General features: G+C 57.6%; 101 protein-coding genes, 2 tRNA genes, 1 pseudogene and 1 riboswitch. Of the genes and pseudogenes, 45 read left to right on the top strand and 59 right to left on the bottom strand.

The genetic code is table 11. From position 1 onward, the window contains the following. The first annotated feature begins 226 nt into the window (after positions 1–226). On the top strand, positions 227–991 hold the full coding sequence (locus ACQZ5M_RS19530) for an SDR family NAD(P)-dependent oxidoreductase (RefSeq protein ID WP_449080601.1): 765 nt from the start codon (positions 227–229) through the stop codon (positions 989–991). A 284-nt stretch (positions 992–1275) separates the two neighbouring features. On the opposite strand, the gene ACQZ5M_RS19525 is transcribed toward ACQZ5M_RS19530, so the two are convergent. After that, complete coding sequence (locus ACQZ5M_RS19525) at positions 1276–2244, bottom strand: diguanylate cyclase domain-containing protein (protein WP_449080600.1); 969 nt, start codon at positions 2242–2244, stop codon at positions 1276–1278. A gap of 214 nt (positions 2245–2458) precedes the next feature. After that, entirely contained in the window at positions 2459–3157 is a 699-nt protein-coding gene (locus tag ACQZ5M_RS19520) for a FadR/GntR family transcriptional regulator (RefSeq protein ID WP_296022397.1), read from the bottom strand. Between the two features lie 157 nt (positions 3158–3314). Here ACQZ5M_RS19520 and ACQZ5M_RS19515 point away from each other — a divergent pair, with 157 nt between their 5' ends. The 6 genes from ACQZ5M_RS19515 (at position 3315) to ACQZ5M_RS19490 (ending at position 9359) form a co-directional block, all read left to right on the top strand. Then, positions 3315–4103: a transporter substrate-binding domain-containing protein gene (locus tag ACQZ5M_RS19515; protein WP_296022411.1), complete on the top strand. Its 789-nt coding sequence runs from the start codon at positions 3315–3317 to the stop codon at positions 4101–4103. 160 nt (positions 4104–4263) lie between these two features. Next, complete coding sequence (locus tag ACQZ5M_RS19510) at positions 4264–4938, top strand: amino acid ABC transporter permease (protein ID WP_296022395.1); 675 nt, start codon at positions 4264–4266, stop codon at positions 4936–4938. Next, complete coding sequence (locus ACQZ5M_RS19505) at positions 4935–5684, top strand: amino acid ABC transporter ATP-binding protein (RefSeq protein ID WP_296022392.1); 750 nt, start codon at positions 4935–4937, stop codon at positions 5682–5684. The genes ACQZ5M_RS19510 and ACQZ5M_RS19505 overlap by 4 nt, the downstream gene beginning before the upstream one ends. A gap of 24 nt (positions 5685–5708) precedes the next feature. Beyond that, positions 5709–6974, top strand: coding sequence for a cysteine desulfurase-like protein (locus tag ACQZ5M_RS19500; RefSeq protein WP_449080599.1), 1266 nt, complete (start codon positions 5709–5711; stop codon positions 6972–6974). Between the two features lie 16 nt (positions 6975–6990). After that, a complete protein-coding gene (gene hydA / locus ACQZ5M_RS19495) occupies positions 6991–8394 on the top strand; it encodes a dihydropyrimidinase (protein WP_449080598.1) in 1404 nt (467 codons plus the stop codon). Positions 8395–8741: 347 nt separating this feature from the next. Beyond that, the gene (locus ACQZ5M_RS19490) at positions 8742–9359 is read left to right on the top strand and encodes a TetR/AcrR family transcriptional regulator (protein WP_296022386.1); all 618 of its coding nucleotides are present in this window, start codon (positions 8742–8744) and stop codon (positions 9357–9359) included. Here the strand turns inward: ACQZ5M_RS19490 and ACQZ5M_RS19485 are convergent. After that, complete coding sequence (locus tag ACQZ5M_RS19485) at positions 9353–11098, bottom strand: peptidoglycan D,D-transpeptidase FtsI family protein (RefSeq protein WP_449080597.1); 1746 nt, start codon at positions 11096–11098, stop codon at positions 9353–9355. The two genes, ACQZ5M_RS19490 and ACQZ5M_RS19485, sit on opposite strands and share 7 nt — an antisense overlap. A 660-nt stretch (positions 11099–11758) precedes the next feature. Next, positions 11759–11848, bottom strand: a tRNA-Ser gene (locus ACQZ5M_RS19480). A 423-nt stretch (positions 11849–12271) separates the two neighbouring features. Here ACQZ5M_RS19480 and ACQZ5M_RS19475 point away from each other — a divergent pair. After that, the gene (locus tag ACQZ5M_RS19475; protein WP_449080596.1) at positions 12272–13735 is read left to right on the top strand and encodes an HWE histidine kinase domain-containing protein; all 1464 of its coding nucleotides are present in this window, start codon (positions 12272–12274) and stop codon (positions 13733–13735) included. A gap of 179 nt (positions 13736–13914) precedes the next feature. Here ACQZ5M_RS19475 and ACQZ5M_RS19470 read toward each other — a convergent pair whose 3' ends face one another. From ACQZ5M_RS19470 to ACQZ5M_RS19445, 6 genes are all read right to left on the bottom strand, one after another. After that, positions 13915–14370: an N-acetyltransferase family protein gene (locus ACQZ5M_RS19470; RefSeq protein WP_449080595.1), complete on the bottom strand. Its 456-nt coding sequence runs from the start codon at positions 14368–14370 to the stop codon at positions 13915–13917. Further along, entirely contained in the window at positions 14367–15323 is a 957-nt protein-coding gene (locus tag ACQZ5M_RS19465) for an aldo/keto reductase (protein ID WP_449080594.1), read from the bottom strand. Before ACQZ5M_RS19465 ends, ACQZ5M_RS19470 begins: the two co-directional genes overlap by 4 nt. Positions 15324–15430: 107 nt before the next feature. Further along, positions 15431–16423, bottom strand: coding sequence for a GlxA family transcriptional regulator (locus ACQZ5M_RS19460; RefSeq protein WP_449080593.1), 993 nt, complete (start codon positions 16421–16423; stop codon positions 15431–15433). A 102-nt stretch (positions 16424–16525) separates the two neighbouring features. Next, positions 16526–17083, bottom strand: a complete 558-nt coding sequence (locus tag ACQZ5M_RS19455) for a cysteine hydrolase family protein (RefSeq protein WP_296102940.1) — start codon at positions 17081–17083, stop codon at positions 16526–16528. Positions 17084–17326: 243 nt separating this feature from the next. Next, the gene (locus ACQZ5M_RS19450) at positions 17327–17692 is read right to left on the bottom strand and encodes a hypothetical protein (protein ID WP_296102938.1); all 366 of its coding nucleotides are present in this window, start codon (positions 17690–17692) and stop codon (positions 17327–17329) included. 62 nt (positions 17693–17754) lie between these two features. Next, a complete protein-coding gene (locus ACQZ5M_RS19445; protein WP_279873017.1) occupies positions 17755–18000 on the bottom strand; it encodes a hypothetical protein in 246 nt (81 codons plus the stop codon). Positions 18001–18155: 155 nt separating this feature from the next. On the opposite strand from ACQZ5M_RS19445, the gene xseA reads away from it, so the two are divergent. Then, a complete protein-coding gene (gene xseA, locus ACQZ5M_RS19440) occupies positions 18156–19757 on the top strand; it encodes an exodeoxyribonuclease VII large subunit (protein ID WP_296102933.1) in 1602 nt (533 codons plus the stop codon). Positions 19758–19850: 93 nt separating this feature from the next. Beyond that, entirely contained in the window at positions 19851–20225 is a 375-nt protein-coding gene (locus ACQZ5M_RS19435) for a GNAT family N-acetyltransferase (RefSeq protein WP_449080605.1), read from the top strand. 21 nt (positions 20226–20246) lie between these two features. Here ACQZ5M_RS19435 and ACQZ5M_RS19430 read toward each other — a convergent pair whose 3' ends face one another. From ACQZ5M_RS19430 to murA, 9 genes are all read right to left on the bottom strand, one after another. Beyond that, positions 20247–21362 (bottom strand): anhydro-N-acetylmuramic acid kinase, encoded by a 1116-nt coding sequence (locus ACQZ5M_RS19430; RefSeq protein ID WP_296102926.1) that lies wholly within the window; start codon positions 21360–21362, stop codon positions 20247–20249. Between the two features lie 11 nt (positions 21363–21373). Then, positions 21374–22390: a serine hydrolase domain-containing protein gene (locus ACQZ5M_RS19425; RefSeq protein ID WP_296102924.1), complete on the bottom strand. Its 1017-nt coding sequence runs from the start codon at positions 22388–22390 to the stop codon at positions 21374–21376. A gap of 13 nt (positions 22391–22403) precedes the next feature. After that, positions 22404–24155, bottom strand: coding sequence for an ABC transporter ATP-binding protein (locus ACQZ5M_RS19420; protein WP_296102921.1), 1752 nt, complete (start codon positions 24153–24155; stop codon positions 22404–22406). After that, on the bottom strand, positions 24152–24994 hold the full coding sequence (locus tag ACQZ5M_RS19415; protein ID WP_296037531.1) for an ABC transporter permease: 843 nt from the start codon (positions 24992–24994) through the stop codon (positions 24152–24154). The genes ACQZ5M_RS19420 and ACQZ5M_RS19415 overlap by 4 nt, the downstream gene beginning before the upstream one ends. Continuing rightward, complete coding sequence (locus ACQZ5M_RS19410) at positions 24991–25953, bottom strand: ABC transporter permease (protein WP_449080592.1); 963 nt, start codon at positions 25951–25953, stop codon at positions 24991–24993. Before ACQZ5M_RS19410 ends, ACQZ5M_RS19415 begins: the two co-directional genes overlap by 4 nt. 24 nt (positions 25954–25977) lie before the next feature. Further along, on the bottom strand, positions 25978–27492 hold the full coding sequence (locus ACQZ5M_RS19405) for an ABC transporter substrate-binding protein (protein WP_449080591.1): 1515 nt from the start codon (positions 27490–27492) through the stop codon (positions 25978–25980). Between the two features lie 67 nt (positions 27493–27559). Next, the gene (murQ, locus tag ACQZ5M_RS19400) at positions 27560–28483 is read right to left on the bottom strand and encodes an N-acetylmuramic acid 6-phosphate etherase (protein ID WP_296082930.1); all 924 of its coding nucleotides are present in this window, start codon (positions 28481–28483) and stop codon (positions 27560–27562) included. Between the two features lie 109 nt (positions 28484–28592). Then, complete coding sequence (locus ACQZ5M_RS19395) at positions 28593–29477, bottom strand: BadF/BadG/BcrA/BcrD ATPase family protein (protein WP_449080590.1); 885 nt, start codon at positions 29475–29477, stop codon at positions 28593–28595. Next, on the bottom strand, positions 29474–30730 hold the full coding sequence (murA, locus tag ACQZ5M_RS19390) for a UDP-N-acetylglucosamine 1-carboxyvinyltransferase (protein WP_296022347.1): 1257 nt from the start codon (positions 30728–30730) through the stop codon (positions 29474–29476). Before murA ends, ACQZ5M_RS19395 begins: the two co-directional genes overlap by 4 nt. A gap of 120 nt (positions 30731–30850) precedes the next feature. Between murA and ACQZ5M_RS19385 the strand changes: the two genes are divergently transcribed. Continuing rightward, complete coding sequence (locus tag ACQZ5M_RS19385) at positions 30851–31699, top strand: MurR/RpiR family transcriptional regulator (protein WP_449080589.1); 849 nt, start codon at positions 30851–30853, stop codon at positions 31697–31699. Between the two features lie 6 nt (positions 31700–31705). On the opposite strand, the gene ACQZ5M_RS19380 is transcribed toward ACQZ5M_RS19385, so the two are convergent. From ACQZ5M_RS19380 to ACQZ5M_RS19320, 13 genes are all read right to left on the bottom strand, one after another. Next, positions 31706–32554, bottom strand: a complete 849-nt coding sequence (locus ACQZ5M_RS19380; RefSeq protein ID WP_062445176.1) for a carbohydrate ABC transporter permease — start codon at positions 32552–32554, stop codon at positions 31706–31708. Next, positions 32551–33471: a carbohydrate ABC transporter permease gene (locus ACQZ5M_RS19375; protein ID WP_296082941.1), complete on the bottom strand. Its 921-nt coding sequence runs from the start codon at positions 33469–33471 to the stop codon at positions 32551–32553. The genes ACQZ5M_RS19380 and ACQZ5M_RS19375 overlap by 4 nt, the downstream gene beginning before the upstream one ends. A 157-nt stretch (positions 33472–33628) precedes the next feature. Continuing rightward, positions 33629–34867 carry an extracellular solute-binding protein gene (locus tag ACQZ5M_RS19370; protein WP_449080588.1) on the bottom strand — a complete coding sequence of 413 codons (1239 nt, stop codon included), beginning with the start codon at positions 34865–34867 and terminating at the stop codon, positions 33629–33631. Positions 34868–34908: 41 nt separating this feature from the next. Next, on the bottom strand, positions 34909–35979 hold the full coding sequence (locus ACQZ5M_RS19365) for an ABC transporter ATP-binding protein (RefSeq protein ID WP_279872986.1): 1071 nt from the start codon (positions 35977–35979) through the stop codon (positions 34909–34911). A 19-nt stretch (positions 35980–35998) separates the two neighbouring features. Beyond that, complete coding sequence (locus ACQZ5M_RS19360) at positions 35999–36637, bottom strand: HAD family hydrolase (RefSeq protein WP_363315893.1); 639 nt, start codon at positions 36635–36637, stop codon at positions 35999–36001. 216 nt (positions 36638–36853) lie between these two features. After that, complete coding sequence (locus ACQZ5M_RS19355) at positions 36854–37636, bottom strand: SDR family NAD(P)-dependent oxidoreductase (protein WP_296097047.1); 783 nt, start codon at positions 37634–37636, stop codon at positions 36854–36856. Positions 37637–37638: 2 nt separating this feature from the next. Next, a complete protein-coding gene (locus ACQZ5M_RS19350; protein WP_449080587.1) occupies positions 37639–38487 on the bottom strand; it encodes a fumarylacetoacetate hydrolase family protein in 849 nt (282 codons plus the stop codon). Next, on the bottom strand, positions 38487–38912 hold the full coding sequence (locus ACQZ5M_RS19345) for a cupin domain-containing protein (protein WP_449080586.1): 426 nt from the start codon (positions 38910–38912) through the stop codon (positions 38487–38489). The genes ACQZ5M_RS19350 and ACQZ5M_RS19345 overlap by 1 nt, the downstream gene beginning before the upstream one ends. 43 nt (positions 38913–38955) lie before the next feature. Then, positions 38956–39351 carry a RidA family protein gene (locus ACQZ5M_RS19340; protein ID WP_162723217.1) on the bottom strand — a complete coding sequence of 132 codons (396 nt, stop codon included), beginning with the start codon at positions 39349–39351 and terminating at the stop codon, positions 38956–38958. After that, positions 39344–39763: an acyl-CoA thioesterase gene (locus tag ACQZ5M_RS19335; RefSeq protein WP_279872979.1), complete on the bottom strand. Its 420-nt coding sequence runs from the start codon at positions 39761–39763 to the stop codon at positions 39344–39346. The genes ACQZ5M_RS19340 and ACQZ5M_RS19335 overlap by 8 nt, the downstream gene beginning before the upstream one ends. 18 nt (positions 39764–39781) lie before the next feature. Next, a complete protein-coding gene (locus ACQZ5M_RS19330; RefSeq protein WP_449080585.1) occupies positions 39782–40570 on the bottom strand; it encodes an SDR family NAD(P)-dependent oxidoreductase in 789 nt (262 codons plus the stop codon). Between the two features lie 7 nt (positions 40571–40577). Continuing rightward, positions 40578–42890, bottom strand: a complete 2313-nt coding sequence (locus ACQZ5M_RS19325; protein WP_449080584.1) for a bifunctional salicylyl-CoA 5-hydroxylase/oxidoreductase — start codon at positions 42888–42890, stop codon at positions 40578–40580. 242 nt (positions 42891–43132) lie between these two features. Then, positions 43133–44257 carry an LLM class flavin-dependent oxidoreductase gene (locus ACQZ5M_RS19320; RefSeq protein ID WP_449080583.1) on the bottom strand — a complete coding sequence of 375 codons (1125 nt, stop codon included), beginning with the start codon at positions 44255–44257 and terminating at the stop codon, positions 43133–43135. Positions 44258–44375: 118 nt separating this feature from the next. On the opposite strand from ACQZ5M_RS19320, the gene ACQZ5M_RS19315 reads away from it, so the two are divergent. Beyond that, a complete protein-coding gene (locus ACQZ5M_RS19315; protein ID WP_112956944.1) occupies positions 44376–44957 on the top strand; it encodes a winged helix DNA-binding protein in 582 nt (193 codons plus the stop codon). A 40-nt stretch (positions 44958–44997) separates the two neighbouring features. Here ACQZ5M_RS19315 and ACQZ5M_RS19310 read toward each other — a convergent pair whose 3' ends face one another. The 3 genes from ACQZ5M_RS19310 to ACQZ5M_RS19300 all read right to left on the bottom strand — a co-directional run bounded on the left by ACQZ5M_RS19310 (position 44998) and on the right by ACQZ5M_RS19300 (position 47629). After that, a complete protein-coding gene (locus tag ACQZ5M_RS19310; RefSeq protein ID WP_449080582.1) occupies positions 44998–46230 on the bottom strand; it encodes a styrene monooxygenase/indole monooxygenase family protein in 1233 nt (410 codons plus the stop codon). A 62-nt stretch (positions 46231–46292) separates the two neighbouring features. Continuing rightward, on the bottom strand, positions 46293–47078 hold the full coding sequence (locus ACQZ5M_RS19305) for an SDR family oxidoreductase (RefSeq protein ID WP_449080581.1): 786 nt from the start codon (positions 47076–47078) through the stop codon (positions 46293–46295). Between the two features lie 41 nt (positions 47079–47119). After that, complete coding sequence (locus tag ACQZ5M_RS19300; RefSeq protein ID WP_449080580.1) at positions 47120–47629, bottom strand: flavin reductase family protein; 510 nt, start codon at positions 47627–47629, stop codon at positions 47120–47122. Positions 47630–47794: 165 nt separating this feature from the next. Here ACQZ5M_RS19300 and ACQZ5M_RS19295 point away from each other — a divergent pair, with 165 nt between their 5' ends. From ACQZ5M_RS19295 to ACQZ5M_RS19270, 6 genes are all read left to right on the top strand, one after another. Beyond that, entirely contained in the window at positions 47795–48787 is a 993-nt protein-coding gene (locus tag ACQZ5M_RS19295; RefSeq protein WP_449080579.1) for an AraC-like ligand-binding domain-containing protein, read from the top strand. 376 nt (positions 48788–49163) lie between these two features. After that, positions 49164–51317, top strand: a complete 2154-nt coding sequence (locus tag ACQZ5M_RS19290) for a thiamine pyrophosphate-dependent enzyme (protein WP_449080578.1) — start codon at positions 49164–49166, stop codon at positions 51315–51317. 15 nt (positions 51318–51332) lie between these two features. Beyond that, entirely contained in the window at positions 51333–52883 is a 1551-nt protein-coding gene (locus ACQZ5M_RS19285; RefSeq protein ID WP_449080577.1) for an indolepyruvate oxidoreductase subunit beta family protein, read from the top strand. Between the two features lie 127 nt (positions 52884–53010). Then, on the top strand, positions 53011–54333 hold the full coding sequence (locus ACQZ5M_RS19280) for an MFS transporter (protein ID WP_296075845.1): 1323 nt from the start codon (positions 53011–53013) through the stop codon (positions 54331–54333). Between the two features lie 31 nt (positions 54334–54364). After that, positions 54365–55936 (top strand): Re/Si-specific NAD(P)(+) transhydrogenase subunit alpha, encoded by a 1572-nt coding sequence (locus ACQZ5M_RS19275; RefSeq protein WP_449080576.1) that lies wholly within the window; start codon positions 54365–54367, stop codon positions 55934–55936. Between the two features lie 19 nt (positions 55937–55955). Then, on the top strand, positions 55956–57389 hold the full coding sequence (locus ACQZ5M_RS19270; protein WP_449080575.1) for an NAD(P)(+) transhydrogenase (Re/Si-specific) subunit beta: 1434 nt from the start codon (positions 55956–55958) through the stop codon (positions 57387–57389). A 52-nt stretch (positions 57390–57441) separates the two neighbouring features. Here the strand turns inward: ACQZ5M_RS19270 and ACQZ5M_RS19265 are convergent, their stop codons facing one another. The 4 genes from ACQZ5M_RS19265 to ACQZ5M_RS19250 form a co-directional block, all read right to left on the bottom strand. After that, on the bottom strand, positions 57442–57936 hold the full coding sequence (locus ACQZ5M_RS19265; RefSeq protein ID WP_296102847.1) for a cupin: 495 nt from the start codon (positions 57934–57936) through the stop codon (positions 57442–57444). Positions 57937–58046: 110 nt separating this feature from the next. Further along, positions 58047–58553 (bottom strand): MarR family winged helix-turn-helix transcriptional regulator, encoded by a 507-nt coding sequence (locus ACQZ5M_RS19260; protein ID WP_449080574.1) that lies wholly within the window; start codon positions 58551–58553, stop codon positions 58047–58049. Positions 58554–58570: 17 nt separating this feature from the next. Continuing rightward, positions 58571–60160, bottom strand: coding sequence for a phytoene desaturase family protein (locus ACQZ5M_RS19255; RefSeq protein WP_449080573.1), 1590 nt, complete (start codon positions 60158–60160; stop codon positions 58571–58573). A gap of 104 nt (positions 60161–60264) precedes the next feature. Continuing rightward, complete coding sequence (locus ACQZ5M_RS19250) at positions 60265–61050, bottom strand: cyclase family protein (protein WP_449080572.1); 786 nt, start codon at positions 61048–61050, stop codon at positions 60265–60267. A gap of 524 nt (positions 61051–61574) precedes the next feature. Between ACQZ5M_RS19250 and ACQZ5M_RS19245 the strand changes: the two genes are divergently transcribed. Then, positions 61575–62081, top strand: coding sequence for a MarR family winged helix-turn-helix transcriptional regulator (locus ACQZ5M_RS19245; RefSeq protein WP_296084557.1), 507 nt, complete (start codon positions 61575–61577; stop codon positions 62079–62081). 109 nt (positions 62082–62190) lie between these two features. Here the strand turns inward: ACQZ5M_RS19245 and ACQZ5M_RS19240 are convergent, their stop codons facing one another. The 4 genes from ACQZ5M_RS19240 to ACQZ5M_RS19225 all read right to left on the bottom strand — a co-directional run bounded on the left by ACQZ5M_RS19240 (position 62191) and on the right by ACQZ5M_RS19225 (position 63506). Further along, on the bottom strand, positions 62191–62466 hold the full coding sequence (locus tag ACQZ5M_RS19240; RefSeq protein ID WP_296084560.1) for a hypothetical protein: 276 nt from the start codon (positions 62464–62466) through the stop codon (positions 62191–62193). Positions 62467–62626: 160 nt separating this feature from the next. Then, on the bottom strand, positions 62627–62755 hold the full coding sequence (locus tag ACQZ5M_RS19235; protein ID WP_296035784.1) for a hypothetical protein: 129 nt from the start codon (positions 62753–62755) through the stop codon (positions 62627–62629). A gap of 136 nt (positions 62756–62891) precedes the next feature. Continuing rightward, a tRNA-Ala gene (locus ACQZ5M_RS19230) sits at positions 62892–62967 on the bottom strand. A 152-nt stretch (positions 62968–63119) separates the two neighbouring features. After that, positions 63120–63506 (bottom strand): TIGR02300 family protein, encoded by a 387-nt coding sequence (locus ACQZ5M_RS19225; RefSeq protein ID WP_296035780.1) that lies wholly within the window; start codon positions 63504–63506, stop codon positions 63120–63122. A 226-nt stretch (positions 63507–63732) separates the two neighbouring features. On the opposite strand from ACQZ5M_RS19225, the gene cmk reads away from it, so the two are divergent. Continuing rightward, entirely contained in the window at positions 63733–64365 is a 633-nt protein-coding gene (gene cmk / locus ACQZ5M_RS19220; RefSeq protein ID WP_296084563.1) for a (d)CMP kinase, read from the top strand. A 167-nt stretch (positions 64366–64532) separates the two neighbouring features. Beyond that, positions 64533–66233 (top strand): 30S ribosomal protein S1, encoded by a 1701-nt coding sequence (rpsA, locus tag ACQZ5M_RS19215; protein ID WP_296017851.1) that lies wholly within the window; start codon positions 64533–64535, stop codon positions 66231–66233. Positions 66234–66351: 118 nt separating this feature from the next. Here rpsA and ACQZ5M_RS19210 read toward each other — a convergent pair whose 3' ends face one another. Continuing rightward, positions 66352–67947, bottom strand: a complete 1596-nt coding sequence (locus tag ACQZ5M_RS19210) for a hypothetical protein (RefSeq protein ID WP_449080571.1) — start codon at positions 67945–67947, stop codon at positions 66352–66354. A gap of 228 nt (positions 67948–68175) precedes the next feature. After that, on the bottom strand, positions 68176–68802 hold the full coding sequence (locus ACQZ5M_RS19205) for a ribonuclease D (RefSeq protein ID WP_296017848.1): 627 nt from the start codon (positions 68800–68802) through the stop codon (positions 68176–68178). A 251-nt stretch (positions 68803–69053) separates the two neighbouring features. Between ACQZ5M_RS19205 and ACQZ5M_RS19200 the strand changes: the two genes are divergently transcribed. After that, on the top strand, positions 69054–69623 hold the full coding sequence (locus ACQZ5M_RS19200) for a nucleoside 2-deoxyribosyltransferase (RefSeq protein ID WP_296017846.1): 570 nt from the start codon (positions 69054–69056) through the stop codon (positions 69621–69623). 27 nt (positions 69624–69650) lie between these two features. Further along, positions 69651–70400: an SDR family NAD(P)-dependent oxidoreductase gene (locus tag ACQZ5M_RS19195; RefSeq protein WP_296017843.1), complete on the top strand. Its 750-nt coding sequence runs from the start codon at positions 69651–69653 to the stop codon at positions 70398–70400. Between the two features lie 376 nt (positions 70401–70776). Here ACQZ5M_RS19195 and ACQZ5M_RS19190 read toward each other — a convergent pair. Then, positions 70777–71128 (bottom strand): annotated as a pseudogene (locus ACQZ5M_RS19190) (ANTAR domain-containing response regulator); the annotation flags it as partial. A 144-nt stretch (positions 71129–71272) separates the two neighbouring features. On the opposite strand from ACQZ5M_RS19190, the gene ACQZ5M_RS19185 reads away from it, so the two are divergent. Beyond that, positions 71273–71980 carry a FadR/GntR family transcriptional regulator gene (locus ACQZ5M_RS19185; protein ID WP_296035763.1) on the top strand — a complete coding sequence of 236 codons (708 nt, stop codon included), beginning with the start codon at positions 71273–71275 and terminating at the stop codon, positions 71978–71980. Positions 71981–72116: 136 nt separating this feature from the next. On the opposite strand, the gene ACQZ5M_RS19180 is transcribed toward ACQZ5M_RS19185, so the two are convergent. Next, positions 72117–73535 carry an aspartate ammonia-lyase gene (locus ACQZ5M_RS19180; RefSeq protein WP_449080570.1) on the bottom strand — a complete coding sequence of 473 codons (1419 nt, stop codon included), beginning with the start codon at positions 73533–73535 and terminating at the stop codon, positions 72117–72119. 231 nt (positions 73536–73766) lie between these two features. On the opposite strand from ACQZ5M_RS19180, the gene ACQZ5M_RS19175 reads away from it, so the two are divergent. The 7 genes from ACQZ5M_RS19175 (at position 73767) to ACQZ5M_RS19145 (ending at position 82503) form a co-directional block, all read left to right on the top strand. After that, complete coding sequence (locus tag ACQZ5M_RS19175) at positions 73767–75269, top strand: amino acid permease (RefSeq protein WP_449080569.1); 1503 nt, start codon at positions 73767–73769, stop codon at positions 75267–75269. Further along, positions 75266–76228: an asparaginase domain-containing protein gene (locus ACQZ5M_RS19170; protein WP_449080568.1), complete on the top strand. Its 963-nt coding sequence runs from the start codon at positions 75266–75268 to the stop codon at positions 76226–76228. The genes ACQZ5M_RS19175 and ACQZ5M_RS19170 overlap by 4 nt, the downstream gene beginning before the upstream one ends. Positions 76229–76330: 102 nt before the next feature. Continuing rightward, on the top strand, positions 76331–78670 hold the full coding sequence (locus ACQZ5M_RS19165) for a glucose/quinate/shikimate family membrane-bound PQQ-dependent dehydrogenase (RefSeq protein ID WP_449080567.1): 2340 nt from the start codon (positions 76331–76333) through the stop codon (positions 78668–78670). Between the two features lie 135 nt (positions 78671–78805). Then, a riboswitch (cobalamin riboswitch) is annotated at positions 78806–79027 on the top strand. Between the two features lie 187 nt (positions 79028–79214). Continuing rightward, entirely contained in the window at positions 79215–80240 is a 1026-nt protein-coding gene (locus ACQZ5M_RS19160; protein WP_449080566.1) for an ABC transporter substrate-binding protein, read from the top strand. A gap of 4 nt (positions 80241–80244) precedes the next feature. Beyond that, positions 80245–81264, top strand: coding sequence for a FecCD family ABC transporter permease (locus ACQZ5M_RS19155; protein WP_296017829.1), 1020 nt, complete (start codon positions 80245–80247; stop codon positions 81262–81264). After that, complete coding sequence (locus tag ACQZ5M_RS19150) at positions 81261–82037, top strand: ABC transporter ATP-binding protein (protein WP_449080604.1); 777 nt, start codon at positions 81261–81263, stop codon at positions 82035–82037. The genes ACQZ5M_RS19155 and ACQZ5M_RS19150 overlap by 4 nt, the downstream gene beginning before the upstream one ends. A 154-nt stretch (positions 82038–82191) precedes the next feature. Next, positions 82192–82503, top strand: coding sequence for a hypothetical protein (locus ACQZ5M_RS19145; RefSeq protein WP_449080565.1), 312 nt, complete (start codon positions 82192–82194; stop codon positions 82501–82503). Here the strand turns inward: ACQZ5M_RS19145 and ACQZ5M_RS19140 are convergent. Next, a complete protein-coding gene (locus ACQZ5M_RS19140) occupies positions 82500–83516 on the bottom strand; it encodes an NAD-dependent epimerase (RefSeq protein WP_449080564.1) in 1017 nt (338 codons plus the stop codon). The two genes, ACQZ5M_RS19145 and ACQZ5M_RS19140, sit on opposite strands and share 4 nt — an antisense overlap. A 19-nt stretch (positions 83517–83535) precedes the next feature. After that, the gene (locus ACQZ5M_RS19135; protein ID WP_449080563.1) at positions 83536–84846 is read right to left on the bottom strand and encodes a UDP-glucose dehydrogenase family protein; all 1311 of its coding nucleotides are present in this window, start codon (positions 84844–84846) and stop codon (positions 83536–83538) included. Positions 84847–85065: 219 nt separating this feature from the next. Between ACQZ5M_RS19135 and ACQZ5M_RS19130 the strand changes: the two genes are divergently transcribed. Both ACQZ5M_RS19130 and ACQZ5M_RS19125 read left to right on the top strand, forming a co-directional pair. After that, positions 85066–86280 (top strand): adenylate/guanylate cyclase domain-containing protein, encoded by a 1215-nt coding sequence (locus tag ACQZ5M_RS19130; protein WP_449080562.1) that lies wholly within the window; start codon positions 85066–85068, stop codon positions 86278–86280. A gap of 190 nt (positions 86281–86470) precedes the next feature. Next, positions 86471–87358, top strand: coding sequence for a DMT family transporter (locus ACQZ5M_RS19125; RefSeq protein ID WP_296084593.1), 888 nt, complete (start codon positions 86471–86473; stop codon positions 87356–87358). 27 nt (positions 87359–87385) lie between these two features. Here the strand turns inward: ACQZ5M_RS19125 and ACQZ5M_RS19120 are convergent, their stop codons facing one another. Further along, positions 87386–88288: a LysR family transcriptional regulator gene (locus tag ACQZ5M_RS19120; protein WP_449080561.1), complete on the bottom strand. Its 903-nt coding sequence runs from the start codon at positions 88286–88288 to the stop codon at positions 87386–87388. 169 nt (positions 88289–88457) lie between these two features. Between ACQZ5M_RS19120 and amaB the strand changes: the two genes are divergently transcribed. After that, positions 88458–89984: an L-piperidine-6-carboxylate dehydrogenase gene (amaB, locus tag ACQZ5M_RS19115; protein WP_449080560.1), complete on the top strand. Its 1527-nt coding sequence runs from the start codon at positions 88458–88460 to the stop codon at positions 89982–89984. Positions 89985–90048: 64 nt separating this feature from the next. On the opposite strand, the gene putA is transcribed toward amaB, so the two are convergent. After that, on the bottom strand, positions 90049–93729 hold the full coding sequence (gene putA / locus ACQZ5M_RS19110) for a trifunctional transcriptional regulator/proline dehydrogenase/L-glutamate gamma-semialdehyde dehydrogenase (RefSeq protein WP_449080559.1): 3681 nt from the start codon (positions 93727–93729) through the stop codon (positions 90049–90051). 162 nt (positions 93730–93891) lie between these two features. Here putA and ACQZ5M_RS19105 point away from each other — a divergent pair, with 162 nt between their 5' ends. Then, positions 93892–94362, top strand: a complete 471-nt coding sequence (locus ACQZ5M_RS19105; RefSeq protein WP_449080558.1) for an Lrp/AsnC family transcriptional regulator — start codon at positions 93892–93894, stop codon at positions 94360–94362. Between the two features lie 40 nt (positions 94363–94402). Here ACQZ5M_RS19105 and ACQZ5M_RS19100 read toward each other — a convergent pair whose 3' ends face one another. Both ACQZ5M_RS19100 and ACQZ5M_RS19095 read right to left on the bottom strand, forming a co-directional pair. Next, positions 94403–94969, bottom strand: a complete 567-nt coding sequence (locus tag ACQZ5M_RS19100; RefSeq protein ID WP_449080603.1) for a sigma-70 family RNA polymerase sigma factor — start codon at positions 94967–94969, stop codon at positions 94403–94405. After that, entirely contained in the window at positions 94969–95169 is a 201-nt protein-coding gene (locus tag ACQZ5M_RS19095) for a NepR family anti-sigma factor (RefSeq protein ID WP_296017809.1), read from the bottom strand. Before ACQZ5M_RS19095 ends, ACQZ5M_RS19100 begins: the two co-directional genes overlap by 1 nt. 137 nt (positions 95170–95306) lie before the next feature. On the opposite strand from ACQZ5M_RS19095, the gene ACQZ5M_RS19090 reads away from it, so the two are divergent. Together ACQZ5M_RS19090 and ACQZ5M_RS19085 are read left to right on the top strand one after the other, a co-directional pair. Beyond that, positions 95307–96101: a response regulator gene (locus ACQZ5M_RS19090; RefSeq protein ID WP_296017806.1), complete on the top strand. Its 795-nt coding sequence runs from the start codon at positions 95307–95309 to the stop codon at positions 96099–96101. 114 nt (positions 96102–96215) lie between these two features. Next, positions 96216–97208 (top strand): sensor histidine kinase, encoded by a 993-nt coding sequence (locus tag ACQZ5M_RS19085; RefSeq protein WP_449080557.1) that lies wholly within the window; start codon positions 96216–96218, stop codon positions 97206–97208. Between the two features lie 390 nt (positions 97209–97598). Here the strand turns inward: ACQZ5M_RS19085 and ACQZ5M_RS19080 are convergent, their stop codons facing one another. Continuing rightward, on the bottom strand, positions 97599–99191 hold the full coding sequence (locus ACQZ5M_RS19080; RefSeq protein ID WP_296017804.1) for a sensor histidine kinase: 1593 nt from the start codon (positions 99189–99191) through the stop codon (positions 97599–97601). A gap of 321 nt (positions 99192–99512) precedes the next feature. Between ACQZ5M_RS19080 and ACQZ5M_RS19075 the strand changes: the two genes are divergently transcribed. After that, on the top strand, positions 99513–100076 hold the full coding sequence (locus ACQZ5M_RS19075) for a PRC-barrel domain-containing protein (protein WP_296017802.1): 564 nt from the start codon (positions 99513–99515) through the stop codon (positions 100074–100076). Positions 100077–100262: 186 nt separating this feature from the next. Here ACQZ5M_RS19075 and galE read toward each other — a convergent pair whose 3' ends face one another. The 3 genes from galE to ACQZ5M_RS19060 form a co-directional block, all read right to left on the bottom strand. After that, the gene (gene galE / locus ACQZ5M_RS19070) at positions 100263–101246 is read right to left on the bottom strand and encodes a UDP-glucose 4-epimerase GalE (RefSeq protein ID WP_296017798.1); all 984 of its coding nucleotides are present in this window, start codon (positions 101244–101246) and stop codon (positions 100263–100265) included. A gap of 144 nt (positions 101247–101390) precedes the next feature. Next, positions 101391–101807 (bottom strand): hypothetical protein, encoded by a 417-nt coding sequence (locus tag ACQZ5M_RS19065; protein ID WP_449080556.1) that lies wholly within the window; start codon positions 101805–101807, stop codon positions 101391–101393. A gap of 9 nt (positions 101808–101816) precedes the next feature. Further along, complete coding sequence (locus ACQZ5M_RS19060; protein WP_296017792.1) at positions 101817–102158, bottom strand: DUF883 family protein; 342 nt, start codon at positions 102156–102158, stop codon at positions 101817–101819. Between the two features lie 198 nt (positions 102159–102356). Between ACQZ5M_RS19060 and nspC the strand changes: the two genes are divergently transcribed. After that, on the top strand, positions 102357–103454 hold the full coding sequence (gene nspC, locus ACQZ5M_RS19055) for a carboxynorspermidine decarboxylase (protein WP_449080555.1): 1098 nt from the start codon (positions 102357–102359) through the stop codon (positions 103452–103454). 77 nt (positions 103455–103531) lie between these two features. Continuing rightward, positions 103532–104770: a saccharopine dehydrogenase family protein gene (locus tag ACQZ5M_RS19050; protein WP_449080554.1), complete on the top strand. Its 1239-nt coding sequence runs from the start codon at positions 103532–103534 to the stop codon at positions 104768–104770. A 75-nt stretch (positions 104771–104845) separates the two neighbouring features. Here ACQZ5M_RS19050 and ACQZ5M_RS19045 read toward each other — a convergent pair whose 3' ends face one another. Continuing rightward, on the bottom strand, positions 104846–105088 hold the full coding sequence (locus ACQZ5M_RS19045) for a DUF2934 domain-containing protein (RefSeq protein WP_296017786.1): 243 nt from the start codon (positions 105086–105088) through the stop codon (positions 104846–104848). Positions 105089–105365: 277 nt separating this feature from the next. Here ACQZ5M_RS19045 and ACQZ5M_RS19040 point away from each other — a divergent pair, with 277 nt between their 5' ends. The 5 genes from ACQZ5M_RS19040 (at position 105366) to ACQZ5M_RS19020 (ending at position 110439) form a co-directional block, all read left to right on the top strand. After that, positions 105366–106436, top strand: coding sequence for an enoyl-CoA hydratase/isomerase family protein (locus tag ACQZ5M_RS19040; protein ID WP_296017784.1), 1071 nt, complete (start codon positions 105366–105368; stop codon positions 106434–106436). A gap of 142 nt (positions 106437–106578) precedes the next feature. Further along, on the top strand, positions 106579–107565 hold the full coding sequence (cysP, locus tag ACQZ5M_RS19035) for a thiosulfate ABC transporter substrate-binding protein CysP (RefSeq protein WP_296017782.1): 987 nt from the start codon (positions 106579–106581) through the stop codon (positions 107563–107565). A gap of 118 nt (positions 107566–107683) precedes the next feature. Continuing rightward, positions 107684–108505, top strand: coding sequence for a sulfate ABC transporter permease subunit CysT (gene cysT, locus ACQZ5M_RS19030; protein WP_296017779.1), 822 nt, complete (start codon positions 107684–107686; stop codon positions 108503–108505). 3 nt (positions 108506–108508) lie between these two features. After that, on the top strand, positions 108509–109402 hold the full coding sequence (gene cysW, locus ACQZ5M_RS19025) for a sulfate ABC transporter permease subunit CysW (RefSeq protein ID WP_296017776.1): 894 nt from the start codon (positions 108509–108511) through the stop codon (positions 109400–109402). Next, complete coding sequence (locus tag ACQZ5M_RS19020) at positions 109399–110439, top strand: sulfate/molybdate ABC transporter ATP-binding protein (protein WP_296017774.1); 1041 nt, start codon at positions 109399–109401, stop codon at positions 110437–110439. Before cysW ends, ACQZ5M_RS19020 begins: the two co-directional genes overlap by 4 nt. Before the next feature lie 43 nt (positions 110440–110482). Here ACQZ5M_RS19020 and ACQZ5M_RS19015 read toward each other — a convergent pair whose 3' ends face one another. Then, positions 110483–112423 (bottom strand): M23 family metallopeptidase, encoded by a 1941-nt coding sequence (locus tag ACQZ5M_RS19015; RefSeq protein WP_449080553.1) that lies wholly within the window; start codon positions 112421–112423, stop codon positions 110483–110485. Positions 112424–112871 lie beyond the last annotated feature (448 nt).

Genomic DNA, 112871 nt, shown 5'->3' with positions numbered 1-112871 from the left:
CGGCGACGTCGCAAACTCAGACCTCTTCCGAACCCGCTTCGCTCATGCTCTAAACACATTGTGGGAAAAGGGTACCGCAAAGACGATCGAACTCTATCTTCAAAACAGGCTGGTCGCGTAGCGGTCAGGTGTTCATGGCAACAGGTCATGCGCGTCAACTCGAACGTGGAAGCGAAGGCCTCGGACAGAGGCGATGCCCACTGGTTTCAGCATAGGGAGATCACGTATGATACTTGAAAGATTTCGCCTTGATGGAAAGGTTGCGCTAATCACAGGCGGCACGCGGGGCATCGGGCTGGCTATCGCAAAGGCACTCGGTGAAGCTGGCGCGCGAGTTGTAATAAGTGCTCGGACATCTGTTCAAGATGCCAGTGACGCACTTTCGGACGCTGGGATCGAGTTTGAGTTCATTGCCGCTGACATGCGGGTCGAAACTTCCGCAAACATGTTGATCCAGCAGGTGATAGAGCGCAATGGCAGACTCGATATCCTCGTCAACAACGCAGGCGTCGCCATCCATGGGGATAGTGCGGACTTCGATGACGATACGTGGCGCAAAGTTATGAGCCTCAACGTCGATGCCGTCTTCCGAGCCTGCCGCGCTGCGATCGCGCCAATGCGTGCCCAGAAGTCAGGGGTGATACTCAACATCGGTTCGATGTCCGGTATTGCATCGAATATCCCTCAAAACCAGGTCGCATATAATGCCTCTAAGGCTGCGGTTCATATGATGACAAAGAGTTTGGCGAGTGAACTTGCCGCCGAGAACATCCGCGTCAATGCCCTTGCCCCTGGATACATCGACACAGAAATGTCTCGAGGCGGTATCGAGAACCCTGAGTGGTTCCCTGTCTGGCGTGACATGACGCCTATGGGGCGTGTGGGTGAGCCGGACGAAGTTGCTGCCGCGGCCCTCTTTTTGTGCTCACCAGCCTCGAGTTATGTCACCGGCGAGGTTCTGGTCATCGACGGCGGATATACGACCCGATAATGAGCCAGATCGAAATTGCTGTCTTGCGAACCAGACTTCGGTTCCTGCATCTTGAAGTTTTTCGGTGCGCAGGCCAGCATTGCAGTGGCCAGGATATCCGCCGCTGGCTGATCGCTACGGCCAAGCGGTTCGGTTAGTATCAGCCTTCAGCGTGGCGCATTGGCCTTGTGCTTGGCATGATCGGCATTGACGACGATAGCGGTTCAGCACGGATCGACGGATCTCTATGATGGCATCGAATTCGTCACTAGCGCTGTCGGTCGTTTCGGGACAGCGCAAATCGCTTATGCAGCGCTCATCGAAAAATTATCTCGTTTTACGATCTCGAAACGGTTCTTACCCCCGGCTTTTGCCGCATAGAGAGCTCGGTCCGCCAGTGCGAACACATCGTTGGACACTGCTCCCTTTTTGATGACGGCTCCACCAACAGAAGCGCTGATCTTGAGCCTGGTCAATGGTGACGGAGCCCAAAACCATTCGAGCGATTGAACTATGCGATTTCCAAGGTCTTGAAGGTGCTTTGCCGACTCGCAGGTGTGAATGACAGCAAATTCATCACCGCCGATACGCGAGATAAGAACAGCATCCGGTAGTGCTTTAGTGAGCCTGTTCCCCGCTTCTCTGAGGCACTCGTCGCCCGACTGGTGCCCCAACGTGTCGTTGATCGCCTTAAAGCCGTCCAAGTCCAATAGCAGCAGTCCATACTGGACGTGAGTGGGACTGGTGCAAATCTCGTTGAAGACAGATTCAAACTTCGTGCGCGAAGCGAGCCCGGTCAACGCGTCAATTTCCGCTAGTCGACGAATATTGTCGACCATGGCCTTCTCGGCGGTAATATCCTGCTTCATTCCGAAAATGCGTACAGACCGTCCTTCACTGCGCTCGACGATAGCCGTGATCCTGATCCAGCGGGAGTTGCCCTTAGCGGTAATAATTTCCGCATCAAGCGTAAAACCGTTGCCCTCTTCTATTGCCGCATTGCGTGCCACTGTCAGCTTTTCCCGAGACTCCGGCGTGTAAAGCGCGACAATATCAGCCCTTGCCAGAGGGGTTTGCGGCGGTAGGTCGAAAAACTCGAATACCGTATCTGTCCACGTCAGTGTTTCGTCGGGAAGGCTACACTCCCAGATGCCAACACGAGCCGCCTTGAACGACTTTTCGAATAAGCCTTGCAAGTGATTGAACTGATCTGATGGAGCGGCTGGGCGTTCGCTCACATTGATCGAAGTCGGATGTTCGGTTGGCAAGTGCATTTTCGACCTCACTGGCTAAGTCGACGCCAACTTCAAATTGGCGTTTAGCGCACATACTGCATTGAAAAAGTTGAATGAAAGTTGCGGTTTTCCAGCCAAGCGGTGGATAACCGAGATATATTTGGTTTCTTCCAACACTTACGATTATGTCACGGTCGGTCCCGTTCAATATCGTTTTTTCGAAAACGGCTCAATTTTTTTTGCGCAACATCTTTCACGGATCGAGGCCAGCGCAGCGGGCTGTGTTGCGAATATGCGTTTCCATTTCTGCCTTCGCCAAGTTTCCATCATTCAGACGTAGAGCCTCGATGACGCGCCGATGTTCGGCAATCGAGTTCCGCATTCGCGCTGGATCGGTGATCGGAATGGGCTGGCGTTGGGTTTCTGTGATCAGTTCCCGCACCGTCTGGTAGAGCGCCTGCATCATGGCATTCGAGCAGCCCGAGACGATTGTCGAATGGAATTGCAGATCGGCCTCGACATTGGAGATCACATCCTGCTTTTCCCAGGAGCGCTCCATTGTCTCCGTTGCCTGCTCCATTTCGTCCAGTTGGCGTTGCGTCAATCGGCCAGCAGCCAGCTTTGCAATTTCTCCCTCAAGAAGCGCGCGCGTCTGAAATACATCGAAAGCGGAATAGCTTTGAGAATAGCGCCATGGCGCCATATTGGCAGCGGGACCGGCAGCACGTTCCGCAGGCGACGTGACGAATGTTCCACGCCCGGCCTCCGTCTTGACCATGCCGAGTGTTTCGAGAGTGAGCAAGGCTTCGCGAAGGGAGGCCCGGCTGACACCGAACTGTTCCGACAGTTCACGCTGAGACTGGATTTTTTCGCCGGGTTTCAGCACGCCTTTCTGGATCAGGCTCTGGATTTCGCGCGCCACCGTCTGGGGCAGAAGCGTTTTATTCAGCATCTAGCGGCGGTCCTCTCGTCTCGTATTCAACATCTATTTTCAAGGTCGCGGCTTGCCAAGATGCAAAGTCCGTGCTTGTGTGGTCTAACTGGTCCGACCAGTTAGACCACAATGTGCGATCGTGTATCAAATAACAAGGGGAACACTGATGAAACGCATGACAGCGACATTTCTAACCGCCTCGCTTGCAGCAGGCATCGCTTTTATGAGCATGCAAGCGGCCCGGGCAGCCGATCTGATGGTTGGCGCGAACATCGGCAATGTGCCGTGGGAGTTTCAGGATGCTTCCGGCAAGGTAGTCGGCTTTGAGGTCGATCTCGTCAACGAGGTGGCAAAGCGCCTGGGTAAATCCGTCGAGTTTGTGAACACCCCGTTCAACGGCCTGTTTTCCGCGGTCCAGTCGGGCCGCATCAACATGGCGATCTCATCGATTACCATTACACCCAAGCGTCTTGAATCGGTGTCCTTCGCCCAGCCTTATTACGACAGCGACCAGTCGCTGACCGTCACTGCAAAATCCGGCATCACCGGATTGAAGGAGATGGCTGACAAGGTGGTCGGCGTCGACACTGGCTCGACCGGCGATATGTGGGCGGAAAAGAACAAGGCGGAATACAAATTTTCAGACATTCGCCGTTTTGAGGGCCTGTCTCCCGCCATGCTCGATCTCGTCGCTGGCCGCATCGATGGCTACATCAGCGACATTCCAGCACTTCTTTATTACGTCAAAGACAAGCCCGAACTGAAGGTGGTGGCTCGCATCCCAACGGGCGAGAAATACTCGATCATGTTCAACAAGGGCGACCCTCTCGCAGCGCAGGTCAATGGCGTCATCACCGAGATGAAGAAGGATGGTTACCTTGCCAAGCTGCACCAGACCTGGTTCGGAGCGCCCGCCGAGGAGAAGACCTCGACGGTGATGGTCTTGGATATGCCAAAGATCTGATAGCGCCACAGCCGCCAGCGGAATTCTGATCCGCTGGCGACGGCATCGATCCGGGAATCGGAACTGATTTTTGGAAAGCGCGATGCTGAGACTCACAAAAGTTAGAGCGTTCTGATGCATCCTAGAGGACGCGTCGCGCTCTAAAGGGAGCCTTTGCGGCATGAATCTCGTCAACACCTTCTTCAATTACGATGTCTTCGTTCAGAGCCTTCCACAACTCTTGTGGGGCTTGGTCGTCACGATTCAGATTGGCATCGTCAGCATCGTCTCGGGTCTCGTCGGTGGGCTTGTCCTGGCCGTCGCCAGGCTTTACGCGCCACGAGCAATCGTGCTGCTCATCCGCATCTACGTGGATGTCTTCCGGTCCATTCCGCTGCTCGTTCTTCTCATCGTCATCTACTACGCGCTACCTTTTGTCGGCATCAGGCTTTCGCCATTCCTGTCGGCGGTTGCGGCGCTTTCGCTTGTCTCTGCAGCTTACACTGCCGAGATATTCCGGGCAGGGATCGACGCCATACCGACCGGGCAATTCGAGGCCTCTGCAGCTCTTGGTCTTTCCAATCGCCATACCATGGCCGACATCATTCTCCCCCAGGCGATCCGCATCGTGATCCCACCACTCACCAACAATTCCATCAACGTTCTCAAGGACACGGCATTGGCGTCGGTGGTGGCGATGCCCGACCTTCTGAAGCAGGCAACACAGGCGCAGGCCTTGAGCGCAAACCCCACACCCTTGATAGGAGCCGCAGTGATTTACGTTCTGCTCCTCTGGCCGATGGTGGCGGTCGTATCCCGGCTAGAAATCCGCTTCGGCGCAGGGAGACGCAGATGACCGCTCTCAGCAGAAACATCATCCACGTCGAAAAGCTGTTCAAGGCCTACGGCACATACACCGTTCTTCACGGCATCGATCTGCAGATCGCCGAAGGCGAAGTCGTCTGCATCATCGGTCCGTCCGGCTCCGGCAAATCGACGCTGATCCGCTGCATCAATCACCTTGAGCCTTTCTCGACTGACAGTACCATCACCGTTGACGGAACGAGGGTGCGTCCAGGCAAGGAACTGGCGAAAGTGCGCGCCGAAGTTGGCATGGTCTTCCAATCCTTCAATCTCTTTCCGCATATGACAGTACTTAAAAATGTCATGCTGGCGCCCATGCGGGTGCGCGGGCTGAGCGAAGCCGAAGCCGCTGTCCGGGCTAGAGATTTGCTCGCCCGTGTTGGCATTTCCGAGCAGGCGGACAAGTTTCCCGGCCAACTCTCCGGCGGTCAGCAGCAGCGCGTGGCAATCGCGCGCGCTCTGGCCATGGAGCCGAAGGTTCTTCTGTTCGATGAACCGACATCGGCTCTCGATCCGGAAATGGTGGGAGAGGTGCTGGACGTCATGCGACGCCTGGCGGGCACCGGCGTGACGATGATTGTCGTGACGCATGAGATGGGCTTTGCAAAACAGGTGGCCGACCGGGTCATCTTCATGGATGGCGGAAAGCTGGTCGAGATGGGGACCCCTCAGCAAATATTCGATACCCCCCAAGAAGAAAGAACGCGCAGCTTCCTGCGCGCCGTACTCAATCATTGAATTATGTCTGTGGAGGACACACCCGTGAACGATCACCCATCGCTTGATCTGGACTTTGTGCGAAGCCAATTTCCGGGTTTGGGAAGAGGCTGGACCTTCTTCGACAATGCCGGCGGCTCGCAAATTCTCCAAGGTGCGATCGATCGCATCAACACCTTTCTGATCGAGCGAAACGTCCAGATTGGTGGCTCCTATGAGGTCTCGCAAAAGGCTGCTGAGGCGCTCTATGAGGCCCGCACCGCTGCCATGCATCTTGTCAATGCTGGACGGCCGGAAGAAATCGTCTTTGGCAACTCGACCACTGCGCTTTTGCAGAACCTGGCGCGCGCCATGGAAAGCCAGCTTAAGCCCGGCGATGAGATCATCGTGACCGTGAGCGATCATGAATCCAACATCGGCCCTTGGGATCGTCTGAAATCGGCAGGCGTGACAATCAAGTTCTGGCCACTCAACAAGGAAACCTTGACGCTCGATCTGGCAGATCTAGAACCCTTGATGTCAGAGCGCACGCGGCTTGTTTGCGTAACGCACGTGTCCAACATTCTCGGCTCCATCAATCCGGTGCGCGAGATTGCCGACTTCGTTCACGCGCGTGGCGCCCGGATATGTGTGGATGCCGTGGCCTACGCTCCCCATCGTCTTGTCGACGTCCAGGCCTTCGACGTGGATTACTACGTTTTCAGCCTCTACAAGACCTACGGCCCCCATTACGCGTTGATGTACGGCAAGTATGACCATCTTCTCGAGCTCGACACGCTTTACCACTATTTCTACGGCAAGGATAAAGTGCCGGGCAAGCTGGAGCCGGGTAACCCGAATTACGAGCTTGCCTATTCGACATGCGGCATCGTTGATTACCTGACGACGCTCGGAGAACAAGCGGGCGATACGGGAAGTATTCGCAGCCGCATTGTAACCGCCTTCAGGGCGATTACCGCACAGGAAGACGCGCTAACCGAGCGACTGTTGTCCTATCTGCGTTCGCGAAACGATTGCCTGATCGTCGGCAAGAGCCAGAATGGCGACAGTTCCCGCGTTCCCACCATTGCATTCCGCCTCGATGGCCGAGACGCTGCCGAGATTTGCAAGGCAATGGATCAGCATCACATCGCCATGCGGTTCGGCGATTTCCATTCGCGCCGGTTGGCCGAGTATTTGGGCCTGACAGACCATGGCGGTATGCTTAGAGTATCGATGGTTCACTATAACACACTGGAAGAAGTCGATCGCTTCACGCAGGCTCTCGACCACATTCTCTCCGGCGAAACAGGGTTTGCAAAAGCAAGCTGACGAAAGGACGGCCTCGATGCGCTTCGACACAATCATCCGGAATGGGACCGTGGCCACGGCAAGCGACACCTTTGTCTGCGACATCGGGATCTTGGACGGAAAGATCGCGACACTTTCAAGCGGACTTGACGATGCAGCGGAGATCATCGACGCCACCGGCCTTTTCGTGCTGCCGGGAGGGATAGACAGCCACGTCCACCTGGATCAGCCATCTGGGGAAGGCATTGTCATGGCGGATGACTTCGAAAGCGGAACGCGCTCGGCAGCCATCGGCGGCAACAGCATGGTGCTGACCTTCTGCATGCAGGAGAAAGGGCAGACATTGCGCGAGGCCCTCAAGGTCTATCACGCCAAGGCCGAAGACAAGTGCTACACGGATGTCGCCTTCCATCTGGTCATTACCGATCCATTGCCTGAGGTCCTGGGGCAGGAGCTGCCAGCGCTAGTGGAAGCGGGCTATACGTCTCTCAAGGTTTTCATGACATATGAAGGGCTTCGATTGCGGGACGATCAGATACTGGACACGCTCGATGCGGCGCGTCGCACCGGCGCGCTCGTCATGGTCCATTGCGAGAATGAAGATGCGATCCGCTATCTGATCGGTCGCCACGAAGACGAAGGAAAGCTTGCCCCCAAATACCATGCCACGACACGGCCGATCGCAGCAGAGCGCGAAGCAACGCATCGGGCCTTGTCGCTTGCAGAGATTGTGGACGTCCCAATCGTCATCGTTCATGTCTCCAATCGCGAGGCCATGGAGGAAATTCGCAGGGCACGGATGCGTGGACAGAAAATTGCCGGCGAAACCTGCCCGCAATATCTGATGCTGACAGCGGCCGATCTGGATCAGGATGCGCTGGAGGGCGCAAAATATGTCTGCTCTCCTCCGCCGCGTGACAGACAAAGCCAGGATGCGTGCTGGGAGGGCCTGGAGCAGAACGTCTTCGATCTCTTCTCATCCGATCACTGCCCGTTTCGCTATGATGACCGCGAAGGCAAGCTGAACGAGAAGGGCAAACGGCACTTCCGCTGGATACCGAATGGCATTCCAGGGGTCGCCACCCGGCTGCCGATCCTGTTTTCCGAAGGTGTGATGAAAGGGCGCATCTCTCTCAACCAGTTCGTCGCCCAAACCTCGACCAATCACGCCAAACTCTACGGGCTCTATCCGCAGAAGGGTACGATTGCGGTTGGATCGGACGCCGATCTGGCGCTCTGGGATCCAGACAAGCGGGTGACCATCACCAATGATCTGCTGGCGCATGGATCTGATTACACGCCTTATGAAGGTCTTGAGGTGAAGGGCTGGCCGATACGGCTACTCCTGCGTGGCAAGTCCATTGTTGAAGACGCCGCAGTGACTCAAGGCGAGGTCCGCGGCAAATATGTTACCCGCAAGACGTCTTCGCTTGTGAAATAGCGCTGGATGTATCGAGATGAACGCAGCAATGCGGCTACGGGTCCGGCAGCCGCCTCGCGTCGTCCGCTCTCTGAGCCGGGTTCGCAGCAATAGTGAGTGGCCCATCGATTCAAAGATCTTCCAGCTCAACGAGCCCGCTCGAGCCCCGCTGAATGCCTTGATGAGAAAGCTCACCTCGTCGATCTGGCTGATCTGGATCGCGAGCTCATGCTGCCGGCCTGGCGCGGCGGCGATTTTGCCCGCGTGGGTGCGAAGTGTATTCACCTGCCCGAAACATCAACCTAATTAAACCGGATCATCACGTCTTGAAACGTGGTAGGGAATCCTGAGTTGAGGGGAAACGTCAGATGGCGCGGACACTGATAAGGCCGGGCGGACGCAGCGAGCGTATTCAGGTTGCCGTTCATAAGGCGGTCAAAGAACTGATTTCGGAAATCCCGGCAGAGAACGTCACCATAGCGCTCATCGCTGCCCGGGCAGAGGTGCCGCCCTCGACGATCTACCGTCGATGGGTGACGCTCGATCAACTGTTGCTCGATGTGGCCAATCAGCGTTTTCTGCCTGACGCCGTGCCGCCCGATACGGGAAGTTTCAGGGGCGATCTCGCGGTCTGGATCGAGCAGACGGTGGATGATCTTTCGTCTGCGCCAATGAGAGCGCTGCTCGGAGAGCGCTTGGTCAATCGCAAGATTTCCGAGGTCGCCGCAGGTTATGTCTACATGAACTTTCGCTATCTCACCGATCGCTGTGCGTCGCGCGGTGAGCCCGTGCCCTCTCCCGACCGGCTTGTCGACATGGTCTTTGCGCCGTTGATCTATCGGATTTTCTTTGCCAATCAGGCGATCACCAAGGCCTATCAGGCAGAGCTTGTCGAGACGGCCGTCTCGTCGCCCTTGTTGACGCAGCCACTTTGCGATCAGCCAAGCCTCGGCGAGTATGCGATTTTCGAAAACGATCCTCAGTAGTTCACGAGGAGCTTGTCGCGCCCCGTGCCAAAATGGGGCTCGACGCCCAAGAGAGAGCCGCTGCGCTCTATGATCGCTTTGGCCATCGGGGCAGCGGTATAGGCGGCAAGCCTGCCACCCTTTTCCCCGGTTAACGGCGCGTCGATAATGGTCAGCACCACATATTGCGGCTTGTCGATCGGGAATCCGGCGAGGAAGGCGTTGAAGTTCAGATGGGCGGCATATCGGCCGTTGATCACCTTGTCCGCCGTTCCCGTCTTGCCACCAACGTGGAAACCTTCAACCTGGGCGCTACGACCTGATCCCTTGGTCCCGTTCCATTCGAAAAGAAAACGCATGGCGGCGCTTGTCGAAGGATCGATGACCTGACGGGCGACAGACGCGGTCTGTTCTTGTGTTCGCGGCAGGAAGGTTGGCGAAATCAGCTTGCCGCCATTGATGAGAGCTGCTCCGGCAACGGCGGTCTGGAGCGGGGTGGTTGCCACCCCGTGGCCGAAGGAGATCGTTGCCTGATTGATCGGCTTCCAGACACGCGGCTGCGTTGGCGTCGCGACTTCAGGGATTTCCGTATCCATCTTGGTCAAGAGTCCAAGCTTGGTGAGAAACGCCTTATGGGCATCGAGATCCACCATTGCGGCGATCTTGGCCGTTCCGATGTTGGAGGAGTACTGGAAGATTTCCGGAACGGTCAGCGGGCGTCCCTGGCCGTGGTCGTCGTGAATGGTGAAGCCTGCCATGCGTAGTGGCCGTGTGGCATCAATAACGGAATTGAGGGTGATCTTCTTTTCATCCAGACCCATGGCAAGCGTGAAGCTCTTGAACGTCGAACCCATCTCATAGGTCGCGTTGCTCATGCGGTTGAACCAGCCCTTTTCGTACTCCTTGTCCACCGACCCATCGGCAAGACGGCGTGAGGGATTGTTGGAATCGTAATCGGGCACCGATGCCATTGCCAGGACTTCGCCCGTATTGGCATTCAAAACGACCGCTCCCGCAGCCTCAGCCTGATAGGCCGCCAAGGAGTGAGCGATGACTTCATGGACGATGCTCTGCACCCTGAGATCGATGGAGAGCCGCAGCGGTGAGAGCGCTACACCGCTTGCAAGCCCTGTGCTTCTGAGGTCCGTCAGACCTTGCTGATCGAGGTAACGCTCCATGCCCGCGAGACCCTGGTTATCCACATTCACATGTCCTAGAATATGCGACGCAACTGTGCCGGCCGCATAGAAACGCCGTTTTTCCGGGCGGAACCCTATGCCGGGAATGCCCAGACGAAGTATGTCGGCCTGTTGCCTGGGAGTAAGTTGCCGCCGCAGCCACTGGAAGGCGCTATCCGATACGAGCTTTTTGTGCGTTTCCAGCCAGTCGAGATCGGGAATGACGGTCGCCAGTTTTTCCACTGCCTCATCGGCATCGACGATCCGGTGAGGCTCCGCATACAGCGACACCATATTGAGGTCGGTAGCGAGCAGCTCTCCGTAGCGATCAAGGATATCCGGCCTGGACGCTGGCGTGGTCGTGCGGCCGATGGTTCCCGTCGCAGCTTGCCTCATCATGCCATATTGAAGCAGTCTGAGGCCGATCAGACCGTAGGCACAGAGAAAGCCACAGACAAGGATGCCGATCCGCTGCCGGGCGAGCCGCCCGCGTGAGCGCGTCCCGCCACGACGTGCGGCCATGCCGCTTTTTTTCATTCGCAGATGTTTGTTACGACGGAGAGCGAAAATTTTCGAGATCATGGCGAGCCATCCCTGTGCCTCGCCATGGAAAGCGACGCTGCACTAATGCAATTATAATTGCATTAGATCGTTTGGCGATCAAGCGCAACAGTCGTAGCGTTCCGGTGGGATCCTCCGAGCGATGGTCCGCCTGGAGTGTATGCTGCAGAAGATAAATCGATCGTGAGGTGACGACACCAGTCGAAGCGCCGGCTCGCCTTGGTTCTATGGTCAGTCGAAGTGATCTCGCGAAACCGATACGTCTGAGCGCCTCCGATCGCCATATCGGGCCTTACCATTGGTTTGGAGAAACTTGCATCCGGCGCCTCGACGGTTGTTGCGCCGAACGGATTCTTCTCTTCGAAGTTTGAGCAGCTGCTCTACGACCTCAATGAGTCCGTTCGCCGATTGGGCTCGGTGTTTCGCGACACCCTGGTTACCCATCGCTGTCGCATCTGAATGCATTGGAAGAAGATCAACATCTCGACCCGTCGTGGCAGGCCAGAAACTGGGACTGAAAGAAATCGAGGACTGAAAGAAATCGAGGACGGCATTCGGCTCGTCAGCTTCTTGCACTATGATCTCGGATATATCGATCCAGAACAGAGAATACTGCAAACCATCGACAACCCGCTCCGCACTATGTTGTCACCTAAATTTCCGGGCTTGGCAGGCTAAAAATGGCGGAGAGGGTGGGATTCGAACCCACGATACCCTTGCAGGTATGCCGCATTTCGAGTGCGGTGCATTCGACCACTCTGCCACCTCTCCGGCGTGCTGTGGTAAGCGGGCCGTTCATAGCCACACGTCTGTCACCATGCAAGTGCAAAATTCTGTTTTGTCTTGAAAACCTTGCCAATCGCGGTGGTATGTTTCGGGATGCGTTGGCTGAGACCTTTTCGACGGAGCGGAGGGGGGAGATTCGTGCCATTCTGCGATTGATTGGTCTTACGCCCGTGCACACCGAGGGAGCGATGTCTGCAGAAGGCCTGTTATGAGTAAGGGCTTTCTTGCAGATTTAGCCCTTAAGGTTATGTTATTCCTTGGGTATCAACAGCTATCTGGCACGTCTGTTGTTCTTTCGCTATGTTGCCTGTCTTCAACAGGGTTCAGCGCGTGTGGCGACGCTGCCCTTTCCGCAATTCCGCGCTGCAAATGGCGACGTTTCGCCGAGCTTATTCCGAGGGGATTTCTTTGCACTATGTCAGTGGGGGCGAATGCGGTCGGATTTTTCGTGATTTTGACTGGGGCGCGAGCCCTCTCGGGTGCAAGGACGACTGGCCGGTAGAGCTGAAAGTTCTCGTCAGCGTCATGCTTGGCTCTTTGCAGCCGATGCTGATCGTTTGGGGGCCGCAGCAAACCACTCTTTATAATGACGGTTACGCGCTTATGTGCGGCAATCGGCATCCTCAGGCGTTTGGCCGATCCTTCAAGGAACTCTGGTTCGATATCTGGGATAAGGTCGAGCCCATCATCAGCGCTGCCTATGCGGGCCAGGGCACCTCGATGGATGACATCGAATTTACCATGCATCGCAAGGGATATCCGGAAGAAACGCATTTTTCGTTCTCGTACACGCCCGTACGTAACCATTCGGGCGAAGTGCTCGGGATGTTCTGTGCCTGCTCCGAAATTACCGGCGAGGTTTTGATGCGGCGCGAACAGAAGCTGCAGCAGGAGCGCTTGCGGCAGGTGTTCCAGCTTTCGCCGGGCGGGATTGCCACGCTTGTCGGTCCCGACCACGTTTTCGAATTTGCCAATGAGGAGTGTTATTCGATCATCGGCGCTGGTCGCGATATTATTGGAAGACCACTCGCCGAGGCGCTTCCGGAGGTGGTGCGCCAAGGCCATATCGGGAAGATCGATGAAGTCTACAGAACCGGGGAGCCTTTTGTGGCGAGAGGGCAGCCGATTGAACTCAATCGTGGACCTGCCGGTGAGAAACAGAACAGGTTGATCGACCTCGTCTATCAGCCGATGCGCGATCCCACGGGCATGATTTCCGGTATCCTTGTTCAAGCGCAGGATGTGACCGAGCGTCTTGCGGAAGAGCGCCACAAGGAGATGGTGGCGCATGAGCTTGGGCATCGTCTCAAGAACCAGCTGGCCATGGTGCAGGCCATCGCGTCTCAGACGCTACGTTCGGCCCCCGATGTGAATATAGCGCGCCAGACGCTTGCCGAGCGTATCAATATCTTAAGCCGTGCTCATGACACCGTGATACAGGGTGGCCTCGGCTCGTCTACAGTGCGCAATCTCGTCGGCCAGATGCTGGCGGTGCATGATGATCCGAATGAACCACGCTTCGTGGTGAGAGGACCGGACATTCAGGTGGGCTCGCGTCCAGCCTTGTCTCTCTCGCTCATTCTGCATGAACTGGCCACCAACGCGGTGAAATATGGTGCGCTTTCATCGAGCGATGGCATGATCGAGATTTCGTGGCGTATCATTCCCGGCGATCGAGAGTTCTTCGAGTTTCGTTGGGAAGAAAAAAGCGGTCCGCCAGTTAGCGCGCCGGAGCGCGTAGGGGCTGGGTCACGCCTGATCAAAGCCGGTATTTCCGGTGCTTCCTGCAGCAAGGTTACTGTTCTCTATGAACCGACCGGTCTCATCTGCAATGTCGAGGCAGATCTGGTTACATTCCAGCAGGACAATTGACCGGTCAGTAGATGCGTGCAGGGCGCGTTGGCAAGGTCTGCGCAAACCGGCTCAGCAGGCTTGCGCAATAGTCCCTAAAACGTGCGGCTACCTCTCAGATTCGCTCACGACGCTTGGCCCCTTGTCTTGTCGCATCTTTTGATCGCAAAACCGTCGCACAGTTTTGCGTGGACCATGCTTTAGATTTTGAGCCGGTAGCGGAGATGGCCGTCGCTCTTGCTATAGCTGTCATAAAGCGCACGCGCGCGCTGATTGCCGTCATCTGTATGCCAGTAAAGTCTGGACCATCCGTTGTCCCGGCAGATGCCGATCAGATCATCGATCAAGGCGCGCCCGATACCTTTGCCGCGGATCTCCTCGTCGATGAACAGGTCTTCAAGATAACAGTCTGGCGTCTTCGTCCAGGTGGATTCGTGGAAATGATGAATGGCGAAGCCGACTGGCCTGTCCTGCAGAACCGCAAGGCGCATGGAAAGGCGAGATGCCGGGTCCATCAGCCTTTCCCAGGTTCGTTCGGTCACGTCTGCTGGCAGATCGACCTTGTAAAAGGCGAGGTAGGCGCTCCACAGGGGCAACCAAGCGTCACGGTCGCCGGTCGTCGCAGCCCTGATGGTGAGCGCCCCAGCCGCTGTCATTCGCCCGCACCCGCGTCGTCGAGGAGTTGCATCATCTCGTCGCTCAGCGTCAGGTCGATAGCACGCTTGAAACTTTCAAGCTGTGAAAGGCTGGTCGCGCTCGCAATCGGTGCGGTTACGGATTTCTTCGCGAGCAGCCACGCAAGAGCGATATCCGCGTGCCGGGCACCGGTTTCCGCCGAGATGGTATCCATTGCCCCAAGAATGGCAAGGCCGCGCGGGTCGAGATAATTGCCAACGCGGTAGGATCTCGCCACGCCTTCGGTATCGGCCTTCGTCCGATACTTGCCAGTCAGGAAGCCCGCCGCGAGACTGTAGTAGTTGATGACGCCGATCTCTTCCTTGGCGCAAAGCTCGGCAAGCGGCCCCTCGAATTTGGAGCGAGTGTAAAGATTGTATTCCGGTTGAAGAACGTCGAAGCGTCCAAGTCCCGTCTGTGCTGCCACCTCGAGTGACGCCTGAAGCTGGTCGGCGTTGTAGTTCGAGCAGCCGATCGCCCTGACCTTCCCCTCTTCCTTCAATCGGGCGAAGGCTCCGAGTGTTTCTTCGAGAGGCACCGCATCATCCGGCTTATGAGCGAGATAAAGATCGATGTAGTCGGTCTGGAGACGGCGCAACGAGTTCTCCACCGCTTCGGCGATCCATTTGGCGCTGAGACCCGTCTTGCGCTCGTTATTATCGAAGCCAACTTTGGTGATGATGATGGCATCCTCGCGCTTGACGGCGCTATGTTTCAACCACTTTCCGATGATTGTCTCGGACTCACCGCCCTCATGGCCTGGTACCCATGCCGAATAGACATCTGCCGTATCGATGGCGTTGAAACCGGAATCAAAGAAAGAATCCAGAAGCTGAAATGACGTTTTCTCATCCGCGGTCCAGCCGAAGACATTGCCACCAAAAACGATTGGGGCGACGGACAGGCCGGTGCGGCCGAGCGTGCGGTTCTGCATGGATGTGCTCCTTTTAGTCTTTCTCGTACCGATGATTTAGCGCTGCATTGTCCGGATGACTATTGATTTCCGTGATCAAGGCATCTCGCAATCGAAGCAAACGCCCGTCACGGAGAGTGGTTTCGAAATGCGCTTGGCGGTCTTTCAAAATGCTGCATCCATATGCGGCGCAGATGGCGCGCAGAGGCAAATCCAGCGCGTTCCGCAACGGTCTCCAGATCGAGCCGTGAGTGGGAGATCATGTCTTTCGCCAGGTTGACCCGGATCAGATTGACGTAATCCACCACGCTCACGCCCGTATATTCGCGAAACAGACGGGACAGATGCCGAGCGCTGAGGTTGGCGTAGTCCGCCAGTCGGGATAGGGTCCAGTCCATGGTGGGATTAGCGACGATAGCGTCCTGCGCACGGTGAATGGACGGGTGAATATGGTTGCGCCCGGAAAGCCAGGGCGAGATTTGCGGGTCATTTGCCGTGCGGCGCAAATAAACGACCATGATCTGCGCGATGCGGGCGGCGATCCCGGGGGAAACCAGCTTTGCAACAAGGTGAAGAGTAAGGTCGATGCCGGTGGAAATACCAGCACTCGAGACACGTCGCCCATCCTCCACGAACAACCGATTTTCCTGCACCTTCGCAAGGGGAGCGATGCGTCTGAGATCCGCGATACCGTCCGCATGGGTCGTACACTGGTAGCCATCGAACAAACCGGCCTCTGCTGCAATTAACGCGCCGGAACAGATGCTGACGATGGTGGTATCGCTGCGCGCGGTCCGGCGCAGCCAATCGGACAGAATTTTCCGTTCTTGGGCATTTTCCTGCTGGCGAGGGGATGCAAACGAGCTGCCCGAGACGAGGATCATCGCGTCTGACGGCAGTGATTCGGGTAATGCCTCCAGGCCGCAGAGGCCAAGACCGATGGTGGTCGTCTGGTTCGGCTGAGCGGCGACATAATGGCAATCGAAGCGGATTTGCTCCTGTTGCTCATTGGCATAGCGCAGCACTTCCAGAGGCCCGGCAACATCTAGCAAGAGTGTCTGCGGCGGCATGACCACGAACACGGGTATCACTTTTGCATCGTTGCCGGGTATCGAATTCATCAGGCGGCCTTTCTTAGAGCAGCCTGAGGTCGATTGTACGCACAAAGGCTGCTCTATCTTTTCGAATCTACGTATCGTGCTTTTGTGACAATCGGTTCTGTTTCAGGCCCGTTGCTGGAGGCTTTCAAGGACATCTGACACTGTCGCGATACGAGCAAATCGTCCCGCCAATACGAGTTCGGTGCGCTTGGCAATGTCGGCAGGTGAGAAGACGTCGCCCGAGGCGTGTGTCATATGGAAGGTGAGGGTCGCTTCTGTAACGTAATCGACCTTATAACCCAGATCTGACGCATGGCGAGCGGTGGTTTCGCAGCATTGCTCGGTGCGGATGCCGGAGATGATGAGGTGATTGATGCCATGCTGCGTCAGCCAGACTTCCAGTCCTGTCCCCACGAAGGCGGAATGGCGGTGCTTTATGAATGTGACGCTAGGCTGGATGCGCAATCCTTCCAACGGACGAATCAAGCCGCTATCGGCTGAAAAGGCTTTGTCACCATCGACGTGAAAAATCTGGACGACGGGAACGCCTTTTGCCTCGGCCTCATCGATCAAAGCCTGCTGGGCAGAGAGGTATCGCGCCAGTCCGGTGTCTTCAAAATAGGGCATGTGCCGGAAGGATTCCTGCGCATCGATGACGATCAGAGCGATAGAAGCGGACAATTTTGTATCTCCAGTTGTTGAATGGATACAAATTTGTTGCCTCAGAAAAAAGGAAGAAACTCTCATCCAAGACGAAAGGAGGACATATCTGGCCATCGTGGTGGGACTCTCAGCCGATAAGAACGCATTCTTTGAAGCATGGGTCTCGCGAAACTGGGGGCTGAATTTAGATATCGATGTGTGAGAAAGGAGCTCGGTTTTTGATCCGAGACGTATCAGGCAATGCGAAAGATCGCGACCTGGTTAGCCGCTGACACGACCCTGACGCGCGCGCCAGTATCCGATCCACGATAACAGGAGTGACGCGCCAGTCGCTGCTGCGAAGGCCAGCGGCCATTGCAAAACAGGGTTGCGGAGCATCAGAAGTGCAAATATGCCATAACTCACGAGCAGACATGTTAAGCTGATACTGGTCGCGAGAAAGCGTCCGATACCACGGAACTCCGGCGCTCTGCGGCAGAAAAACACAATCAGGATAGCAGCAAGACAGGCACCTGCTATCCTGGCAAGGACCACGGAGATGTCGATGCGGGACCACAACAGCCAAGTGGTGCCGGCATCAAGTGCCGCGCAGAATACCTGCAGAAGAAGAAGACGACCGAGTTCCACGCCGCACCTTGCTGATGATCGGCATCCTTATAGATCGATCGCGTGTTGTTGTCAGCCGTGTCTCAGCGAAGCGCCAACACCCCAAAAAAGGCGGCGGCCACGCCAGCATTCAATCCGGCCAACGTTGCAAGTAGCCCGAGAATAGAAACGCCAGGCGCAGCCATCAGGGCGGCATAGGCAAAAACAGCGATGATAAGAATACCAACAAGCGCGATCGCGAGAGTAGAACGTGTTGCCGAAGCGGTTAAGCCGAGGCCAATTCCTAAAATAAATTCCATGATGCCGCTCCTCCCAAAGCGATAAGACATGGCAACTTCTCCTCAAAAGTCCGCGATGTCTCCTCCAAGGCATGCACTTTCAGTTCTGGAGGCTAGCACAGTGTTACAGTTGTGTGAAAGTTTTAATCGAATTATCCCGAAAATGTTACGGTTTGCGAATCGTAGGGCATCGGTTACCATGCGGCATGAGCGATATCTTCAGTCAGCCCGCACTCAGCAACCTCACCGAATTTTCAGTTTCCGAGCTTTCCGGGTCCATCAAACGGACAGTGGAAACCGCCTTCGATCAAGTTCGTGTTCGAGGGGAAATTTCCGGCTATCGCGGTCAACATACCTCCGGTCACGCCTATTTTTCGCTGAAGGACGATCGCGCCCGTATAGACGCCGTCATCTGGAAGGGTAGCTTCTCGAAGCTAAAATTCCGCCCGGAAGAGGGTATGGAAGTGATCGCGACGGGAAAGATCACCACCTTTCCGGGTTCCTCCAAGTATCAGATCGTCATCGAAAGTCTTGAGCCGGCTGGTGCCGGTGCGCTTATGGCTTTGCTCGAGGAGCGTCGTCGCCGGCTCGCGGCGGAAGGCCTGTTCGATCAGGGACGCAAACGCCGTTTGCCCTATATGCCGCAGGTGATCGGTGTGGTGACGTCGCCGACGGGCGCCGTGATCCGCGATATTCTACATCGTATTTCGGACCGTTTCCCTGTTCATGTCCTGGTCTGGCCGGTCAAGGTCCAGGGAGATGGCTCTGGCGAGGAGGTCGCAAATGCGATCCGTGGCTTCAATGCCTTGTCGCAGGGCGGCGACATTCCCCGGCCCGATGTGCTGATCGTGGCGCGTGGCGGCGGCAGCCTTGAGGACCTATGGAGCTTTAACGACGAGATCGTGGTGAGGGCTGCGGCGGAAAGTGCCATTCCGCTGATTTCTGCGGTCGGTCACGAGACAGATACGACCTTGATCGATTACGCAGCGGATGTTCGCGCGCCAACGCCAACAGGAGCCGCGGAAATGGCCGTTCCCGTTCGGGCCGATCTTGAAGCCCAGCTGGCTGGTCTGGCAGCGCGACTCTCCGGTTCCACGCGCCGGCATATGGACAATCGCGCCCAGGGACTTCGTGCGCTTGTGCGCGCACTTCCCTCGCTCGATCAGCTGCTGGCGCTTCCGCGTCGCCGTTTTGACGAGGTTTCTGCGGGACTTGGTAGAGGGCTTGAGCTCAACACGATGAACAAGCGTCGCAGCTTCGAGCGTGCTTCATCCGGTCTGCGTCCCGATGTTCTCACGCACGGATTGCGCCAGCAAAGGCAGCGCGTCAACGAGCGTATGCAGCGTGCGGAAGCTTTGGTCGAAAGACGCCTTTTGCAGGCAAAGTCGCAGGTGTCGTCATCGGACTCTGCCCTGCGCGCCCTGCCAATGCGCCTCTCCGGCCAGCTCGAGCGGCAGAAAGAACGGTTGCTGGCTTCCGTGCGGCGGGCCGATACAGCCGTTCTTCACCGGATGGCACAGAGCAGATCGGGGCTTGCGGCACATGAGCGCATTCTGCAATCGCTGTCTTACAAGAATGTCCTCAAACGCGGCTACGCCGTCATTCGGGATGAGGAAAATCGGCCGCTCACCCGCGCGGCCTCTGTAACGCCCGGTGCGGTAATTTCGGTCGAATTTGCCGATGGCGAGGTTTCGGCCGTTGCAGGTGCGGATGCCCCGCGTTCAACCGAGGTGTCAGCGGCCCAGCTGCGAAGGAAACCGGTCAAGCCAGTCGCCGGTGATCCCGGCAATCAAGGTAGTTTATTTTAAAGCTGCCGATCCGCTTTTGTGTCAGGAGATCGAGTTGTGAGCACCAGCGTCATCCCTGCTCTAACGGTTACCAATAGTCCAAGGGCTGACGACATCGCAGCAATTGGCGCTCACCTTTCTGCGTTCAACGACGCCGATGTTGGCCAGGCCGACAGGGTGCCGCTTGCCGTCATCGTTCGTGGTGAGAGCGGCGCGTTGCTCGCCGGGATCAGTGGATACACCGCTTGGGGCTGGCTTTATGTGCAGTGGCTCTGGGTTGACGAAAGCCTTCGCGGCCAGCAGATGGCGGGCCGCATGTTGACAGCGGCGGAAGAGGAGGCACAGGCGCGTGGTTGTCACTCCGCCTGGATCGATACCTTCAACCCGGTGGCGGAAAAGGCCTACACCCGTCAGGGTTATGAGGTGTTCGGAGAACTTCCGGATTTTCCCATCGGGCGCACCCGGAAGTTTTTGAAAAAGCGGCTTTGATCAGCTTCGAATGAAGCTTACTCAGGCGGCCAGTCGCCCGCCGGTCATCGGCTCGGGCGCCCCCGTGGTCGTCGGGAAGCTGATCGGCATGTTGCGCAGCACTCGTACCGCCAGAAAGGCGAAGCATTCCGCTTCGACGGCATCGCCCCGCCAGCCCAGCGTTTCGGCAGGCTGTGCATCCACACGAGCGCGCTGCGCCAGCATCCTCATCAGCGTCGGGTTGTGGCGCCCGCCACCGCTGACGAACAGCCGTTCCGGCCGCTGCGGAAGGAGATCGAGCGCCTTGCCGACGGCAGAGGCGGTGAAGGCCGTCAGCGTCGCCGCGCCATCTTCCAGCGAGAGGCCGTCGGCCATGCTCGCGCCGAAGTCGAAGCGATCCAGCGATTTCGGGAATTTTGCAGTGAGATAGGGATGCTGTAGAAGCTTTGAGAGGCGCTCTTCGTTGACTTGGCCCGATGCAGCGATCAGGCCGTCACGGTCCATATCGCCACGTCCATGCTGCTTGATCCAGTCATTGATCGGCGCATTGGCAGGGCCGGTATCGAAAGCCACGACATGGCCTTTGCCATCGCTCCAGGTTACGTTGGCAACGCCACCGAGATTGAGGATCGCAGCCTTCCCATCCTGTGCAACGCCTTTCAGCAGTGCCGAGTGGTAGGCGGCGGCAAGCGGTGCGCCTTGGCCACCGGCACGAACGTCTGCGCTGCGGAAATCATAAGCCACCTTGGTGCCGAGAAGCTTCGCCATCAATTCCCCGTCACCCAGTTGACGGGTGGCGCCGAGGCGCCCAGGCTGCGGCGCGCGGTGCAGCACCGTTTGGCCGTGAAAACCGACGACGCCGATATCGGCTAGGGAAAGCCCGGCTTCTGCCACGAGATTGGCAACGGCTGCGGACTGGGCGCGGGTCAGCGCTTCCTCGGCTCGACCGAAGATCTCTGGCTCCGGGCCGTCGAAATTCCATTTGCGCGCTTCAGCCAGCGTTTGCTCCAGAAGCTCGCGGACGGACTGGTCGTAAGGCGCCAGCGTATAGGCACCGAAGCGCTCGACACGCTCTCCATCGGTTTTCAGAAGCGCGACATCGATGTTTCCGTCCAGAACGGTTCCTGTCATCAAGCCAACGGCCCAGATCGGTTCCATGTCGTCTCTCCTCAATGCGTGTTGATCATATCGCCGATGGCAGCCCGCAGGGCAAAAATACCGCTGTCGACATGTCTGCTTGGATGCACCCGGTTGGTAAGAAGGGTCCAGGCGTCGCCCCTGTCGAAATCGACCCAGAGCCCGGTGCCGGTAAAGCCGGTATGGCCGATGACGCTGTCATTGCAAAGCGCACCACCCGACCAGCCATCATAGGGGCGTTCCCAGCCATGGGTGCGCTTTGCCGAACGCGGTTGCCGCATCAGCTGGACGACGGGATCGCCAGCTTTATCACCGTCCAACAGAGATTTTGCATAGTCGAGAACAGCGTCCACCGTGCCGAACAGACCGGCATGGCCGGAGCCTTGCAGCGCGTAACAATTCTCGTCATGCACCTCGCCGCAGATCATCCGGTTGCGCCAGGCGCAGAACTCAGTGGCGGCGGTTTGTGCGGGGTCGCCGTGAAAGGCAAAGCCAGGCCCGGCATCCATCTCGCGGATGCGCTGGCCCGTCAGCCGTTCCAGAGCGATGCCGAGTAGGATGTAATTTATGTCCGAATAGGCGGGCTCACTATCGCGCCATTCGCGCTGAAGGACGAAGGCGCGCAGGCGATCCGGATCGTCGCCATAGGTGTAGATCGGTTCGACCGCCGGAAACGGTGTCTGATGGCCCAGGCACTGGCGGAAGGTGACTTTGCGCTCCCAGCAATCGGGCGCGTATTGTCGGAAATCGGGAATGAGCGTGGTGATGGGGCTGTCGAGATCGATGATGCCGGCGACGGCCAGTTCGAGGATCTTGCGGGTGGTGAAGATGACCTTGGTCAAAGAGGCAAGGTCGAACCAGGTATCGAGCGTCATCGGACGTTCGCCACCGACCTTTTGCGCATGGCCGATCGCCCTTGTCAGGCGGTGGCCGTTATGGTCGATCATGCCGAAGACGCCGCCCGGAATACGGCCCGCATCGACGGCCTCTTTCAGCAGGTCAAAACCAGCGTCGAAAGGGCTCAGGAGTGGTGAGGATGGGTCGACCATGAATGCTTCCTCATCAGTTCGTTGCCGCCGTTTCGAGCTTCACGCGATGGTCTTCGCCAAAATATTGCCAACGCGATGGCTGAGGCTCATACCCTTTAGGACGCAGCAATGTCGGCACGGCCTCGGTATTGAGTTCAAACCGCTCGCGCCGCCGTTCCATGGTCGGCACCGCTGCAATCAGCTTCTTGGTATAGCTGTGTTGAGGATTCGACAAGACGGAGCGGGCGTCGCCGATTTCGACGATCTGGCCCGCATAGAGCACGGCCACGCGGTGGGCGATGCGTTCCACCACGGCCATGTCGTGGGAAACGAAGAGATAGGCGAGATCGCGTTCCTTCTGCAGATCGATCAGAAGATCGAGCACGCGAGCCTGAACCGAGACATCGAGGGCTGAGACCGCCTCATCCAGCACCAGAATGGATGGATCGAGCATCAGGGCGCGGGCGATGCACAGGCGCTGGCGCTGGCCGCCGGAAAACTCATGTGGGTAGCGGGTAAGACTATCGGCGGGAAGACCGACGCGATCGAGAAGCGCTGTCATGCGCGACGTGAGGTTACGGTCGATGCGCATTTCTGCGGCGATAACCGGCTCGGCCAGCAGGCTTTGCACATCGAGGCGCGGATTGAGCGACGCATAGGGGTTCTGGAACACCATCTGCATCGGCGTTTGTGCTTCGGTGGATCGAACCGAATGCGCGCTGAACGATCCGCGGATGGGCTTGACCAGACCCAGCAGGGCGCGGGCGGTGGTGGATTTGCCCGATCCGCTTTCGCCGACGACCGCCAGCGTTTCACCCCGAGATATCTCGAAATCCACCGCTTCCACCGCATGGATGGCGCCTGCGGGGCGGCGTAAGAGCCCGGTGGTTGTCGGGAAGCGAACGGTCAACTCCTTGACCGCGAGTGCTGCAGGCTGATCGGCGTGTTTCAATCGCGGCGAGTCGGTGCGGACATGCTGGCCGTTGGCAAAATGCGGGACGGCGTTCAGCAGATGCTGCGTGTAGCTGTGCTGCGGACGGTCGAGAATGTCGTCCGTCTTTCCCTGCTCGACCACTTTGCCGGATTGCATGACGACCACCCGGTCTGCAATGCCGGCAACGAGGCCGAGATCGTGGGTGATGAAGATCAGGCCAGTCCCGGTGTCGCGCTGAAGCTCGGCGAGAAGCGCCATGATCTGTGCCTGGACCGAAACATCCAGCGCGGTCGTCGGCTCGTCGGCAATGAGAAGGCGAGGGGAGGCTGCGAGCGCCATCGCGATCATCACCCGCTGCAGCATTCCGCCCGAAAGCTGGTGCGGATAGTAACCAAGGCGTCTCGCCGCATCGGGAATGCGCATCCGGTCGAGCGCGCGGAGTGTCTCGGCACGCGCTTCTGGCCCGCCCCTGCCTTGCAGGCGAAAGACTTCCTCGATCTGCTTGCCGATGGTGAGAACCGGATTGAGCGAGGTCATCGGCTCCTGAAAGATCATGCCGATCTCCGACCCTCGGATGCGCTCCATGCGCCCAGTGTCCAGAGTGGCGAGATCTAGCGTCTTTCCATCTGCGAGAGACAGATCGATCCGGCCGCTGGTGATCTTGCCGCCGCTATAATCGATCAGACGGTTGATCGAGAGCGCGGTGACGGATTTGCCCGACCCGCTTTCGCCGACGATGGCAAGTGTTTCGCCTGCATCGAGAGTGAAGCTGACGCCTTCGACGATTGGCTTGATGGCATTGCCGCGACCGAAGCCGACGCTAAGGTTCTGAACTGAAAAAAGTCGAGTCATGAGGCCACCCGTCGCATGCGGGGATCGAGCAGATCGCGAAGCGCATCGCCCAGAAGGTTGAAGCCGAGAATGCCGAGCATGACGGCGAGACCGGGGAAGATCAGCAGCCAGGGCGCCATCTCCATCAGGTTGATGCTATCGGCCAGCATCAGGCCGAGCGAGGAATCCGGCGGCTGCGTGCCAAGGCCGAGAAAGCTCAAGCCCGATTCCGTCAGGAGCGACCAGGCCAGTGCCAGCGTCACCTGCACAGTCAGCGGCGCGACCAGATTGAGCATCAGGTGCCGGGTAAGGATATAGGATGTGGAACTGCCGAAGGTCCGCGCCGCATCGACAAAATCGCGCGCCTTGATCGACAGCGCCGGGCCGCGCACCACGCGGGTGAAGATCGGCGTATAAACAAAGGCAATGGCGAGAATGCTGGTGAAGGTTCCGGGGCCGACGACGGTGATGAAGAGCAGCGCCAGCAGGATCGCCGGGAAGGCAAGCAGAACATCCATCAGCCGCATGACCACACCATCCCACAGACGCCCGACCCATGCGGCAGTCAGCCCCAGAACGGTGCCGATGACGGCGGCGATGCCGACGGAGGAAAAAGCGACGAGGAAAGACTGGCCGATGCCGATCATCAACCGGCTGAGTACGTCACGCCCGAACATGTCGGTTCCCATCCAGTGCGCGGCGCTTGGGCCTTGCAGGCGGTCGATTCGAAACTGTTGCAGCGGATCGTAGGGCGTCAGCCCAAGCCATGCGGCAAATGCCAGCAACAGGTAGATGAGGACGATGGCCGCGCCGACGCAGCCGCTCGGGTGGCGAAGGAGGCGGGAGATCAGCGATGTCATGACCGGTTCCCCAGGCGAATGCGTGGATCGAGCGCCACATAGGCGAGATCGACGAGGAGGTTGACGATCATGAAGTTGAGCGCGATGAACAGCACCGCACCCTGAACCAGCGCATAGTCACGCTGAAGAATGGCCTCGAGCGTCATGCGTCCAAGACCGGGCAGCGCAAAAATTTGCTCGACCAACACTGCGCCGCCCAGCAGATAACCGAACTCGACACCGCAGAGCGTGATGACCGGGATCAGCGCGTTCGGCAGGGCGTGCCGCCAGATGACGTTGCGACGTGCCACACCCTTGCTGCGGGCGGTACGCACATAATCGTCGCTCAGCACATCAAGCATGGCCGAACGGGAAATGCGCGTGACGGAGGCAGTGAAGGACAGCCCAAGTGTCAGCGCCGGGAAAAACAATTGTGAGAGGTTGGCGATCGGATCCTGTGTGAAGGGCACATAATCGCCCATGGCTGGCAGAATGCCGAAGCCTGCCGAGAGGATGTAGATGATGCCGAGGCCAAAGACGAAGCTCGGGGTCGATTGGCCGATCATGGCGAAGATGCGCACGCTGAGATCCGAGCCCCGGCCATTGCGAGTGGCGGCAAAGACGCCGAGCGGTAGGCCAAGGACAAGCGCAATCGCTACCGAAAGGCAGGCGAGTTCCAGCGTCAGAGGGAAACGCTGGAGGATAACGTCGAGTACCGGCTTGCCATAGGTGACCGAGAGGCCGAGATTGCCTGAGACGACGCCAGAGAGCCAGCGGCCATATTGCACTAGCCAGCCCTGATCGAGGCCGAAATAGGCGGACAGTGCCTGCTTCTGCTCCGGTGTCAGAAGCCCGGCTTCCGTGCCGAGCATGGCAGTGATGGAATCGCCGGGGACGAGGCGGATGGCGACGAAGACCAGAACGGAGACACCCAGCATCACCAGCGGGAATGTCACGAGACGTCTTAGCAAGTAGGTCATTTCGTCATCCGCCTCATGCACGCATTACTTCAGGGTGACCTTGGCAAGGCCGAAGAGCGAACCGTCCGGTGTCGCCACGAAGTTTTCGACATTCTGCTGCTGGGCCGTGTAGGAATAGCCGGTGTAGAGCCAGATCCATGGCGAGACTTCGGCGAGGTGCTTGTCGAAGGCGGCGAAGATTTCCTTGCGCTTGGCAATATCGGTTTCGACACGGCCTTTTTGCATCAGATCATCCAGCGTGTCGTCGATATAGTTCGCGACCTTCTGAAGGTTTCCGGCCTTGGTCCAGTAGCGGTTATACATGGTGTAGGGGTCGGCCCGTCCGCCGTTCAGCGCCACCGCCATGTCGAAATCACCCTTCAGCCATGTGTCGACATAGACGTTGAGCTCCATCATCTTGATGTCGAGATTGATGCCGATTTCCTTCAATTGCGACTGGATGACCTGAGCTTCGGCAGCTGCGGTCGGCGGTTCACCAGTGGCGGCAATCACGGTTGCGGAAAAGCCGTCCTTCAGCCCAGCATCGGCCATCAGCTTCTTCGCCTTTTCCAGATCCTTCTTGTAACAGAAGAGGCTGTTCGGATCGGAGCGATAGAGCGGCATCGTCAGCGGCCCGGTGACTTCGCCTTCGCCAAGCAGAGCCGTATCGAGAACGTCCTTACGATCGATGGCGCAGGAAATCGCCTGGCGCACGGCAAGCTCTGTCATCGGCTTACGCGAAGGGTTGAGCTGCAGTGCGTGGTACGAGAGAACCGGCTTGCGGTTCAGCGTCAGCCCGGAAACTTTCGGCACGAGGGTCGCAACCAGCGGGTCGTTCAACAGGGCGAAATCCACCTTCTTGGCGCGTAGCGCCGCAAGAATGGCGTTTTCATCCGGCAGCACGCTGATGTCGATGCCCTCGACGCCCACCTTGCCGCCGGCCCATTCCGTATTGGCTTTGAGCACTTCCTTCTGGTTCGGTTCCCACTTTTCCAGCTTGAACGGACCGCTGCCGATGGCAGCCGTACCGATCTTGCCAGCGGTAATTTCGGAAGCCGGAACGATGGCCGCATTGACGCTGCCCATAGCGGTGAGCAACGGCACATCCGGCTGCGACAGATTGAAGACGACCGTCGCAGCATCCGGCGTATCGATGCTGGCAATCGAGAGATAGTTGGCGCGTGCGGATGCACCCGTCGCCTGATCGAGGATGCGCTCAAAAGAGGCTTTTACGTCTGCCGAGGTCACGGCTGCGCCATTGTGAAACTTGGCTGCTGGATCGAGCTTGAATGTCAGCGTCTTGGCGTCGGGAGAAAATGTCCATTCCTTGGCGAGCGCCGGCACCACCTTGAGATCGCCATCCAGGCGGACAAGGGGTTCGTAAATCAGTTCCAGCAGGCGGATGGAGGAAAAGGCCGTCTGCTTGTGCGGGTCGAGGCCTGTCGCATCCTGTGCCCATGCCATTTTCAAGGTGGCGGCAAATCCGGGTGCGGCGGTGGCTGTCAGAAGGCTCCCGGCGATTGCCGCACAAGCCAGCCATTTTCGAGCGATCATCGTCATGCTTATTCTCCCTCTGGTTGGCCGATCCCGTCCTTTTCAAACGCCGGGTATGCAGCACGTCTTGCGTTCAATTGGTTGATTCAGTCAGCGCCTTGCGCAAAAATCCGTCATTGCGAACCAGCGCGGCTTCGGCCTCTTCCCGATTTAATCCGCTCAGAATCATCAGGATTGCGAGCTTCACATTGTTGCCGCTGACCGTCAGTTGATCTTCCGCAATGTCCGCCGAGCACCCCGTTGCCTCCATGATGATACGGATCGCGCGGGCGCGCAGCTTCTGATTGCTGATGGTCAGATCGACCATCAGGTTCTCGTAAGTCTTGCCGATGCGGATCATGCTGGCGGTCGTCAGCATGTTCAAGACGAGCTTCTGCGCCGTGCCGGATTTCAGCCGAGTCGATCCGGTCACAACCTCCGGCCCGACGACGGGCGCTATGGCGATATCGGCCATGTCCGCCAGCGTCGAATGCGGGTTGCAGGTGAGCGACACGGTCTTTGCGCCGATGGATTGCGCATAGGTCAGCGCACCGACCACGTAAGGCGTGCGCCCGCTCACCGCGATGCCGACCACCACATCCTTTGCGGAAAGATCGATCTCCGCAAGATTGCGCTTGCCTTCCTCCACATCGTCCTCCGCGCCTTCGACCGCATGCAGAATGGCACGCGGCCCACCGGCAATCAGACCGACAACCATGCCTTCCGGGACGGAAAAGGTGGGAGGGCATTCGGAGGCGTCGAGCACGCCAAGGCGCGCGCTGGTGCCGGCCCCGATATAGATCAGCCGTCCACCGCTGCGAAAGGCGCGAACGATCTCTTCGACGGCTTCAGCAATCTGAGGAATGACGCGAGCGACCGCCTCGGGAACCAGCGCATCGTCCCGGTTCATCACCTTCAGGATTTCTTCCGTTGGAAGCAGATCGATCGACATGGAATTGGGGTTGCGAGCTTCAGAAACCAGCTGCTCTAGTTCCGCCATCAGGTGCAGGTGCGACATGGATCCTCACTCGATTTTTTAACAGATTACGATCGTATATTCCGCATGTCAATCAATGCTGGAATATATTATTCCATTCAAAGCGGCGAAAGGTTCACCGGGATTGCGTTCAGGATGACATGCGTTTTGCCAGGATTATGGCACCGGAAACGGCGTCGCCATCTGCAGGTTTCAACCGCTTGCGCACGTCGGGAGCAAGCCACGGCTCCAGTGGTCCGGACAGGCCACCAAGCAGGGTCACGGCTGGTGCGCCATACTCGATGAGGCGGCGCACGAGCCCGTCTATATGGCCAGCCCCGGATTGAACGATCTGCCGGGCTGCCGGGTCTCCATGATCGGCGTGACGCAGGACAAGGGGCGCGAGGGTCGCGTAATCTGTCGCTGTTGCCTTATCCATCCAGCCAACGATATTCGCGGGGAGGTTATCGAAGCGGTTCAAAACTTCGGAGAGAAGCGCCGTCTTGTCGCGCCGCCCATCAAAGGCCATGAGCGCGGACTGGATCGCCTTCAACCCCATGTCGGCCCCACTGCCTTCGTCGGAGATCGGGAAGCCGTATCCACCTGCCCGTTTTTCTTCGCCTGCGACCAGTGCGAGCCCAATGGAGCCGGTCCCTGCAATGACGATCCCGCCATCACGACCCGAATGAGCGCCAAGGCATGCGGCAGCGCCATCTGAGGTAAAGTAGATGTCGGCGAAGGGATGGGGCAGGGCTTGCAATTGTTCGCGCGAGCCCGCACGCGTCAGGCCAGCAATGCCGATGCCAGCCACGACATTCGGCGCGCCGGAAGGATCAAGCCCAGCCTCTTCGGCCGCGCCCGTCCAGGCGCGAAGTACGGACGCCCATGCGTTGGGTACGCCAAGACGCGTCGTGGCCGGACCAGACAATCCTTGCCCGATAACGTGGCCTGCCTCATCGACGATTCTTGCCCGGCAGCCGGTGCCGCCTCCATCGACGCCGAGATAAAGTCTCTGATCGCTCCTCGGCTCAGTCATAGGGACACGCGACGAATGTTGGCGCCGCATTGGGCGAGCTTTCGGTCAAGCTGCTCATAACCGCGATCGAGGTGATAGACGCGCTTGATGATAGTCTCACCCTGCGCGGCAAGTGCCGCAAGCACGAGGCAAACCGAAGCGCGCAGATCGGTTGCCATCACCGGCGCGCCCTTCAGGGATTGCTGTCCGCGAACCGTCGCGACGGAGCCATTGAGCGCAATGTTCGCGCCCAGCCGGGACAATTCCGGCACATGCATGAAGCGGTTTTCGAAGATTGTTTCGCGGATGACGCTGGCACCATCGGCAATCGAGGCCATTGCCATGAACTGCGCCTGCAAGTCCGTCGGGAAGCCTGGGTAAGGCTCGGTGGTGAAATCAGCAGGCTTGATGCGCTCACCGCCTTCGACCACAACACCACGATCACCGGGCCAGATGGTAGCGCCCATACCTTCCAGGACCTGCAGGACCGATGAGAGATGCTCCATGCGTGCGTTGACAAGCTCGATGCGACCGCCCGTTATCATCGCCGCTGCCGCATAGGTTCCGGCCTCGACGCGATCCGGAATGGCGTGATGGCTTGCCGCGCGCCAGCGCGTGCTTCCCTTGACCAGAAGCCGATGCGTGCCAGCGCCCTCGATCTCAGCGCCCATGGCAGAGAGACAGGCGGCAAGATCGACGACTTCCGGTTCACGCGCCGCATTGAGGATTTCGGTTTCGCCGGTGGCGCAACAGGCCGCCATCAATGCCGTTTCGCTGGCACCGACGGAAGGGCCGGGCAGGACGACGCGGGCACCTTTAAGTCCATTCGATGCCGAAGCAACGATATAGCCACCTTCCACGGCAATTGTTGCGCCAAGGGCCGAAAGAACTTTCAAGTGTATATCGACAGGTCGTGCGCCAATCGCGCAGCCGCCGGGCAACGACACCCGCGCAGAACCGAAACGGGCAAGCAGTGGTCCAAGCACGAGGATAGAAGCGCGCATCTTGCGAACGGTCTCATAATCGACTTCGCCCGGCGTCACGTTTTGCGCATTGATGACGGTGCCGCCCGCATGTCTTTCGACCCCGGCACCATAAAGTGAAATGATGCGCAGCATGTTGTCGACATCCGACACCTTCGGCAGGTTCGTCAGTTCAAGGGGATGCGGGGAGAGAAGGGCGGCGGCAATTTGCGGCAGTGCAGCGTTCTTGGCGCCCGCAATCGGGACCGCGCCATCAAGCCTCGTTCCGCCGGTGATATGCAGCTCATCCATAAAAAGACCTTCCGGGTCAAAACTGATGCTGAAATCTGGATAGCCAATCATAAGATAAGCGCTATAATATTCCAGAGAATTTTTGATTTACGAATATCTTATTCCGGTCGGAGGAACGCGATGTCCGTGTTGAAGGTCATCCAGGCGAAGTTGGAATTCATGACGGATGCGGAGCGTCAGATCGGCCAGTTCATCGTCGATGATCCCGATCGCATGGTGCAGCTTTCTTCCGCCGAACTCGCCGCTGCCACCGGCCGCAGCCAGTCCAGCGTGGTGAAATTTTCGCAGAAGATCGGTTATGACGGCTATCAGCAGCTGAAACTCGCTGTCACTAAGGCCAAGGCGCAGGAATGGCGTGTTCCGTCTGGCATGATCCACGGGACGATCGATGCGGGCGATAACTTCGTCACCATCCAGCAGAAGCTGGTGGCAAGCAAGGTCTCCGCCATGCAACAGACCATGGAGGTGAATGCGGAGGATGCGGTCACCGCTGCGGTCTCGGCTATCGCGTCGGCAAGGCGCATCCATCTCGCCGGCATTGGCGCGTCCTCGCTGGTGGCGCGTGACTTTTCCTACAAGCTTCTGAAGCTCGGGCTTGTCGCTTTGATGGACCGCGATCCGCATGTGCAGATGGCGAATGCCGCTTCGCTCAACCACCGCGACGTTCTGTTCGCGATTTCCCAATCCGGCTCCACCAACGAAACCATCTGCCTTGCGGAACTGGCGAAAAAGGGCGGTGCGACGGTGGTCACGCTGACAGGCCTGCACGGCAACAAGCTCAGCCAGATTGCCGATATCACTCTCCACACCGTTGCGGACGAGGAGCGCGTACGCTCCTCTGCCATCACCTCGCGCGATGCGCAGCTTGCGATTTGCGATCTGGTCTTCCTGCTGCTGATCGCCAAGATTCCCGGCGCCAATGAGGCAATTCATGCCAGCGAGGCGGCGGTCTCGGTTCTCAAATCCTGAGTCGTTCTACTTGATGGCGCCCGCCGTCATGCCGTTGATGAACTGTCGAGACAGCGCGATATAGAGGATGATGATCGGCAGGGCCGAGAGCGTCAGACCGGAAAACAGCACGCCCCAATCGGTGCCGAACTCGCCCATGAAGGCGGTCAGTCCCTGCGGCAGGGTCTTCAGATTGTTGTTCTGGATGAAGATCAGCGGGAAGAAGAAGTCATTCCAGATCGGCACGACATTCTGGATTGCCGCGATCACCATGGCAGGTCGGACCAACGGCAGCATGATCGACCACATGATCCGCGCTTCATTGGCGCCATCCATGCGGGCGGCATCCTCAAGCTCGTTCGGCAGGCTGCGGATGAAGCCGGTCAGGATGAACACCGTCGTCGGCAGGCCGGTTGCGACATAGATGAAGATCAGCGACAGCCGTGAGTCGATCAGGCCAAAATCACGCATCTGAATGAAGAGCGGAATGATGGCGAGTTTCAGCGGTAGGGTAAGCCCTGCCAGGAAAAACAGCAGTATGAAGCCTGAACCGCGAAACTCGTAACGCGCGATGGCGTATGCCGCCATGGTGCCGAGGATCAGGATCAGCGCGATGGAACTCGCTGTGACGATGAGCGAATTGCTCATATAGAGCAGGAAGTCCGTCTCGTTCCACACCCGTAGAAGACTTTTGACATTGGTGAAATCGGGAATGGAGAAGGGGGACTGGAAGATCTGCGCATTGGTCTTGAAGGCGGAAAAGAACATGATGACGATGGGTGTCAGCATGACGATGCTGTTGCCGATCAGCAGGATCTGGATCAGGCCATCCCAGCCATAGGTGCGGAAGCTTCCGCGGTCGATCCCCTTCCTCATAGCTGGATCTCCCGTCTGCGCAGTCTGACTGTAATGACGCTGGAGATCACGGCGATGAACAGGAAGATCAGCACCGCAAGCGCGCTGCCGGGCCCGAAGTTCTCAGCGGACGCGGACATGCTGCCGAAGGCGGTGCGGTAGAAGTAAAGCCCGAGCACATCCGTAGCCTCGTGCGGATTGCCGTCCACACCGGCCATGATGAAGGGCAGCTCAAACCAGTTGAAGGCACCGACGAAGAGCAGGGTGAACACAACTGTTGCTGAAGGAGCCACCAGTGGCCAGACGATCTTGCTCATCTTCACCCATTCGCTTTCGGTCTCCATGCGCACGGCATCGAGAATCTCCGACGGGATGCGCTGCATCCCGGCGAGGAAGACCAGCGTCGGGAAGCCGACCATGTGCCAGGCATTGGCAACGATAATCGCCATCAAGGCGGTTGAATCCTGGCCCAGCCAGGGCTGTGCCAGGCTGCCAAGCCCGACGGCCCTGAGACTCGCGTTCACTGCGCCGAAGAGCGGGTGATAGAAGAGCTTCCACAGAAGGCCAACGATGACGGTGGAAAGCACCACTGGCAAAAAGACGGCGATGCGGTGGAAGCGCGCGCCCCACAGGTCGCGCCACAGGCAATAGGCGAGGATGAAGCCAACGCCGTTTTGAAGCACCATCAGGGCGAAGAAGACGAAGATATTGTGCTTGAAGGCGTTGATGGTGCGCTCAGAGAACGGATACTCGAACAGCACGCGGTAAAAATTATCGAACCAGACGAAGTCGCCGCGGACAAGCCCTCGCCATTCATAGAAGGCGTAAGCGAAAGCCGAGAGGATCGGATATACGAGAAACAGGCACATGAAGGCGATCGGCGGGACCACAAGGGCCGCAATCCAAAGTCTTCTGCCTGTCAACTTGCTGGACATCATCGACACTATCCCAACGGCCATCGATCGGTGGAGTGGGCCGCTCCGGTTAAGGAGCGACCTGTGAGAGCATCGTCAGTGAAGGCGGTTCACCGGCAGTGCTCTCGAGCTTTGCGAAACGTGAGAGGCTGAACTTTTGGAAAGCCCGGCTAATGTCCGATCACTTCTTGAACGGAGCATACCAGGCAGAGAGACCATCGGTCATCGACTTGCCGACTTCGGCCGGTGTAGCCTGCCCGTTCAGCATCTTCGAAACGCCCGCTTGGATAAGGTTCGAACCCGTCGGTTCGCCGTAGCGGAAGTTGACGAGCGTCATGTAGGGGATCGAATCCTTGTTGAGCTCGGCAACCTCGGCGAGCAGAGGGTTGTCGAAGGTAACGCCGGGAACGGCTGAAACGTTGTTCAGACCGTTGGCGAAGGCCTGTCCGAAGTCCTTGCTGGAAACGTAGTTCAGGAACTTCAGCACGGCCTCCGGGTCCTTCGGCTTGGCGTTGCCGCCGAAGCCGGAATCGTAGAAGAGACCGACGAGCTTCTCGTCCTCCGCCTTCAAGCCGGGGGCGGCGAAGACGCCCATCTTCAGCTCCGGGTTCTGTTTGGCGAAGTTGGCAAGCTCGAAGGAGCCGCCAGCGAACATGCCGGCCATGCCAGAGGTGAACAATTGCTGCGCGGACGCGTAGTCCAGACCGACAAAGCCATCCGGGAAATACTGCGAGATTTCCTTGAGCTTGGTCAGCGCTTCGACATAGCGCTTGTCGTTGAAGTCGGTCTTACCGGCCATAAGGTCGGCATAGAAAGCCTTGCCCATGATGGAGGACGTGAGTGCGGAAACGATGGTCTCATTCTGCCAGCCGGTTGCCGTGCCATTGGCAAAAGGCATCACGCCCGCTGCCTTCAGCTTCTCGCAAGCAGCGATGAACTCGTCCCAGCTCTTGGGCTCGGTAATGCCGTTCTTCTCGAAGATCTCGGTGTTGTAGATGACGAGCATGGTCTGGCTTGCGGCGGGAACGGCATAGAGCGTCTTGTCCGAGCGCATGGTGGCGGAGGCAAGAGCGGGTTCCGAGAAGCCCTTCAGTGCCGGGATTTTTGTACTGTCCAAGGGCATCAGATAGCCGGCACCCGCCAGGCTCTCAATGCCGCCATAGGTACGGGTCATCATCAAATCCGGACCCTTGCCACCGGCAAGCGCGGTGGAAAGGACGGTATTGTAGCTGGTTGCCTCGAAGGCCTCGAACTTTACCGTAATGTCCGGGTTCGCTTTATTGAAATCGGCGAAGAACTTTTCATATTCGGCCTTATCTTCCTGGCGCCATGTCCAGAAGGTCAGGTCTGCGGCAAAGGTTGCGCTGGCCGAAAGCATGGTGCTGCAGGCAATGGCCGCTCCAATTAGAAATCGTTTCATCTGTTCCTCTCCTTCTTTTTTGGTTGATGCGAATTACCCGATTACACCGCAAGTCGCTGCGATGTTTCACGGCTGAAGTAATGGACCTTCTCAGGCTCGACGCTGATCGTCACCGGTGTGTCAGGTGCATATTGCGTATCCGGCCCGCAACGTACCGAGACGGGTGCGCCATCACCCATCCGCACATAGACGTAGGCGCTATCGCCGAGATATTCGGTGTAGACCACCTGTGCAGCAAAGCCCTCCTGGCTCGTATCCGACGAGATCGACATGGCGTCCGGTCTCACACCCATCAACAACGCGCGCTCCGGCGATGACGGCAGGCGTGGCAGCGAGATCTGGCCAATGCCGGGGGCGATGAGCCGGTTGCCGTCTCGCTCCACATTCAGCATCGCCATGCGTGGAGAGCCGATGAAGTTGGCGACGAAAACATTGGCTGGTGTTTCGTAAAGCTCGCGCGGCGACCCGAACTGCTCGATACGACCGCCATTCATCACAACGATCCGGTCGGCCAGCGTCATGGCTTCCACCTGGTCATGGGTGACGTAGATCGTGGTTCCGCCAATCTCCCGGTGCAGACGAGCAATCTCAAGTCGCACCTCGGAGCGAAGTGCAGCGTCGAGGTTGGAAAGAGGTTCGTCCAGCAAAAGAAGCTGTGGCTTGCGCACCAGCGCCCGGCCGATTGCGACGCGCTGACGCTGCCCGCCGGACAATTCGCGGGGCTTTCGCTCCAAAAGGGCCTCCAGCCGCAACATGCGAGCAGCTTCACCGATCCGCGCTTCGACCTCAGGCTTGCTGAGACCCATCAGCCGCGCACCGAAGGCCATGTTCTCATAGACGTTCATATGCGGATAAAGCGCATAGGACTGGAATACCATGGCGATGCCGCGTCGTGATGGCGCGATCTCGTTCATGCGCTTATCGTTCAGCCGGAATTCGCCATCGGTGATCGGATCGAGACCGGCGATCAGCCTAAGAAGTGTGGATTTTCCGCAGCCGGATGGTCCGACGAAGACGATCAGTTCCCGGTCATTCACATCGAGATCGATGCCATGAAGAACCTCGACAGCCTTGAAACGCTTCTTGATGCCGCGCAGTGACAGTTGAGCCAAGGTCAGAACTCCATTTCGCTCAGGACGTGCCGCTCTGCGGCGTGCTTGAGATCGCTTCGTCTATCGCCGCGATTGTCTTCGCAGCATCAACGTGATGAATGCTGTGCCAGCCGAGCCGGCGCGATGTTGCGATGTTTTCCAGCGTGTCGTCGATGAAGACGATCCGCTCTGGCGAGACCTGTTCGCGGTTCTGAACCGCGAGATAAATCTCTTCGCCCGGCTTTTCCATTCCCATCTCATGGGAAAGGTAGCACGCATCGAACAGTTCGGCGCCGAGCATGGTTTCGATGATGTGGCGCCAGTGAATGGACTGGGTGTTCGACAGGCAGACGACGCGATGGCTGGATTTCAGTGTACGGACGTAATCCACCATGCCGTTAAAGACGCCCTCAAGGAGAGCGGTTTCCGCTTGCAATATCTGCTCAGCGGTCAGCCCATACATCTCGGACGCGCGATGCAGATAGGTATCTTCGTCGATCTGGCCGAGGCGAAACTGCATGTTGAGGTGAAGCAGGTTTGTGTTTGCCTGGTCAGTCGAAGACCATCGCCCGCCCGCTGCGAATGCTGCCTTGCGCTTTTCGACATTCAATTCGATAAAGACGCCGCCGACATCGAAGACGATGAGCTTGTCGTCGCTGTGCCTCTCCGGCTTGATCACCACATATTCTCCGCAGGAAAACCCTATAATGCGAAGGAAAAACGCGCTACGCCCTTCTACGGATTTCACATTGGCAAAAGCTGCGGGAATTATCAATTCCTTATTTTGTTAAAGTTCAGAATAAAATATTTTTCCCGCTGATGAGCAAATACAGCATCGCCGGCATTGGGGGTTACCCATGCCGGCGATGCAAATTGATGACTGGAATGCACAAATCTATTGATCGAAGATGCCTGTCTGCGACGCGACCTTGCGATAGGCCGCACCAGCCGTGAAGCCGCCATCGATGACGAAGTCTTCGCCGGTAATAAAGCTTGATGCGTCAGAGGCGAGGAACAGGACCAGTTCGGCGATCTCTTCCGGCTTGCCGCTGCGCTTCATCGGCGTCATGTCGATCATCGGCTTCAGGTGCGGGCTGTTGGCGTTCAAGCCCGTCACGACAAGACCTGGGCAGACGGCGTTGACGCGGATGGCCTTTGGCGTCAGTTCCATCGCCGCACTGCGGGTCAGGCCACGCAAGCCCCATTTGCTGGCCGTATAGGCCGGGTCGTAATGGCCGGAGAAGCCGCTATTGGAGGAGATGTTGATGATCGAGCCGCCGCCGGTCTTGCCCATCAATTCCGTCACCGCCTGAATGCCAAGGAAGGCACCGGTCAAGTTCACCTTCAACACCCGCTCCCATGCCTCAAGACTGGTGGTTTCGACGATGGTGCGGTTGATGATGCCGGCATTGTTGACGAGGATATCGATGCGGCCCTTCCATTCGGTGGCAAGCGCCACAACACCTGCCCAGCTCGCTGGATCGGTCACGTCGAGATAGATGAAGCGGGCTTCGCGGCCTTCACTCTGCAGGCTTTCCGCCAGCGCCCGGCCTTCCTCGTCCAGTACGTCGGCGATGATGACGGCGGCACCTTTGGAGGCAAACAGGCGGGCTTCGGCCTCTCCCTGGCCGCGCGCGCCGCCGGTGATGATGGCGAGACGCCCTGAAAGATCGGTCATGCTCAGTCCCTCGCTTCTACCGTTTGCTGCCGCTGCTCGCCCAGACCCTCGATGCCGAGCGTCATGACCTGGCCAGTCTTCAGGAAGACAGGGTCCGGCTTGATGCCCATGCCCACACCTGGTGGAGTGCCGGTGGCGATCACATCACCGGGCTCCAGCGTCATGAACTGGCTGATATAGCTGACCAGATGCGCGACGCCGAAGATCATCGTGTTCGTATTGCCTGTCTGGTGGCGGATACCGTCCACATCCAGCCACAGGGCGAGGTTCTGCGGGTCCGCCACCTCGTCGCGTGTGACCAGCCAGGGGCCTGTCGGGCCAAACGTGTCGTGGCTCTTGCCCTTGGTCCACTGACCGCCGCGCTCGGATTGGAAAGCGCGCTCGGACACATCATTGACCACGCAATAGCCAGCGACATGGTTCAGTGCATCGGCCTTGCTCACATATTTCGCCCGCGTGCCGATGACGACGCCAAGCTCGACCTCCCAGTCGGCCTTCGTCGATCCGCGCGGGATTTCGACATCGTCGTTCGGACCGACGACTGCCGAGGTCGCCTTCATGAACAGGATCGGTTCGTCCGGCGGTGCCTTGCCGGTTTCCTTCGCGTGGTCGGCATAGTTGAGACCGACGCATATGAACTTGCCCGGACGCGGCACGCAGGAACCAATTCGCTCGACTGAGACCTCTGGTAGCGTTGCAGGGTCGATTGCAGCAAGCCGCGCGAGACCGGCGTCGGAGAGGGCGTCGCCGTTGAAGTCGGCAATGACGCTGGAAAGATCGCGGATCGAGCCGTCCTTCGCCACGAGGGCGGGCTTCTCGGCGCCTTCGGGGCCGTATCGCAACAGCTTCATCAGGCTCTCCTGAAACCTTCGAGTACGGAATCATCCACATCCGGCAGGTTGAAGACGATGTTGTCCGGTGTGCGGGTGGTGAGCCACACCAGCTCTTCCGTCGTCGACATGTTGACCTCGATATGCGGCCAGTTCGGCGGCACGAAGATGAAGTCGCCTTCTTCCATGTCGAGATACTCTTTCCAGTCCTCGCCGAAATAGATGCGTGCCTTGCCCTTCAGTACATAGCCGCCTGTTTCGGCCTCGCCATGATGATGCGGATAGGAGCGGTAGCCGGGATCATTGGAGACTTTGCCAAACCAGATTTTGGTGGCGGGCGTGTGCTGCGGGCTGACGCCCGATACGCGCACGCAGCCGCCGGACTGGCCGGTACCGGTGTCTTCCTGACCCTTGCGGGTAATGAAAGGTCTGATGCTGCTGGTCATGGAATATCTCCTCCTCTTCGATCTTAGGTCGGTCGGGCTTCAATCAGTCGGGAACGACGGCGAGCGCCTGGATCTCGATCTTGGCGCGGTCTTCCATCAAAGACACCACCTGCACGGCGGCCATTGGCGGAAAATGACGACCGATGATCTCGCGATAGATCGCGCCGATTTCCTTCATGCGTGATTTGTAGGAAACGCGGTCGGTGAAGTACCAGGTCATCTGGATCAGATGCTCAGGCTTTGCATCCGCCGCCTTCAGCACACTGACGATGTTGATCAGCGTCTGACGCACCTGTTCGACGAAGTCGTCGGAATGGAACTGGCAATGCTCGTCCCAGCCGATCTGACCGCCGACCTGGACGATGCGACCGCGGGCGCTGATCCCGTTTGAGTAACCGATAGGCTTTGCCCAGCCGTCCGGCTGGATGATTTCATGCATCATGTCTTGGCTCCAGATAACGTGTGAGACCTGCGCGCACGTCGTCAGGCCAGGGATGGGATTTGTGGTCTTCGAGCGAGGTCATCACGATCCTCTGCTTGACCGACCAGATGATGTCGCCACGGACGGTGACGATGGTTTCGAGATCGAGCGAAGCCCGGCCGATCGAGCGCACATGCACGGCAAAATCGAGCGTATCGCCATAGACGGCAGGCTTCTTGAATTCGAGGTTCATCGTCACCGTCGGCAGGCCGAGCTTGCGCTCGAACATCAGTTCCTTCCAGGTGACGCCGAAGGAGGCGAACATCGCTTCGTTGACGTCGACGAGCATCGAGAGATAGGCCGGATGATAGGCAATACCCGTCAGGTCGCAGTCGCCGAAGCGCATGGGTTTGGATTGGGTGAAGGGCATTTTATTCTCTATCTCCGTTTAGCCTGTCATGACCTCGCCGCCAGCAATCGCAATTGCCTGGCCGGTCACCGAACCCGCCGACGGCGAGGCAAGCCACAGCGTTGCATCCGCCACTTCCTGCGGCCTGATCAACCGGCCTTGCGGGTTGGACTTCGTGAATTCCGAAAGCGCCTCTTCGCGGCTGCGCCCTGTCTTCTGCATGATGGTTTCAAGCGATTGCTGGATGATCGGCGTATCGGTGAAGCCGGGGCAGACGGCGTTGACCGTCACGCCCTTTTTCGCCAGCTCCAGCGCCAAGGCTCTCGTCAGGCCGACCACGCCATGCTTGGCCGCGCAATAGGCCGAGACATAGGCATAACCAGTCAGCCCCGCCGTGGACGCGATATTGATGATGCGTGCTCCCTCGCCATGTCCCTTCAAGTCCGGCAGCACGGTCTGGGTGACGTTGAACACCCCCGTCAAATCGACTGAGAGGACATGGCTCCACATGTCAGACGAGGTCTTCTCAAAGGACGCACTTGGCGCTTCACCGGCATTGTTGACGAGAATGGTAACCGCACCAAAGGCCTGACGGGCTCTTTCAAGCCCGGTCGAGATCGCCTCCGCCTTCGTCACGTCAAAGCCGTCGAGCACGAAGGCCCGGGTACCGATTTCCGCTGCGACTGCATCAAGCGGCTCGCGGCGACGGCCGGCAAGCGTCACATTCGCCCCCGCCTTTGCCAGGGTGTGGGCAATAGCAGCGCCGATTCCGCTTCCGGCACCGGTGACGAGCGCATGCCGTCCTTCAAGGGTGAGAGCGTTGGACATGCCGCTCTCACTTGCTCGCGCTGGCGCGTTCGAGATTGGCCTCATACTGGAACTTGCCAGACATATACTGCTTTGGCCATGGCACGTTCTTCAGCCCGATCTTTGCCGCCTCGTGCAAGGCCCAGGCAGGATCCGCCAGATGAGGGCGGGCCACGGCGCAGAGATCCGCACGACCCGCAGAGATGATCGAGTTGGCGTGATCCGCCTCCGAAATCGCACCGACCGCGATGGTCGGAATGCCGATCTCGTTGCGAATCTTGTCGGAAAAGGGCGTCTGGAACAGGCGTCCATAGACCGGCTTTTCTTCCTTCCAGACCTGGCCGGACGAGCAGTCGATCAGGTCTGCGCCTGCATCCTTGAACATCTTGGCAAAGACCGCGGCATCTTCCGGCGTGTTGCCGCCTTCCGTCCAGTCATGACAGGAGAGGCGAACGGAGATCGGCTTGTCTTCCGGCCATGCTTCGCGCACGGCGGCGAAGACTTCCAGCGGGTAGCGGGCACGGTTTTCGTAAGACCCGCCATACTCATCTTCGCGCCGATTGGTCAGCGGCGAAAGGAAGGATGAAATCAGATAGCCATGGGCTGCGTGAAATTCGAGCCAGTCGGCTCCGGCTTCCGCTGCGCGCCGGGTGGCGGCAACGAAGTCGGCCTTGACGCGGTCCATGTCGGCGCGGTCCATCGCTTTCGGCACCGCGCTGTGCTTCAGATAAGGGATCGCCGAGGCAGAGAGAAGCGGCCATCCGCCTTCTTCCAGCGGCTGGTCTATACCATCCCATGCTCGCTTGGTCGCGCCCTTGCGTCCGGCATGACCGAGCTGAATGCCGACCTTGGCGGCGCTGTTGGAGTGGACGAAATCGACAAAGCGCTTCCAGCCCTTCGTCTGCTCGTCGTTCCACAGGCCGAGGCAACCGGGGGTGATGCGGGCGTCGGGAGAGACGCAGGTCATTTCGGCAAAGATCAGACCGGCACCACCAAGGGCGCGGGCGCCGAGATGAACCATGTGGAAATCATCAAGCAGACCGTCGGTCGCCGAATACATGGCCATTGGCGAGACGACGATGCGGTTCGGCAGCGTCGTGCCGCGGGCCGTATAGGGCGTGAACATCGGTGGCAGGCAGCGTTCGTTTTCCTTGACGGCAAGACCGGAATGGCGGGCGAACCAGTGCTCGTAACCTTCTAGCCATTCCTTGTCGCGCAGACGCAGGTTTTCGTGGCTGATGCGCTGCGAGCGTGTCAGCATCGAATACATGAACTGTTCGGGTGGCAACGTATCGGCATAGCGATCGCCAACCACTTCGAACCATTCCATGGCGTTGCGCGCCGCATTCTGGATGCGTGCCACATCGACGCGGCGGATGTCTTCATAGATCTTCAGCACATCGGCAATGCTCTCCTTGCCGTGGCCAGCCTTATTGAACTGATTGGCAAGCTCGATCGCGTCGTCGATGGCAAGCTTCGTGCCTGAGCCGATGGCGAAGTGAGCCGTGTGGGCGGCGTCGCCCATCAGCACCACATGGGAATTGCCGTTGAAATGGCTCCACTTGCCGCAGATCAACCGGTTGAAGTTCAGCCAGGCAGAGCCGACCATATGCCGTGCATTGGTCATCAGTTCCGCGCCTTCGAGGGTTTCGGCGAAGAGGTTCTGGCAGAAATCGATCGATTCCTGCTGGCTCATCTGGCCGAGACCATGCTCCTCGTAAGCCTTCTCGGTGGTCTCGACGATGAAAGTCGAGGTGTGCTCATCGAACTTGTAGATATGCGCTTGGAACCAGCCGTGATCGGTCTTGCGGAAATCGAAGGTGAAGGCGTCGAACAGCTTGTTGGTGCCGAGCCAGATGTAGCGGTTCGGGCGCTTGACGAGGTCCGGTTGGAAGACATCCGCGTAACGGTTGCGAACCTTTGAGTTGAAGCCGTCCGATGCGATGACCAGATCGGCATCGGGGAAGTCCTGGTCGCCGCCGGCGTCGGTTTCGAAGACCAGTTCAACGCCGAGCGCTTCGCAGCGGCTCTGGAGAATGTTGAGGAGCTTCTTGCGCCCGATGCCGACGAAGCCGTGGCCGGTGGTGCGCTGGCGCGTCCCCTTGAACAGAACTTCGATATCGTCCCAGTGGTTGAAAGCCTGCTGGATTTCGTCAGCGCTCTCCTTGTCCCACTTCTGCATGGACGCCATGGTCTGGTCGGAGAAGACGACACCCCAGCCGAATGTGTCATAGGGGCGGTTGCGCTCGACGACGCGGATGTGATGCTCTGGGTGCAGTTTCTTCATCAGCAGGCTGAAATAGAGCCCTGCCGGGCCTCCACCGATACAAACGATACGCATGTAACCCTCCATGGCTTTGACAGCACCTTCACGAGCTCTTATTTGAAGATTAAACTAATTTTGGATGTTGATGCTGTCAAGTATGCAGATGCATATATCGGGATTTATTTTAGGCTTAAAATAATTGGTCGCAGGGGTGGAGCCTGCGACCGTTGGAAATTAGGGTTCGTGTGCCAAAAGCTTTCGCCGCAGGCACGCTAACGCTTTGTTTTCAATATAAGAGGCTGCAGGCCATGATATCCTTAGCTAGCAAGAGCGGCCCGCTGTCGCGCGACAGGCACTCGAATGCCCGCCTGCTCCAATAGCGGCAGCACGGTATCCCGGAAGTATGGGAATTCCTCGACGTAATCGACGAAGGAAAGAGTCGTTCCGGCAAAGCCAGCCCGGTGCAGCGAGATCAGGCCGTCTGCCACCTGTGGCGGCGTTCCGACCAGCGGGAAGCCACCATGGCCAGCTGCCATCCGATCTTTGATGAGCGCCAGGAGATCGTGTGGGAAGGAATGAGCATGGGCAAATTGCAGCTTCACAAGATTGTCGACAGCGTCCCAATCGGCATTGTCCTTGCCGAAATGCTGCAGATAATCCGTCGCTTCCTTTTCCGTCGGTCGGCAGACGACATGCGAGAAGGTGAGCACACCCGTGTTGCGACCTGCTTCCGCACCCTTTGCCTTAAGCTCGGCAATCTCCACCTCCGAGCGGCTGAGATCGATTGCTGGGGTGAAGAGGAAGTCGGCATTGCGAAGAGCAAAGTCGCGGCCCTGGCCAGAGCCTGCTGCATTGAGGATCGGCACCCTGCGGGAAGGGCGGGGATCGCCAAGGATGTTCTTCAGGTGGAAGAAAGTGCCGTCGTAATCGAACGCCACTTCTTTCTGCCAAAGTGATTTGACCAGATCGAACCATTCGTCGGCATAGGCGTAGCGGCTCTCATGATCGGCGGGAAGATTAAGCCCCAGCGCCTCGTATTCCGGCTGATTCCAGCCGGCGACGATGTTTAGCCCGATGCGGCCATTGCTGATCTGGTCGATGGTGGCGATCTGCTTTGCCACGACAGCCGGATGATTGGCGGCGGTATGAATGGTGGCGAAGACGTTGATGTTGCGTGTGCTGGCCAGCAATCCGGCAGCCCAGGTCATCGTCTCCAGCACGTTGCCGTGAAAATTTGTCTCGCCGCCATAACCGATCCAGCGTGCGATCGGCAGCATGAAGTCGATGCCGGCGTCATCCAGCAGGCGGGCGAGTTTCAGATTGTTGTCCCAGCTGTTCGTCCAACGCTCCGGCACTTTGGTGACAGACATGCCGCCCGAACAATTGGATGCGAAAGTGCCAAGCAAAAACTGCCCGGCGGCGAACATTGAGTTCTCCGTCATGGTTGGTTCCCCATTTTTTAATAGAATTTACAATAGAAAGTCTATTTTAAACTTCAAGCTTGTCAATGGGCAATCGAGAGATCACAAAAGCGGAAATGCGAGCAGAGCAACGACACCGATGAGCAAGCAGAAAAACGGCGACGAGCACCACAATCCCGACAATGATGAAGCATTGGACCGGCGTTGGCATCTGGCGCGAACGCCTGTGGAAGTCGATTTGGCAGAGGCCGAGTTCGCGCTCATGCGCGCCTTTGAAGCCTTCGGACGCTGGCAGGCGGAGTGTTTGGGTTCGGTCGTCGACCTTGCCGTGAGCGGTACGGAAAACGCCATGCTGCATATCATCCGCATGAATGAACGTCCCAAATCGATCAAGGACCTCGCACGGCTGGCAAACCGGGACGACATTCCCAATATGCAATACAGCCTTCGCAAGCTGATCGGTGCCGGTCTGGTGCAAAAGAGTGGTAGCGGGAGGTCGGGCGTCGTCTACAGCGTGACGGAGAAGGGCAAGCTCGTTACCGATCGCTACGCAGATGTGCGCGCCTCGCTGCTGGCAAAGGCGGTTCAATCGGTGCCGGAGTTGCGCCACCGTCTCGAAGACGCCACCACGACGCTCGATCTGATGACCGGCATCTACGAGCATGCGGCGCTGAGCGCCGCAACCCACCGTCGCTTACCGAAAGAGCCTCTGGAAGAATGACAGGCCGCACGGATGCGCGGCCTCCCAAGTCGTGAAAGGGTTAGGCTGCAAGCTTTGTGAGATAGGCGTCCGCTTCTTCCGGCACGGCGAACCATGGGAAGAAATCGCGCGGATCGTTGAAGCCGTTGGCGATGCGCTTTGCCAAAGCGGGGAAGGCCTGAGCCGAGCCCATGATGTTGAGCACATGCGGCGGTGGCGGTGCGAGCAATGCATTGGTCCAGCCGACAACATACTGCGCGTAGTTCCAATAGGCTTCGAAGGTCGCCTGTTTGAAGGCGTCGTCGAATGGCCTGTCGCCATGGGTCAGGATGGCGTCCATATAGTATTTGGCGGCTTTCGATGCGTTGTTGGAGCCTTGGCCGGTGATCGGGTCGTTGAGGCAGACGGCATCCGCCAGACCAAGAACGGTCGCACCCGATGGCAGCTTGCCGATCGGCTTTCGTACCGTAGGCGCGAAGGCTCCTGCCAGACGGCCATTGTCATCCGTCAGAGAGACATTGGCGCATCGCTCCGCTTCCCATGGCAGGAAGGTATCGAGAATCCACTTCGACTTTTCGAGGTGCGCGTCTGGAGAGTTTACATTCTTCCAGCAATCCATCGAGCCTCCGGGAACGCCTTCGAACACCATGATGTCGCACGGGCCGGTGGTCGTCAGTGCCGGGAAAGTAAAGTATTCGCCGACACCGGGAATGAGGTTAAAATTGACTGCCGAATGACCGGGGCGCGGTGCCATGCCCTTCACATAGGTTAGCGCCAGCGCGCGCTGCGGCTTGTCATAGGGAGAGCGTTGTGGATCGCGCTCGAACATCTTGGCGATATCCCCCTTGCCGGCCGCGACGATCACCAGATCGCTTTCCTTCGCGTAGGTTTCAAGGTCTTCGATACCGGCATCATGAATCGTCAACTGTCCGCCGCGGTGTTTGAACTCGGTCAGCCAGCGGGGGATCTTAACGCGTTGATCGACGCTCTGGGCCTTGCTGTCCAGCTTGCCGTTCCATTCGATGGCCTTGCCGCCATCCGGTGCCGGAACTACGAAGTTGATCGAGTCGACGGTCGGGCAACTGTCGCCCCAGAAGTTGAGGCCGAGCTCCCGCTCGTTTTGCAAGGCTTGATCGAACATGCACTGGCTGGACAGAACTCGCCCCGAGGCGATTTCTTCGGCTGTTCGGTTTTGTACGATGTGCACCGAGTGACCGGCATCCAGCAGGCCGCAGGCCAGTTGCAGACCGGATTGGCCGCCGCCGACGATGGTAAAGCTGCGCTTCTTCGTCATTTTCATTCTCCCTGTTCTCAAGTTCCGCTGTGACGTTCCCGTTTGTTGATCTTCGAGGCGGCTCAATTCATGAGGCGTGGTATTGCTGGCTCGTTGCGCTCCGGTCCCATGGCAGTGTAGCCGCCATCGACGCGAATATCGGTTCCGGTAATGAAGCTTGCATTGTCGGAGAGGAGGAATGCGACCGCCTCTGCGACTTCTTCCGGGCTTCCCGTGCGTCCAAGCAGGTGGAAGTCCTTGGCGACACTGTCTGCCTTTTCGCGGGTGTTCTTGGTCAGCTCGACCATGACATTGCTCCAGGTCCAACCGGGAGAGACGGCGTTGACGCGAATGCCGTCAGGCGCCAAATCCATCGCCTGGTTGCGCGTCAATTGCAGGATGGCGGCCTTGGAGACCGGATAGACCCACCGTCCGGTCTGGGCGATGCGTGACGAGATCGAGCCGAAATTGACGATGGCGCCCTTGTTCTTGGCAAGGTGCTTGTGCGCCGCCTGCATCAGCGCGATCGAGCCGACGACATTGATGTCGAAAGCCTTCAGCCAGTCGGCGCGAGTCGTCTCGACGCCATTGTCGAGATAGGTACAGGCGACATTGACAAGAAAATCCAGGCGGCCGGTGGCCTCAACCGTTTTGTCGACGAGTGTGCCGATATCGGCATCGCTGGTGATGTCTGTACGGATAAACTGGACTTTGTCTCCGGCTCGCTCAGCCGCAGCTTTTCCGGCTTCTTCGTTGATATCGGCAATCACCACCGATAGGCCGTAGCCAGCCAGCACCTTGGCAATGCCCTCGCCAATCAGTGTCGCGCCGCCGGAAATGATTACGGTTTTCCCTTGAAGTCCGCGCATCGTCGTCTCCTTGCAAATGTCAGCAGAAATGGTGTGTGGTATCAGGCCGCGGCTTGCGGAGGTGCGGCTGCGGTCAGAAACGCACCGTTTCCGTAGATCAGCGGATTATCGTCTTCCGAAGCGCAATGGGTCTTGGCGACCTTGCCGATCAGGATCAGATGCGTGCCGAATTCCTTCACCTCGGCGATCTCGCATTCGAAGGAGACGCATGTCTCAGACAGAACCGGCGCGCCGGTCATGATGCCCTTGATCCATTCGCCTGCGGCAAAGCGTTCTTCACGTACAAGGCCCGCTCGTCCGGCGAAGACTTCGGCCACGGGTTGCTGATCGAGAGATAGAACGTTGACGGCAAAGACGCCGCTCGACTCCACCACGGCTGCAACCGAGCTTGAACGGTTGACGCAAGCCAGAAGCGACGGAGGGTCCGTCGAAAGCGAACAGACGGCCGTGGCCGTGAGCCCGCAGCGGTTGCCCTCTGCATCCATGGAAGTGATGATGGTGACACCGCCGGTCAGCTTGCGCATACCGGCGCGGAATTCCTCGCTGCTCATGTTTTTGTTCCCTTTGCGAATGGATTTCGCATTCGTTTTATGTTTAAACTTTCGATGATGTTCCGGCTAAGAGGTCCAATCGGCAATCCAGATTGCGCAGGGATTTATCCAGTTTCGGCAACAGGCGGTCTGAAACTTCACTTTTGTCATTTCGGCGAGTGACTGATGATCGATATCGGCAAGCAGCAACCAGATGCCCGCCCGGTAGTGGACACCCACGACGTGGACGAGGCGCGAGAGGCGATCGGACGGATCTTCTGCCCGCATTTTCTGCTGGTCGATGGAGCTTGGAAAAGCGGCTTTCACGCGGTTCATGATGTGGTTGAGGAGCCGGGTCACTCCATCAATGTCGTGTCTTACGGATCCGCGGTGGAAATCGACCCCGGCGAACTATCTCGCTTCTTTCTACTGCAACTGCCCATAAAGGGTCGTGCGGTCGTTCGGTGCGGCGGCAAGGAAACCGATGTCGCAGAAGGCCGTACGGCAACGCTCTTGTCCCCAACGCTCGCGACCCGCATGCGCTGGGCAGAAGGGTGTGAAAAGCTGATCGTGCTGTTGGAGCGTGAGCTCGTGGAAAGCCACTTCGAGACCCTGGCGCATGAGCGATCCGATCGTATCGAGTTCGAATCGGCGATTGATCTGACCCATGGCATCGGCCAAGGGATCTTTCAGCACAGCATGTTGATGTCAGGCGCTGCCAAAGGCATCGGCCATTTTCCGGAAGCCTACCGGATCATGCTTCGGGACGGTCTGGTCAATCTGCTCCTGCATGGGCTATCGCATAACCGCAGTGGTCGCCTCCAGCGGTCAAGCCAGGGTGCCGGTCCCGTGCCGGTGCAGCGTGCGGAAGATTATATCAGGACGAATGCCGAACAGCCGATCACGGCAGCCGATATCGCCGAGGCAGCGGGCGTTCCACTGCGCACGCTTCAGGACAGCTACCGGAAAGCGAAGGGACGGACATTAATGGCGGCGGTACAAGATGCACGCCTTGAGCTTTTGCGTAAAACCCTGTTGACGCCGTCCGGCGATATCAGCGTCGCCGATGCCGTCTTCGCGTCCGGTCTCGGCCATCTTGGTCGTGCCGCCTTTGCTTACAGAGAGCGGTATGGCGAAACGCCCTCTCAGACACTGCGACAAAGCAGAGGATGGTCTTGAGGTCGTGGCGAAGGGGCTGAGCCGCCTGATGGATGGTGTTTCCCCACGCACAGACAGCCGCGGGGAACTGCGATGTGATATGCATCACCTTTGCCCCATCGGCGCAAATACTTTAAGCCTAAACATACCCAGTGGTGTTGACGTGCCTCGGCGGCCCTCCGGTATGGAAAAGTTGCGCCCGGATGGTTTCTTGCGCAAGAAATGTGCATGTGCATACAGATCTGTCCTCTCCGATATGCAAAAATATGCAGTTTAACGGTCCTAATTTCACTCTGCGCAACTATTTTAGGTTTAAATCTTTCCCGGTTGACATCTACTCAAAAGTAGAAATATGATTTTGCATATAAAAGGCGCAATTGTCATAAGGGGAACCATCATGGCCGAACGGTCATTTGCGCGCGAGGTTGAAGACCTCAAGCTGGGTGAAGGTGAAATCTTCAGCGGCGAGGGGATTCTCGCCATTACCAAAGCGCTGCTGCAATCCGGCGTGTCCTACGTAGGCGGCTATCAGGGCTCGCCAATTTCCCACCTCATGGATGTTTTGGCCGATGCAAAGGATGTGATGCAGGAGCTCGGTGTCCACTTCGAATCCTCGGCCTCTGAAGCAGCCGCTGCCGCGATGCTGTCCGCATCTGTCATGTATCCGGTGCGCGGCGCCGTGACCTGGAAATCGACCGCGGGTACCAATGTTGCCTCGGATGCGCTGTCCAACCTGTCTTCCGGCGGTGTGACGGGCGGTGCGCTAGTCATCATCGGTGAGGATTACGGCGAAGGCTCCTCCATCATGCAGGAGCGCAGCCACGCTTTTGCGATGAAATCGCAGATGTGGCTTTTGACGCCGCGTCCAAATCTCACCTCCATTGTCGATGCGGTGGAAAAGGGTTTCGAGCTTTCCGAAGCATCCAGCACGCCCGTCATGCTGCAGGTCGGCATTCGCAGCTGTCACGTCCATGGGCAATTCGTCGCCAAGGATAATAAGCGCCCGTCCTATACGTTGAAACAGGCGCTGGAAAATCCGGTGCGCGATCTCAACCGCATCGTTCTGCCGCCGGCATCCTTCCAGCATGAGAAGGACAAGCTGGAACGCCGCTGGCCGGCAGCCGTCGAGTTTGTCAAAACCAATAAGTTGAACGAGTTCTTCGGTCCGTCCGAAGGCGAGGTCGGTCTCATCCTCCAGGGCGGCCTCTATAACAGCACCATGCGAGCCCTCCAGCATCTCGGTCTTGCCGATGTCTATGGCAATAGCCGCATTCCACTCTACGTCATGAATGTCTCCTACCCGCTGATCGACGACGAGATCGTCGCATTTGCCGCGGGCAAGAAGGCGGTGCTGATGGTAGAAGAGGGCGCGCCGGAATATATCGAACAGGCCCTTCATACGTTGATGCGCCGCCGCGATATCCAGACAAAGATTTCCGGCAAGGATCTGCTGCCCATGGGCGGCGAATATACCACGCCGGTGCTGATCAAGGGCCTGACCGGTTTCCTTGAGGTCAATGCCCCGCAGCTTCTCGGCAATCGTCCGCCAGTTCCCGATCCATCTGCCGTGTTGAGCGACCCGAAGGTGAAAGCACTGGCTGAAGTCGTGCCGGCGCGTCCGGCGGGTTTCTGCACCGGCTGTCCCGAGCGTCCGATCTTTGCCGCCATGAAGCTGGTGGAAAAGGAGCTCGGCCCCCATCATGTATCTGCCGACATCGGCTGCCATCTGTTCTCCATTCTGCCGCCCTTCAATATTGGCGGCACGACCATGGGCTACGGGCTTGGCCCGGCTTCCGCCTCAGCCTTCAACGTTGAAGCGGACAAGCGCTCGATTGCGGTGATGGGCGACGGCGGCTTCTGGCATAACGGCCTTGCTACCTCCGTCGGCAATGCCGTCTTCAACAAGCAGGATGGCGTCACCATCATCGTCGACAATTTCTATGCTTCCGCTACAGGCGGCCAGGATGTCCTGTCGTCGCGCGCCGACAACCCCAACCGAAAGACCAACAATTCGATCGTCAAGGCGGTGAAGGGCATCGGTGCTACCTGGGTCAAGCAGATCGACCGCACCTATGATGTGGCGAAAATGCGTGACACGCTTAAAGAGGCGCTGACCACCGATGAAAAAGGCCCGAAGATCATCGTTGCCTCATCGGAATGCATGCTGAACAAGCAACGTCGCGTAAAGCCGCAATTCGCCAAGGCGGTGAAGGATGGCAAGCGCATGGTGAAGGAACGCTTCGGCGTGGATGAGGATGTCTGCACCGGCGATCACGCCTGTATTCGATTGTCCGGTTGTCCCTCTCTTTCGGTCAAGCATACGGACGATCCGCTGCAGGACGATCCGGTCGCGGCGATCGACAATTCCTGTGTGGGTTGCGGCAACTGCGGCGAAGTCTCGGAAGCGGCGGTTCTCTGCCCCTCCTTCTATCGGGCCGATGTCATCCACAATCCGACTAAGACCGACCGGTTTCTCTATCGCCTGCGCTCTGCGGTGATCGAATGGCTGCAAAAGCGCAGAAACGCCTCGCGCGTTCTGTTTCCGGCTTGAGGAGGAGAGATCATCATGGATAGTCTTCAATCGCAGTTTTCGTCCGTTCTTTCCGCCGACAAGCCGCTTTCCATCGCCATCCTTGCCATGGGTGGGCAGGGCGGCGGCGTTCTGGCGGACTGGATCATCTCGCTTGCCGAAGGCCAAGGCTGGGTCGCGCAGACGACGTCGGTTCCAGGTGTCGCGCAGCGTACCGGCGCGACCATCTATTATCTCGAACTGCTGAAAGCGCGTGAGGGCGAAAAGCCGATCCTTTCCTTGATGCCGACACCCGGCGACGTCGATATCGTCATTGCCGCGGAACTGATGGAAGCCGGGCGCTCGGTAATTCGCGGCCTCGTCACGCCGGACAAGACGCTGCTGATCGCTTCCACCCATCGTTCATATGCGGTCGGTGAAAAGGAAAAGCCGGGCGATGGCATCGGCAACCCCACTGTCGTGGTCGATGCGACGGATTTCGCCGCCAAGAAAACCATCGCTTTCGACATGGATACGCTGGCCGTCAAGAATGGCAGCGTGGTGTCCTCGGCGCTCTTTGGCGCGCTGGCCGCCTCCAAGGCATTGCCTTTCTCCAAGGATGTCTTTGAGGCGACAATCAAATCCGGCGGCAAGGGCATCGAGGCCAGCCTTCGGGCCTTCAATGCCGCTTACGAGCGGGCGACCAAGGGCGAAAACGACAAGCTGTCCGCAACGCCCGTCAAGAAGCTGGAAGAGTTGCCTGCTTCTGCCGGCCATCCCGTGCTGGATAGGCTGATTGCCCGCATCCGCGCGGAGTTTCCGCAAAATGCGCATTCCATGCTGTATGCGGCTGTGAAGAAGCTGACCGAATTCCAGGATCCGGCTTATGCGGATGAATACCTGACGTGCGCCGCCTCGCTTCACAAGGCAGATGCCGCCAATGGCGGCGCGGATAAGGATTATGCCTTCACCGCACAGGCGGCAAAATATCTGGCCGTCGCCATGGCCTATGACGATGTCATTCGCGTCGCGGACCTGAAAACGCGTTCGGCTCGCTTCGAGCGCGTGCGCAAGGAAGTCGGCGTCAAGGGCGATCAACTGCTCTACACGACGGAATACATGCATCCGCGCATGGAGGAAGTGTGCGGCACGCTTCCACGTAGGCTTGGCCAGTGGATCGAGAACAGTCCGAAACTCTTCGCATTCCTCAATCGCCGCATCGATAAGGGTCGGCGGGTGAAGACCGGCACATTGTTCTGGTTTATCGGCCTTTACGTCACCTCCGCCTTGCGGCGTTTCCGCCGGGGCAGTCTGCGCCATCATATCGAAGTCACGCATCGCGATGCCTGGCTGCAAAAGGCGGAAGAGGTCCTGGCTGCCAATTACGATCTGGCCGTGGAGGTTCTCGGCAATCGTCGGCTGGTGAAGGGTTATTCCGACACCCACAGCCGTGGTCTCTCCAAGTTCGACCGTGTCATGTCCGCTCTGCCCTTGCTCAGAGATCGCGAGGATGGCGCAGCTTGGATGCGTCGCCTTCGCCAAGCTGCTCTTCTGGACGAACAGGGTATTGCCCTGGACGGCGCTTTGAAGACCGTCGAAACGCTCTGACCGCGTCAGCCGCACAACAACCATAAGAAAGACGGCGCCGTGACCGCGGCGACCGTCCTCATCATGACCATGCCTATCCGTGTCGAATGTTCAGGGCTTCTGCTCTGCGCAAAAGGGGAACTTTATCATGACGCAACCTATTGAAATTTCGTCCTATGCGGCGATGAAGCCAGCAGAGATATCCTCAAGCAAAAGCCTGCTGGTGGTGGCGCTGTGCTGGTTCGCGATTTTTGCCGAAGGCTATGATGTGGGTGTCCTCGGCGCCATCCTTCCTGCCCTTTCAGTAGATCCTATCTGGAAGCTCACGCCCCTCGAACTGGGTGCCTTGGGCAGCTATACCGTGATCGGCATGTTGATCGGTGGCATTGTCGTTGGAACACTCAGCGAAATCTATGGCCGCAAGCCGCTGTTCATGGGCTGCCTCAGCCTGTTTGCCGCCTGCATGATCCTGACCTCCATGGCTCCGACCCCATTCTGGTTCGGGGTCAGCCGCTTCATCGCCGGTCTCGGTCTCGGCGGTATCATTCCCGTTGCTGCTGCGCTCACGGTGGAATATTCGCCCAAAAACCGCAAAAGCTTCAATTACGGCCTGATGTATTCGGGATACTCGCTCGGCATCCTGGCAGCGGCACTTTGCAGTCGCGGCTTTCTGGCAGACTACGGCTGGCGCGTGATCGTGCTTTTCGGTGCCGCGCCGCTGTTGATTGTGCCGGTCTTCTATTTCCTGTTGCCCGAATCCGTTGAAAGCCTCGTTCTGCGCGGCAAGCACAAGCAAGCGGCTGAAACGGCGAAACGCATGGGTGTTGCTGTACCGAAGACGGTTCAGAGAAACGCGAAGGGGCCGGGCTGGTCCGCCGTTCTCAAAGCCATCTTCGCGCGCGACAAGGCGTTCGAGACGATTTGCTTCTGGGTCGGTCTTTTTCTCGGGCTTCTGCTAGTCTACGGATTGGCACAGTGGCTGCCGCAGATCATGCGCAAGAACGGTTACGATCTGGGCGACAGCCTCCTCTTCCTCGCCGTTTTCAGCCTGAGTTCTGCGATTGGCGGCATCGTGCTCGGCACATGGGCAGACAGGTTCGGCATCAAGCGAACCGTCGCGCTCTCCTATCTGGTTGGTGCCATCGGCATTGCGGCGCTGACCTTCAAGAGCTCGATTGTGCTGAACTACGTCTTCGTCGCCATTGCTGGTTTCGGTACGGTCTCAGCTTCGCTCATCTTGACCGGCTTTCTGGCGCAGCGGCTTGATCCGACAATCCGCTCCGCTGGCACGGGCTTTGCGCTCAGCTTTTCGCGCATCGGCGCTCTGACAGGGCCGCTCCTTGGCGGCTGGATCGCCAGCACGAATCTTGCTCCCGAATGGAACTTTTACATTTTTGCGGCGGTAGCGGCCTTGGCGGCTCTTGCCACTGTGTTAATACCGTCATCCATTGGTCGATATGAGACGAAGTGATTGCAGTGTTTCGAGTTTAAGGGAGGGACTTTTGAGACTAGGTGCACCTAAGGAAATCTATGAGAGCGAAGCGCGCGTCGCGATGACGCCGGACAGTGCTCAAGCCTTGCAGAAACTGGGCTACGAATGCCTGATCGAGACCGGGGCCGGCAAATCTGCCGGTTTCTCCGATGATGCTTACCGGGCCGCTGGCGTGACGGTCGTCGATACCGCGGAGGGGCTCTACGCTGGTTCCGACATCATCGCTAAGGTTCGCCCGCCGGAGGCTTCCGAGATCGACCGGCTGTCTGTGGACAAGACGCTGATTTCCTTCTTTTATCCGGCACAGAACCAGGCGCTGCTGCAGCAGGCAAAGGAAAAGGGTGCTACCGTCATTGCCATGGACATGGTGCCGCGCATTTCGCGCGCCCAGAAGATGGACGCTCTGTCGTCCATGGCCAACATTGCCGGCTACCGTGCCGTCATCGAGGCCGGCAACAATTTCGGCCGTTTCTTCACCGGGCAGGTGACCGCCGCCGGCAAGGTGCCACCCGCCAAGGTGCTGATCATCGGCGCAGGCGTTGCAGGTCTTGCGGCCATTGGCACCGCCACATCGCTCGGTGCCATCACCTATGCTTTCGATGTGCGCCCGGAAGTGGCTGAGCAGATCGAGTCCATGGGCGCTGAATTCGTCTATCTCGATTTCGCCGATCAGCAGGACGGCGCGGCGACTGGCGGTTATGCCGCTCCATCCTCGCCCGAATTCCGCGAGAAGCAGCTGGCGAAATTCCGCGAGCTTGCGCCGCAGATCGATATCGTCATCACAACGGCACTGATCCCAGGTCGCGATGCTCCGAAGCTGTGGCTCGCCGATATGGTGGCCGCGATGAAGCCCGGCTCCGTGATTGTCGATCTTGCCGCGGAACGTGGCGGCAATTGTGACCTGACCGTTCCTGACCAGCGTATCGTTTCCGACAATGGCGTCATTGTCATCGGCTATACGGATTTCCCGAGCCGGATGGCGGCGCAGGCCTCGACGCTATACGCCACCAACATCCGCCACATGATGACCGATCTGACGCCCGCCAAAGATGGGCAGGTGGTTCACAACATGGAGGACGATGTCATCCGTGGTGCGACAGTCACTTACAAGGGCGAGATTACCTATCCGCCACCGCCGCCTAAAATCCAGGCGATTGCCGCCCAAAAGCCAAAGGAGAAAGCCAAGGAGCTGACGCCTGCGGAAAAGCGGGCGCAGGAAATCAAGGTCTTCAAGAAGCAGACCGTCAATCAGGTCGGTCTTCTGGCCATCGGCACGGCCCTTCTGCTTCTCGTCGGCACTTATGCGCCCGCAAGCTTCATGAGTCATTTCATCGTCTTCGTTCTGGCTTGCTTCATCGGCTTCCAGGTCATCTGGAATGTCAGCCATTCCCTCCACACTCCACTGATGGCAGTGACGAATGCCGTATCTGGCATCGTCATATTGGGCGCGTTGCTGCAGATCGGTTCCAGCAACTGGCTGGTCGTCATTCTGGCAGCACTCTCCGTGTTGATCGCGACGATCAACATTGTGGGCGGCTTCCTTGTGACACGGCGCATGCTCGCCATGTTCCAGAAGTCTTGAGCCGGGGGAGGGGATTATCATGACATTTGGTATTGTTTCAGCGGCCTTTGTTGCCGCAGCGGTTCTTTTCATTCTCTCACTCGGCGGTCTTTCCGGTCAGGAAAGCGCCAAGCGTGCCGTGTGGTACGGCATCACCGGTATGGCTCTCGCCATCATCGCGACTGTCTTTGGACCGGATGTCGGCAACTGGTTCATCGTGCTGCTGATGCTGGCTGGCGGATCCGTTCTCGGTTACTTCGTCGCGAACCGCGTGCAAATGACGGAGATGCCGCAGCTCGTTGCCGCACTTCACTCTTTCGTCGGTCTCGCCGCCGTCTTTATCGGCTTCAACGCCCATATTGAAGAGGCGCATGTCGCCTCTCTGGATGAGGCCTCGCGCTCGGCTCTCACCGGCTTTGCCGCCCTTCTGGCACACAAGACGCCGGTGGAACTGGCGATCATGAAGGTCGAAGTGTTTCTCGGTGTCTTCATCGGTGCCGTCACCTTCACCGGCTCGGTCGTTGCCTTCGGCAAGCTGGCGGGCAAGGTGGATGGTAAGGCGAAGAAGCTGCCTGGCGGGCATCTTCTGAATGCATCCGCCGCTGCACTCTCCATCCTGCTGCTGATCCTGTATTGCAATGGTGCTGGCGCCTGGACGCTGGTACTGATGACGTTGCTTGCCTTTTTCATCGGCTATCACCTGATCATGGGCATTGGCGGTGCTGATATGCCGGTGGTCGTCTCGATGCTGAACAGCTATTCCGGTTGGGCGGCAGCCGCGATCGGCTTCACCCTCGGCAACGATCTCCTGATCGTCACCGGCGCGCTGGTTGGCTCGTCGGGCGCGATCCTCTCCTACATCATGTGCAAGGCCATGAACCGCTCCTTCATTTCCGTCATCCTTGGCGGCTTTGGTGGCTCTAAGGGTCCGGCCATGGAGATCAATGGCGAGCAGGTGGAGATCGATGCCGATGGCGTGGCTGCAGCCCTCAACGAAGCCGATAGCGTCGTGATCGTGCCGGGTTATGGCATGGCGGTGGCGCAAGCACAGGCCGCGGTTTCTGAACTGACCCGCAAGCTGCGCGCGGCGGGCAAGACGGTCCGTTTCGCCATTCATCCGGTCGCAGGCCGTCTGCCGGGCCATATGAACGTACTTCTGGCGGAGGCGAAGGTGCCTTACGATATCGTGCTGGAAATGGACGAGATCAACGATGACTTCCCGAGCACGGATGTCGTGATCGTTATCGGCTCCAACGACATCGTCAACCCGGCGGCACAGGAGGATCCGAACTCTCCAATCGCCGGCATGCCGGTGCTGGAGGTGTGGAAGGCAAAGCAGGTCTTTGTGTCCAAGCGCGGTCAGGGCACCGGTTATTCCGGCATCGAGAACCCGCTGTTCTTCAAGGAAAACACCCGAATGTTCTACGGCGACGCGAAGCAGAGCGTCAGCGCGCTCCTGCCATTGATTTCCTGATGCAAAAGGAGGCCTCGTCACTCCCGTGACGAGGCCTTCACACTTTAACCCGTCACGCGGAGCGCCAAAGCTCGATCAAGCCGCCAGACGTTTTTAACACGGGGTCGGTTGCGGGGACGGGAAGAGAGCGGATCAACGCCAGCATTTCTCTCGTTGCAGCTTCGCGCTGGATATCCGCCTCCTGACCGGGCGGATAGGCACCCACGACTTGAAAATCGCTCGAACTTTCCAGTCGCTTGTGCCCGGTTCCTGCTGGCAGAAGCAGGCAATCCCCTTGTTTCACATCGAGTATCTTCCCATCCGGCCCACCGATCTGGAGCCTGGCATTGCCACGACCGACGCCGAGCACCTCATGGGCGCCGCTGTGATAATGATGATAGGCAAAGACGCCGTTTCGCCAGACGCCCGTCCAGCCATGATCGTGGAACATGTCCTCCAAAGCCGATGAATCGAGATCGCTTCGGATATGGCTGTAGACGAGAACGGGGAGCGTAGGGTGATTGGGAACCCAGTCGCTGGACGGCAGGGTAAAGTGGTCGACCTTCATCGTTTCATCCTTAGCAATGTTAGCGGTGTTGAATGAACGCCGATGGAGGCTTGGAGTTCGTCGAAGGGTTGCCAGTGCCGTGGAGGTGACGATGTTCTTGGGAGGATGCTTCAGATTTCGTGGCGACGAATGTTGCGCAGAATCTTGTGCAAGGTCGTCACGAAGGCGCGATATTCGTCATCGTCGATGTCTTTGAACATCCGGCACATGTCGTTGTACATGATCGGCCAGACATCCTCGAACACGGCGCGGCCTTCATCGGTGATGGTCACATCGCGTACCCGCATGTCGTCGGCACGCGGCACGCGCCGGACAAGGCCCTGCTCCTCCAGCGAATCCAGCGTGCGGCTCATGGTCGATTGTTCGGTCACGGCGAAGACGGAAAGCTCGTTGATGGTCAGCGACGAGGAGACGTTCAGCACCGCAAGAGCGCGCATCTTCACGGTGGTAACGTCGCGTGCCTTCATGTCTTCGGCAAGGTTGGCATTCCACCGCGCCATGATGCGGTTCATGATATAGGGTGCAAAATTGTTGAGCCCGATCTCGCCGAGACTTGGAATGCGTTTGGTCTGGTCGTCGGGATTACCGAGAAATTCGACGGAAAAGCCATTATCCATGTGCTTTTATCCCTTCATCAGCGCAAAGACGAGGCGAGCAGGAAACCGGACCCGCCTGCAAGGCCCGGCCCAGGATGCGTGGACGCCCCGATATGGTAAAGACCCGCAACATGGGTCTTGTGGTTAACCGAGCTTTTGAACGGACGCCAGAGAAAGAATTGGTCGAGCCCGCAGAAGCCGCCGTAAGGATCTCCGCCCACGAGGTTCATGTTCATTGCCTCGAGGTCTGTCGGCGCGTAAGCGCGGCGCTTCAGGACGATCTCGTCGAAATTCTCGATCTGTGCGCGCAGCATGGCCTCGATACGGTCGGTAAAGGCCTCTCGCAGCGTCTCCGTCCAGCGTCCGTCCGCTGGGCAGGCCAGCTCATTGGCAGCATCACCCTTGATATGACGCGGCGTATCCGGCACCTGCAGCCAGAGAATATGGCCCTCATCCGGCGCGCGGCTCGGATCGAAGGAGGTCGGCTGGCCAACGCAGACCGTTGGCTCGGCAGGCAGAAGGCCGCGCTCGGCCTCGTTGGCCGAACGGGAGACGCCATCGAGGCCAGGTGTCAGATGCAGCAGCGCGACCTTGCTCAGCTCTTCGCCTGCGCGCCAGCGGGGCGATGCCTTCAGCGCATAATGGATCTGCATGTTGCCCTTGCCATATCGATAGCTGGCAAGGCCTTGCTGCACCGGTCGCGGCAGGCTTACGGACGCGGCGTTCAGCAGGCGCTGATAAAGCTGGTGCGGTGTCACGGAGGCAATAACCCCTTGTGTCGCCCGCAATTGCTTTCCATCCGCAAGCGTGACGCCGGTTGCCTTGCCGGAGCTATCCACATTGATCTGCGTGACATCGGCGCTTTTCATGATGCTCCCGCCCTGATCCGTGATCAGCCGCTCGAAGGCCAGCAGCAGATTGTCCGCGCCGCCCTTGACGATCGGGCAACCGGCCGCCTCAATGGCAAAGCCGATAACGCGCGTCATCTCGGCGGAATAGGCGCTTTCCGGCCCAAGGCCGCAATGCAGTGCCCAGGGCGCAAAAAGCCCGCGCAGTTCCTCGGAGCGGTAGGTGGTTTCGAGATAGCCTCGCGCAGGCGACAGAGCCTCGCCGAAAAATGCAGTGAGGCCCTTCAGTCCCCGTTTCCAGACTTCGCGGCCCAGCAGCTTGGCTGTCGCTGTCGACCAGAGATTACCGCCAAGCAGGCCGAAGACGAAACCGGCATTGCCCGCGAAACGCGCCATTTCACGGTCGAAGGCTTTGCCATCCCCATCGGCGATGCCATCGAAATGGGCGATGTTGCGTGCGCGATCCGTCGAGAGAATGGCATGCGTACCATCCGGCCGCAGCACGCCGGTTGGCGTTGATGTGTGGCAGAACTCCAGCCCTCGGGTCTCCAGATCCTTGCCCAGAGCCGCGAAGGCAGGCGACGTGAGGAACAGGACCATGGTCGTTGCCATGACATCGTGCCGGTAGCCCGCAAGTGTTATTTCTTCTGTGCGCAGGCAGCCGCCAATGCGGTCGTTTCTTTCGAGCAGCAGGACACGTTTGCCCTTCTTGCCTAAGAGAGCTGCGGCGACCAGCGCGTTGATACCGCTTCCGACGATGATGTAATCAGGATCAGCCATGGGGAAACTCCACAGACGCAAGAGGCGGTATCGCGATGGGTGAAAAGGGTCGGAGGCGCTAAGCTCCCCTCCGACCGACAGATGAGACTGCGGCGGACTTTGGCCTAGATAACGAGCGCCAGCGCGCGTACCGGCGAGCCGGTTCCCTTGACGAGCTTCAGCGGTGCCGCGATCAGGATTGCGCCCTTGGCCGGCAACTGGTCGAGATGGCAGAGGCTGGCAAGACCATACTTGTTGGCCTTGTGCATCAGATTATGGGCAGGGAAGGGCGGGTTCATGTTACCTGCCGAGCCTGCATCCGTGCCGATGGTTTCCTGGCCCCAGCCGATAATACCCTTGGAGAGAAGATATTCGATGGCTTCTGCCGTCGGACCAGGGGAATGGGGGCCATTTTCATCGGCATTCAAGAAGGTTTCCGTAGAGCCATTGCGCTTATACCAGTCGGTCCGCAGCAGAACCCAGGTGCCGGCTTCGATCTCGCCATGTTCGGCTTCCCATTGCTGGATGCTTTCGACCGTCAGCAGATAATCCGGGTTCTCAGCCGCTTCTTTCGAACGATCGATGACGTTGACCGGTGCGACAAAATTTTGCGGGGGAATGGTATCTGTCGTGTTTTCGGCATTGTCTTTGCCGGTAATCCAGTGGCAGGGCGCATCGAAATGCGTGCCGGTATGTTCGCCAAGCTCCAGCCAGTTCCAAGCCCAGAAGGGGCCATCCTGGTCATAGGCGGAAATGGTGTGGACCTTCACATTGGGCGTGTTCTTGCCGAACTGCGGCGGCAGATAGAGAACCGGCGTGTCCGGCCCAAGCGGCGCCGTCAAATCCACAACCTTCACCTTGCCGGAAAGCAACCCGCTGGCAAGTCCTGCAATCATCGAAGCATCGGTCATTCAAGTTCCCCTTATTTTGAACCGTCTGTTCCTGCTTCGTCAGCGTTGCTGAAGAAGCAGATGCGATAATGGGAAAACCTATGACCAAAAATATGGATATGCAAGAATTTTGTTTAAGCTTCAACTGTTTTTTAAAGGCGGTTTAAGCGCAGCGATATGATCTCAAAGTGAATGTAGCGAGGGACATAGCGTCCGCGCCAGACCGTGCCCGATGAAATCCGCTAGAACCTCCAGCAGTCAGAAATCTGTACACGCATATATTGGAGGCCAAACGCATGACGAAATCAGCCGAGCTGAAGAAATCTGAGGTTGGCAATCCCGTGTCGACCGCCGCCAGACTATTGCTTGAAGCTTTGAGAATGTTGACCGCGCATCATGAATGGTGTTCTAGACTACCGATAAGAGCATGCCGTGGGAAAAGCAGGCAAAGGTTTTGCCGCCAGGGTATGGGTTAAAGCAAGAAACTTGAAGGGCGGGCCACAAACTTCAGAGGCCACGGCAAACTTCGAGACAAGGGACGGGTAATGGCGGCTATCGATCTGGAAGCGATCATCAGCGATACACAGGATGGCAAGAAACAGGAACTGCGCCTTTGGCTGCGTCTGCTGTCCACCACCAAACTCATCTCCCAGGAAATCCGCCGTCGCCTGCGCCGCGAATTCGGCGCGACGCTGCCGCAGTTCGATCTTCTCTCGCAGCTCTATCGCGAGACCGACGGCCTGCGCCTTGGCGAACTCTCCAAGCGCACCATGGTTACAAACGGCAACATCACCGGCTTGGTCGAGCGATTGGAGGCCGACGGCCTCGTCATCCGCGAGCGTCTCCCGGACGACCGCCGCGTCATCGTCGCTTACCTCACCGACAAGGGCCGCAAGACCTTCGATGCGATGGCCAAGGCTCATGACGGCTGGTTGAAGGATATGATGGCTGACGTGGATCCTATCGTGATCTCCGGGCTGATTACACATGTCGGGCAAGTGAAGCAGTCTACGCGCAATCATCTTTCGGGGGATGATGGAGAAGAGGAGTGAGTTTCCGCGCCTGTAAGATGTCGCGTTAGTCACAGTCTCCCGGACGTCAGGCATAGTCCAGGTGACTACGGAATAAATCGAGAGGAGCCGGCTGGTCCCTCAAATTGGACTACTGCTTTTTTTCTGCGGTCGGTTCGCGTGCATTGCCTTCCATGGCCTGAAGGGCTCCGGCGGCAGCCCTGCGCGCCTCTTCTTTCGCTATGCGCAGCCTTTCATTCAAGTCAGATTGCTCAGCCTGCGTTCTTTCCGGATACGCTCCCTGCGCCCGTTCGCCACTGGGAAGCAAGCTTACGGTGTTGAGCAGGTTAATCATGAAGGCTATCGCTGCGCAAATGAGGAATATGAGGACGAAACCCATCCGCCCCTTCATTATCCCTTTCTGCATTCACACCTCGTCTTCAATCCCAATGGGGATTTGACTCTATTTGGAACTGCACCAGGAGCGAGACGGTGGTTTCCATTGATCGTTAGCTTTACACTCACGGTCGCGTAGCGGGTCCCCAAGATCCTCGAAGGCCCGCGTCGCAGACAGAGAAAGCGAAGATTTATTGCGGCTTCTTCTGCTTGCTGGCCTCAACGGCCTTCGCTCCCAAAGTAGGAGCCGCAGCCGGTGGCGCCTTGTCCTTCTTCGGTTTGCGGATTTCCTTGTTGCTTCTCACTTGACCCTTAGCCATTGGAATCTCCTCTTCAAAAGAAGAAACTGCCGCTCTTTGCGGCTGAATAGCAAGAGAAATCGGAGCGATGGCGCTCACAGTTGTGCCAAATGAGGCGTACTCTATCTAATGGGATCGAAATGCATTGCTGAGAATTTGGTGGAGCTAAGCGGGATCGAACCGCTGACCTCTTGCATGCCATGCAAGCGCTCTCCCAGCTGAGCTATAGCCCCATAAGGGTTCCGGTATATTTGATCCGGTTCCGGGAACCGAAGCGGTTGTTTCCGTTCGGTGGCGGCTTGATACTTCTCATGAATGAAGATGGCAAGCCGAAAAATTCGCCCGGTGACATTTTTTTGTAACCGGGCGAAAAAACTTTGGAAAATCAGGCTTCTTCGTCGTCGCCGCCGACGCCGATAATGCCGGAGACGTCGTCATCGTCGTCATCTTCATCGGCCTCGAGGAAGGTGTCGTCGTCATCGTCCAGCTCGACATCGTCATCGCCGATATCATCGGGAACTTCGTCGTTATTGTTGTCGCCATCGGCGTCTTCCAACGAGACGAGTTCGACGTCCGTGCTTTCGGTATCGACTTCTTGAACGTCGTCTTCCTCAGCCTGCTCCATCTTGGCTTGCGCTGTCGTTTCCTCGAAGAAGGAAAGCGGCCAGGACTTGCCGGTGTAAGGGGAGACAACCGGATCGCGGTTTAAGTCGTAGAATTTCTTGCCGGTATCCGGGTCGGTGCGCTTGGTTCCAAGTTCCGCTTTTGCCACTGTCAAAGCCTCGAATTTTTGAATGAGTTCGGTCTTAACGCCGTGAATTCGGCAGTAGACGGTAAATTTATAGCCGGTCCCCTTAATCCTTGGCGTGGTGCCTGTCAAAGATAAACTGCATGGGATTGCGGGGGTGGAAGTTTTCGGCTGCTTGCGGGGTGAATGCTCCCATTCTTTATGATAAAGCCCGCGCCTAAGGCAAACGTCCATTCGAGAGTTTATCCCCATGACTTTTACGATCGCCATCGATGGCCCTGCAGCGGCAGGCAAGGGTACGCTTTCGCGCAAGATTGCCGAGGTTTACGGCTTTCATCACCTCGATACAGGCCTGACCTATCGCGCCACGGCCAAGGCGCTGCTCGATGCCGGCAAGCCTCTGGATGACGAGGCGATTGCGGAAGAGACCGCACTCCATCTCGATCTCGCCGGACTGGATCGCTCGGTTCTCTCGCGACATGAGGTGGGCGAGGCGGCTTCGAAGGTTGCGGTCATGCCCGCCGTGCGGCGCGCACTGGTGACGGCGCAACGTGCATTTTCGCTGCGCGAGCCGGGTACGGTCCTGGACGGACGCGATATCGGCACAGTTGTCTGCCCGGATGCGCCGGTGAAGCTTTATGTGACGGCTTCTCCCGAAATCAGGGCAAGACGTCGTTATGACGAGATTGTCGCGAGCGGCGGTGCTGCCGATTACGAGGCGATTTTCGCAGATGTGAAGAAACGTGACGAGCGGGATATGGGCCGGGCTGATAGTCCTTTGAAACCAGCGCAAGACGCGCACTTGCTTGATACGTCGGAAATGAGTATAGAGGCGGCGTTTCAAGCGGCAAAGGCGATTATCGATGCCGCGATGAAGAAATAAGAATTGTACGGGAATCGGCATGTCCGATTTCCGTTCTGGAATGTCCCGAAAGCATGCCCTGCGCCGGAAAGCCTTGCACGACAAGGCGGGCATGGATTTTGGGAATGATCAACGCAAACCCCCGGCGCTTGTGTGTCCTGTAATAATCGGACACTTCAGGAGATTTAATGTCTGTAGCTACCCCCACGCGCGACGATTTCGCAGCCCTGCTCGAAGAGTCCTTTGCTTCCAACGACCTGGCCGAAGGCTATGTTGCCAAGGGCATCGTAACGGCGATCGAAAAGGATGTCGCGATTGTTGACGTTGGCCTCAAGGTCGAAGGCCGCGTTCCGCTCAAGGAATTCGGTGCCAAGTCCAAGGACGGCACGCTGAAAGTCGGCGACGAAGTCGAAGTTTATGTCGAGCGCATCGAAAACGCTCTGGGCGAAGCCGTTCTGTCGCGCGAGAAGGCTCGCCGCGAAGAGAGCTGGGTCAAGCTCGAAGCCAAGTTCGAAGCTGGCGAGCGCGTTGAAGGCGTTATCTTCAACCAGGTCAAGGGCGGCTTCACGGTCGATCTCGACGGCGCTGTTGCCTTCCTTCCGCGTTCGCAGGTCGACATTCGTCCGATCCGCGACGTAACGCCTCTGATGCACAACCCGCAGCCCTTCGAAATCCTCAAGATGGACAAGCGTCGCGGCAACATCGTCGTTTCGCGCCGTACGGTTCTCGAAGAGTCCCGCGCCGAGCAGCGTTCTGAAATCGTTCAGAACCTCGAAGAAGGCCAGGTTGTTGACGGCGTCGTCAAGAACATCACCGATTACGGTGCGTTCGTTGACCTCGGCGGCATCGACGGCCTGCTGCACGTCACCGACATGGCATGGCGCCGCGTCAACCATCCTTCGGAAATCCTCAACATTGGCCAGCAGGTCAAGGTTCAGATCATCCGCATCAACCAGGAAACCCACCGTATCTCGCTCGGCATGAAGCAGCTCGAGTCCGATCCGTGGGATGGCATCTCCGCCAAGTACCCGGTTGGCAAGAAGATCTCCGGTACGGTCACGAACATCACCGACTACGGTGCATTCGTCGAGCTGGAGCCGGGCATCGAAGGCCTGATCCACATTTCCGAAATGTCTTGGACCAAGAAGAACGTACATCCCGGCAAGATCCTGTCCACGAGCCAGGAAGTCGACGTTGTCGTTCTCGAAGTCGATCCGTCCAAGCGCCGTATCTCGCTCGGCCTCAAGCAGACGCTGGAAAATCCATGGCAGGCATTTGCCTACAGCCATCCGGCCGGCACTGAAGTCGAAGGCGAAGTCAAGAACAAGACCGAATTCGGCCTGTTCATTGGCCTCGAAGGCGATGTCGACGGCATGGTTCACCTGTCGGATCTCGACTGGAACCGTCCGGGCGAGCAGGTCATCGAAGAGTTCAACAAGGGCGATGTCGTCAAGGCTGTCGTTCTGGACGTTGACGTCGAGAAGGAGCGTATCTCTCTCGGTATCAAGCAGCTCGGCAAGGACGCTGTGGGTGAAGCCGCAACGTCTGGCGAACTGCGCAAGAACGCTGTCGTTTCCGCTGAAGTTATCGGCGTTAACGAAGGCGGCATCGAAGTGAAGCTCGTCAACCACGAAGACATCACCTCCTTCATCCGCCGCAACGACCTGGCACGCGATCGTGACGATCAGCGTCCGGAGCGTTTCTCGGTTGGTCAGGTTCTCGACGCCCGCGTCGTCAACTTCTCCAAGAAGGATCGCAAGGTCATGCTTTCGATCAAGGCTCTGGAAATCGCAGAAGAGAAGGAAGCCGTCGCTCAGTTCGGTTCGTCCGACTCCGGCGCTTCGCTCGGCGATATCCTTGGCGCGGCTCTGAAGAACCGCGGCGAGTAATCGTCAGCCTATGAGACATGAAGAGCCCGCCGGAGCGATCCGGCGGGTTTTTTGTTGTTGTTTTTCAGACCTGGGATTCGTGTAAGTTCGCGGTCTCGTGGACACACGGGACGGTAGGTTAGGTGAAGTTGCCCATTCGCAAGTAATAAGACTCAGCATCACCCACCCGGCCATCTTCTCGCGCACCTTCGGAAACCGAATGATCGACCGGCTCATCATTGGCGGCGACGCGCTCTTCCTCTTCGAGTGGCTCGTCTGGATGATTCTGCTGTGCGTCGTTCTGGTCCGGATGGTTCTGCCCAGCCTCTTCTTCAGCCCCTCCTTCGCCCTCACCATCAGAGGAAGGCCAGCGACCGCGGGGCGGTGCGTCCTCGTCGCGCTTCTGCTCCTCGATCGGGTAGTTGACGAAAGGAAGCGGTGTGCCCGGCTTGGTAATCAGCGAGGCAACCGCGGATTGGAGCGCGGCCTGCTCGAAGGCGAGGCTCTTTCCGTCGGCTGTAGCTAAGGCGCTCGCAGCGGCCCGCGCTTCCGGGCGAAGCATCGCTGCCGGGCTCTCTTCATTTGCAGCGCCAGTTGAATGGCCTTGCGTCTGCCCAGACGTCAGGAATTGCTGCGTCTTCGGAGCCTCAGCATCCGAGGTTTCTTCATGCGGCACGATAGGCGGCGCGGAAAATGTGCTTGGCAGCGGATCGGCGCGCTCGGGCAGTCTGCCGAGCAGCACGGCCAGCAACAATGTCTCCATGTCCTGTGGGCTCGCGCCGCGAAACTGCCTCGCAATCGTCGCGGCATCTGTCTTCAGGAACGGGGTAAGCGGGGCATGATCCGCAGCACCATCCTGCGTGATCATCGGCACGTCTGCGCTCTGCGGAGGCAAGGTCAATAGACCGGCCTTGCTTGATGGTGCGGGCTGCGGAGAAGACTGAGCGCACTGTTCAGGAGGCAACGCTTGAGGCGTGCTGAGTGGAGCGTCCGCGTTCTGAGCGGTTATTTGAGAGGGGAGCGGTGTCTGCGTGGTCGCTTTCGCAAAAGCCTGCGTTGCGGGCGAAGCGGTGTTTGACGCTGGCTGGGCGTCCGCCTGTTCTGCAGGCGGCGCCGGAGAGATGGTCGCGGGTTTACGTGTCAGAGAATCGTTTTCACCAACGGGGAGTGGCAGTCGAGATAGAAGTGTTGCGGGCGGCGGCCCGTTGACCGGTCGAAGATTAAGGGAAGGGCTATCCGGGAGGAGATCCTGAAGATAGGGCGGCAGCGCCACCTTCACGCCGTCCTCGGACTGGCCGACACGGGCAAGTTCCAGCATCGCGGCCAACCTGGCAGCATTCGGCCCTGCGTTGTTCTTCAGAATGTCGAGCATTAGCGCAATGGTCATGCCCTTCAGCAGCGTTCCCAGTTGCTGTTCGAGTGTCGCTCTCTGCGCTATCGGCAGAGATTGAAGGGCCGAGGTGAGACGGTTCACATAGGCTCCTGCGTCTTCTCCTTCCAGACGCTCCATTCCCAGAAGCGAACCCAGAACTTCTGCGAGCACGGTTCCGGTGCGGTGAAGCTCGGCTTCCCCGGAGATTGCGCGGGCAGCGACGACGGGGATATTAGGGGAGGTGTCGGAGATGGCTTGTGGGGTGGTCGGCTGGTTGGCCGGCGACGCGACCGCATCCGGCTTTTGCCCCGGGGTCTGCGGGGAAAGCTCTCCTGCTGTGACGGCACTGACAGGCGGCAGCATGGCACGCTCTTTCTTCTGTCCGAAGCGCGTTGATCCGCTGTCATCGCGTCGCAGCTTTGATGCTCAAGGGTGCGCGCGAGCCCTTGCTCCTCATCCGCACCGCCAGGATATGATCTCCTCAGTCGACCGCATCAAGGCAAGCGAAGGGAATCACTACGACCAATCATGACGGCAAAATATTAATCGACCGCTAACCATAAGTGCGGGCCCCGGCACTCATCGACGTCTTCAGCTATGGGCGAAGATGTCGGTATCGTCCCAACCGAGAAGGTCAAGCTTGGCGCGCGTAGGCAGAAAGGCGAAGCACGCTGTGGCGTGATCGTAGCGTCCGTCGCGTATCAGCCGGTGGGTGAGCTTATCGCGCAGTGCATGCAGGTGAAGAACGTCGGATGCGGCATATTCGAGCTGCGCTGGGGAGAGTGTTTCAGCTGCCCAGTCTGACGATTGCTGTGCCTTGGAGATGTCGATCTCCAGCATCTCTTTCAGATTGTCCTTCAACCCGTGCCGGTCCGTATAGGTGCGGCAAAGCCTTGAGGCTATTTTGGTGCAGAAGACGGGCGTCGTCGTCACGCTGAACGTGTAGAACAGGACGGCTATATCGAAGCGCCCATAATGGAAAATCTTCTCGCGGCTTGGATCCTCCAGCATGGCGACGAGGTTTGGTGCCTCTTTTTGTCCCGCCGCGATGCGCACCACGTCCGCCGTGCCGTCACCTGGCGAAAGCTGCACGACACACAGCCTGTCGCGGCGCGGAACCAGCCCAAGCGTTTCCGTATCGACAGCGATTGCGCCTGTATAGCGCGCGGCATCGCTCGCAGAAATATCGCCTTCGTGATAACGGATCTTGGCAGCCATTTGGTACTCCGAATTACGCGCTTTACGGTTTCGGCTACAGCATCGGCCCAAAAAACCGAACCCGATTTTCGAACCTAGGCGTAGACTTGAAGAATACAAAGCATCCTTTGCGCGTCCAGAGGATGCACGGCGCTCTATAGCGCATCGTGGTTGCTGGCGATACCGCTTTCGGCCTTGAAGCTCTTGCCTCATCAGCCGGTCGCGGTCTAGGTTGCTGCCATACTCCTGCCAATCACGAAATCTCTTCATCCATGACCAAGAAAATCTACCTCGCCGGACCTGAGGTCTTTCTCTCCAATGCTAGCGAAATGCTGGATGCTAAGGCGAAGCTCGCTCGCGAAGCTGGCTTCACGCCCCTATCTCCTGGCGACCTCGAAATTCCACCGGCAGATACCAAGACAGGCCACGGCTGCAACATCAACGCCATCGATGAGCATATGATGCTGGAGGCCGACGCTATCATTGCCAATCTGACGCCTTTTCGGGGGATCGCCGCCGATGTTGGCACGAGCTTCGAACTCGGCTTCATGTGTGCTCTCGGTAAGCCAGTGTTTGCCTATACGAACATGGCAAAGAACCATTTTAATCGCATCCACGATCATTATGCTGGCGCGGTGGAACTGGCCGATGACGGGCGTTACAGAGGGCCAGACGGGCTTTCGGTGGAGAATTTCGACATGATCGACAATCTCATGCTGCATGGCTCGATCCTGCGCCGCGGCGGCGGCGTAATCGTCGGAGACGCGACGCCTGACGAACTCTACACCGATTTGACGGCATTCAAAGAGTGCCTGAAGCTTGCTGCGGCGAAGCTTCGTTAAAACAACTGCATCAAGCGGAGAGCAGATATGACAGCCACTATCCTCATCACCGGCGCGACCTCCGGCTTCGGCCTTTCCACCGCGCGTCTTTTCGCGAACGAGGGTTGGAAGGTGATCGGTACAGGCCGTCGCGCCGAGCGCCTTCAAGCTCTGAAAGACGAACTCGGATCGTCCTTCCATGGCCTGGCATTCGACATCACCGATGAGGGCGCGATGCGCTCGGCTTTCGTAGATCTGCCGCAAGAGTTTGCCGCAATCGATGTGCTGGTCAACAATGCCGGCCTCGCTCTCGGGACGGCCGCTGCGCCGCAAGTGCCGCTTCAGGACTGGCACACGATGGTCAACACCAATATCACCGGGCTGTTGAACATCACCCACCACCTGTTGCCGACGTTGATCGAGCGTCGCGGCATCGTCGTAAACCTCTCATCGGTCGCCGCAAGCTGGCCATATGCCGGCGGCAATGTTTACGCTGGCACCAAGGCGTTCCTGCGCCAGTTTTCGCTTGGCCTTCGCTCGGACTTGCATGGCAAGGGCGTGCGCGTTACGTCGATCGAGCCTGGGATGTGCGAGACCGAGTTCACCCTGGTGCGCACCGGCGGCAACCAGCAGGCGTCCGACACGCTCTACAAGGGCGTCAATCCGATCCTGCCGGAAGATATCGCCAACACCATTCATTGGGTGGTGTCTCAGCCGAAGCATATCAACATCAACAGCATCGAGTTGATGCCGGTAAACCAGTCTTTCGCGGGGTTCCAGGTTCACCGCGACGCGTGACCTATTCGTCAAGAGGTCAGGGCGCGAGGCGGTAGTGATCAAAAAAAAGTCACAGCAACATCAGTTATGCAATGCTTGCATTGCTGCCCTGCGAGCGTCGCGCTTTTCAGTCCGAGAGGACAAGAGTATATATTGATCATCGAAACGACGCACTCCTCCTCCCAGCGTCTTTCGATGTGGATTGGCGATACTCCTCCTCCCAATTGCCAATCAAGTTCAAAGCCTGCCGCACCTCCTCCCGCGGCAGGCTTTTTCTTTTTCAGATACACTTCTGACATTCTTCTCTGCCGACAGCTTAGAGCGCGACCATCTTTTCATGCGTGGTCGCAGCCTTGCCGGTAGTCAGGCTTCGGCTGCCATACTCCATCTCGACACGCTTTATGCGCTCTCTCTTCAGCCCATAGACGATATAGGCGGAGATGCCAGCTTCTACGGCAGGCTCGATGGATGCCGTATCCGATCGGTCAACGAACATGGCAATCGCCCGGCTGACGGTGCGCGTCAGTTGGAACAGATGCTCCATCATATCGCTGTTGGGATCTTCAAGATCGATGACGATGACGTCCGGCTGTAGCGTCTTGATGGTACGGGCAACGCCGTTGACCTCGTGAATGACGGTGACGCGCATATGGCCTGCTTCGCGCAGTCCTTCCTCGGTAATCAAGGCGCGGATGGCGTTTTCATCGATCACAAAACTGGTCAGGTCTGAAGTGTCATGCGGCATCAATGACGCAGCGTAACCAAATTGGAAATCTTTTTCATCACGACTAAATTTTGGGCAAATGCCGTTGAGCACAGGTTTATTTGGCCTTGGTCATTCCGGCCCAGCCCCGGTTCTTGACAAATATATGATGTTTGGAAAGGTTACTCTCATGAGTGCAGGGGCTGAATGGATTTACGAGGCGAACCCGGTCAATCGCAAGAATGCGGCTGAATCGGTATTCGAGGATTTGCGGTCGGCCATCGTGTCGGGCCGGCTGACGGTCGGCACGCGCCTGCCGTCGGAAACGCATCTTGCGGGGCGCTATGGCGTCAGCCGCCCTATCGTGCGCGAAGCGCTTCGTTCGCTGCAGACGCTCGGGATGACGCAGACCCGTACCGGAAGCGGAACATTTGTTTTGACCGATTCACCCCGGCATGAGTTGCGTTACGGCGGCTATTCGGCGCGGGATCTGATGGAGGCTCGTCCCTTCATCGAGGTTCCTGCTGCAGGCTGGGCTGCACTTCGTCGAACGGACGATGAGGTCGCGCGAATGATGAAGCTCTGCTCGGAAATGGATCAGCAGGAAGATCTGCCCAAATGGGTGCTTCTTGACTGCGAGTTCCACAGCGCCATCGCAGAGGCATCCGGTAATTCCCTGTTTGCAAAGGTCATCGCGGATGCGCGCGATTCGGTCAGCCAGCAATCGGGACTTCTCAACCTCATGGCACATCGCCGCGTCGCATCGAATATCGAGCATCGCAAGATTGCCGAAGCGATCGAGGCGGGCTCGGAAGACGGCGCGCGTCAGGCGATGGAAACACATCTTAGCAAAGTGAAGCAGGCCGTGACCTCGATCATGGGCGAGGATGCCAGGTAGGACTGGTGTTGGAATCGTGCTGGAGGACTGTCCTCGTCCTCCGGCCTGTTTTGCCTGGCTGGCGGAAGGTCGCGATTTTTCAGATTAGCTTTTGCAACTTGGCTCTTCGATTTATCGCGTGTAGCTCTGGCTTCCGTTAGACGGCGGGCCGCACGATCGGTGCTGCGATATTGGCAAGTAGCTCAGGTCGCAACGCCTCGATCAACTGCTCGGCGCTCATGTAACCCTTTTCCAGCACCACCTGCGGCACGGTTCGCCCGCTTGCGAGCGCTTCGCGTGCCACCTCGGTTGCGGCGTAATAGCCGATCAACGGGTTCAGCGCCGTGGCAATGCCGATCGATTCCTCCAATCGGCGCGCCATGATCTCGACATTGGCGGTGATGCCGACAACGCAGCGTTCGGCCAGCGTCCGGCAGGCGGCGCAGAGTTGCGCAATGCTTTCGCAAAGTGCTCGCACGATCACCGGTTCGAAGGCGTTCAATTGAAGCTGACCTCCTTCGGCTGCCATTGTGACCGTTATGTCGTTGCCGATCACCACGAAAGCGACCTGGTTGACGACCTCCGGGATGACAGGGTTGACCTTGCCGGGCATGATGCTTGATCCGGCCTGAACCGGGGGTAGGTTGATTTCGCCGATACCCGCACGAGGCCCGGAGGAAAGGAGCCGCAGATCGTTGCAGGTCTTGGAGAGCTTGACGGCCACCCGCTTCAAGACGCCGGATAGATGGACGAAGGCGCCTGGATCTTGCGTGGCTTCGATCAGATCGCTCGCAGTCACAAGCGGCCGTCCAGTCAGACGCACCAGATGTTTGCATGCAATCGTGGCGTAACCTGCCGGTGCGTTGAGGCCAGTGCCGATTGCCGTGGCGCCGAGGTTGATTTCATGAAGCAGTGCCGCGGATTCAATCAAGCGTGCGCGATCCTCGCCGAGCATCACAGCAAAGGTCCGGAACTCCTGGCCGAGCGTCATCGGGACCGCGTCCTGCAACTGTGTTCGCCCGACCTTCAGAACGCCTTCGAACTCGCGGGCCTTCGCATCGAAGGCTTGCTGGAGAACGAGCATGGAGGCTGCCAGCTCGTCGATCGACTCGATCAAGGCAATATTGATGGCCGTCGGATAGGCGTCATTGGTAGACTGGCTGAGATTGACGTGGTCGTTTGGATGAAGGCGACTGTAATCGCCTTTTTCCGAGCCGAGAATTTCGAGAGCGCGGTTGGCGATCACTTCGTTAGCGTTCATGTTGGTGGAGGTTCCGGCTCCGCCCTGGATGACATCGACAATGAACTGATCATGAAGTGCGCCGTCGCGGATTTCACCGCATGCTTTCGTAATTGCAGCCAGACGCTCGCTATCCAGAAGGCCCAGTTCATGGTTTGCAAGCGCCGCCGCCTCCTTCACGAAAGTCAGGCCGCGAATGAGGTAGGGATACCGGCTGATCGTCGTTCCGCTGATCTGGAAGTTTTCTACGGCGCGCGATGTATGCACGCCCCAATAGGCGTCGGCTGGAATGTCCTTCGTACCTAAAAGATCGCGCTCCTGACGCATCGTGATCATATCATCCTCCATGTCGATCCGATAATCTGTAAAGCTGCTAGACAGATTTTACTTGGTTTAACGCTCTCCTTAGGCTAGGTCAATGCAAGGGGAGAGGGTTGACGGCGTTGCAACGGAGAATTATGGGAGGTGAATCTGTCATGCAGCCTTACAGAAAGGCTGTCATTTTCGAGGTTCGATCTCACAGAGGCGTTGGCGCGCAGCGGCAGAACGGGTATTTCATCAAAATCTATGGACGACAGCTCTGAGGGAGGAGCGACACCAGTGGATAAGGTCACTCAAGCAAACCATGAGCGCAAGGTCGAGATCCAGGAGGATTTCGGCTATCACAAAGCACTCAAGCCACGTCAGATTCAGATGATCGCCATTGGTGGCGCAATCGGCACGGGCCTGTTTCTTGGAGCAGGCGGACGTCTTGCAATCGCCGGTCCCGCTCTCATTTTCGTGTATGCGATTTGTGGCTTCTTCGCCTTTCTGGTCCTCAGAGCACTTGGCGAATTGATCATGCACCGCCCCACATCTGGCTCCTTCGTTTCCTATGCGCGTGAGTTTTACGGCGAGAAGATGGCCTTTGCGGTGGGCTGGATGTACTGGATGAACTGGGCGATGACCTCGGTTGCCGATGTGACGGCCGTCGCCCTCTACATGAATTTCTTCAAGCAATATGTGCCTTGGATGCAGGGCATCGACCAATGGGTCTTTGCGCTCGGCGCGCTCATCATCGTGCTCGGCATGAATATGCTATCGGTCAAAGTGTTCGGCGAACTCGAATTCTGGTTCAGCCTCATTAAGGTCCTGGCGCTTTTCACCTTCCTCATCGTCGGCGTGTACTTCGTTATCTTCGGTACGCCGATCGAGGGACATGTCACGGGCTTCAGTCTCATCACCGACAATGGCGGGTTCTTCCCCAATGGTATTTTGCCAGCCTTCGTCATCATCCAGGGCGTGCTTTTCGCCTATGCCTCGATCGAACTCATCGGCACGACGGCTGGTGAGACGGAAGATCCGCGCAAGGTGATGCCAAAGGCAATCCGTACTGTGGTTTTCCGCCTGCTGGTTTTTTATGTCGGTTCGGTTATGCTCCTCACGCTTCTGTTGCCCTACACGGCCTATAAGGCAGGCGAGAGCCCCTTCGTAACCTTCTTCGGTTCGATCGGAGTAGAAGGTGCGGATATCGTGATGAATCTGGTGGTTCTGACAGCGGTTCTGTCGTCGCTGAATGCCGGCTTGTATTCGACGGGCCGGATCCTGCATTCGATGGCAGTTTCCGGTTCAGCACCTGCAGCGCTTGCAAAGATGAACAAAGCAGGCGTGCCCTATGGCGGCATCGCAGTCACAGCGGTTGTCACGGTGCTTGGCGTTATTCTCAATGCCATCGTTCCTTCGGAGGCATTTGAAATTGCGCTCAATCTTGCAGCCCTTGGCATCATTTGCGCCTGGGGTGTCATCGTGTTATGCCAACTCAAGCTGTGGCATCTGTCCCGGCAGGGGAAGATGCAGCGTCCGGATTTCAGCATGTTTGGCGCGCCTTACACGGGCATCTTGACGCTTGTCTTCCTGTTTGGCGTTCTGGTGCTGATGGCATTCGATTACCCCGCGGGCACATATACCGTCGGCTCTCTTATCGTCATCGCACCGACCTTGGTGGGGGGATGGTATTTGATGCGTGGCCGTATTCAGGAATTGTCGAAGGCACAGCAGTTGCGTGACGCTGGCTCACGGAGCCAGCGGTGAGCGTGGGCGTTTGGGCCGATAATTGTAATGGGCTGGTGGCGGTCATTGCCACCGGCGGAACCATCGCAAGCGAGCGTGATGAGACTGGTGCTGCAAAGCCATCGCTCTCGGGTGAAAATCTCCTCTCTGGTCTTGCGGGCGATACGGTCGCCGTAAAACCCGTTGAGTTGATGGCGAAGGATTCGTCCAGCCTTACGATTTCCGATATGCAGGCCATCAGCGATGCTGTGGCAAAAGAGCTTGCCGACCAGTCGGTTCGTGGCGTCGTGGTGCTGCATGGCACGGATGCCATGGAAGAAACCTCTTTGCTGGTGCATCTGCAGCACAGCTTGAGCAAACCGGTTGTTTTCACCGGTGCGCAATTTACCGCCGACCATCCGCAATCCGACGGCCCAGCAAATTTGCGGGCTGCGATTGCTGCTGCTACTGACGCCTCCAATATCGACAAGGGTGTGCTGCTCTCCTTCGGCGGAAAGCTTCTTCCCGTGTGGGGGCTTTACAAGCGCTCGGCAGACGATGCGGATGCTTTCGATCTTGCGGGGCCCGCGATCCATTCTCAAAGTCCCCGTCTCTCGGTGCCCATCGATGCCATCCGCGTCGATATCGTCGCCATCCATCCCGGCTGCGATGCAATCCATATCGAGGCTAGCCTCAATGCAGGCGCGAGAGGCATCGTCCTATCCGCGCTCGGCTCGGGCAACGCTAATCGCCGCATTGTAGAGGCCGTGCGACGCTGTAGCGAAAGAAACGTTCCGGTCGTGGTGTCCAGCCGCGTGCCCGTCGGACAACTTTTGGCAGGTTATGGTGGTGGCGGTGGAGGTCATGACATGGGCAATGTTGGGGCGCTTCATTCGACCACCTTAAGGCCCGGTCAGGCGCGAATTCTGCTCGCCAGCCTGCTTGCATCATCGGCCAGCCGCGAGGAAATGGTGCGTGCTTTCAACGACTTTCGCGGTTGAAAATCACGCCGGGTAACACAGCAGTGGCAAAAATGTGTCCGGCGTGGAACCGAACCTGTCCCACCCTGTTAAGCATGCAGGGAGATTAACAGGGGACTTTTCATGGCGGTTACTGTCACTGCTGTCGCTCTGACTCTTATGGGTCTGGCGCTCTTCGGTTTTGGATCTCAACTGGTGATGCTTGGCGGCAGCGTCTATTACGCGCTCGCCGGACTTTCCTTCGTGATCACGGCGATCCTTCTTTTCAAACGAAACAAGGCGGCGCTCCACTTCTATGCGCTCTTTGTACTTGCGACGCTCGGTTGGGCAGTATGGGAAGTCGGTCTCGACTGGTGGCAGCTTGGACCGCGCGGCGGTTTGATCATTGTGATCGGCATCTGGTTGCTCATGCCATGGATCCGCAAGCCGCTCGGCTTTGTAAGCCCGACAGGCATCCGGTATGGCGCCAACGCCGTACCGCTGCTGGCAGCCGTGATCATCTCCATGGGTGTAGCCGCCGTATCGATGACGCAGGATCCCCACGACCAGGAGGGTAACCTGCCGACCGAGGTCGTCAACAGCGCGCCCTCCTATGGGAATACGGTTCCGGACAACGAGTGGCACCAGTATGGCCGCACATCACACGGCCAGCGCTATTCGCCGCTGACACAGATCACAACTGCCAATGTTGGCGATCTGAAGGAGGCTTGGCGGTATCAGACGGGCGACGTTAAATTGCCGGACGACGTTGGTGAAACGACCTATCAGGTCACGCCCCTCAAGGTCGGCAAGACTCTTTTCCTTTGCACGCCACACAATTGGGCTATCGCCATCGATGCGGCAACCGGCAAGGAAAAGTGGAAATACGATCCGAACGTGGGCTTGAATCCTGATCGCCAACACCAGACCTGCCGCGGTGTAACCTATTATGCCGATACTGCCGCGCAGGCAGGCGCCGAATGCTCTGCTCGGGTTTATCTGCCGACATCCGATGCGCGTCTGATCGCGCTCGATGCCGAAAGCGGCAAGATTTGCACGTCCTTCGCAGACAATGGTGTTCTACATCTCGAAGCTGGCATGAAGTACGATCCGGCCGGCTATTACTATTCAACTTCGCCGCCGGCTATTGCAGGTAACAAGATCATCATCGGTGGTGCGGTCAACGATAACTATTCGACCAAAGAGCAGTCCGGCGTCATTCGTGCGTTCGACGTCAACAGCGGCGAGTTGCTTTGGAATTGGGACTCCGGAAACCCTACCCAGACCCAACCGCTTCCGCCGGGTCAGACCTATACGACCAACTCTCCCAACAGCTGGTCCGTATTCAGCGTCGATGAAGCGCTTGGGCTCGTCTACATCCCTCTGGGAAATCAGGTTCCTGACCAGCTCGGAATGGGTCGGAGCGAGAGTGTAGAAAAGTACTCGTCCTCTATCGTGGCCCTTGATGTGAACACTGGACAGGACCGCTGGGTCCGTCAGACGGTGCATCATGATCTATGGGACATGGATGTGCCAGCGCAGCCAGTCCTGCTCGACATCACAAAGCCCGATGGGCAGTCCGTCCCAGCGCTGGTCGGACCGACGAAGCAGGGCGATATCTATGTGTTGGACCGGCGCACCGGCGAGCCGATCTTGCCGGTGACCGAAGAGCCGGCACCTGGCGGTGCGATCCCGGAAGATTTCTCCTCACCGACGCAGCCTACTTCGGCGCTCTCTTTCAAGCCGGAGCCATTACAAGAAAAGAACATGTGGGGTGTGTCGCTGTTCGACCAGCTCGCCTGCCGCATCAAGTTCCATGAGCTGAATTATGAAGGTCGCTACACGCCGCCATCGCTGAAGGGCTCGCTCATCTATCCAGGTAATTTTGGTACCTTTAACTGGGGTAGCGTCGCTGTCGATCCCGAGCGACAGATCATGTTCGGGATGCCGACCTATCTAGCCTTCACCTCACAGCTCGTTCCGCACGATCAAGTCCCGCCCAAGGCTCAGGATGAGAAAGGCAGCGAGCAGGGGCTGAACCGCAATGACGGCGCGCCCTACGCGGTCTTGATGGGTCCATTCTTGAGCCCGATCGGTATACCCTGTCAGGCTCCGCCATGGGGCTACGTCGCCGGTGCGGATCTCAGAACCGGCAAGATCGCCTACAAGCACAAGAACGGCACCGTCTACGACATGACGCCGCTGCCGCTTCCATTCAAGGTCGGCGTGCCGGGTATCGGCGGCCCGATGATCACCAAGGGCGGCGTAGCTTTCCTCGGTGCGGCCGTCGACAATTATCTGCGTGCCTATGATCTAACCAGCGGCAAGCAGCTTTGGGAGGCACGGCTGCCGGCAGGTGGGCAAGCTACGCCCATGACCTACGCTCTTGAGGACGGCAAGCAATATGTCGTCATGGTTGCCGGCGGTCATGGGTCGGTTGGTACCAAGCCCGGCGACTATGTCATCGCCTATACGCTGCCATAAACAGCGACATTTACTTGAAGCGCTTCGATGGCCGGAAACCCGTTTCCGGCCATTTTGTATTTCCAGTGAACAAAATCCCATCGCACTAAAACGTAATAATATTACATACATTCGCTTGACGGATATCTGGAAATAGTTCTATCTGCCTGCGACGGTTCCAAGCGAGAGATTGCGAGGAATAATAGGGAACGCGGTGCGGAGATGTCTCCAATGCCGTGGCTGCCCCCGCAACTGTAAGCGGATTGTCGAGCACTCGTGGCGCATTCACCTGCGTCAGGCCACTGCGATCTCATCGTGGGAAGGCAGGCAAGACGATCATCCGTGAGCCAGGAGACCTGCCGTCGTCTGTTCATTCCAAAGTCACGGGCGGGGATGCCCTGGAGAGGAAACGCCATGATTGTTATCTGCGCCAAACAGCGCTTACATCCGTCTGTCTATTTCCCGGTTTCCGATCGTCCCACGGCTGTGGTTGGCGAATGAGTGTTTCACTCAATAACGGCGTTTGCGTGTGGGCAGCGTCAACGATTTCGGGGACCATCGGACCATGACACTTCATTTCACAGGCGCATTTCTTGGCGCAGTTCTTGCCGCTGTATCTCTTTTGCCGAATGCAACGGAGGCTGCGGAAACCAGCTATCCACTGACGTTGAAAAATTGCGGCAGGGACGTCACCTTCACCCATGCTCCCAAGCGCACGGTGTCTTTAGGGCAGAGTTCGACGGAGATACTCTATCGTCTGGGACTGGCAGACAAGGTTGTCGGCACTGCCGTCTGGGTTGGCCCGGTGATCAAGGGCTATGAGGAGGCAAATGACAAGGTGGAGCGTCTGGCCGATAACGATCCGAGTTTCGAAAGCGTTCTTGGCAAGAAGCCCGATCTCGTTACCGCGCAGTTCCAATGGCATGTCGGCCCCGAGGGCGTTGTCGGCAAACCCGAACAGTTCGAAGAACTGGGCATTCCGGTCTACGTCTCGCCTGCAGATTGCACGGGCAAGGATAATGCTGGCGGCGGAGATGGCGTCAGGCACTCGGTCTTCACCATGGAGCAGATCTACCAGGAAATCGGAGAGCTTTCGCAGATCTTCAACGTTAAGGATCGCGGCGACGCACTGATTGCCGAGCTGAAAAACCGCGAAGAGACCGCGCGCAAGAAGATCGTTTCCACCAACGGAAAGGTATCTGCTGTATTCTGGTTCTCCAGCGCCGAAGGCGATATCGATCCCTACGTCGCGGGCAAGAACGGTGCGCCTGGCTATATCATGTCGGCGCTTGGCATCAGAAATGTCATCGAGAGCCAGGAAGAATGGCCAACTGTTGGCTGGGAGACCATTGCCAAGTCCAATCCGACCATCATCGTTGCCGCGAGCATGGACCGCCGCCGCTACCCGGCAGACGACATTGCCGTAAAAGAGAAGTTCCTGAAGCAAGATCCTGTCACGAGCCTCATGCCGTCCGTGAAGGATAACCGTATCGTCGTCATGGACGCTCAGGCGATGAACCCGACGATCCGCACGATCGAAGGGATTGAGGTGCTGGCTGACCAGATCGGTCAACTCGGCTTGGCGAAGTAAACGGATGCCCGGTCCCTTGCTGTATGTCCGCGCTGCCATCATTGCAGCTGCGTGTCTTCTGGTGGCGCTGTGGCTCGGAGCCTCAATCGGCGAAACCTCCATGCCGATGGAGGTTGTCGCCAAGGCGGTGGCCAATCGTATTTGGCACGCTGGCTATCCATTGGATGCGATCGATGAAGGGATCATCTGGAACTATCGCCTGAGCCGCGCCGTGGTCGCCGCCTGTTGTGGGGCAGCTCTTTCCGTTTCGGGCGTCGTGCTGCAATCGCTCCTGCGCAATCCTCTGGCGGATCCATACATTCTTGGTATCTCCGCCGGGGCATCGACAGGCGCCGTCGGTGTTGCGATACTCGGCTTTGGTGCAGGCTTGCTCACCATGCCGCTCGGTGCTTTTCTCGGAGCGCTCGTCGCATTCGCGCTTGTGAGCCTCCTGGCGCTGAGGGCAGGGCGCGGTAACAGCGCAATCATCCTGGCCGGCGTCGCCGGGTCGCAACTTTTCAACGCGCTGACCTCCTTCATCGTCACCAAGGCCGCGAATGCCGAACAGGCTCGCGGAATCATGTTCTGGCTGCTCGGCAACCTTTCCGGCGTTCGCTGGGCGGATGTCTCGCTTGCTCTTCCCATCGCCATCTTCGGGCTTGTCGTCTGCCTCTGGCATGCGCGGGCATTGGACGCCTTTACCTTTGGAGCGGAATCGGCTGGCTCCCTCGGCATCCCCGTGCGCCGCGTCTATGTCGTCTTAACAGGCACGTCTGCCTTGATGACGGCCGTAATGGTCAGCATCGTCGGCTCGATTGGCTTCATCGGTCTTGTCATACCCCATGCGGCGCGTCTGGTCGTCGGTGTTCGCCACGGTCGTCTGCTTCCGGCTTCCGCGTTGATCGGTGCTATCTTCATGATCGCTGCCGACATTGTCTCGCGCACCATCATTGCAGGACAGGTCCTGCCGATCGGCGTAATCACCGCCCTGTTCGGCGCTCCAGCCTTTGCGCTGATCCTTTCTCAACGCAGGAGGCTCGCATAATGCTTTCGGCGCGTAATTTGAGCTGGTCGATCGGCGGCGTGGAGATCGTCGAGGATATCAGTCTTGATCTTCATGCCGGCGAGTTCCTCGGCATTGTCGGCCCAAACGGTTCGGGCAAGACCAGCCTCATGGCGATGCTCTCTGGCCTGAGAAAACCGCGTTCCGGCGACGTCTTACTGGATGGCATGTCGATGGCCCTCCTCCAGCGTCGAGATGTGGCGCGCCGGATCGCTCTAGTCGAGCAGCAGGCTGAAACACAGGAACGCATCAACGCCCGCCAGGCCGTGGAGCTTGGTCGCATTCCGCACAAGGGTGCTTTGTCTCCATGGTCTCGTCACGATGATGACATCGTCGATAGGGCGCTCCGGGACGTGGATATGGAGGGCTTTGGCAAGCGCATGTGGCACACGCTTTCCGGGGGAGAGCGGCAACGCCTGCATATCGCCCGAGCCTTGGCCCAGGAGCCGAAGATCCTGCTTTTAGACGAGCCGACAAACCACCTCGACATCGGCCATCAGATCGCGCTCCTACATCTCGTGCGCAAACAGAAGCTGACGGTTGCAGCCGCTTTGCATGATCTTAATCACGCGGCGATGTTCTGCGACAGGGTAGCAGTGCTGAAGGCGGGGACGCTTGTCGCGATGGGAAAACCCTGCCATGTGCTGACGCCGGCTCTCATCCTCGATGTCTTCGGAGTCCTGGTCGATGTCGAGCTTAATGGTGCGGATGGATGTCACATCCGGTATCGTGCGCCATCGCTTCTAGCGACGTAAACCTACGCTTTTTTGATCTGCTATTCTTGAAGGAGGATGGCGTCATCCTACATATTGGGTAACCCGCTGGTCCGGGCCCCTCTGGTGAGAGTCTCGGCGCTTTCACGATGTCGGACCGTTTCCGACACGACGCCGAGGCTTCAGAGGCTTGCTTATGCTTTCCGATATCGCCGCATGGTTCATTACGCTTTTCGTCGTAGATCCGCTTCAAGCGGAGATGCGCGAACAACTCGAACGTGCAAATGCCTCGACCGAGATCATCCAGCAATCGCAGCAATGTGTTGCGAGCCAAGGCCCGAAACTGCTGAACCGGGCCGGTGAAGACCCGGCCTGGGCGGTCGCCACCGTGGTCGGCTTTACCTTTGGCTGGACATCGCCGGTGCAGTTGCTGGACACAAGCGACACGAACTGCGCGGCTGTTGTCGGTCTTTTGCAGGGTCGTGATGGCGAGCAGACGGAGGCTTAAGCCGCTCCAACGCGAAAACTGCGATACCAATCGACGAAATGCTGGACGCCCGTTTCGACGGGCGTTTCCGGAGAATAGCCCGTCAGCGCGCGCAGGAGGTCGGGCGACGCATAGGTGCGCGGTACATCACCCTGCTGCATCGGCAGCATGTTGCGGATGGCCTTTTGGCCAAGAATCGTCTCGACAGTTTCGACGAAACGCATCAGTTCCACAGGTTGTCCACCGCCGATGTTGACGACACGAAAGGGTGCGTGTTTCGACAAGGTATCGGTCACGCCCTCGTCGGAAACGCGGTTATCTTCCGCAGGCGCAATGTGGCTGAGGCGGATGATCCCTTCGACCAGATCGTCGATATAGGTGAAGTCACGGCTCATCTTGCCTTCGCCGTAAATATCGATCGGCTGGCCTTTGAGGATCGCATCGACGAACTTGAAGAGTGCCATGTCCGGACGACCGAAGGGGCCGTAGACGGTGAAAAAGCGGAAGGCCGTTGTCGGCACCTTGTGTAGATGCGCGTAGCTATGCGCCATCAACTCCATGGACTTTTTGGTCGCAGCATAGATCGTCATCGGCTCGTCGGCTTTGTCGCTCTCGGCAAAGGGCACCTTCTCGTTCGATCCGTAGATGGAGGAGGTGGAGGCGAGCATCAGATGCTTCGGCTGGAGATTTTTTGCCAGCTCCAGAATATTCCAGGAGCCGATAAGGTTCGAGTTTACATAATCCTTGGGGCAGTCGATGCTGTAACGCACGCCTGCCTGCGCGGCGAGGTGGATGATCACTTCCGGTTCGGCAAGATCGGCTGCACGGTTCAACGCGTCGGTATCTTCCAACATGCCGATGGAAGCCTTGAAGCCGTTCGAGCGAGCGAGGATCGCGTGCCTTTTTTCCTTGAGCGCCACGTCGTAATACTTCGTCATGCCATCGAAGCCGACCACGAAATGCCCATGATCCAGCAATCTCTTTGCAAGATGAAAGCCGATGAAACCGGCCGTGCCGGTGATCAGATAACGCATGCTGACGTAGGACCTTCCATTATGCTTGCGAGCGTCCTATGCTCGAATAGGAAAAGCCGTGCGCCATCACTTCGTCGGCGCGGTAGATATTGCGCAGGTCTATAAGGATCGGGCTTTTCATGATGTTCTTCAACCGCGCCATGTCGAGTGCGCGAAACTGGTTCCATTCGGTGACGATCACCAGTGCCTCGGCATCCTGTGCCGCTTCGTATGGGCCTTGCGCATAATCGATGCCGTCGATCAGAGGCTTGGCGTTCGCCATACCTTCCGGGTCGTAGGCCGTCACTTTCGCGCCTGCATCCTGCAGCGTCTGGATGACGGCAATCGCAGGACTGTCGCGCATGTCGTCAGTGTTGGGCTTGAAAGTCAAACCGAGCACGCCGACCTTCTTGCCGCGGATATCGCCGCCGACGGCTGCGATCACCTTGCGGCCCATGGCGCGCTTGCGATTGTCGTTGATGGCGATCGTCGTTTCAATCAGACGGACAGGGCTATCGTAATCCTGCGCGGTCTTGGCCAGCGCCAACGTATCCTTCGGAAAGCAAGAGCCGCCATAGCCGGGTCCCGCATGCAGGAACTTGGAGCCGATCCGGCCATCGAGGCCGATGCCGCGAGACACGTCCTGAACATCCGCCCCGACCTTTTCGCACAGATCGGCCATCTCGTTGATGAAGGTAATCTTCATCGCAAGAAACGCGTTGGCAGCATATTTGATCAGTTCGGAGGTGCGTCGCGTGGTAAAAAGAAGCGGCGACTGGTTGAGGTAGAGCGGACGGTAGACCTCCGTCATGACCGGACGCGCGCGCTCATCGGAAAGACCGACGACGATGCGATCGGGACGCTTGAAGTCGTCGATTGCGGCACCTTCGCGCAGGAATTCCGGATTCGAAACTACCGCGAAATCCGCAGACGGGTTTTCCTCGCGGATGATCCGCTCCACTTCGTCGCCGGTGCCGACCGGCACGGTGGACTTGGTAACGATGACGGTAAAGCCGCTCAGGGCAGCGGCGATTTCACGGGCTGCGGCATAGACATAACCGAGATCGGCATGGCCATCGCCACGACGTGACGGGGTGCCGACGGCGATGAAGACCACGTCCGCATCGGCAACGGCGCTTTTCAGTTCGGTGGTGAAACTCAGGCGACCGGCCTTGGCATTGTTGGCAACGATCACATCCAGACCAGGCTCGAAAATCGGGATCTGGCCGTTCTTCAGCGCCTCGATTTTTTCCGGCATCTTATCGACGCAGATCACGTCATGGCCGAACTCCGCAAAGCAGGCGCCGGAAACCAAGCCGACGTAGCCAGAGCCGATCATCACAATACGCATTGAAAAACCTTTCGGGGCGCAGACGCGAGGCGATCGACCCTTGTGCAATTTCGATATCGTTTCTGAAGATGCTATCTATCCGCCTTCGGCCGCATCTCCAAGCCCGCACAGAGTTTTCGACGATAATTTCAAAAAAATTCTGTCAATCAACGAGATCGAACGACCATTGAGGACATTCAAGCGTTGATGCTGCAATCACACTTTGTCCGCGGGGCCGCCATGACCGAACACCACATTCTCCAGGAAATCGCGTTCTGGCTGTCTCGACAGGGATATGAGGGAACGCCGGAAGAAGAATTACTGGCGGGCTTTTGCGAACGCTGCAATGCGGCAGGCATCCCCATATCCTCGGCGCTGATCCTGATGGACACTTTACACCCGGATTTCGAAGGGCACGCTTTCCAATGGGACAGCCGCGATAATGTCGACTCCGCCAGCGTGTACGATTTTACCGACGAGGGTACGGCCCGGGAGGACTGGGAAAGTTCCGTCTTCTTTCATCTGCTGAAAGAGAATGCCGAGGAAGTCAGGCGCCGGTTGTTCCTTAATGAGGAAGCGAGTTTCTACAAGCTCGACGAACTGCGCAACGCTGGTCACACCGATTACATCGCCTCCATTCACCGGTTTACAGAGCGTGGCAGTATCGGAGAAATGAGTGCATTCTATTCTCGCTGGCTGACCCGCCAGCCTGAAGGCTTTCATGACGATGAACTGTCGGCGCTTCGCATGCTGCTGCCGACCTTGGCGCTGGCTGTCAAGACGGTCTGCTGTATGCGTATCATAGGTACAATCACAGATGTTTATCTCGGCCATGATGCAGGCCGCAAAGTCATGAGTGGAACAATCGCCAGAGGGGAGGTGGAGAGGATAGAAGCCGTGCTGTGGTTTTCAGACTTGCGAGATTTCACCGGCATCTCAGACCGTGCAAAGCCCGATCAGATCATTCCCTTTCTCAACGATTACGCTGGCCTCGTCATCGATGCGATCCACGCCCATGGCGGCAGTGTGCTCAAACTGATCGGAGACGGGGTTCTGGCAATCTTTCAGACCGGCCATCGCCAGGATGATTGCGCGGCGGCACTGGCCGCCGAAATGACGATGAGAACACGTCTCTCAGTCCTCAACCATCAGCGTCAGTCGAACGACCTTCCGACGACGGATGTCTATCTCGGGCTGCATGTCGGCGAAGTCTTTTACGGCAATATCGGCAGCCGCAGCAGGCTGGATTTCACCGTTGTCGGCCCGGCGGTCAATATGGTCAGCCGCATTGGGGGCCTCTGTGCTTCGGTGGATCGCGACACAGTCATGTCGAGAGACTTCGTCTCGACCTCTCCGGTTGAGATGCAGGCGCTCATGGTGTCGCTCGGGCGCTATGCATTGCGCGGATTTGCGCGCGCACATGAGCTGTTCACCATCGATCCCGAGTTGGCGTGACGAACAGCAACCAACCGTTGCTGAAATGCAAAGGGTACCGTTTTTATGTGTTTCTGCCTTGTGAGCGGGGAGTACGAGGCGTAGCTCTTGTTACTGGGAGCGATCCGCATTCGTGATTTAAGGCGCATTCCGTCGCTTGCGCAAAACGGCTCGGCCGTTCCTGCACCGCTCGAATTTGGATTTGATCGTCATGCAAAAAGGTTTTCTTCTCGGCCTGCTCGCCTATGCCAGCTTTTCCTGGGGAGACGCAACGATCAAGTCGCTCGGCGCGCAAGTCACGGTTTTCGAGATCGGTTTCTTCAGCATCCTATCGTCTGCCGCGATCATCTTCTTTACCAAGCCAAGGGAAGAGCGCTGGCGGGAGTTCTGGCGCATGAGCAGACCCTTTGCTGTGCATGGGCGTGCAATATCCGGTCTGCTTGCAGGTATTCTCGGCATCTATGCCTTCACGACGCTACCTCTCGCGGAAGCCTATGCACTGATCTTCCTTTCGCCCTTGTTCGTGACGATCCTGTCGGCGGTGGTGCTGAAGGAGGATATTGGCTTGTGGCGCTGGTCTGCGGTGTTCGCTGGCATCATCGGCGTTTTTCTCGTCGTGCGTCCAGGCTTCAAGGCGCTGGAGCTGGGACATCTGGCGGCAGTCGGTGTCGCTTTTCTCGCAGCGATGACCATTGTCATCCTGCGTTCGCTTGCCGGACGGGAGAAACGCACCTCGATCATGGGGGTGTTGCTAGTCTACGGCCTGACCTTCAACGGTCTTTTGGCCATTCCGCATTTCCACGTGCCGACCCTTCATCAGGTCGGCGCCTTCATCGTCATTGGCATCTGCACCGCTGTCGGCCAGATCACGCTTCTCACGGCGACGAAGATCGCGCCCGCCAGCCAGATTGCGCCGTCGCATTATTCGCAGATACTCTGGGCAGTCGGCATCGGCGCATTCTTTTTTGCAGAGTATCCGGATACCCTCGCGGTTTTTGGTCTCATCGTCATTGCCAGTGCTGGGCTTCTGACAATGATGCGCGAAAAGATCAGACTTGGGGCGGTGCGTTGGAACCCATTTTTTCGCAACCGTCTGTAACGATGCCGGTGTGAACCCTGTTCGAACTTAGAGCGGTTTGCCAACCTGTTCGAGAAGCCAGGCCTGAAAGGCTGCCGCCAGCACATTGTCCTGCCGTCCCTCCGGGAGCGCTATATGATAGCTCTTGTCGGTCTTAAGCGGCACATCGAAAACGACGTAGAGTTGACCTGACGCCAGTTCCGGCTCGATCAGATATTTCGGCAGGAGCGCGAAGCCGAGGCCGCTAACTGCCGCTTCGATCAACATCGAAAACTGATCGAACCGGCCGCCTCTATAGGCGTCATCGGATGAAATGCCGTTCATCTCGAACCAATCCGTCCATAGCTTGGGTCGCGTTGTCACGTGAAGCAGAGGGCTTGAAATAAGATCCGCAAAAGTCTTCGGCGCGTATTTGGTGAGCATAGATCGGCTCGCGACCGGAACGATGACCTCGTTGCAGAGAAAGGTGCAGGTGCCACGGGCCCAAACGGCTTGCCCGTAATGGATGGCGATATCGAAGCTCTCTTCATCGAAGTCGAATGGTTGTGATCGCGACCCCACGGTTAGAACCGTATCCGGATAGAGTGCCATAAATTTATGGAGCCGCGGCGTCAGCCAGCGGCTGCCAAAGGTGGGCAAGGTGGCGATGGAAAGCGAGGTGCTGGAGGTGCCAGCAGTGACCGCACGCACCATCAACTGTTCGGATTGATGCAAGAGCTTCTGGACGTCCGGCAGAAACTTGCGCCCGGCATCCGAGAGTACGACCCGGCGCCGGATACGCTCGAAGAGCAGCATGCCCGTCTGGGCTTCGAGATCGCTGATCTGACGGCTGACCGCACTTTGCGTCAGGTTCAGTTCTTCTGCCGCGCGCGTGAAATTACCGTGCCTGGCTGCACATTCAAAAGCCTGCAACGTAACGATGTCCGGCACCAGCCGTCTGCGCGTATCCATTCCTGCCTCGCATCAACACACCCGCTTTCCTCATTTGAAATGGGCGCTTCCAGACGTATATGATCTGGAAAGAGAATGAAATGGGTGGTCTGCCATCCGCGCCAATTGCCGTAAGCCACCGCTTGCATGCTGCGAGACGAAGTGGCGAAGTCCTCAAGGGAGCTAGAATATGACCGCAGCCAAAGTCGATGTCGTCAAGGAAGCCGCCGCGCTTCTTTCGAAGATGGGCGTTTCGTCCGAACTTTATCAGGGTGGCGATATGGCCTCCTTCAGCCCGGTGACCGGCGAGCAAGTGGCAAGCCTCAAGACCGTTTCCCCCTCCGACGTGGCAGGGATCGTCGAAAAGGCAGACGCTGCGTTCCGCGCCTGGCGTCTGGTGCCAGCGCCCCGGCGCGGTGAACTGATCCGGCTGCTGGGCGAAGAACTGCGCGCCTTCAAGACCGATCTCGGTCGCCTGGTTTCGCTCGAAGCCGGCAAGATCCCGTCAGAAGGTCTGGGCGAAGTGCAGGAAATGATCGACATCTGCGATTTCGCCGTCGGCCTGTCGCGCCAGCTCTACGGCCTGACGATTGCGACTGAACGCCCCGGCCACCGCATGATGGAAACCTGGCATCCGCTCGGTGTGGTCGGCGTGATCTCTGCGTTCAACTTCCCCGTGGCCGTCTGGTCCTGGAATGCAGCGCTTGCCATCGTGTGCGGCAACTCGGTCGTTTGGAAGCCTTCGGAGAAGACGCCGCTGACGGCGCTCGCCGTGCAGGGCATTTTCGAGCGCGCCGTGGCCCGCTTTGGCGATGCGCCGGAGGGGCTGAGCCAGATCATCATCGGCGACCGTGCCGTGGGCGAAGCGCTGGTCGATCACCCGAAGGTGCCGCTGGTCTCTGCCACCGGTTCGACCCGCATGGGCCGCGATGTCGGTCCGCGCCTTGCCAAGCGCTTTGCTCGCGCCATCCTCGAGCTTGGCGGCAACAATGCCGGCATCGTCTGCCCCTCGGCTGATCTCGACATGGCGCTGCGTGCTATTGCCTTCGGCGCCATGGGAACGGCAGGGCAGCGTTGCACGACGCTGCGCCGCCTTTTCGTTCATGAGAGCGTCTACGACCAACTGGTGCCACGTTTGAAGAAAGCTTACGCATCCGTATCCGTCGGCAATCCGCTCGAAACCTCCGCACTCGTCGGCCCGTTGGTCGATAAGGCTGCGTTTGATGGAATGCAGAAGGCCCTTGCAGAGGCGAAGGCACATGGTGGTGTCGTCGCCGGTGGCGAGCGCGTCGATACCGGTGCTGCAAACGGGTATTACGTAAAGCCCGCGCTTGTTGAGATGCCGAAGCAGGTTGGTCCGGTTCTTGAAGAAACCTTCGCGCCGATCCTCTATGTTATGAAGTATTCCGATCTCGATTCCGCGATCGAAGAACACAACGCCGTTGCGGCCGGTCTATCCTCCTCCATCTTCACCAAGGACCTTCAGGAGTCGGAACGCTTTTTGGCTGCCGATGGCTCCGATTGCGGTATTGCCAATGTCAACATCGGAACGTCCGGTGCGGAAATTGGCGGTGCATTCGGCGGTGAGAAAGAAACGGGTGGTGGCCGTGAGTCCGGTTCCGACTCGTGGAAGGCGTATATGCGCCGTGCGACCAATACGGTGAACTACTCCAAAGCGCTTCCCTTGGCCCAAGGCGTATCGTTCGATATCGAGTAAGGTCACTCGATCAATTCGAAAAGTAGAAAGGCTGGCAGGAGAAGTCCCGCCAGCCTTTTATCGTTCAGCCGATTGACATCAGGCTGGCATTGCCGCCCGCCGCCGTGGTGTTGACGCTGATGGAGACTTCTTCCAGCAACCAGTTGAGATTGTAGGGCTGGCTCACGCCCTGCACCTCATCCATTGATGCCGCCTGAACCAGTACGAGCGGACCTTCCAGCGTGGCAATCCGGCTGTTTACGGCGCGAATTCGATCCGAATCCCCTTCGACAAGGGCGCCTGCGAAGGGACCTGTCCTCTGCCAATCGGCGCTCCAGGACAGCCGGTTCCTGACCGAGACCGGTGCGCCCGCCAGCGCCTCTTCCAGACCGCTATCCTTATCGACGACGATGGTGTTGCCAGTCGCAAGTGCTGCCGCAAGTTGTCGATATAAACCGTGCGTCGAAACAGGTGCGAGCAGAACCTTGCCGCGTGGATGTAGCGCATACACGTTACGCTCGCCAACTGGGCCAGCAAGCTCCGTCTCGAAGCCGAGTGCGGACGACTGTGCAGATGTCCTTGCGACTTCCGCGGCCTGCGTTTCGTTCTTGGTATCCAACCACTGTGCCAGATCGAGGACAGCCTGGTCCTTGTGCTGGGAAGCGCGTTCCACCGCCGGGGCCGCACGTGTGAGCCTACCGAGGTAAAGCGGGCCCCCTGCCTTGGGGCCGGTGCCGGACAGACCGCGGCCGCCGAAAGGTTGAACACCGACGACTGCGCCGATGATATTGCGGTTAACGTACAGGTTGCCTGCCTTCACCCGTGACAAAACATGCGCAATGGTGGCATCAAGACGCGTGTGCAGGCCGAAGGTGAGGCCATAGCCAGTCGCGTTTATATCGTCGATCAGCTGATCGAGCTTTTCACGCTTGAAGCGGATGACGTGCAAGACCGGGCCGAAAACTTCGCGCTTCAGATCGGCAAGCGACTTCAACTCGATGATGGTCGGCGGCACGAAGGTGCCATTGCTATTGTCACCGGCGAGCGAAATTTGCTCGATCGTGTTGCCGAGGCTGCGCATGGATTCGATGTGCTTCTCAATATTGTCCTTGGCTTCGGCGCTGATCACCGGACCGACATCGACAGAGAGCTGGTCGGTTCTGCCAATGCGCAACTCATGCAGCGCCCCCTTCAGCATCGTCAGCGTCCGATCCGCTACATCGTCCTGAAGGCATAGAACGCGAAGCGCCGAACAGCGCTGACCGGCACTGTCGAAAGCCGAGGCGATGACGTCAGCCACTACCTGTTCGGCAAGCGCCGAGGAATCGACGATCATGGCGTTCTGGCCGCCGGTTTCGGCAATGAGCGGAATGGTACGGCCTTCGCTTGAGACGCGCTCGGCAAGCTGCTTCTGGATCAGACGCGCCACTTCGGTCGAGCCGGTGAACATGACGCCAGCCGTCTGCGGGGCTGCGACCAGCTGTGCGCCCGTCTGGCCTGCACCCGGCAGGAGCTGCACGGCATCGGCAGGAATGCCGGCTTCATGCAGAAGCCGAACGCCTTCAGCCGCGATCAGCGGGGTCTCTTCCGCGGGTTTTGCCAGAACCGGGTTGCCGGCAACCAGCGCCGCCGCGACCTGGCCGATGAAGATCGCCAGCGGGAAGTTCCAGGGGCTGATGCAGACGATCGGTCCGAGCGGCTGTTGCAGGAGCCCGAATGTGTGGCGCGCTTCCGCCGCGTAATAGCGCAGGAAGTCAATGGCTTCGCGCACTTCCGCAATGGCATTGGGCGCCGATTTCCCCGCCTCGCGCATGATGAGCCCAAGCAATATTGGCATTCGTGCCTGCATGAGGTCAGCCGCTTTTTCTAGGCAATAAGCACGGGTCTCGATGCTGGACTGCGGCCAGGAAGAAGCTGCCGCAACCGCCAGAGCCTTTGAAACATCCTCTTGGGTTGGCTCGATCACGTAGCCCACAATGTCGTCGTGGTCGCCGGGATTGGTGACTGGGCGCGTATTTCCCGAGGCGTCGAGAGCGGCAGCCTTCCACTCCATCGTGACGCTGCTTGAAAACGCCTCACCGAGTTCGCGGAGCGTATTCTCATTGGCAAGATCCAGGCCGCTGGAATTGATGCGCGCGCCATAAAGCGCTTCAGGCTTGGCGATCTTGTCATGCTGTGCGCCTGGAACCGGCATCGCCTTGACGACGGTAACCGGATCTTCCAGGAGCGAATCGACAGGCACGTTCGGGTCGGCGATGCGGTTGACGAAGGAGGAGTTCGCACCATTCTCCAGCAGGCGGCGAACGAGGTAAGCCAGCAGTGTCTCATGAGTGCCGACCGGCGCGTAGAAGCGGCACGGACGGTCGAGATTCTGCTTACCGACGACTTCGCTGTAAAGTGGTTCGCCCATGCCATGCAGGCACTGGAACTCGTAGTCACCGATTTTGAAGTCAGCACCCGCCAGATGGTAGATCGTCGCCATCGATTGCGCATTGTGGGTGGCAAATTGCGGGAAGATGACGTCACGCGCAGCCAGCAGTTTTCTAGCGCAAGCTATGTAGGAGACATCCGTGTGGACTTTGCGGGTAAAGACCGGAAAGTCTTCCAGGCCATCGAGTTGCGCCCGCTTGATCTCGGCATCCCAATAGGCGCCCTTGACCAATCGCACCATGATGCGGCGATTGGCGCGGCGAGCAAGATCGATGATGTAGTCGAGGACGAAGGGGCAACGGCGGCCATAGGCCTGCACGACGAAGCCAAGGCCCGCCCAGCTTCCAAGATCGGCATCGAGTGCCAGGGATTCCAGCAGATCGAGCGAAATTTCAAGGCGATCGGCCTCTTCGGCATCGATATTCAGACCAATATCATAGCGCTTTGCCAGCAGCATCAGGGCCTTCACGCGTGGTAGAAGTTCCGCCATCACCCGCTCGCCTTGAGAGCGGGAATAGCGCGGGTGGAGGGCAGAAAGCTTGATGGAAATGCCCGGTCCGCCATAGACGCCCCGGCCTGCCGATGCCTTGCCGATGGCGTGGATCGCCTGCTCGTAGTCGCGGTAGTAGCGTTCCGCATCCTTTGCGGTCGTCGCGGCTTCTCCCAGCATATCGTAAGAGTACTGGAAGCCCTTGGCTTCAAGCGGCCGCGAGCGGCTGATGGCTTCCTCGATGGTCTGGCCTGTGACGAATTGCTCGCCCATCATGCGCATTGCCATGTCGACGCCGCGACGGATCACAGGCTCGCCGGCGCGGGAGATGAGCTTCGTCAGCGCGGCGGACAAACCCTTGTCGTTGACGGTCGACGTGAGCTTGCCGGTGATGACCAGACCCCAGGTCGCAGCATTGACGAAGAGCGAGCGCCCGCCGCCCAGATGTGATTTCCAGTCACCAGCTGCGATCTTGTCGCGGATCAGCGCATCGCGCGTTGCGGTGTCGGGAATACGCAAAAGCGCCTCCGCAAGACACATCAGCGCCACGCCTTCCTGGCTCGACAGTGAATATTCCTGCACCAAACCTTCTACACCGGTGCCCTTCGCTTTTGCCCGCAACGCTTCAATCAGTCTACGAGCCGTTGCGCGAATTGTTTCCGCGTCCCTGTCGCTGACCGTCGCCGCCTCGAGCATCGGTGCCATGCATTCCGGTTCGGGACGGCGGTAGGCAGCCGTGATTGCTTGCCTCAGCGCATTATGCTCGCGGATCCCCGGTGCAAACCGGTCAAAAATCCCGCGTGGCGATGCTTCGCCCAGTGAAACGGTGGATGCAGTTCCTGCCATCGGATTGTCCCTCGATTGGACTCGTAAAAGAGATGTGGCTGTCTTCAAGCCTTCTCTATGCCTGCCCGCAGAATATCACCGGCGACAAAATTGATATGGTCTTATTTTCGAGATAAGAAAGGAAATATGATCTTATGTTTTTCATTAATTCGGGAAAAATGAATGGTTAAAATGCCAGAAACAGGTGATTTGGATCACTTCGATGTGAAGATCATCGAGGCATTGAGCGAGGAAGGTCGACTGTCCGTTCTGGAATTGTCGCGTCGCGTGGGGCTTTCGAAAACGCCCTGTCAAACAAGGCTGAAGCGTCTCGTCGATGAAGGCTATATTTTGGGGTTCCGAGCGTCGCTCAACCCGGCAAAGCTGGGACTCGACCACATCGCGTTCACGGAGGTCAAGCTCTCGGATACGCGAGAGAAGGCATTGGACGAGTTCAATGCGGCCGTGCGCAAAATAAAGGAAGTCGAGGAGTGTCACATGATTGCCGGTGCGTTCGACTATCTGCTCAAGGTTCGAACGACCGATATCCGCAAGTACCGTAGGGTTCTGGGCGAGAAGATCTCAAGCCTGCCCTGTGTCGCCAATACCTCGACATTCGTGGTGATGGAATCGGTCAAGGATACGGGGATGTAGTGGATGCCGCCAGGAGCGGCACCCATGATTTACAGGCCGATCAACGCATGGATACAGCAGCGGTGACCGCTGTCGTCTGAGCGTCTGGGCCAAACTCGTTTTCGCTTTCGATCCCAAGCAGTTCCTGAAGACGCATGCGCGCACGGCTGACACGGCTTTTGATTGTTCCGACAGGGCAACCGCAAATCTCCGCAGCTTCCTCGTAGGCAAAGCCGGAGGCTCCGATCAGGAGAATGGCTTCACGCTGATCATCTGGCAGTTTCTCGAGTGCCTGGCGAAAATCATGCAGATCGACCGATCCGTGCTGTTCGGGCGGCACGGAGAGGCGCGAAGTGTAGGCGCCATCGGTGTCTTGCACTTCTCGACCAGACTTGCGGATCTGGCTGTAAAACTCGTTGCGTAGGATCGTGACGAGCCAGGCGCGCATGTTGGTTCCGGGCTGATAGCTTTCCTGCTTTGCCCAGGCCTTCATGATCGTGTCCTGGACGAGATCGTCAGCGCGATCGCGCGAACGTATCAAAGAAATTGCAAAGGCGCGAAGGTTTGGCAAAGCCGCCAGCATCTCGCGCTTGAAGTTGTGGCCGTTCGTTTCCGCGTCTTTGGTCATCATTCACCCGACGCTTTCGATTTGCGCTCAGCCTCGTCAAGCTTTTCCAGGAGATCGAGAAACTTGTCCGGGATGCCTTCTTCTTGAACGGCGTCGTAAAGCTCTCTCAGTTTCCGTGTAATGACCGCTCGTCCGGAATCGGGCACGGTTGGCCCCGCTCCGTTATCAGACGAATCCTGATCCGATTGAAACATACTCATGAGTTCGGGTATTCCTTATGTGATGCATTACAAATGCGCCTGCAAAAAAAACGTTCCAAGGGCATGGAACTTTTTTTGCAGTCATGCATTTGTTTCTCAGGTTTGCGCTGCAGGCCGCATGAACAGGGGAGTATTACATGTCCGTTTCTACACGCATCGCACCGCATCTGCCTTATCTTCGCAGGTTCGCGCGTGCTGTTTGCGGCTCTCAGTCCACGGGCGATGCCTACGTGGCGGCTAGCCTCGAGGCTCTGATCGCTGATGTCAGCATCTTCCCGAAGACGAGCAGCGATCGCGTTTCACTTTATCAATTGTTCGTATCCATCTTTAGTTCCGTGGCGATCAACATCAAAACGGACGAAAATCTGACCGGATGGGAGAAGCGGGCTTCTGCCAATCTTTCAGCAGTTCCTGCCATGCCAAGAAAAGCCTTCCTGTTGACCACGGTTGAAGAGTTCTCTCCGGCCGAAGCAGCCGAAGTCCTTCAGGTTCCGGAAAGCGAAATTGGCAAGCTCATCGACGAGGCCGCCTCGGAGATCGCGCGCCAGGTCGCGACCGATATCATGATCATCGAGGACGAACCGCTGATCGCGATGGATATCGAGCAGATGGTCACAGATCTTGGCCACAACGTTACCGGTATTGCCCGTACCCACAAGGAAGCACTTGAGCTTTTCCATCGCACCCAGCCCAAGATGATCCTTGCCGACATTCAACTGGCCGATGGCAGCTCCGGTCTCGACGCCATGAACGACATTCTTCAAATGACGACGCTGCCGGTGATCTTCATCACCGCTTTCCCTGAGCGTCTGCTGACGGGAGAGCGTCCAGAACCAACCTTCCTCGTGACCAAGCCATTCAATCCGGATATGGTCAAAGCGTTGATCAGTCAGGCTCTATTCTTCAACGAAAGTTCACGTGTTGCCGCGTAATCCATGCTGAAAGTGGTCATAGCCCGCAACTCTTGTGTTCGCCGGGCGTTTGACGCACGAATGGTCGGCGTGAGCGCGTATGCGCTCGACGTCGTTTCCCGCTAGGAGATCAAATTGCATCGGCTCGCGTGGCACAATAGAGACCGGAAAGAAGGTGAATTGCACGATTTGCTGGTGTTGGCTTTGCTCGACTCCGGCGAAACTGTGATGCTTCAGGACCGTGATCGCGACTATATCTTTATCGCCAACCTGCCGGATGTCTGGAACCTTCCGAACGAGAATGACGAAGGTCCGACTGACAGCAATATTTTCGGCAAGGAACTGGCGCAGCGCCTGTCGGAGTTGAAGAAAGATCTGAATGCGGCGGGTACCCGCGGCACGCTTGAAGTCATGGCTGGAAAAGACAGGATCTTCCAGTTCCATGTGTATTCCACTGTCAATATGGCGGGTCAGCGGGTATTGAAGACCACGATACGTGAAGTGACCGTCGAGCGTCGCCGGGAACAGTTGCTGCGCTCTCTCCTGCGTGAAGTCAGCCACCGATCCAAGAATCTGCTGGCGATCATTCAAAGCCTATCCGCCCAGACGGCGCGTTTCAGCTTCACCAAAGAAGATTTCCTGAGGAAATTTAGAGGACGGCTGCACGCACTCGCCCAGTCCCAAGATCTGATTACCGATTCGGATTGGCGAGGCGCGGAGATTTTTGACTTGCTGAAGCAACAGTCGGATCTCTATCTTCCGGAATATCCTCACCTTGTTCAGGTCAAGGGCGAGAATCTTCTACTCAACCCCAATGGCGCGCTTTATGTCGGCCTTGCGTTCCACGAACTCGTCGTCAACACCGTAAGCCACAGCCCCAATCTCGCGCTTCATCTACCCATCACGCTGGAATGCCGGCGTGATGATGATGTATTCGAGGTGCGTTGGAACGAACCGCTAACTCGGACGGATATTCCCGTCTCCGAGGAAGCCGATCGTCGAAGCAATTTCGGTAGTGTCGTTCTCGAAAAAGTCGTTCCTGCAGCACTTGCAGGGGAAGCGCATTATAACGTCTCGGCGGACGAAGTGGGATACCTCCTACGGTTTCCTGCGCCTGCGGCTTCGTAAAGCGTCTAACTTCCAGATGCACAGGTTCTACTTCGAGCAGCGTCTCCGAGGCCCAACACCCTCAAGCGCTGGTCGAATTCGAAGGATGCCATTTCAACTTAGAATGATTGTGATCGATAAATCTAGCCGTTGAAGACGTCTAGAGCATCTCAACGTTCCGACAGAGGATGAGATCGCGTTAAAACGGTGAAGTTCGTTGCTGGCGCTAGAAAAGAAAAGCACGGCTCTAGGGGAAGAGCCGTGCTATTCAGGTGCAGGTTTTCAGGGGCAAAACCTGCGACGCCAAGCCTCTAGGCGGGGACGGGGGAATGGCTTGGCTCGCTTGAAAAACGTTGCTGACGGTTCTTTGTTCCACTTTTTTTTAAGGCCGATTTTCGACCCTGCCGCGCTTCATTTGAACAGGCGTTTGACAGGCGCCGTCATCGTCCAGCTAAAGCCGCTTGGTGCATAATCAACTGACACGATGCCAGAAAATGCGCTTTCCGCGTGGCGTTGTATGATGGTTGTGCCGAATCCACGTCTCGAAGGCGGACTTGCTGCTGGTCCACCGGTTTCGATCCATTCCATTCTGACCTTAGCATCGTCGGATGGGTCTTTAGACCATTGTAGACGAACCCGACCTTCCGGCACCGAGAGCGCACCATATTTTATAGAGTTGGTGCTGAGCTCATGAAAGACCAGGCCTAGATTTTGTGCGGCCTCCGGAGAAAGAAGGAAGTCCTCGCCAGAAAGCTCAACCTGTTGGGCCGTCTTGCCGAAAACGTCGAGATGGCCCTTAATCAGCCGATGGATTGGCAAGCCTTCCCACTGGACCTCGGCAAGGGCAGAAATGGACATGGCTAGGCCGCGAAGCCTGTGATCGACTTCCTTCTGCAGCTCCGCAACCGTCGTGTTTTCCCGCGCCAGTTGGCGCATCATCGCTTGAACGAGGGTCAGCATGTTTTTCGACCGATGAACCAGTTCATGTAGAATGAGCTGGTTGCGGTCCTCGGCTTGACTGCGATCGAAGGAGGCATTCGAAAGCGCGATTCCAACCTGGTTGAGTTCCACGACGTTGGTTTCTACGCGAGATACGATCTCCCCGGCGCCTATCCGTTCGGCAACCGTCACGAGTTGATCGACCGATCTACGCAGTTGCCTGCCGACAAGATAGGTGCCAAGTACCGCAACCAAAACGATTGCCAAGCTGCCGATCAACATTTGTCGCCATGTACTGCGCAAGGCAGAATCACTTCGGTCGATCGCTCCCGACACGATGGCTTTCCATGGCCAGCCGGGAAGCTGTGCATAGGCATAAATGTTGTTGTGCGCGTCTGTGAAACTTCCGCTGAAAGCCGCTATGTTTGAGGTCAACTCTGCCGGTTCGTAGGCTGCGCCGGACCCGGTTTTCTGCAAATTGCTGGAGATCACGACCCGCCCATCATTGTCCAGAACGGCGGCAGACCATCCGTTAGGTATCGCATCCGTAGAAATGAGGTTCGACAGATCCCGTGCCGATTGGGTGACCATCAACACATCGCCAGCGGCGGAAAGTTGCCGAGGCAAGGGAAGCGTAACGGTAAAGACCCATTCCTTTCTGTTCTCTGCATAAAAGATGTTGGAAAGCGTCACGCGCTTGGCATCGATTGCGGCTTGGACACCGGCTGCTTCAGGAACTTTGCCGAGTGGTTGCCCATAGGGCAGGCGGGTATTGACCTTCTCCATCCCATCGCGTGTCGCAACGACGACGTAGATTTCTCTCTTTCGTAGGCTCTCGCTGACGCGTTGGTGGAAGCTGGCGAGATCGCCATTTTCCAATTCTGGAAATTGCGCCAGAAGATTAAGTGTCGTGCTCATTTCCTGCAGACGCCGCTCAACGTTGCGGCTGATGGCACGGGCGTCATCGACAGCCTCGCGCTGCAAATCCTCACGCTCATCCGCCTCCAGGCGCAGCATGAGGTAGCCAGCAAACACGATCAGCGGAAGTGTCACCAGCGTCGTCATGATGACGATGTAGGTGCCTATCGATGCAGTGGGAGACAGTCTGGCAAGGAATGCTCTGAACCTTGAAATCGTAACGCCCCTAGAAGTGCATGCTTGCTGAAATTTTGCCGATAATACGCCTCTATTTTTGGCACACAATGCTGTTTGCGATCCTGTGTGCCGCTATCTGCCGCATATTTTTTGATTTTCACCCTTTGTTGATCGGGCAGAAATCTCGGAACAATCTTCGCTGTCCTGCCGTTTGCCAGACGAACAGGTTGACCAAACAGACAGATAGACTGTCACCAACCGGTTTTAGAGACGATGAAAGGAAGGTACGATATGAAGAAGACTCTGACCCTGATCGCGACGGCCGCCCTTATGGGTTCTACAGCGTTCGCACCGCTAGCCATCGCCCAAGACGCAAATCCGCCAGCAGCCGGTACGACAGCTCCTGCGAGCCCGAATGCAACACCTGCCATGCCGGCAACCCCTGGCGCGACGACAGCTGACTCAGGCGCTGCATCCGGCTCCTATCTGACCGAACAGGCTGCCAATCAGATCAGCGCAAATGATTACATTGGCAACTCCGTCTATACCTCCGCAGACGAGAGCATTGGTAACGTCACCAACCTCATCCTGGAAGAAAACGGCGGCATCGTCGCAGCTGTTGTTGGCGTCGGCGGCTTCCTTGGAATCGGCGCGAAAGACGTCGCGGTGCCAATGGACAAGATTACCGTCACTCGCGACACCAACAATGGCACCGTTCGTCTGACGACCACTGAGACTGCGGAATCGCTGAAGTCTGCGCCGGAGTTCATGACCTTGAAGGACAAGAACGCTAACGCCAGCACCGCCACACCGGCTGCTACAGATACCACGCAGACAGGCGCAACCAAACCCTGATCCTTTACGGGAGAGGAGAGAGTTGGAGCATGACGCTTCATCTCGGAACACCGGCCTAACGGCCGGTGTTTTTACGTTTAAGGCACTTCCCGCTGAAGCGGAACTGATGACGCGCCAAGAAGATATTGAGACATAAAGATGCAGGGCATTCCCGGTGATTGCGCAATCGCCGGGAATGCCTGAAACTTACAGTTCCGCGTTGTGCGCAGAATGCCAGCGCCACGCGGAAGAAATAATATCTTTGAGCGAATACTTCGGCTCCCAGCCGAGTACGTCCCTAGCCTTGTCGTTATTGGCAACGAGCGTAGTGGAATCGCCTTCCCGCCTGTCAGCAAAATCGACTGGGAAAGGTCGGCCCGACACTTCGGAGATCGCATTCAGCAACTCCTTCACTGTCGTTCCAGTACCGGTGCCGAGATTGAGCTCCACGGTGTCACCGCCTGCCAGCAAGTAATCCACAGCACGCACATGGGCATCGGCAAGATCCAGGATATGTATGTAGTCGCGTACACAAGTGCCGTCGCGCGTGTCGTAATCTGTGCCGAACACCTTGAAGCCTTGTCGACGGCCAAGTGCCGCCTCAATGGCCAAAGGTATCGCATGAGTTTCCGGCTTGTGCCACTCACCGATACGCCCTTCGAAATCCGCGCCCGCCGCATTGAAATAGCGAAGCATGACCGACTTCAACTCCTTGTAGGCGCTGAAATCTTTCAACGCCTGTTCTACGATCCACTTCGTCCTGCCGTATGGATTGATCGGTGCTTGACGGTGGCTTTCATCAAGTGGCACGCGTTCTGGCAGTCCATAGGTTGCGCAGGTCGATGAAAAGACGAAGGCCTTTACTCCAGCCTCCATCGTGGCGGACAGGAGTGTAAGAGCGCCCACCACGTTGTTGTCGTAGAATGCCACGGGATTCTTGACGGATTCTCCGACCTCTATCAGAGCGGCAAAATGAAGAACGGCCACAGGCTTATGCTTGGCGAAGACCTCATCCAGTCGTACTCGGTCGCGAATATCGCCCTGTTCGAAAGGCCCCCAGCGGACGAATTCTTCATGACCGTTGGACAGATTATCGAAGACAACGGGTTCATAACCCCTTTCCGCAAGGAGAAGGCAGGTGTGGGACCCGATATAGCCAGCCCCACCGACAACAAGAACTTTCTGGCGCATCCAAAATCCTTCCGTAAAATGACGGTTGGAAACTGCCTATCATTTTGTCGACAGAAGGGCAGGGGGTAGCCTAGGAAATAAATGCGGGAAGCACATGCCACATTCAAGTGCCATGTGCTCAGTTTAGATGAAGCGTCGAAATCTTCACTTTTTGCGGACAGTAACCCGCGTAGTGATGAAGCCAAGCGCCATCGCGATCGAAAGAGCAGTGTAGGGGCGCTTGCCCAACGCGCCGGCCGCCACTGCTTCCACTGCGAGAGGAGCGGCAACAAGCGGTGACGCCACGGGTGTGCGGTAGGCACGAGGTCTGCGCGATACTGCCAGCGCAACAAGCATGATCACCCCTAGAAGAAAGGCAATCCCCGCGATAACAAGTGCCGCTGGTCCTGCTCCGATTTCCTTCGCGAGATAGATCGATCCGCCGATACCGCCAGCGATAACCGCGATCAGAAAAAAGAAGGCGGCAAGAACCCTAAGCACGATTGCGCTTTTGATGCGCCGCGTCACGAAGGTGCCTTCACGCTGTGTATCGCCCAGATAGAGCAAAAATGCTTGAAGCATGTCTGCGCCTTATTTACGCGTGACGAGTGCGAGAAGGAAGCCGGTCGCAACGGCGATGCCGAGAGACTGAAGCGGGTTCCGCTGAACCTGGTAGACTAGGTTGTCATTGAGGGTCTGGATTTCGTCTCTAACCGCGTGAACCGTCTGCTCGGACTTCGCCATGGCATCGTCTGCGACGCGCGATGCCTGCGCCTTGACCTCATGGGAAACGCCGACGCCAAGTGCCTTGACGCTTCTTGCCAGGTTGGACAGGTCGTCGCGCAGCTGGGAGAGCTGTGCAGAGACGTCCTCAGCCTCAGCGCTGTTGAGGGTTTCGCGTACCTTGTCTTCAACGTTGCGAACGCTTGCCATGTTCAATCCTTTTCTGAAGTGTCAAATTTCGCCTGACTTCCAAACGTGGCGCTTGGACTTTTGTTCCCGATGTCTGCGAAATCCGTTCTGTGAATCTTCGCAATTGTTACCGACAGGTTTGTTTTCCTGTCACAAGCATCATATAAGGCCGGAAAAATGATCTCATGATCTCTATCAATTGGACGATGCGACTGGCCGATGCTGCAGACACCTTACTACCTGATCGACAAGACCAAGCTTCTTCGCAACATGGAGAAGATCGCCTATGTGCGCGAAAAATCCGGCGCCAAGGCGCTTCTTGCACTCAAGTGTTTCGCGACATGGTCGGTCTTCGATTTCATGGCTGAGTTTATGGACGGCACGACGTCATCATCGCTTTACGAAGTGCGTCTGGGACATGAGAAATTCGGCGGCGAGACCCACGCTTATTCGGTCGCCTATGCCGATTACGAGATCGACGAGGTCGTCTCTCACGCCGACAAGATCATCTTCAATTCCATAGGACAACTGGAACGCTTTGCCGACAAGGCGTCCGGCATCGTTCGTGGTCTGCGTCTCAATCCGCAAGTGAGTTCTTCCACATTCGATCTGGCAGACCCCGCACGCCCGTTTAGCCGTTTGGGCGAATGGGATGTAGCTAAGGTCGAGAAGGTCATGGACCGCATCTCCGGCTTCATGATCCACAACAACTGTGAAAACAACGATTTCGGTCTTTTCGATAAGATGCTTGGCCAGATCGAGGAGAAGTTCGGTTCACTTTTGTCGCGCGCAGAATGGGTCAGCCTTGGTGGCGGCATTCACTTCACCGGCGAGAACTACCCGCTTGACCAGTTCTGTGAACGCCTGAAGCAGTTCTCCGAAAAATACGACGTGCAAGTCTATCTTGAACCGGGCGAAGCTTCGATCACCAAGAGCACGACGCTGGAAGTGTCGGTTCTGGATACGCTCTACAATGGCAAGAACCTGGCTATTGTTGATAGCTCTATCGAAGCCCATATGCTGGATCTCCTGATCTATCGCGAAAACGCGAAGGTCGCGCCCAACGAGGGCGAGCATTCCTATATGGTATGCGGCAAATCCTGCCTCGCAGGCGATGTCTTCGGCGAGTTCAAGTTCGCAAAGGAACTCAAGGTCGGTGATCGCGTGTCCTTTCAGGATGCTGCGGGATACACCATGGTCAAGAAGAACTGGTTCAACGGCGTAAAGATGCCGGCGATCGCCATCAAGGAACTGGACGGCAGCATTCGCACCGTCCGTGAATTCGACTTTGTCGACTATCAGCAAAGTCTGTCGTAACAGCGCTCTCTGAGAAGCGCATGTAGCACCGTTACTCAACAAGCCATCCCTGCGGGGAAAAGGAGGCATCACCTGAAATGAAGAAGAACGTTCTCATCATCGGCGCCGGTGGCGTAGCACAGGTCGTGGCGCATAAGTGCGCCCAGAATAGCGATGTATTGGGAGACATTCATATTGCGTCACGCACTGTCGATAAGTGCCGCAAGATTGTCGAATCCGTACGTGAAAAGAAGAGCCTCAAGACCGAGGTAAAACTTGAAGCCCATGCGCTGGACGCGATGGATACTGAGGCCACGAAGGCCTTGATAGAAAAGACCGGTGTCCAGATCGTCATCAACGTCGGTTCGGCATTCGTCAACATGTCCGTTCTTCAGGCCTGCATGGATACAGGCGTTGCCTATATGGATACCGCGATCCACGAGGATCCGACAAAGATCTGCGAGACGCCACCGTGGTACGGAAACTACGAATGGAAGCGCGCCGCGGAATGCAAGGAAAAGGGCGTCACTGCCATTCTGGGCGTGGGCTTCGATCCAGGCGTCGTCAACGCCTACGCGCGCTTGGCCAAGGATGAGTATTTCGACAAAGTGACGTCGGTAGATATTGTCGATATCAATGCCGGAAGCCACGGTCGTTGGTTCTCCACCAACTTCGATCCGGAAATCAATTTCCGCGAATTCACCGGCGTCGTTTACTCCTGGCAGAATGGCCAGTGGCAGACAAACCAGATGTTTGAAGTCGGCCAGGAATTCGATCTGCCCGTTGTCGGTAAGCAAAAAGCCTACATGACCGGTCACGATGAAGTGCATTCGCTCTCCAAGAACATGGACGGCGCGGACGTGCGTTTCTGGATGGGCTTTGGCGACCATTACATCAACGTCTTCACCGTCTTGAAAAACCTCGGCCTTCTCTCCGAAAAGCCGGTCAAGACTGCCGAAGGTCTGGAAGTAGTGCCGCTGAAGGTCGTCAAGGCCGTGCTGCCCGATCCGTCTTCACTGGCTCCAGATTATGTCGGCAAGACCTGCATCGGAGATATCGTCAAGGGAACGAAGGACGGCAAAGAGCGGGAAGTCTTTATCTATAACGTGGCCGATCACAAGGACGCTTACGAGGAAGTCGGCTCACAGGGTATTTCCTATACGGCAGGCGTTCCCCCCGTTGCGGCCGCGATGCTGATCGCGTCTGGCGAGTGGGATGTGAAACAGATGGCAAATGTCGAGGAGCTGCCACCGCAGCCATTCCTAAATATCCTCAACAAGATCGGTCTTCCAAGCCGTATCAAGGACGAGAACGGCGATCGCGCTCTGACCTTCTGAGCTTTCTCGCGATCTAAACGACAAAGTCCCGCTTCGTGCGGGACTTTTTTTATGCGGGGTTGGCTCCTGGAGCGGTTACTTGGCCGCTGCTTTTTTTTTCGTGCGCATTTTAGTCTTGGCATTTTCCTCGGCCAAAGACGAAACTTTGATCTCACCTTTTTTACGATGCGCCGGCTTGGTTGCCTTGGTGTTCTGCAGCAGCGTAAACTCTCTTGTTGCCTGGTCCCAATGCTCGGCGTCCCGTCCATTGGGACGGCCCTCGCTTTCCCAAAGTGTGTAGGCCCGCTTGCTGATCCACTCTTGTTCTGAAACCTGCATGTCTATCTCCTGGAATAACGCCTTCACCCATAAGGGCAGTCTGCACGGTCCGGCGGCAATGCTGGACAGGATAAGCCGCGGTCTTTTATGGCGGTAGTAGATGCCACGATTCGGCAACCGGTCAAGTCAATTTGCTGCGACGCAATAAAACATATGTTCGACTTATCTAATTTAGCTCGAAGTACGCCAGCATGCTCCGTTTAACCTCCCTTCGCCAAATGTTGCGTGATAGATTGGTTACGTCCAAACTCTCGAAAAACCGTTTGGGAGGTGACCTTTGGAAAATAATTCTGGCGACACCAATGTGCTTACTCATGTGGATGGGCGCGCCGGGTTCATCAGACTCAACAGACCCAGGGCACTCAACAGCCTGACGGGAGGCATGGTCCGCGCCATGACGACCGCCCTGACAGCATTCGCCGAAAACGATGCGGTAAAATGCGTCATTCTTTCGGGCGAAGGAGAGCGCGGGCTTTGCGCCGGCGGTGATGTCAGGCAGATCTACGATGCCCGTCATGCGTCGGAGATGGATCGCACCCGGTTTTGGCGTGACGAATTTCCGATGAATTATCTAATCTCCCGATATCCCAAACCCTTCGTCGCTTTCATGGATGGGATCGTGATGGGCGGGGGTGTCGGTATTTCCGCCCATGGAAGCCACCGCATCGTGACCGAACGCACCCGCCTTGCGATGCCGGAGACCGCGATCGGTTATTTTCCAGATGTCGGCGCCACATGGCTATTGCCAAAAGCGCCTGGGGAAACGGGAACATGGCTGGGTCTGACGGGAAGTGAGATTGGTGCAGCGGATGCAATCTATGCCGGTCTTGCGGACTACCATGTCGATTCGCAACGGTTGCCCGAATTGACGGAGGCACTCACTGCCGTGTGCGACGAGAGCGATCTGGAGGCGGCAATCCTGCGATTTGCTACCGAACCGGTAAGAGGTATTCTCCCGGACAAGCGTTCGGTTATGGACGCTGCCTTTTCGCGTGGTACGATCGAAGACATCCTTGCCAGCCTAGAGACGATGAACGATCGTTTTGGCGAGGAAACCATGGCGGTGATGAAGACACGATCTCCTACCAGCCTGAAGCTGACACTGAAATTGCTAAGGCTGGGACGCGATAGCGCTGGGTTGATCGAATGTCTTGAGCGGGAATTTGTCGCTGGATGCCACGTCCTGCGTGGACATGACTTCTACGAGGGAGTGAGGTCGGTGCTGGTCGATAAGGATCGCAGTCCGAAATGGAGCCCGGCTTCGCTTGAAGCGATATCCGATATCGATGTTGATCGCTATTTGGCGCCCACAGGTCAACAGCTGCTTTTTCCCTTGCGTCGGCTTTGACGCGAGGCTGAAAAATTTACATCGAAATCAAGCTTTGATGAGTTGAACATTCTCCGGATGGTGGAGGTTGCAGTTCGTCGTTTCTCGCCGATCTGCCCGCCCTTCTCTATCTTCCGCCCTTACGACATACACGGGGGCTTACATGAACCGGATTGCGCTTATCGGTGCCGCACTTGCTGCACTGATTTCTACCAACGTCTACGCTGAAGAGCCGAAGACACTTCTTAACGCGTCCTACGATGTGGCGCGTGAGCTGTTCGCGGCTGAAAACACCGCTTTCATCAAGATCCATCCTGGCGTGACAATCGATCAATCCCATGCAGGCACCTCCAAGCAGGCGCGAGCGATCGTCGAGGGACTCGCGGCGGACGTCGTAAGCTTCAATCAGGTGACGGACATCGACTTCCTGGTGAAGCAGGGCTTCGTTTCCGCCGACTGGAAGAAGGATTTCCCGAACGACGCGTCACCCTTCTACTCTTTCCCATCGTTTTTGGTGCGCAAGGGCAATCCGAAGAATATCAAGGATTGGGACGATCTAGTGCGTGATGACGTGAAAATCGTTTTCCCGAACCCGAAGACTTCCGGTAACGCTCGCTACACCTATCTGGCAGCCGTTGCCTTCGCCAATGAGAAGTTCAATGGCGATCAGGCAAAGGTTGACGAGTTCATCAAGAAGATTTTTGCCAACGTGCCTGTCTTCGACACCGGAGGCCGGGCCGCAACGACGACCTTCGTCGAGCGCGAAATCGGCGACGTGCTGATTACGTTCGAAGCCGAAACGCGCGGCATCGCCAAGCAGTATGGCACTGACAAGTTTGAAGGTGTTGTTCCGTCTGTCAGTCTCTTATCCGAATTCCCGGTCGCCATCGTTGACAAGGTGGTCGATAAGCGTGGATCGCGCGAACTGGCGAAAAACTATCTCGATTTTCTGTATAGCGAGGAAGGTCAGAGAATTGCTGCCGAGTTCGGTCATCGCGTTCATGATGAAAAGGTGGCGGGTGAGTTCAAAGATCAGTTTCCAAGCATTCGCCTTGTTAATGTGAACGATGTTTTTGGCGGCTGGGACAAGATCCAGAAAGAGCACTTCGGGTCCGGCGGCAAACTCGATACGCTTTACGGCAATCGCTAACCGTTCTAAAGCACGATTGATATCGACCCGGCGGGACACTCGCCGGGTCGTTTTTGATCTTGAGCATCTTAATGTTTCGCCGAGAAACACGACCTTCGCAGATGCAAAGGGGGAAGATTTGAAACGCAATGTTTTGCCGGGGCTAAAATTGTCTCTTGGCGTCACGCTGCTTTATGTTGGAATCATCGTCGTTCTTCCTCTGGCAGCACTGGTCTTCAAGGCGGCGAGCCTCGGACCGGCGGAGTACTGGAGCATCATATCGTCTCCTCGCGCCGTTGCGAGCTATCGCGTCACTGTGCTTTGCGCACTCGCCGCGACGATCTTCAACGTCATCTTTGGCCTCGCGCTCGCATGGGTACTCACGCGCTATCGTTTTCCAGGCTGGCGTCTGGTCGATGCCATAGTCGATCTGCCCTTCGCGTTGCCGACGGCCGTTGCGGGGATTGCGCTGACAGCGCTGTTTGCTGGAAACGGATGGTTTGGCTCTGCACTTGCGCAAATAGGAGTGAAGGTCGCCTATACGCCGCTCGGCATCATCGTCGCCATGGCCTTTACCAGTCTTCCCTTCATCGTTCGCACGGTTCAGCCCGTGCTTGAAGATCTTGACCCTGCGCTGGAAGAGGCCGCTCAGTCGCTAGGCGGGTCCGACCTGGCGATTTTCCGCAAGATCATCTTGCCACTTTTGACGCCTGCGCTTCTAGCCGGACTGTCGCTCTCCTTTGCCCGCAGCCTGGGCGAATTCGGCGCCATCATCTTCATTGCCGGCAATCAGCCGTTTTCTACCGAAATTACTTCGCTGCTGATTTTCATCCGACTGGAGGAATATGATTATCAGGCGGCAGCGGCTATCGCATCCGTTCTCCTGATCACCGCCTTCATCATGCTGGCGCTCACCAATTATCTTCAGTCGCGCGCACTTCGCTATACGGTGAGGAGCTAGAAAATGAGCACTATCGCCTCCCGTCGTAAGCCGCCACGCGTGGGCGACACTCCCTGGGTGCGCCGCAGTCTGATTGGCTTTGTCCTGATAACGGGTGCTTTTCTCGTCGTCGCTCCGTTGCTCGTGATCGCTTTTGAAGCTTTCTCGCAGGGGCTGAAAGCCTATGGCGCGACCATCAATCATCCCGACACGCGACACGCAATTATGCTGACGGTGATCACCGCGCTCATCGCAGTGCCGGTCAATACGCTGTTCGGAGTTGCCGCCGCCTGGTCGATTACCAAGTTCGACTTCTGGGGCAAGCGCTTTCTGCTGGTCGTCGTGGAGATCCCATTCTCCATTTCGCCGATCGTGGCCGGTGTCGCCTATCTTTTTGTTTATGGCTTGCAGGGGCTTTTCGGTCCGTTGCTGGACGCCTACGAAATCAAAATTCTCTTTGCTTTACCGGGCATCGTCATTGCATCGATGTTCGTCACCGCTCCTTTTGTCGCACGCGAACTCATTCCGCTGATGCAGGCGCAGGGGCGCGATCTGGAGGAGGCCGCGACGTCGCTTGGCGCATCCGGCTGCCGCACTTTCTTTTCCGTCACGCTGCCCAACATCAAATGGGCGCTCCTCTACGGCGTGGTGCTGTGCAATGCTCGTGTGATGGGAGAGTTTGGCGCGGTTTCCATCGTGTCCGGCAATATTCGCGGACAGACAAATACGCTGCCTTTGCATATCGAGCTTCTCTATCATGACTATCAGGCCGCCGGCGCCTTTGCCTCGGCCTCTATTCTGGCAGCGCTCGCCGTTGTCACTATCATCGCCAAAGTCGTATTGGAGCGGCGTGGCGCAGGTCGCGGCCGAAAAAAGGTGAGTGTTGCCAGTGCAGCCGCCACGGAGACGAATTCATGAAGATCCGCCTGCAAAATGTCGTCAAAACCTTCGACACGTTTCGCGCTGTGCGCGATGTTTCGCTTGATATCGAAAGCGGAGAGCTTCTGGCGCTTCTTGGCCCCTCGGGCTCCGGCAAGACGACCATCCTGCGCATGGTCGCGGGGCTGGAATATAGCGATGGCGGGCAGATCTATTTCGGCGATACGGATGCAACCGACATTCCGGTCCGCGATCGCGGTGTTGGCTTTGTTTTCCAGCATTATGCACTTTTCCCGCATATGACGCTGACCGAGAATATCGCTTTCGGAATGAAGGTTTCCAAGGTCAAACGCAGCCGCGCTGAAATCGAGGCGCGTGTACAGGAATTGCTCCGGCTGGTCAGGCTCGAGGGGCTAGGTGACAGGTTTCCCGCGCAGATTTCCGGTGGTCAAAGGCAACGGGTTGCCTTGGCACGCGCGCTTTCTGTCGATCCCAAAGTACTGCTCCTCGATGAGCCCTTCGGTGCGCTCGATGCCAATGTCCGTCGCGATCTTCGTCGGTGGCTTCGCGAAATCCATGATGAACTCGGCATCACAACTATTTTCGTCACTCACGATCAGGAGGAAGCGCTCGATCTCGCCGATCGTGTGGTCATTCTCAACCAGGGTGAAATCGTACAGCAAGGCACGCCGAAAGAGGTGTGCCGCCAGCCAAATAGCGCCTTCGTCATGACCTTTCTCGGTGACACGAACAAGGTTTCGGGCGTGGCGAAGAACGGTAAGGTCTATGTTGGAAACACCGAGGTTCAGTTTGCTTATGGGCAGTCTGATGGCCCGGTTGAGATTTACGCCCGTCCCGCTGATCTTGAGTGGGAAGATTTGCATGACGGCATCCCCGCGCAGGTGACCCGTGTTCTGGACAGGGCAGGCGAACGCCGTGTCATTGCCACCACCCGACAGGGCGATCTTCTGGAGTTCGACGTGCCGCCGGAATCCTCGGTTGAGGCCGGAGATCAAGGTCACGTTGTCATTCGGCGCGCCAAGATTTTTCCCGCAAGCGAGCGCGCTTCACGCTGAGCAAGCGCTGGTTCCATATCAGCAGTCTTGATTATCGATCTTCTTATCTGCTGGCGACCTGTTCGCCCTTGCCGTCGATATTCAACAGCGTGTCGATGCGACGGCGCTCGTCTGAGAATCGCGCCAGAGCCTGGCCGGACAACGACTTTCCGCCTGGAAGGCGCACTTTCATCGCGTCTACCTTCGTTCCGTTTACGATCAGCTCGTAATGGAGGTGCGCGCCGGTGGAAAGACCCGTGGAACCGACGTAACCGATCACCTGGCCCTGGGTAACACGCGCACCTTCTGCAACGCCCTTCGCAATAGCGCTCTGGTGATTATAGGAGGATACGTAGCCATTGGCATGGCGGATCAGGGTCTGATTACCGTAGCCCGAGGCCCATCCAGCCTTCTCCACGACGCCGTTGCCCGTTGCAATGATTGGTGTTCCTCGCGGTGCTGCCCAGTCCGTTCCGGTATGCATGCGGCTGAAGCGCAAAACGGGGTGGCGGCGCATGCCGAAACCGGAGGTCATGCGTCCGTTCGGAACAGGGTTACGCAACAGAAACTGACGGATACTTTTGCCTTCGCCGTCAAAGTAATCGACGCTGCCATCCTCTGGATTTTGAAAGCGATAGAAGCGCGTCTGGTTGTCGCCGAACTTTGCATTGACATAAAGCAATTCGGACTGTGCGGTAGCCTTGCCGTCTGGACCTTCAACCGAGAAGAAGGCCTCAAGAGAGTCCGTCGGCTTCAACTGCGCTTGGAAATCGACGCTGCTGGCCAGGAGTTTGATCAGCTGCGACACCATGGTCTGATTCATGCCGTAGGCTAACGCGGCGCGATAGACACCATCATAGACCCGGGGCAGGTCGCGATTTGCCGTCATCGGTGCGTTGCCGCTATCAAAGGCAGTCGCGACGGCATCAAGCTTGGGCGGCTCGCTCGCCTGGACGAATGTCTTTCTGTCGTTGGCAGCCACCGTCACGACATGGCGGTTCTTGCGATAAAGGCTGGCACGAACGATGTCGCTTTTCTCGTCGTCTTGCAAAATGCCTATGCGCAGGACGTCTCCGGCTTCGAGATCGGCTGTGCCATTGGCAGATGCCAGGGCAGAAGCGATCTGCTTCGCCTGCTCTTTAGAGTAACCAGCACCGAAAAGAGCAGCTTCCATCGTCTGATTTTGCCGTACAGGAATGACGTCATCGGCATATTCAGGCAGTTTGACCGTTGGCGCCTGCGGGGTGGAAACGGACATGTTCTGCTCAACGACACGGGCTGAGAGACCGGCAGTGATATCCACATCCTCATCGGCTTCGAAACGACGCGGATCGATATAGTAGAGAGCGGCCAGCTGTTCGTTACCGTCGGTCAGGATAGAGCCGTTGGAGCGTACGGCCTCTTCCACCTCATCGAAGCTCATAGCGCCAGCATAAGCGTATGGGCTGTTTTTGGTCGGGAACGGAATGGACTTCAAACTGACTTCGGACTCCACTTCGGAGCCGTAGATCGTGCCGGTCCTGCTCGCGCCCGCTGCCTCCGGTTCGTCCTCTGTCGCAAAGATGTTGAGCGGATCGAATGCAGGATAGTCGTCCTGCGTATTGTAGTTGGCCGCGAGTGAAATCTTCACGTGGGCAAATGGAACTTTGCGCACCACTTCCTTGTCTCCATCATGAATAACGGTGGAGACTTCCATGACGGAACGATCGGAAGGACGCGCCGCAATATTTGGAGCGACAAGCCGGGTGCCACGGCGCACAGTTTCTGACAGAGAGTGTTCCATATCGCCGCGTGCAAAGGCTTCGGCTGGAATGGCAAGCTGCTGCCGCCCGTCTAGCGCTGCAAAAAGAGCAACGCCCATCAATATGGAAGAGGTAATGCCCGTCAGAAACGTACCGCTCAGCCAGCGGATGGAGATCTCGCGCCGGTCGGGGGCTCGCCGGCCTTCCGCCAGAATAGGCGGTTCGGTCCCGAGCGTGCGGATCAGTTCTCGATCCGCCGTCATACCTGTCGCGACCGTTTCTGCATTTGATCTCCAGAAGTCATGTGACGAAAATGTGCAACTTTCGGACAGAGGAGTCAAACATATGCGCGGCCGCAGGCTGCGCCTTCCCCAATCCGATGTAACTCTTCGTTAAGAACTGCAGATAGGAGCAACTCGCGGCAAAAACGTGGCGTAAGGGATGCCAGCCGGACTTCTCACTGTTTTTGGTGAAATATCGCGGGAAACGTCACTTCATTGATATGTTTCTGATACCTGTCTGACAGGTTCTACAAAACTATCGTTCAAAACCAATGATTTACGAGGAAAGTGGAAATTGTTGAAAAACGTGTGTTGACTTGTTTGGGGGTGTTCTCTTATAAGTCCGCTCACTGACGAGGGCGGCGGCGCTGCTGGCGACGAAGTCCTTTGTTCTAGAGAAAATCGGAAAAGATGAGCTGGTGCTTGTTGC

Source organism: Rhizobium sp. 22-785-1 (assembly GCF_053521965.1).
The sequence above is the reverse complement of the archived record's forward strand: the minus strand, read 5'-3'. Positions and strand labels throughout refer to the sequence as shown.

Excerpts from the sequence above, each read along its gene's own strand:
- ACQZ5M_RS19245 (WP_296084557.1), top strand. The coding sequence starts at position 61,575 with ATGGCGGCTATCGATCTGGAAGCGATCATCAGCGATACACAGGATGGC.
- rpsA (WP_296017851.1), top strand. The coding sequence starts at position 64,533 with ATGTCTGTAGCTACCCCCACGCGCGACGATTTCGCAGCCCTGCTCGAA.
- ACQZ5M_RS19145 (WP_449080565.1), top strand. The coding sequence starts at position 82,192 with ATGCTTTCCGATATCGCCGCATGGTTCATTACGCTTTTCGTCGTAGAT.
- ACQZ5M_RS19410 (WP_449080592.1), bottom strand. The coding sequence starts at position 25,953 with ATGACCTACTTGCTAAGACGTCTCGTGACATTCCCGCTGGTGATGCTG.
- ACQZ5M_RS19250 (WP_449080572.1), bottom strand. The coding sequence starts at position 61,050 with ATGACCGATGCTTCGATGATTGCAGGACTTGCCAGCGGGTTGCTTTCC.
- ACQZ5M_RS19130 (WP_449080562.1), top strand. The coding sequence starts at position 85,066 with ATGACCGAACACCACATTCTCCAGGAAATCGCGTTCTGGCTGTCTCGA.
- ACQZ5M_RS19135 (WP_449080563.1), bottom strand. The coding sequence starts at position 84,846 with ATGCGTATTGTGATGATCGGCTCTGGCTACGTCGGCTTGGTTTCCGGC.
- ACQZ5M_RS19180 (WP_449080570.1), bottom strand. The coding sequence starts at position 73,535 with ATGATCACGATGCGTCAGGAGCGCGATCTTTTAGGTACGAAGGACATT.
- ACQZ5M_RS19060 (WP_296017792.1), bottom strand. The coding sequence starts at position 102,158 with ATGGCAAGCGTTCGCAACGTTGAAGACAAGGTACGCGAAACCCTCAAC.
- ACQZ5M_RS19235 (WP_296035784.1), bottom strand. The coding sequence starts at position 62,755 with ATGGCTAAGGGTCAAGTGAGAAGCAACAAGGAAATCCGCAAACCGAAG.
- ACQZ5M_RS19335 (WP_279872979.1), bottom strand. The coding sequence starts at position 39,763 with ATGCCCTTCACCCAATCCAAACCCATGCGCTTCGGCGACTGCGACCTG.
- cysP (WP_296017782.1), top strand. The coding sequence starts at position 106,579 with ATGAACCGGATTGCGCTTATCGGTGCCGCACTTGCTGCACTGATTTCT.
- ACQZ5M_RS19205 (WP_296017848.1), bottom strand. The coding sequence starts at position 68,802 with ATGGCTGCCAAGATCCGTTATCACGAAGGCGATATTTCTGCGAGCGAT.
- ACQZ5M_RS19350 (WP_449080587.1), bottom strand. The coding sequence starts at position 38,487 with ATGAAGCTGTTGCGATACGGCCCCGAAGGCGCCGAGAAGCCCGCCCTC.
- ACQZ5M_RS19515 (WP_296022411.1), top strand. The coding sequence starts at position 3,315 with ATGACAGCGACATTTCTAACCGCCTCGCTTGCAGCAGGCATCGCTTTT.
- ACQZ5M_RS19270 (WP_449080575.1), top strand. The coding sequence starts at position 55,956 with ATGACATTTGGTATTGTTTCAGCGGCCTTTGTTGCCGCAGCGGTTCTT.
- ACQZ5M_RS19520 (WP_296022397.1), bottom strand. The coding sequence starts at position 3,157 with ATGCTGAATAAAACGCTTCTGCCCCAGACGGTGGCGCGCGAAATCCAG.
- xseA (WP_296102933.1), top strand. The coding sequence starts at position 18,156 with ATGAGCGATATCTTCAGTCAGCCCGCACTCAGCAACCTCACCGAATTT.
- ACQZ5M_RS19375 (WP_296082941.1), bottom strand. The coding sequence starts at position 33,471 with ATGATGTCCAGCAAGTTGACAGGCAGAAGACTTTGGATTGCGGCCCTT.
- ACQZ5M_RS19460 (WP_449080593.1), bottom strand. The coding sequence starts at position 16,423 with ATGAATTCGATACCCGGCAACGATGCAAAAGTGATACCCGTGTTCGTG.
- ACQZ5M_RS19485 (WP_449080597.1), bottom strand. The coding sequence starts at position 11,098 with ATGATCTCGAAAATTTTCGCTCTCCGTCGTAACAAACATCTGCGAATG.
- ACQZ5M_RS19240 (WP_296084560.1), bottom strand. The coding sequence starts at position 62,466 with ATGCAGAAAGGGATAATGAAGGGGCGGATGGGTTTCGTCCTCATATTC.
- ACQZ5M_RS19430 (WP_296102926.1), bottom strand. The coding sequence starts at position 21,362 with ATGGAACCGATCTGGGCCGTTGGCTTGATGACAGGAACCGTTCTGGAC.
- ACQZ5M_RS19525 (WP_449080600.1), bottom strand. The coding sequence starts at position 2,244 with ATGCACTTGCCAACCGAACATCCGACTTCGATCAATGTGAGCGAACGC.
- ACQZ5M_RS19310 (WP_449080582.1), bottom strand. The coding sequence starts at position 46,230 with ATGACGAAGAAGCGCAGCTTTACCATCGTCGGCGGCGGCCAATCCGGT.
- ACQZ5M_RS19385 (WP_449080589.1), top strand. The coding sequence starts at position 30,851 with ATGTCCGTGTTGAAGGTCATCCAGGCGAAGTTGGAATTCATGACGGAT.
- ACQZ5M_RS19370 (WP_449080588.1), bottom strand. The coding sequence starts at position 34,867 with ATGAAACGATTTCTAATTGGAGCGGCCATTGCCTGCAGCACCATGCTT.
- murA (WP_296022347.1), bottom strand. The coding sequence starts at position 30,730 with ATGGATGAGCTGCATATCACCGGCGGAACGAGGCTTGATGGCGCGGTC.
- hydA (WP_449080598.1), top strand. The coding sequence starts at position 6,991 with ATGCGCTTCGACACAATCATCCGGAATGGGACCGTGGCCACGGCAAGC.
- ACQZ5M_RS19420 (WP_296102921.1), bottom strand. The coding sequence starts at position 24,155 with ATGACTCGACTTTTTTCAGTTCAGAACCTTAGCGTCGGCTTCGGTCGC.
- ACQZ5M_RS19305 (WP_449080581.1), bottom strand. The coding sequence starts at position 47,078 with ATGCGCGGACTTCAAGGGAAAACCGTAATCATTTCCGGCGGCGCGACA.
- ACQZ5M_RS19165 (WP_449080567.1), top strand. The coding sequence starts at position 76,331 with ATGGCGGTTACTGTCACTGCTGTCGCTCTGACTCTTATGGGTCTGGCG.
- ACQZ5M_RS19015 (WP_449080553.1), bottom strand. The coding sequence starts at position 112,423 with ATGACGGCGGATCGAGAACTGATCCGCACGCTCGGGACCGAACCGCCT.
- ACQZ5M_RS19195 (WP_296017843.1), top strand. The coding sequence starts at position 69,651 with ATGACAGCCACTATCCTCATCACCGGCGCGACCTCCGGCTTCGGCCTT.
- ACQZ5M_RS19425 (WP_296102924.1), bottom strand. The coding sequence starts at position 22,390 with ATGGTCGACCCATCCTCACCACTCCTGAGCCCTTTCGACGCTGGTTTT.
- ACQZ5M_RS19465 (WP_449080594.1), bottom strand. The coding sequence starts at position 15,323 with ATGCAGAACCGCACGCTCGGCCGCACCGGCCTGTCCGTCGCCCCAATC.
- ACQZ5M_RS19380 (WP_062445176.1), bottom strand. The coding sequence starts at position 32,554 with ATGAGGAAGGGGATCGACCGCGGAAGCTTCCGCACCTATGGCTGGGAT.
- cmk (WP_296084563.1), top strand. The coding sequence starts at position 63,733 with ATGACTTTTACGATCGCCATCGATGGCCCTGCAGCGGCAGGCAAGGGT.
- ACQZ5M_RS19320 (WP_449080583.1), bottom strand. The coding sequence starts at position 44,257 with ATGACGGAGAACTCAATGTTCGCCGCCGGGCAGTTTTTGCTTGGCACT.
- ACQZ5M_RS19100 (WP_449080603.1), bottom strand. The coding sequence starts at position 94,969 with ATGACCAAAGACGCGGAAACGAACGGCCACAACTTCAAGCGCGAGATG.
- ACQZ5M_RS19140 (WP_449080564.1), bottom strand. The coding sequence starts at position 83,516 with ATGCGTTATCTGATCACCGGCACGGCCGGTTTCATCGGCTTTCATCTT.
- ACQZ5M_RS19490 (WP_296022386.1), top strand. The coding sequence starts at position 8,742 with ATGGCGCGGACACTGATAAGGCCGGGCGGACGCAGCGAGCGTATTCAG.
- ACQZ5M_RS19120 (WP_449080561.1), bottom strand. The coding sequence starts at position 88,288 with ATGGATACGCGCAGACGGCTGGTGCCGGACATCGTTACGTTGCAGGCT.
- ACQZ5M_RS19445 (WP_279873017.1), bottom strand. The coding sequence starts at position 18,000 with ATGTCTTATCGCTTTGGGAGGAGCGGCATCATGGAATTTATTTTAGGA.
- ACQZ5M_RS19200 (WP_296017846.1), top strand. The coding sequence starts at position 69,054 with ATGACCAAGAAAATCTACCTCGCCGGACCTGAGGTCTTTCTCTCCAAT.
- nspC (WP_449080555.1), top strand. The coding sequence starts at position 102,357 with ATGCTGCAGACACCTTACTACCTGATCGACAAGACCAAGCTTCTTCGC.
- ACQZ5M_RS19265 (WP_296102847.1), bottom strand. The coding sequence starts at position 57,936 with ATGAAGGTCGACCACTTTACCCTGCCGTCCAGCGACTGGGTTCCCAAT.
- ACQZ5M_RS19105 (WP_449080558.1), top strand. The coding sequence starts at position 93,892 with ATGGTTAAAATGCCAGAAACAGGTGATTTGGATCACTTCGATGTGAAG.
- ACQZ5M_RS19260 (WP_449080574.1), bottom strand. The coding sequence starts at position 58,553 with ATGGATAATGGCTTTTCCGTCGAATTTCTCGGTAATCCCGACGACCAG.
- ACQZ5M_RS19285 (WP_449080577.1), top strand. The coding sequence starts at position 51,333 with ATGGATAGTCTTCAATCGCAGTTTTCGTCCGTTCTTTCCGCCGACAAG.
- ACQZ5M_RS19155 (WP_296017829.1), top strand. The coding sequence starts at position 80,245 with ATGCCCGGTCCCTTGCTGTATGTCCGCGCTGCCATCATTGCAGCTGCG.
- ACQZ5M_RS19020 (WP_296017774.1), top strand. The coding sequence starts at position 109,399 with ATGAAGATCCGCCTGCAAAATGTCGTCAAAACCTTCGACACGTTTCGC.
- ACQZ5M_RS19095 (WP_296017809.1), bottom strand. The coding sequence starts at position 95,169 with ATGAGTATGTTTCAATCGGATCAGGATTCGTCTGATAACGGAGCGGGG.
- murQ (WP_296082930.1), bottom strand. The coding sequence starts at position 28,483 with ATGTCGCACCTGCACCTGATGGCGGAACTAGAGCAGCTGGTTTCTGAA.
- ACQZ5M_RS19405 (WP_449080591.1), bottom strand. The coding sequence starts at position 27,492 with ATGACGATGATCGCTCGAAAATGGCTGGCTTGTGCGGCAATCGCCGGG.
- ACQZ5M_RS19185 (WP_296035763.1), top strand. The coding sequence starts at position 71,273 with ATGAGTGCAGGGGCTGAATGGATTTACGAGGCGAACCCGGTCAATCGC.
- ACQZ5M_RS19505 (WP_296022392.1), top strand. The coding sequence starts at position 4,935 with ATGACCGCTCTCAGCAGAAACATCATCCACGTCGAAAAGCTGTTCAAG.
- ACQZ5M_RS19290 (WP_449080578.1), top strand. The coding sequence starts at position 49,164 with ATGGCCGAACGGTCATTTGCGCGCGAGGTTGAAGACCTCAAGCTGGGT.
- ACQZ5M_RS19340 (WP_162723217.1), bottom strand. The coding sequence starts at position 39,351 with ATGCATGAAATCATCCAGCCGGACGGCTGGGCAAAGCCTATCGGTTAC.
- ACQZ5M_RS19345 (WP_449080586.1), bottom strand. The coding sequence starts at position 38,912 with ATGACCAGCAGCATCAGACCTTTCATTACCCGCAAGGGTCAGGAAGAC.
- ACQZ5M_RS19330 (WP_449080585.1), bottom strand. The coding sequence starts at position 40,570 with ATGTCCAACGCTCTCACCCTTGAAGGACGGCATGCGCTCGTCACCGGT.
- ACQZ5M_RS19395 (WP_449080590.1), bottom strand. The coding sequence starts at position 29,477 with ATGACTGAGCCGAGGAGCGATCAGAGACTTTATCTCGGCGTCGATGGA.
- ACQZ5M_RS19300 (WP_449080580.1), bottom strand. The coding sequence starts at position 47,629 with ATGAGCAGCGAGGAATTCCGCGCCGGTATGCGCAAGCTGACCGGCGGT.
- ACQZ5M_RS19075 (WP_296017802.1), top strand. The coding sequence starts at position 99,513 with ATGAAGAAGACTCTGACCCTGATCGCGACGGCCGCCCTTATGGGTTCT.
- ACQZ5M_RS19280 (WP_296075845.1), top strand. The coding sequence starts at position 53,011 with ATGACGCAACCTATTGAAATTTCGTCCTATGCGGCGATGAAGCCAGCA.
- ACQZ5M_RS19315 (WP_112956944.1), top strand. The coding sequence starts at position 44,376 with ATGAGCAAGCAGAAAAACGGCGACGAGCACCACAATCCCGACAATGAT.
- ACQZ5M_RS19125 (WP_296084593.1), top strand. The coding sequence starts at position 86,471 with ATGCAAAAAGGTTTTCTTCTCGGCCTGCTCGCCTATGCCAGCTTTTCC.
- ACQZ5M_RS19210 (WP_449080571.1), bottom strand. The coding sequence starts at position 67,947 with ATGCTGCCGCCTGTCAGTGCCGTCACAGCAGGAGAGCTTTCCCCGCAG.
- cysW (WP_296017776.1), top strand. The coding sequence starts at position 108,509 with ATGAGCACTATCGCCTCCCGTCGTAAGCCGCCACGCGTGGGCGACACT.
- ACQZ5M_RS19325 (WP_449080584.1), bottom strand. The coding sequence starts at position 42,890 with ATGCGTATCGTTTGTATCGGTGGAGGCCCGGCAGGGCTCTATTTCAGC.
- ACQZ5M_RS19160 (WP_449080566.1), top strand. The coding sequence starts at position 79,215 with ATGACACTTCATTTCACAGGCGCATTTCTTGGCGCAGTTCTTGCCGCT.
- ACQZ5M_RS19045 (WP_296017786.1), bottom strand. The coding sequence starts at position 105,088 with ATGCAGGTTTCAGAACAAGAGTGGATCAGCAAGCGGGCCTACACACTT.
- ACQZ5M_RS19090 (WP_296017806.1), top strand. The coding sequence starts at position 95,307 with ATGTCCGTTTCTACACGCATCGCACCGCATCTGCCTTATCTTCGCAGG.
- ACQZ5M_RS19175 (WP_449080569.1), top strand. The coding sequence starts at position 73,767 with ATGGACGACAGCTCTGAGGGAGGAGCGACACCAGTGGATAAGGTCACT.
- ACQZ5M_RS19355 (WP_296097047.1), bottom strand. The coding sequence starts at position 37,636 with ATGACCGATCTTTCAGGGCGTCTCGCCATCATCACCGGCGGCGCGCGC.
- ACQZ5M_RS19470 (WP_449080595.1), bottom strand. The coding sequence starts at position 14,370 with ATGACAGCGGCTGGGGCGCTCACCATCAGGGCTGCGACGACCGGCGAC.
- ACQZ5M_RS19050 (WP_449080554.1), top strand. The coding sequence starts at position 103,532 with ATGAAGAAGAACGTTCTCATCATCGGCGCCGGTGGCGTAGCACAGGTC.
- putA (WP_449080559.1), bottom strand. The coding sequence starts at position 93,729 with ATGGCAGGAACTGCATCCACCGTTTCACTGGGCGAAGCATCGCCACGC.
- ACQZ5M_RS19255 (WP_449080573.1), bottom strand. The coding sequence starts at position 60,160 with ATGGCTGATCCTGATTACATCATCGTCGGAAGCGGTATCAACGCGCTG.
- ACQZ5M_RS19510 (WP_296022395.1), top strand. The coding sequence starts at position 4,264 with ATGAATCTCGTCAACACCTTCTTCAATTACGATGTCTTCGTTCAGAGC.
- amaB (WP_449080560.1), top strand. The coding sequence starts at position 88,458 with ATGACCGCAGCCAAAGTCGATGTCGTCAAGGAAGCCGCCGCGCTTCTT.
- galE (WP_296017798.1), bottom strand. The coding sequence starts at position 101,246 with ATGCGCCAGAAAGTTCTTGTTGTCGGTGGGGCTGGCTATATCGGGTCC.
- ACQZ5M_RS19415 (WP_296037531.1), bottom strand. The coding sequence starts at position 24,994 with ATGACATCGCTGATCTCCCGCCTCCTTCGCCACCCGAGCGGCTGCGTC.
- ACQZ5M_RS19530 (WP_449080601.1), top strand. The coding sequence starts at position 227 with ATGATACTTGAAAGATTTCGCCTTGATGGAAAGGTTGCGCTAATCACA.
- ACQZ5M_RS19065 (WP_449080556.1), bottom strand. The coding sequence starts at position 101,807 with ATGCTTCAAGCATTTTTGCTCTATCTGGGCGATACACAGCGTGAAGGC.
- ACQZ5M_RS19080 (WP_296017804.1), bottom strand. The coding sequence starts at position 99,191 with ATGACGACGCTGGTGACACTTCCGCTGATCGTGTTTGCTGGCTACCTC.
- ACQZ5M_RS19295 (WP_449080579.1), top strand. The coding sequence starts at position 47,795 with ATGATCGATATCGGCAAGCAGCAACCAGATGCCCGCCCGGTAGTGGAC.